Below are 115,343 nucleotides of genomic sequence, written 5' to 3'. Positions count from 1 at the left end.
TCGGGCCGTCGGGGTCCGGCAAGTCGAGCCTGCTCGCCGTCGCCGCGACGCTGACCACGCCGGACACGGGCCGCGTGTCGATCGCCGGCCTGGACGCGGTCGCCCTGCGGCCGGCCGGGCGGGCCCGGTTGCGCCGCAGCACCATCGGGATCGTGTTCCAACAGCCGAACCTGCTCGCCTCGTTGACGTGTGTCGAGCAGCTTCAGGTGATGGCGCACCTGGCCGGCGGCAGTGCGCGCAAGGCCCGCGCCCGGGCGCTGGAACTGCTCGACCGGGTCGGCCTCGCGGACCGGGCGGAGCATCGCCCGCACCGGCTCTCCGGCGGCCAGCGGCAGCGGGTGAACATCGCCCGGGCGCTGATGCACGAGCCGAGCGTGCTCCTGGTCGACGAACCCACCGGGGCGCTGGACCACGAACGCGGCGCGGCGATCGTGGCGTTGCTCGCCGACCTGACCCGTACGAGCGGCGCGGCCACGGTCCTGGTCACCCACGACCGCAGCCACCTGCCCCACGCGGACCGGGCGGTGGAACTGATCGACGGCCGGCTGCGCACGCTCGCGACGGCATAGCGCGCGCCGTCCGCTACTCCCCCGCGTCCGGCCGCCACGCGCTCGACCCCGATCCCGACGCCGACCCACCCGGCCCGGCGTCCGGCCGCCACGCGCTCGACCCGGACCGGCTCGGCTCGGCGTCCCCCGCCCGCCACGCGCTCGATCCGCCGGTGGTGCCCGGCAGGCTCGGCGAACCCGGCCCGTCCGAACCGCCGGGAATCACCGGCCAGTTCGGGTCGACGACCGCGCCGCCGCCGTCCGGGTTGCGCCGGTCGAAGTAGCTCTGCAGCGAGGCCGCCTGCTCCGCGTACCACTGCACCTGCTTCTCGTGCAGCGTGCGCAGCGAGTCGGCGGCCAACTCCGGGAAACGCGCGCCCAGATCCTGCGCGAGCAACAGGCACGCCAGCGCGTCGCCGTCGGCGGTGTGCGCGTCGGTGAGCACCACCTCGTAGAACGCGCTGGTGGCCGCAAGGGTGCGCTTGCCCTTGCGGTAGCGGTCGAGCTGCTTGTCGATCACCAGCGGGTCGATGATCGGTGCGGTGTACGGGAGTTGCGGCAGATTGTGGCGGTGCAGCTCGGCCTGCAGGATGGTCAGGTCGAACGGCGCGTTGTAGATCGCGATCGGGGTGTCGGCGGCCAGGTATTCGGCCATCGCCTCGCCGATCTCGGCCAGGCACAGGGCGGGTTGCCGCCCGTCGGCCCGGGCGCGCGCGGTGTCGATCCCGTGGATCGCGGTCGCCTCGGCGGGAATCTCCCGCTCCCCCGGGTCGATCAACCACGACCGCCTGGTGCCGGTCGAGTCCACCAGGGCGGCGGTGACGATGAAATCGGTCAGCGGGTCGACGCCGGAAGTCTCCACGTCGAACGCGGCCATCGGCCCCCGGTGCCAGCCGTCGTGATTGCCGCGCGGCGGCGCGGCGGGCTTCGGCTCGCCGCAATCGGCGCAGTACGTAACCCACTTGCCGTCCCGGCGGACCAACAGCCCGTCGCCGGCCTTGACATAGGTCGTGCACGTGGCACAGGTCGCGCCGAACTTGTTCGTTGCCATGGGGGTGCCCTTTTCCGATCGCGGATCAGATTCACGTCGTCACTGCCGGAAACGCTAGTGCCCGGGTACGACGCGATCCGCACGAGCCGTCGCCGGCCGGCGCGACAACGGCCGTGCGGCGGTGGTCCTGCCGGCGCGAGGACGACGGTCATCGCGACGGCGACCAGGGCGGGCAACGCCCCGTCCACGAACGGCCCGAGGCCGATCAGCGCGAGCAACGCCGAGAGCGGCGACGTCTACGCGGTGATCCGGCCTCGGCGATACATGCAGATCATCCTATTCCGCCCGACCGCCCCACACGCGGCCGCGAGCCGGCGAATTCCGCCCGCTCCGACGGCGAGCGGGTGTGCCAGGATGACCCCCGTGCGCGTGCTGCTAGGGGACGGCTTCGGGGTGACGTCACGTCAGATCGCGATGGCGGTCGGGCGATCGGGGCACGAGCCGGCGGTGTTGGCGCCGCCCGGTCGGCCGATCCCGGGTCGCCCCCGGTCGGTGACCAGGGTGTACGAGGTGCCCGCCTTCGGCACGGATCCGTGGGCCTGGCTGGCCCGCGCGGAAGCGGTGCTCGGGGCCGAGCCGTACGACGTGCTGCTGCCCACCGACGAGCACGTCGCGGTGCTGGCCCGGGCCCCGGAGCGAATCACCGCGCACGGAGTGGCCCTGGCCGTACCGTCGTTCGCCGCGCTGCGCCGCGTCGCGGACCGCGCCTCGGCGGCGAGCACGCTGACCGAGATCGGCATGCCGCAGCCGGCCGGGACGGTGGTGGTGCACACCGCCGAGGAACTGCGTCAGGTCGCCGACCCGCCGCTCTACGTCAAGACCCTGCTCGGCTCGCATCGGGTCGAGCGGCGCGAACAACTCCTGCGCCTGGCCGACGAGTTGGACCGCGCCGGAGCGTTCGTGGACGGCGCCGGGGTGCTGGTGCAGGAGCCCGCGGCGGGTCCGGTCCTGTCCGCCCAGGCGGTGTTCGAGCACGGCCGACTGGTCGCGGTGCACGCGTACGAGCTGCTGCACGGCCCGGCGGTGCGGCGCAGCGTGGTCGCGCCCGAGATCCGCGAACAGGTCGCCATGCTCGGCGGCCACCTCGGCTGGCACGGCGCCCTGTCCCTGGACGCCGTGCGCACCACGTCGGGCCCGGCCTGGCTGAACGTCCGCCCCCATCTGGCCGAACCCGGCAACGCCGCCGCGAGCGGCACGGACCTGGTCGCCGCGCTGATCGCGGTCTCCCGGGGCGAGACGCCACCATCGATGCCATGGGGCCGCCCCGACGTCCGCACCCGCCAGGCCCACGCGGGCGTATGGACCGCCGCCCGAGCCGGCCGCCGCCGCGCCGCACGGGAGATGCTCCGCATCGCACTGGGCCTGGGGCCCTACCGCGACACCGCGGAGGAATCCCTGAGCCTGCGCCGGGAACCCCGGCGAATCCCCGGCGCCCTGTGGTCCGCCACCACCGCCCTCACGTTCCCCACACACACCCTCACCCGAATCACCCACCAGGAATCCCACGCCACCCTGACCCCCACCACCTGGCGCCGAATCCTCGCCGGCCCACCCCCGACCATCCCCCACCCGGGGTAGCCACCCCCAAACGCCGAACCTCACCAACGCGGGACGCCGGGGTCCGCTCCCGATGCACGCGCGACGCGCGAGGTGGGCGCGGGCGCGCCCGGGTGATCGGCGCCGGCCCCGGGTGCGGCCCGTCCCCGGCTCCGCCGCGTGTGCCGTTCACCCCAGCAGCGACTCCACCAGCGCTCGGACCGACAGTACGAACAGCCGGTCGCCGTCGGTGACGTTGCTCAGGCTGTCCGCCAGTTCCGGGTCGTCGTGGGCCAGCTCGGCTCGCCACTCGTCCACCGCCGGTGGTTCGGCCGCGCTGTTCTCCAGGGCCCGCTCCAGCATCACGAAGCCGGCGACCTGATACTGCACCGCCTGGACCGCCTCGCCCGCCCGCGCGCCCCGCAGGCCGGCCGCCGTCATCTCGTGCACCAGCGCCTTGCGGGCGGGCAGCATCATCAGTGACTCCAGGCCGCGCTCGCGGACCAGGCCGACCAGGTGCGGGCGCTCCAGGATCATCCGACGGGTCGATCGCGCGATCGACACCACCCGCTCGACCGGCGTGCTCCCCTCCACCGAGATCGCGCCCATCTCCGCGATCACCCGATCCACCAGTTGGTCGACCAGCACGTCGCGGTTGCCCACGTGCCAATAGATCGAGGTGACCGCCACACCCAACTCGGCGGCCAGTTTGCGCATGCTGAGGTTCTCGATACCGGACTCCATGACGAGACGCATGGCGGTGTCGAGCACGGTGTCTCGCGTGATCCTGTCCATCACGTCCCATTCTCGCGCCCCGGGCCGGTGGCCCGATACACGGTCAACCGGGCCGCGGGTCTTTACCTCGCCGACCCACCGGTGTAACAGTGTTACAGAGCAACCGGCACCACTGCGCACGAGATCGCGACAACGGGGGTCGACGATCCGCGCGCAGCCCTCGCACGAGCACCGAGCACACGCGCAGGCACGGCACGAGCACGGCACGAGCGGAAGAGGTGAGGTACGTGGCACGCATTCGATACGGCGCCCGGCCGGCGGAGGCGCTGAAGAAGTCCTCCCGGGAACGGTCCAGCCTTCCGGAGATCTGGTCCACGGGCGTGATGGCGATCTGGGAGACCGACCCCGAGGTGATCGCGGCCGTACTGCCGCCGCCGCTGGTGCCCGCCGACCGGCCGCTGGTCCGGGCGAACATCTCCGGCTGCGACATCAACGGCTACCCCCTCGGCGCGGGCGCGATCGCGGTGCGCTGCAGGCACGGCGACATCGAGGGCGACTACACGCTGACGATGCCGATGACCACCGAGCGCGCCGTGATCGGCGGCCGGGAGGTGTTCGGCGAGCCGAAGAAGCTGGCCGACGTCGAGGTCGAGCGCGACGGCGACCTCGTCGTGGCCACCGTGAACCGGATGGGCGTCACCTACATCGAGGTCCGCGGCACGGTCGGCGAGGAGCTGCCCCTGCCCGAGCCCCGGCAGACGCTGAGCTTCTACTACAAGTTCCTGCCGGCCGTGGACGGCGACGGCTTCGACGCCGACCCGCTCCTGGTCCACGTCACCCGCAACGAGCGCACCCGCAGCGCACACACCGTGACCGGCGAGGTGATCCTGCGCGACTCGGACTTCGACCCCGTCGCCGACCTCCCGGTCCGCAAGCTGATCTCGATCACCCTCAGCGAGCGCACCTCCGACCAGCAGGGCTTCGTGGCCGAGCGGGTCAAGGCCGACCTGGTGCTGCCGTACATCCACCAGCGCTACGACGACGTGCGGCAGATCACCGACGACCCGCCGCCCGCCACGAAGTAGCACCCCACAGGCACGGCAACGGCAGCGACGACAACACACGACAAGGGAACGGGACACATGCTGCAGGAATTCGACGGCAGAGTCGCCGTCGTCACCGGCGCCGCGAGCGGCATCGGGCTCGCGATGGCCGAACGGTTCGCCGCCGAGGGTATGAAGGTCGTGCTCGGCGACATCGAACAGGGCGCGCTGGACAAGGCCGTGGCCCGGATCACCGACGCGGGCGGACGGGCGTTCGGACACGTGGTGGACGTGTCGGTGCGCGAATCCGTATTCGCCCTGGCCGACGCCGCGTTCGAACACTTCGGCGCGGTGGACGTGTTGTGCAACAACGCGGGGATCGGCTCCGGCTCCGAGGGCAGGATGTGGGAGCACGACCCCAAGGACTGGGACTGGTGCTTCGCCGTCAACGTGTTCGGCGTCTTCAACGGCATCCAGGCGTTCGTCCCGAGGATGCTCGCGCAGGACACCCCCGGGCACATCGTCAACACCTCCTCCGGCGACGGCGGCATCGCCCCGCTGCCGAATGCGTCGGTGTACGCCACCACCAAGGCCGCCGTGGTCACCATGACCGAGGCGCTGTACGCGCAACTGGGCCAGGTGCAGGCCAAGTTGGGTGCGTCCGTGCTGTTCCCGGGACCGAAGATGTTGCGTACCGGCCTGTGGGAGTCGTACCGCAACCGGCCGGAGCGTTTCGCCAAGTCGGTGCCGCGCAAGACGCCCTACAACACGCTCGACGCGTGGGAGAAGGCGATGCGCGACGCGGGTCGGGAGATCGAGTTCACCCCGGTCGAGTCGGTCGCCGCCGACGTGCTCGACGGCATCCGGGAGAACCGGTTCTGGATCCTGCCCGCGAGCGAGCACAGCGACGCCCAGATCACCGCACGGTCGCGCAGCATGCTCGACCGCAGCAACCCCTCGTACCTCGAGACCTTCGTCCTGGACAAGTGAGCGACGATGACTGAGCAAGCGACGACCGAACTCACCACCCCCTACACGATCATCTCCTCGGACACCCACGCCGGCCTGCCCACCGAGCTGTATCGCGACTACCTCGCCACGAAGCACCACGCCGCGTTCGACCGGTTCATGTCCGAGCGCGAGGCGCAGCTCAAGGCGATCACCGATCTGGGCGTGCGCAACGAGGACTTCGCGGCGAACTGGTTCGAGACCAACGAGGAGGTGCTGCGCAGCGGTTGGGAAGTGGACCGGCGCGACCTGGAGTTGGACAAGGACGGCGTGGTCGGCGAGGTGATCTTCCCGGACGCCGACGCGGTCGAGTCGCGTACGTGTGTGCCGTTCGGCGCGGGCCTGGGCCTGTCCGGTGACCTGGATCCCGAACTGGGTCTGGCCGGTGCGCAGGCGCACAACCGCTGGCTGGCCGAGTTGTGCAAGACCAGCCCGGAGCGGCGGCGCGGGGTCGCGCTGATCCCGATCACCGCGGCGTTGGACGACGTGCTCAAGGAGATCCGCCGGATCAAGGCCGACGGCCTGGGCGCGGTGATGATCCCGGCGATGTGGATGAACCAGACGCCGTACCACGACCGCAGGTACGACCCGGTGTGGGCGCTGTGCGAGGAGCTGGAGCTGCCGGTGGTCACCCACTCGGGTCCGGCCGACCGCGAGGCGTACGGGAACCACCTGGGCATCTACGTCACCGAGGTCACCTGGTGGCCGTCCCGGCCGCTGTGGTTCCTGCTGTGGTCCGGCGTGTTCGAGCGGTTCCCCGGGTTGCGGTTCGGGGTGACCGAGGCGGGCTGCTGGTGGGTGGGCAACCTGCTGTGGTTCACCGACCGGCTGCTGCTCGGCTCGCGCGGGGCGGCCAAGTTGGCCGGGTTCGAGGAGATCAAGCTGCTCCCGAGCGAGTACTTCGACCGCAACTGCTTCATCGGCGCCTCGAACACCAAGCGCCGCGAGATCGGTATGCGCTACGAGATCGGCATCGGCAACATCTGCTGGGGTAACGATTTCCCGCATCCGGAAGGCACCTGGCCGGAGACGCTGAACATCCTGCGCAAGACGTTCTCCGACGTGCCGATCGCCGAGACGCGCGTGATGCTCGGCGAGGCGGTCGCGGATGTGTACGGCTTCGACCTGGCCGCGCTGAAGCCGCACGCCGAGCGGGTCGGGGTCACCCCCTCGACACTCGGCCAGGTGAACGCGGACGGTTCGGCGAAGGACCTGACGACCAAGTGGGCCGCCGCCGCCGAGATCGGCCGGCACTGGCTCACCGGACACGACACGGGCGCCGCGATCAACCCGAACGCGCCGGCCCAGGAGGTCTGATCCCCGATGACCGAGCGCACCACCCCGCCCGCCGTCCCGGGCGGCCCCCCGTTCACCGACCTGCCCGAGCGATACACGGTGATCTCGGCCGACTGCCACGGCGGCGGCGAGATCCACGGCTATCGCGACTACCTGCCCGCACGCCTGCACGCCGAGTTCGACGCGTGGGTGGCCGGCTACGAGATCCCGTACCCGGACCTGAAGGGCGATCTGGGTCCGCGCAACTGGGACTCCGATCGACGGCTGCGCGACCTGGAGGCGGACGGGGTGGTCGCGGAGGTGATCTTCCCGAACACCGTGCCGCCGTTCTTCCCCAAGCCGTCGCTCACCGACCAGCCGCCCGCCGCGAACGCCGGTGACCTGGCGCTGCGTTGGGAGGGGCTGAAGGCGCACAACCGCTGGATGGTCGACTTCTGCGCGGCGGCTCCCGGACGCCGCGCGGGCATCGTCCAGATCATGTTGCACGACATTCCGGCGGCGGTGGAGGAGATCCGCTGGGCCAAGGAGGCGGGGCTCACCGGCGGTGTGCTGCTGCCCGGTACCCCGCCCGGCTCCGGCCTGGTGCCGATGTTCGACTACGCGCACTACGAGCCGCTGTGGCGGGTGTGCGAGGAGTTGGGCATGCCGCTCAACCACCACACCGGCTCGGCAGCGCCGCCGGCCGGGGAGACCGACGTGGACAAGGTGGTGTTCCTGACCGAGGTGTCCTGGTGGGCGCACCGCGCGTTCACCCACCTGGTGGTCTCCGGCGCGATGGACCGCCACCCCGATCTCCAGTTCGTGTTCACCGAGCAGGGCACCGCCTGGATCCCGGAGGAGACCCGGCGGCTGGACTACTACTGGCATCGGATGAGCACCGCGGTCGGCTCCCAGGAGTACGAGTGGGGTAGCGAACTGGTCGGCCGGATGGCGCTCAAGCCCAGCGAGTACTGGGCCCGGCAGTGCCACGTCGGGGCCAGCTTCCAGCGCCCCGCCGAGGCCAAGCTGCGCTACCAGGTGGGCGTGGACCGGGTCATGTGGGGCAGCGACTATCCGCACAAGGAGGCCAGCCACCCGTTCAGTCGCGAGGCGCTCCAGCTCACCTACAACGGCATCGACCCGGTCGAGGTCGCGGCCATGGTCGGCGGCAACGCGGCGAAGCTGTACGGCTTCGACCTCGACGCGCTGGCCCCGATCGCGGCCCGGGTGGGGCCGAGGGTCGAACAGGTCTGGGCACCGCTCGCGCCGGAGGACATCCCGGTCGGCGCGGACAAGTGCCCGGCGTTCGTCGGGGTGACGGGCGTCAAGCCGTAAGGGCCGGTCGAGCCGGGTCGGCCCTGCCCGAGCCTGTCGGTGGCGGGAGTGGAACCCTCGTTCCGCTCCCGCCACCGGGGGTGTGATGCCTTGCACAGGGCTTCGTGCCGGCGGGCGGGCGATTTTTCCGGTGAATCGTGTCGGCACGGCTTAGAGTCCGAGCCATGACTCGACCGGACTGGGCTCCAGAGCACATCGACATCACGCGCGCCAGCGTCGCCCGCGTCTACGACTACGCGCTCGGCGGCGCGCACAACTTCGCGGTCGACCGCGAGGCCGCGGAGCTGGTCACCCAGGCGATGCCCGAGTTGCGCGACGTGCTGCGCGGGAACCGGGTCTTCCTCACCCGCGCCGTCCACCACCTGTTGGACCTGGGCATCCGGCAGTTCCTCGATCTGGGCTCGGGCATCCCGACCGTGGGCAACGTGCACGAGATCGCGCACAAGGCCGACCCGGACGCGCGTGTGGTGTACGTGGACAACGACCCGGTCGCGGTCGCGCACAGCCAACTGCTGCTCGCGGACAACCCGAACGCGACCGTGGTGGGCGCCGACCTGACCGATCCGGCCAAGGTGATCGACTCGCCCGAGGTGCGCAAGCTGATCGACTTCTCCCAGCCGGTCGGCGTGCTGATCGTGTCGGTGCTGCACTTCCTGCCGGACGAGGCGGACCCCGTCGGCGTGGTGCGCCAGTACATGGACGCCACCGTCCCCGGCAGCCACCTGGCCCTGTCCCACGCGCACCGCAGCGAGGAGCGCCCGGCCGGGATGGACCGCGCGCTCAGTGAGTACTCGTCCAACGTGCAGCAGATGCACGCCCGTTCGCACGACGGGATCCTGGCCATCTTCGGCGGACTGGAACTGCTGCCCGCCCGCCTGGTCCCGGTCGACGTGTGGGGCCCCGAGGGCCCCCTCGGCGACCCGCCGGTGAAGCTGCCTCAGCTGGCGGGCGTCGCGGTCAAGGCCTGAGCGGCCGGCACCGGGTTGTAGAACTCGCGCTGCCCGACCACCAGACCGTCCCGAAAAGTCAGCACCGCGATGTAGGTGTTGGCGTAGGGCCGGTCCGTGGTCCGGGCCCGACCCGTCCCCGTGAACTCGACGATCACGGTGTCCGGGTCCACGCAGTCGTGGACCCGGGTCACCGTCAGGCTCAGCTCGAAGACGCCGAGCGCGATGGCGAGGTAGGTCTCCACCGCGGCCCGGCCCTCGATCCGCACCGGCGGCGCGGCGTAGGGGAATTCGAGCACGACGTCGGGGTGGTAGCAGGCCACCTGGGCGGCGCGGTCGCCGGCGCCGACGGCGGCGAGCAGCCGTTCGGCGACGCGGGTGTGGTGCGCGCGGCGTGCCTCGGCCGGTTCGGTCGAATGCGTGGTCATGGCCGCACCCTGGCGCAGATCGGCCCGCGATGGAAGATCGCCTCCACGTGGGATCAGGCCGCGGCGGTTCACGCCGCGGCCGGTTCACGTCCCGGCGGGTTCACTCCGCGGCGCGTTCACGCTGCGGCCGGTTCACCGTCCGCGACGGGCACCGTGTTCGTCTCGGGCAGCAGGAGCAGGCAGGTCGCGCTCACCGTCGCCGCGCCCGCCAGATAGGTCGCGACGCCCCACGGTGTGCCGTCGCCGCGGGCCAGCTCGGTGGCCACCATCGGGGTCAGCGCGCCGCCGAGCACCCCGCCCAGGTTGTACGCGGTGGACGCGCCGGTACACCGCACCCGCGGCTCGAACAGCTCGGACAGGTACGCCCCGACCACCGAGAACATCGCCATGAACGCGACCAGCGTGCCCAGGCATCCCAGGGTCATCCACATCGGCTCGCCGGTGGCCAGCAGGCCGAGCATCGGGAACGCCCACAGACCCATTCCCGCGCAGCCCACCAGGCACATCGGCTTGCGCCCGTACCGATCGCCCACCACGGCGAACAGTGGGGTGACCAGGGCCATTCCGGTCACCGCGATCATGATGCAGGCCAGCATCGTGGTGCGGCCGACCGTCGGCCGGTCGTCGGCGTACTGCAGGGACCACGTGGTGGTCAGGTAGAAGCCCACGTAGCCGCAGGCCAGCGCCCCCGCGGCGAGCAGGACCAGGCGCCAGTGCCCGCGCAGGACCTCGGCGACCGGGCTCGGGGAGGTCTCGTTGCCGGCCAGCAGCGCCCGAAACGCCGGCGTCTCCTCGACCGAGGCGCGCAGCAGCAGCCCGCCCGCCGCGAGCACTCCGGCGAACAGGAACGGCACCCGCCAGCCCCACGCGTGGAACTGCGCGTCGGTCAGCGACCCGGACAGGACCAGCATCAGCCCGTTGGCGAGCAGGAACCCGATCGAGGGGCCGGCCTGGGGAATCCCGGCCCACAACGCCCGCCGCCCCGGCGGTGCGTGCTCGGCGGCCAGCAACACCGCGCCGCCCCACTCGCCGCCCACGCCGAAGCCCTGGCAGAACCGCAACACCACCAGCAGGATCGGTGCGGCCACGCCGATCCGGTCGTAGGTCGGCAGCAGCCCGACCAGCACGGTGGCCACACCGGTCAGGACGAGCGACACCACCAGGACCGGCCGCCGCCCGCGCCGATCGCCCAGGCGCCCGAACACCACCGCACCCAGCGGGCGCGCGACGAACCCGACCGCGTAGGTCGCGAACGCCGCGAGGGTGCCGGCGATCGGCGAGAAGCCGGGAAAGAACAGCGGCCCGAGCACCAGGGCGGCGGCGGTGCCGTAGACGAAGAAGTCGTAGAACTCGATCGCGGTACCGGCGAAGGACGCCGCCGCGATCCGGACCATGGAGACATTTCGAGTCACACCCCGCCCAACGACCGGGTGGGGACGTGGTCACCCACGCGGCGGTCACCCGTCCGGCGCGGTCTGGCGAGCCTTTCCGGACGCGTCGCGTTGTACAGGAGTTCGCGCCTCGCCGAGATCGGCGAGCCAGGGGGCGCCCGCGTCGTCGCCCACGTGGCCGAGGGACCAGGCCGGGTTCTGGCACATCGCGGTCTGCACGATCTGGGTGCCCGGCAGGGTGATCGGCCAGCACAGCAGGTGTCCGGCCAACCACCAGAACTTGCCGAGCACCGCCACGGAGAGATCGTCCTCGCCGGGCGGTCGGTCGCGGTACTCGTGCAGATACCAGGTGCGCACCACCTGCGGCCAGCTCTGCTCGGCGATCACCGTGCCGTCCCGATCGCGCAGCGGCCCGTTGCGAAACCGCACATCCCGCGCGATGCGATGGGTCACCCGCAGGCCCAGCGCGCGGCGTACCGGGGTGAGCAGAATCGTCACACCACCGCACACCGACCAGGTGAGCATCGACGGCCACAGGCCGAAGACCAGGAACAACACCGCACCGGCCACCCCCAGCGGCAGGCCCACCGCCCGCGCCGCGACCGGTTCCGCGTAGACCTTCAGCGGCGTGATCGGGACCCGGAAGACCGTGTCGGGCGTGCTGCCGTAGCGCGACTCGTCGAAGTCGAGCGCGCGCGCCCGACGATAGGTCCGGGTCTGGAACCAGGGCAGCGCCAGAGACGACACCGCGCCGGCCACACCGACCACAAACCAGGGCAGGGACACATCGTGAAGCTCCATCGCCACGTCACCCCTCCGCGCGTCGATGTCTCCACGGTCGCCCATGACGGCCCGCTACGGAAGACCACGATGTCGGACAAGTGGCAGAAAATATGCCCCCCACCCCCACGTGCGACGACCTCGGCCGCGCGGCGAGCCCGCGACGTGATGTAGGCGACGCCGTCCGACCGGGCGCGATGCGTCGCGCCGGCGGGCCGGACCTACCCCTGAACCGCCCCACCGCCGTGGGGCGTCGACTGCGATCGGTGGTGTGGTGCCGCTCGGCTCCGGCGCAGCAGTGCCATGGCGAGCGCCTGGACGGAGCGGGTGAAGTGGCGGGGGTCGTCGGGTGGGGTGGTGTGGCGGATCAGGTCGCCGTCGAAGAGCGCGAGTACGGCGTGGGCCAGGAAGTCGGCGTCGAGGTCGGGGCGGCCGTCGGTGAACAGGGCGGCGAGGTGGTGGTGCCAGAACCGGTAGCTGGGATCGCCGTACCGGTCCTCGGCGCAGGCCTGTCCGTGTGCCGACAGCAGGGTGGCGTTGCCCTCGGCGATCGCGCCGAGTCCGTCGAGGAAGGCGAGCATGCGCTCCGGCGCGGGCGCGCCCGGTCCCAGCGGCGGCGGGCCGTTGCCGACCGCGTCGCGCAACTCCCGGGACCGCTCCTCCAACAGCGCTTGCAGCAGCCCGGCACGGTTGCCGAAGCGCCGGAACACGGTGCCCTTCCCGACTCCGGCGAGCGCCGCGACCCGGTCGAGCGACACGTGGTCCCCGCCACCCTCGGCCAGGAGCCGCTCGGTCGCGCGCAGCACCGCACGGCGATTGCGGGCCGCGTCGGCGCGCTCGACCCGCGCCCGCTGTTCGGTCATCGGCTTCTCCCCGCTGGACGGACCGTCGGTCCGCATACTACCGTGCAGATAACCGGACCGACGGTCCGTTCAATCCGCGGTCGCACCACGCCTTCAGGGGGACCCATGGTCATGCGCGCGCTCGTCGTCGATCCCGACGCTTCGGTATCACTCCGTCTCGGGACCGCCCCGGAGCCCCACCCCGCACCGGGTCAACTGGTGATCTCCGTCCGGCACATCTCGCTCAACCGCGGCGAGGTGGCGTTCGCCGGACGCCTTCCGGCCGGGACCGTGCACGGCTACGACGCCGCCGGTGTCGTCGTACGGGCCGCCGCGGACGGCACCGGGCCGGCCGTGGGCGCCGAGGTCGCCGCGTTCGGCGCCGGCGCCTGGGCCGAGCGCATGGCCGTGGACACCACCGCCGTGGCCGAGGTGCCCGCCGGGGTCGACCTCGCGGACGCCGCCGCGCTGCCGATGGCCGGCATCACCGCGCTGCGCACGCTGCGCACCCGCTCCGTCCTGGGCCGACGGGTACTGGTCACCGGCGCGGCCGGCGGCGTCGGGCGCTACGCGGTCCAGCTCGCGGCCCTGGGCGGCGCCCACGTGATCGCCTCGGTCGGATCGCCGACCCGAGCCGCCGGCCTGGCCGAACTGGGCGCGCACCAGGTCGTGGTCGGCCTCGCCGGCATCGACCGGCCGGTGGACCTCGTCCTCGACACCGTCGGCGGCCCGCGACTGGTCGCGGCCTGGGACCTGCTCGCGCCGGGCGGGAGTGTGCAAAACATCGGCTGGGCCTCCGACGAACCGGCGGTCTTCGCGCCGTACTCGCTGTTCTCCATCGGGCCGGCCAAGACCATGAGCACATTCGGCGACGTCCACGACGTCGGCCCGGACCTGGCGACCCTCCTGGACTTCGTGGCGGCGGGCCGGCTCGCCCCGGAGGTGGACCGGCGCGATTCCTGGGAGCGGGTCGCCGAAGCCGCCCGGGCCCTGCTCGACCGGCGCGTCGCGGGCAAGGTGGTCCTGGACGTGAAACCGGTGGCCGCCTGACCCGCCGCGCCGGCTCAGCGCCGGCTCAGCGGGCGGCCCATCGGCGACTCAGCGGCGGCGATACCCCGAGGCGCCGTGGATCCGGGCCAGGTGTTGCCGCAACGTGGCCACACGCGGGTGTTGCGGGCCCAACCGGTGCTCCTGTTCGGCGAGCAGCGGAACCAGCACACTCTCCGACTGATACGGGTCGCCCAGCGCGGCGAGCAGCAGCCCGATGCGCTCGCGCAGGTCGAAGCCCTGGTACACGTCGGCGTCTTGGACCCGGCGGTGCAGGTCGAGCAGGCGCCGGTACTCGCCGAGCGCGGCGGGCAGTTCGCCCAACTCCTCCAGGCACGCGGCGACCTGCCTGCCGTACTCCATCGCCTCCGCGTCGGCCGGCCCGCCCGTGGCCGCGAACACGCTCGCGATGTACCGCAGTTCCGGCAGCGCGCGGCGGAACTGCCGGTCCGCGAGCAGCGTGTCGGCGAGCGCTTGGCGCAGGCCCAGCACGAGCGGATCGTGTTCACCGTGCCGGGCGACGGCCACCGGCAGCGCGGCGCCGAGCACGTCCACCGCCTGGGTCAGCGCACCCTCGCCGAGCAGCCGGTTGGCCTCGTCGAGCGCACTGCCCACATCCGGCGTGGGCGGCGCCGCCGAGGGCACCGCGGCCCAGTCCGGATCCGTCCTGGGCGCGTACGCGGCCGGCCCGGCGCTCATCCCCCACGACGCGGCCGGCGCGGCCGGGATCGGCGCGTGCACCGGCGCGGGCACCCCCGGCAGCGGTTGCGGCGCCGCCGGGAAGCGCAGCGGCCGGGTCGGGTCCATCGGCGCGGTCGGGGCCAGTGCCGCGCTCGCGTCGCCCGTGGGCGCGGGCAGCAGCGGGGCCAGCCGCCGATACACCTCCTGCGCGTTCGCCGGCCGCTGATCGGGCTGCTTGCCGAGGAGGTCCAGGACCAGCCGATCCAGGCCGGCCGGCAGCCCCGGCCGCCGTGCGCTCGGCGGTTCGGGTGCGGTGTTCAAGTGCCCCAGCATCACCGACGCCATCGTCGGCCCGGCGAACGGCGCGCGGCCGACCAGCATTTCGTACAGCAGGCAGCCCAGCGCGTACAGGTCGGTGCGCGGCTCGACGATGCCGTTCATCTGTTCGGGCGCCATGTACGCGGGCGAACCCGGCATCGCGCCGGTCGTGGTGAGCTTGGTCGACTCCGGGTCGAGCACCGCGGCCACGCCCAGGTCGAGCACCTTGACCGTGCCGTCGCGCCGAACCATCACGTTGCGCGGCTTCAGGTCGCGGTGCACCACGGGCACCGCGTGCACCGCGGCCAGCACCGAGCAGATCTGCGCGGCCACCGCGACCGCCCACTCCCACGGCAGCGGCCGGTGCTCGGCGATCAGGTCGGCCAGGTCGCAACCGTCGAGCAGTTGCATCACCAGGTACAACTCGCCCGCGTCCGCGCCGCCGTCGAACACGGTGACCAGACCGGGGTGGTCGATGCCGGCGGTGACCCGGCACTCGCGCAGGAAGCGGCGTTCCATCGCGCCGCGCTCGCCGCCGGTGTCCACGAGGTCCGTGCGCAGGAGTTTGACCGCGACCCGGCGCTGGAGGGTGCGGTCGTACGCCTTCCAGACCTGGCCCATGCCGCCTCGGCCGATCGCCGCGGACAGTTCGTAGCGATCCGCGATCACCCGGCCCGGCGCACTCATCGGGGCCCGCCGGAGTTGCCGCCGTCCTGTTCGCGCAGCCGTTCGCTGAGCCCCTGGAGCCGGGCCCGGGCCCGGGCGGCGGGATCGTCGACGGCGGGCGGCGCGACCGGCGGGGGCGCGACCGGCGCGATGTGCGGGCGTGCCATCGGCCCGGGGTGGGGGTAGCCCGGTACCACCGGCCGCGGCAACGGCTGCGACACCGGCGGCAGGCCCACCCCCGCGTGCGCCCCCGCCCAGGGCGCGTACCCGGCCTGCCGCGGCGGCAGTTGCCCCCGCATCGCCCGCGCCCACCGGGCCGACCGCACACACCACCAGACCGGCATGGCCACCATCAGCACGAGCAGCATGATCGCCCCGACGTCGTCCAGGACCGTCTGCGGCGCGGGTCCGCCCACCGCCTCGCGCGCGGCCTTCTCGTCCTCGGTCTCGCTGCCCACGATCAGACAGACGAAGGCCAGGACCAGGAACACCACACTGAGCGTGAGGACCACCCAGTCCCAGCGCCGACGGGTGCGAACTCCCGCCACCAGCGGGGCGATCCACCCCAGCATGCCGATCGAGGCGAACGCGACGACGGCGATCCCGATGAGTCCGACCCAGTGACCGGCGGTGCCGCGTCGCCCGGGCACGGGATCGCGCGAGGGACCTTCCATGCTGTGTGACTCCCGAGGCTGGATGTCTCCCGAGCCGGCGGCGCGATGCCGCGTCCGCACCGTGGCCCGTCGGGGCCTGCGGGCGAGGCTTCCGGAGACGGCGTGCGGGCAGCCTATCGGCGGGGACCCCCGGCCGGCGGCCGACCCGGACACCCCGCCCGTTTCGTCGCCGACCCCGCGCCGGGCGACGCGCACGACGCGGTCGGACGACACGCCGGGGCCACACGACGCGCCGACGCACCCCGAACAAGGCGGAACCCGCGGCCCCACCCCCACCCGGCGAAACGCGGCGCGCACGACGAGGGGTACCGTGCCGGTGTGTACCGCTTCCTGCTGACCCCGCGCTGGATCGCGATGGCGCTGCTCGTCGCCGTGCTGATCCCCATCATGGTCGAGCTCGGCTTCTGGCAGTTCCACCGGCACGAGAACAAGGTCGCGCACAACGACCTGATCAGTGCCAACATCGACCGCAAGCCGGCGCCCGCCGAGGAGATCCTCGCGGTCGGCCGCAAGCTGCCGGGCGATCTCCAGTGGCGCCGGGTCACGCTGACCGGCAGGTACGACACCGAACACGAACTGCTCGTGCGCAACCGGTCCCAGGACGGCGTGCCCGGCTACTACGTGCTCACCCCGCTGGTCGGCGCCGACGGCCGCACCCTCCTGGTCGACCGCGGCTGGGTGAAGAACCCGCCGCAGGCCGCCGACCGACCCGACGTACCGCCGGCGCCGACCGGCCAGGTCACGGTGACCGGCCGCCTGCGCCCGGACGAGACCCGCAAGGACTCCGGCATCCGCGGCCAGACGGCTATCGAGGGCCAGGTGTTGCGGATCTCCGGCTTCGAACTGGGCCCGAAGGTGCCGCACCCGCTGTTCGGCGGCTACGTCGAACTGACCGAGCAGACCCCGATGCCGGCCAAGGCCCCCGCGCTGATCCCGGAGCCGGACGACGAGGACCTGGGCCCGCACCTGGCCTACGCGGTGCAGTGGTGGATCTTCGCGTTCGCGCTGCTCGCGATGTTCGTCAAGCTGATCCGGAGCGAGGCCCGGGAACTGGAGGCCGAACTGGCCGCGCTCGACGAGGCCGACCCGGCGGACGAGCACGAGGAAGCCGCGAAGGTCTGACCCCGGCTCCCCCGCCGCTCACAACCCCTCGACCAGCTCCGGCAACACCTCGCCGATCGGCTCCCGGATCACCGCGTCGGCGATCGAGTCGTAGGGCGTCTCCCCCGCGTTGACGATCACCAGGCGGGCCCCCGAATCCCGCGCCACCCGGCACAACGACGCGGCCGGCTCCACCTGGAGCGAGGTGCCGACGGCCAGGAACAGATCACCGATCTGCGCGGCGATCGCGGCCCGCTCCAGCACCCCGTGGTCGAGCCCCTGGCCGAACATGATCGTCGCGGTCTTCTGGATCCCGCCGCACTGCAGGCAGCGCGGGTCCTCCTCGCCCATCTCGACCCGCTCCAGGGCCGCGTCCAGCGTGGTGCGCGTGTCGCAGTCGGTACACAGGACGTAGAACATCGTGCCGTGCAGCTCGATGATCTTCTCCGGGGAGGTGCCGGCCCGCCGGTGCAGCCCGTCCACGTTCTGCGTGATCAACGCGTTGAGCTGACCGGCCCGTTCCAGCGCGACCAGCGCGGCGTGTCCCGCGTTCGGCCCGGCCAGTCGGGCGGGGTTGTCCCGGCGCAGCAGCCACGAGCGGCGGCGAATGTCCTCGTCGGCCATGTAGTAGCTGTAGGTGACCAACTTCTCGGCGTCGGGATCCTTGGTCCACACGCCCTGCGGCCCCCGGTAGTCGGGGATCCCGGAGTCGGTCGAGATGCCCGCCCCGGTCAGCACGGTGACGCCGTCCTCGGCCGCCGCGATCCACTTCCGCACGAGGTCGATCTGTTCGGTCATGGCACCGAGGGTAGCGACCCGGCCGAGCCGACTGCCTGTCATTTACCCGGCTCCGGGGCCGGCAGCGGGCAGGATGGGTGGCATGGATCTTGGACTTCGCGATCGTGTGTATCTGGTCACCGGCGGCACCCGCGGCCTCGGCTTCGCCACCGCCCGAGCGCTGGTGGACGACGGCGCCCGGGTGGTGGTCTCCGGGCGGGACGAAAAGCGCGCGGCGGAGGCCGTGGCCGCGCTGGGCGGTCCCGAGCGGGCGCTGGGCATCGCCGCCGACAACGGCGACAGCGGCACGGCCGAGCGCCTCGTCGCCGCCGCGCTGGCCCGCTTCGAGCGGCTGGACGGCGCGCTGGTGAGCGTGGGCGGGCCGCCGGCGGGCACGATCGACGCGGTCGACGACGACCAGTGGCGGGAGTCGTTCGAGTCGGTCTTCCTGGGCGCGGTACGGCTGGCCCGGGCCACCTCGGCGGCGCTGCACGCGGGCGGCGCGATCGGCTTCGTGCTCTCTTCGTCGGCGCGTCAGCCGGTTCCCGGACTCGGCATCTCCAACGGCCTGCGGCCCGGCCTGGCCGGGGTGGCCAAGTCCCTCGCCGACGAGCTGGGCCCGCGCGGCATCCGGGTGTTCGGCCTGCTGCCGGGCCGGATCGACACCGACCGGGTCCGCGAATTGGACGACCTCAGCGGCGACGCGGAGGCCACCCGGGCCCGGCAGAGCGAGGCCATCCCGCTGGGCCGCTACGGTGCCCCGGAGGAGTTCGGCCAAGTGGCCGCCTTCGCCCTCTCCCCGGCGGCGTCCTACCTGAGCGGCCTGCTGATCCCGATCGACGGCGGCCTGGCCCGCTCGCTTTGACCCCGAGCCCGGCGCGAGCCGGCGCCGCGGCGTACACACCGACCCGCGGCCCGTCGGTACACAAACCGGGCACGACACACGAGCCCAACGCGGCACGCCGCCTGAACGCAGCCCGCAGGCCGACCCGGCGCGTGGGCCCGGCCCCGGGCGGCGCGCAAACCGAACGAGGCACACGACCCGAAGGCCGCGCAACCGAACACGGCACACAAGCCGAGAACAGCACACCGACCCAACGCGCCCGCAGACCCAAGCCGCCACCCCAAACCGACACCACACGCGAATCCGAGCCACACAGCCAAAAGCCGCACGCGAGCCGAAGACAGCGCATCGGCCGGAGGCGACCGCATCGGCCGGACGCGGCCGACGAGTCGGCGGGCGCACGCGAGCCGAGGTACGGGCCGGGGGTGCACTTTCCCGGCCCGTGCCCCGATCAGTCCAGGTGTCGCTTCGGCAGCCCTCGGCTGGTCCGCAGCGTGAGCACCGTGGGCAGCGTCTCCAGGCCCACCGCCTCGCGCGCGTTGGGCAACACCCGGTCGCGCACCGCGCCGAGCAGTTCGCGGGGTTCGGCCCCCGGCTCGGCCCGGACCAGCACCTGCAGCGTGGGCCCGTGCCGCCGGCGCACCAGATGCGCGGTGACGTGCTCCACGCCCGCCACGTAGGCCAGGTCGTCCTCGATCGCGTCGGCCAGCGCGTTGCCCGAGACGGTCAACGTGTCCGCCTCGTCGCCGACCATGCCGAACCCGGTGCCGAGCCCCGACGGGCCCTCGCCGGCGTGGTCGCTCGTGTCGTGCACCCGCACCGACCGCACCGGACGCCGGCCCACCTGGGCCAGCAGCCACCACAGCGCGAGCACCAGGATCAGCCCCGGTACGCCGAAGGCGACCCACCACCACCAGCCGTGGTCGGTCAGCCGCTCGGACTGACTCGCGGTGATGAACGGCTTGTCCGCGGTGTGCAGCAGGTCGGGGTACCAGCCCCGCCCGCGCGCGGCGACGGCGAGCCCGCCGGCGATCAGGACCAGCCCGGCCAGGAACAGCAGGATCCGGTTGCAAACCGTGCGCATCATCGCCTCACCTCCCGCTCACGGGCTGAAGGCGCAGGTCCACGCGCGGCACCCGGGCCAGCGTGAGCGCGTTCGCGCGTTCCTCCAGGCGTTCGATCAACTCGTCGTGCAGATCGTCCGGATCACGGAAGTGGTAGTCCACCCGCAGTACCGCCTTGCGCCGCCCCATCCGCACCCGCGCGTCCAACACGCCCGAGGAGGCCAGCGCGGTGTGCCGCAGGAACGAGGCGGCGGTACGCCGGGTCATGTAGACCGTCATCGCGCCGCCGGGCGAGCGCAGTCGCAGCAGCGCGCGCCGTCCGGGGGTGAGCGCGAGCACGATCAGCCACAGGCCCACCGCGGCGGCGATCGCCCCGGCGGCGATGGTCCAGCCGTCGCGCCACACATGCGTCTGGGCCCGCTCCAACAGGTCGCGCGACCAGCGCGGCGCCCGATCGATCCGGGCCGTCACGCCGATGTACAGCGCGGTGCCCGCGATGCCGCCCACGACCAGCGCCACCAGCGCGGCCGGCAGCCCCCGCGTCGACCAGGCCCGGCGCACCTTCGCGCCGTCGCCCCAGTCGTCGGCGGCCGCCAGGGCCGTCGAGCCGTCGGCCGGCGCCTCCGGCGAAGCCTCCAGGCTCACTGCACTCTCCTCTTGCCGTGCCCCCCACGGGTCAACCGGGCCACCGTCACGTCCACCCGCACCACGGGCATCCCGGTCAGGTACTCCACGTCGGCGCGCACCCGTTGCCGGATGGTCCGGGCGATCTCGACCACCGGGCCGGGATAGGGCACGTCCACGTCGAGGTTCACCGTCGCGTGGTCGTGGTGCATCGTGGCGCCCGCCCTCGGGGGGCGCAGCACGGTGTCCGGGGCGGCCTCGGTGGTGGCCTCACGCGCCGCGCGCGCGGCGATCTTCTCCACCACCCGTCCGCCGATCTGCAGTACTCCGCGGTGCGCGGCCGGCGCCAGGCCCTCCGCCGGTACCGCGCGCATCAGCGGCGCCGGTTGCGCGAGCTGAACAGCTCACCGAGATCCAGGTCGCCGTCCAGGAAGCGGCCGACCAGGAAGCCGACCACCCCGAGGGCGGCGACCAGGAGAAAGGCCCCGAACCCGCCCAGCGCGGCGGCCAGGCCGAGGGCCATGCCGACCAACAGGCCGACCATGGGTGTAGTCATTGGCGAACGACTCCTCACTGAACCGACCATTGGTTGTTGCCGAGTTGCCGACCCTGTCGGGCCGAATACCGCGGAGGTGTCCTGCCGCGGAGCTGTCCGGAATCCATCGGTGCCGCGCCGCCCGCTACTCGACACGCGGGTTGTTGCGCCGCCGATGGCGCTCCGTCAACTGCCGCCAGAGCCGGCCCGGCAAGCGGCCGCGGCGGTAGACCGTAGTCTCCGCCGCGGCCCCCGAACGGATCGGCGCGGGTGGTCCCGCCGCGTCGATCAGCGCCCTGAAACGTTCGAGTCCGGCGACGAACTCCGCCGGGTCGCCCCCACGATCGGGGTGACTCGTGCGGATGAATTCCCGGTATTCGCGCAGCAGTTGTCGCCGCTCGTCGTCGCCGGGCGCACGCGTCACTGAAGCTGGCGCTCCTTGGAGTCGTCGCCGTCGTAGTCGATGTGGATGTCGTCCACCGCGATGTTGACTTCGACCACCTCGAGCGCGGTCATCCGCTCGACGGAGTCGATGACATTCTCCCGGACGGCCTGCGCCAATTCGGCGATGGGCACGCCGTAATCCACGACGATGTTGAGATCCACGGCACACTGCCGCTCGCCCACCTCGACGCTCACGCCCTGCGCCACGTTGGGCTTGCCCCCCGGAATGCGCTGACGCACCGCGCCGAACGCCCGGGCCGCGCCGCCACCGAGCGCGTACACGCCCGGGATCTGCCGGGCCGCGATGCCCGCGATCTTGGCCACCACGCCGTCCGCGATGGACGTGCGTCCCTTGTCGGTGGCCAGCTTGACGACCTCCGTGGAACGAGCGCCGTTGCCCACCGAACGCTCTTCGTCCTTCTGGAGCGCCTGCGTGCCGGTCTTGCCCTGCGTCGTTGTGTCCGCCATCGGCGCACTTCCTTCCTCGACTGGCTGCGAATGCCCGAAACCCTGCGACCGGAACCCCACTCGGTCCCGCCTGTCATCGGTGCCCCTTGCCGGGTTCACCACACCTGTACGACACACACACCGGGCGAACGTCACGCGTCGATCGGAGGATGTTTCGCGGAATCCGACGCTATCCCGCCGGGGCGGTCGTGGGCATGTACCCAACGCGCGGCCCGTCGTTCGGGTGGCGGTTCTCGTCTTGCGCCCCCGGGCGCAGTACCGTTCGCCGGGTTGGGACGAGGAGGGAAAGCCGATGGCCGACAGGGCCGAGCTCGACGAGGGCACCCTGGTGGTGCGCGCTCGAGAGGGTGACGCCGAGGCATTCGAGGTGCTGATGCGTCGGCACGGGCGATCCCTGTACACGCTCGCGCTGCGCATCCTGGGCAGCGCCGGCGACGCGGAGGACGCGGTACAGGAGGCGTTCATCAGCGCGTGGCGCCGACTGCCGGGGTTCCGCGCCGACTCGTCGTTCCTGACCTGGATGTATCGCATCGTCACCAACCGCGCCTTGAACATCGCCCGGACCCGGCGACCCACGGTCGGCCTGGACCAGGTACCGGATCGGGCGATAGAGCAGATGGCGGACAACCCGGAGCGGCGGGCGGAGGGATCGGCGGCACTGAAGGCGCTCCAGGAGGCGATGACCACACTGACCGAGGAGCAGCGGGCCTGCTGGGTACTGCGCGAGATGCACGGCCAGAGCTACGACGAGATCGCGGCGGCCGTGGGGATCGGAACGAACGCGGTACGGGGCAGGATCTTCCGAGCACGACAGACCCTGGCGGAGGCGATGCGACCGTGGACGTGACCGACGAGACGGGCGACGCCCCGGACGCGCTGCGGCTGCCATCCGCGGCGGAACTGCTCGCGGGGACCCGCGGGGCATCGCCGGGCTCGGGCTCGGGCCTCGGCGCCGACCCGAACTCGGGCTCGGTCTCGGACCCGGACTCGGGCTTCGGCGAGCCGGCCGATTTCGACCCGGACGAGGAACTGCTGCCCTGCGGGCGCGAACCGGAGTCGGTGCTCGAACACGCCGCCGCGGACGCGCTGGACGAGCACGAGCGCTCGTGTCCGGAGTGCCAGGCGGTGCTGCGCGACCATTCGGTGCTCGACCAGGTCACCCGCGAGTGGGCCGAGTTGCCGGTCCCGGTGCCGGATGATCTGGGCACTCGGGTGATGCGCCTGGTCCGGGCCGAGTTGCACACCGGTCGGCTGCTCCCGCTGGGCGAGCCGGACGAGCAGTTGACGCTGACCGAGACCGCCGCGGCGCGCACGCTGCGCGCGGCGGCCGACGCCGAGCCGGGCGTGCAGGCCCGCAGTTGCCGGATCCGGCCGTTCGAGAACCGGGCGGGGGCGGCGGTGCCGGGCCCGGTGACGGTGCGGTTGTCGGTCGGCGTGCCGTACGGCGAGCCGATCCACGCGCTGGCCGATCGGCTGCGCGAGCGGGTGCGCCGGGCCGCGACGGAGCGGCTGGGGCTGGAAGTGGCGAAGGTGGACGTGGACGTGGTGGGCCTGGAACCGGCCGCCGACGCTCGGGAGGGGAACCGATGAGGCAACCGGCGCAGCGCGCGTCCCGCGAGATGTCCGTCCTGGCCCGGACCACCGCCGGCGGCGCGGCGCTGGCCGTCCCCGGCGTGGTGGACCTGCAACCGGGTCTGCTCGACGCGGTCGCCCAGGTCTCGGGCGGCCTGCTTCCGGGCCGGGTCCCGGGGGTGACCACGCGCGTGCTCGACGGAGTCCTGCACGTGGACGTGCAGTTCCGCGCCGCGGCCGACCACCGCGTCCTGGACGTGGCCCGCGCGGTGCGCACGGCGGTCACCGCGGAGGTGCGCGAGCGTACGGGCCATCAGCGTGTGGTGGTACACGTCCTGGTCACCGACGCGGGGGTGTGAGGCCGGCCCTCGCTCAGACCTTCGCCAGACCGTACGACGGCCGCTCGTTCAGTGCCGCCGGGTCGTGTCCGGGCAGGTGGCCGTAGGCGCCGATGATGCCGCCGATCTCCTCGGCGGCGGTCAGCGGCCCGGTCGCGTCCTCGGCGCGCGGCACCCGGCCGTGGCCGATCAGTTGCAGCCACTTGTTCAGCGGCAGCCGGGCCCGCTCGTACATCTCCAGCGCCTCGACCGGGTCCCGGTACGAGCCCAGCGATCGGGCCAGCACCCGCGCGTCGACGATCGACTCGGACGCGCCGCCGAGCACGTACGGATACATCGGGTGGGCCGCGTCGCCGAGCAGGGTGACCCGGCCGAACGACCACTGGTCCAGCGGCGCTCGGGTCACCAGCGGATAGCCGGACGCCTCGGTGGGCGACCTGACCATGGCCCCGATGTCGGCCCCCGCGATGCTCCAGCCGCGGAATACCCGGGCCAGTCGGCGCAGGTCCGCCGGGCCGTTCCAGCCGGTGTCGCCGAGTTCGCCCGCCGACTGCCGATCGGGCAGCTCCGCGAGCCAGTTGGTGAGCGTGTACCCGTCACGCGGATCGATCGGCTTGATCGGGTGCGCCATGAACCGCGCCTCGCCGTGCGCGGTCATGATCATGGTGTGCCCGTCGGCGAACGGCGCGCAGCGCGTGGTGCCGCGCATCAGGATGCGCGGCTGGGCGACCGGCGCGCTCTCGTCCGGCAACAACGTCGCGCGCGTCGCGGAGTTGATCCCGTCCGCGCCGATCAGCACGTCGGCCCGCTCCTGCCAGGGCCGCCCCTCGCCGTCCACGAAGTACGCGGTCACCCCGTCGTCGTCCTGGTCGAACCCGGTCAGCCGGGACCCGGTACGCACCGCCGCGCGGCCGAGCCGCTGGTACACCGCGCGCAGCAGCGCGACCTGCAACTCGCCCCGGTGCACGGACAGATGCGGCCACAGGAAGCCCGCCCGCTGCCCGCGCGGGGCCAGTACCACCCGGGTCGCGCGGCGGTCGGGGAAGGCCACCCCGGACAGCGGCACGCCCAGGTTGGCGATCGGATGGTAGAGGTCGAGCTCGGCGAGTTCGCGCACGGCGTGGGGCAGGAGGCTGATCCCGAGCCCCAGGGGCCGGATTCTCAGTGCCGCGTCGATCACCGTCACCTCGGTGATGCCCGCGTCGTGCAGGCTGAGTGCCACAGCAAGACCACCTATGCCGCCGCCGGCGACGAGAACACGCACCCGGAAAGCCCCTCTTGCCAACCATTTGGAATATCACCACACTACCCGGCGCCCCGGGTTGGGGTCGGTGGACTCGCGAGCACCGCGCGATCGAAGCGAAATCTTCCACCGAGGTCGGTCACCCCGCGAGCACCGCGGTGTCGATCGGATCGCCTTCCGAGCCCCGTCGGAAGTCCCGTTCCGAATCCTCTTCCCGGTCCCGGAACTGACGGTGATACAGATCCGCGTACAGGCCGTCCCGGGCCAACAACTCGGCGTGCGTGCCGCGTTCGGCGATCCGGCCGTCGTCCACCACCAGGATCAGGTCCGCGTCCCGCACGGTGGACAGTCGGTGGGCGATCACCAGCGCGGTACGACCGACCAGGGCGGTGGCCAACGCGCGCTGCACCGCGCCCTCCGACTCCGAGTCCAGGTGCGCGGTGGCCTCGTCGAGCACCACCACACGCGGCGACTTGAGCAGCAGCCGGGCGATCGCCAAGCGCTGCTTCTCCCCGCCGGACAACCGGTGTCCGCGTTCGCCGACCACCGTCTCCAGGCGGTCCGGCAGCCCCTCGACCAGGTCGCCGATGTTCGCCGCGTGCAGCGCCGCCCACAGCTCCTCGTCGCTCGCGTCCGGCTTGGCGTAGCGCAGGTTGCCGCGGATCGTGTCGTGGAACATGTGCGAGTCCTGGGTCACCACGCCGACCGTGTCACGCACCGAGGCCAGGGTGACGTCGCGCACGTCGTGCCCGCCGATCCGTACCGTCCCCTCGGTCGCGTCGTAGAGCCGGCCGACCAGCGAGGTGATCGTGGTCTTGCCCGCGCCCGACGGTCCGACCAGGGCCACCAGCTGACCCGGCTCGGCCCGGAACGACACGTCGTGCAACACCGGTTCGGAGCGCCGCCGATCGAGCACCGCGACGCTCTCCAGCGAGGCCAGCGAAACCTCGTCGGCCCCCGGGTAGGCGAAGCCGACCGCGTCGAACTCCACCGTGGCCGCGTCCGCCGGCAACGGCCGCGCGTCCGGCTTGTCGGCGATCATCGCGGGCAGGTCGAGGACTTCGAAGACCCGCTCGAAGCTGACCAGCGCGGTCATCACGTCCACCCGCACGTTGGCCAGCGCGGTCAGCGGCCCGTACAGCCGGCCGAGCAGCACGGTGAGCGCCACCAAAGTGCCGACGGTGAGCCGACCGTCCACCGCGAGATGCCCGCCGATCAGGTACACCAGCGCGGTCGCGAGCGAGGCGACCAGGGTGAGCGCGGTGGCGAACACCCGGTTCACCAAAGCGATCCGGATGCCGATGTCGCGCACCCGTGCGGCCCGCCCGGAGAACAGCGCGTCCTCCTCCTCGGGCCGGCCGAAGATCTTGGCCAGCGTCGCGCCGGAGACGTTGAACCGCTCGGTCATCACCGTGGACATCTCCGCGTCCAACTGCATCTGTTCGCGGGTCATCGCCTGCAACCGACGGCCGATCCACTTGGCCGGCAGCAGGAACAGCGGCAGCAGCACCAGCGAGACCAGGGTGATCTGCCAGGCGAGGTAGAACATCGTCCCGGCCACCAGGACCAGGCTGACCAGATTGGACACCACGCCCGCCAGGGTCGAGGTGAACGCGCGCTGTGCGGACAACACGTCGTTGTTCAGGCGCGAGATCAGCGCGCCGGTCTGGGTCCGGGTGAAGAACGCGATCGGCTGGCGCTGCACGTGCGCGAACACCTTGCTGCGCAGCGCGTAGATCGAACCCTCGCCGATCCGCGCCGAGTACCACCGCTCCGCCAGGCCGAACCCGGCGGCGAGCAGCGCGACGCCCGCCACCACGATCGCGAGCACGGTCACCAGGTGACCGTCGCCCTTCAGTACACCCTGGTCCACGATCCGCTGCGCGAGCAGCGGCGGCACGATGGTCAGCACCGCGCCGATCACCACCAGGACCAGGTACGCGGTGATCTGCCGCGCGAACGGTTTTGCGAACTCGCCCACCCGGCGCACCGTGCCGGGCGCGAGTTTTCGCTCCACCACGGACGCGTCGCGCGTGTAGGAGCGCAGATTCATCCCCATCGGGCCGCCGCCGCTCATCCCGCCTCGTTCCCCGTACGTCCCGTACGTGTCGCCTGCCCGAGCCGAATGCTCGAACAAATTCCTGAGTCAACCTCAGTACTTCGTACACGGGAACACCGACACGGGCCCGCTTAGTCCCGGACCCGCACCCGGCGCGTCGACCGCCGGCGGGCGGACATGTGGCGCACGTCTCACCGAAACGTGCCCGGCGGATCCCGATGAAGCGGGTCGCGTCGGGATCCGCCGGGCCGGGCCTACTCCCCCGTCCCCGCGAGGTCGCGCAGGCGGCGGGCCTGTGCGGCGCGTTCGGCGGCGCGCTGTTCGTCGTAGCCACGCGTCGCGGCGCCCGCGAGCAGGGCCTTCGTCTCGATCACCGCGTCGCGCGGTGCGGCGACGAGTGCCGCGATCAGGTCGCGTGCGGCACCGTCCAACTCCTCGCGCGGCACCGCGAGGGTGGCCAGTCCCATCGAGACCGCCTCATCGGCCCCCACCCAGCGGCCTGTGACGCAGATCTCCAGGGCCCGGGCATAGCCGACCAGGTCGGTCAGCGGCTTCGTCCCGGCCAGGTCCGGGACCAAACCGAGCGCGGTCTCGCGCATCGAGAACCGCGCGTCGTCGGCGCACACCCGCAGGTCGCAGGCCAGCGCCAGTTGGAACCCGGCCCCCACGGCATGCCCCTGCACAGCGGCCACCGTGATCAGGTCCGGGCGTCGCCACCAGGTGAACGCCTCCTGGAACGAGGCGATGGTGGCGTCGAGTTCGTCGTCGCTCGCCCCGGCCAGCGTAGCGAGGTCCGATTCCCCCGGGATGCCCCCGCCACCCGGGAACATCCGTCGATCCAGGCCCGCGGAGAACGAAACGCCCTCCGCGCGCAACAGCACGGCCCGGACATCACCGGGCAGATCGCGGCCGACGGCGGCGAGCGCGCGCCAGAGCGCGGGAGTCTGCGCGTTGCGCCGATCGGGGTTGGTGAGGCTCACCACCGCGAACGCACCTTCGATCACGACCGAAAGGCCCTGCCCTGCCGCGCTGTCGGCATCGCCGACCCCGCGACCACTGTTGTCCGTGCCGCCCCTGTTGTCACTCGTGTTGCCACTCGTGTCGTCGTTCGAACCGAGCTGATTCGCGCCCACGTCCACGGTCCCTCCCGTGTTCGGGTCGCTTCCGGCAAACGACCACGTGTCCGACGTTACCGGTCGGTCACATGGTCGTTCGACGGATGGTGCCGTACTGCCCCGGGACTCGGTCTCAGGCCGAGGACGACGCGGCGGTCTTGGCCTTGCCCCGTGTTGCCCCGCCCCTGCCGCGGAGGGTCACTCCCGACTCGCTGAGCATCCGGTGCACGAAGCCGTAGGAACGGCCCGTCTCCTCCGCAAGGGCGCGGATGCTGGCACCGGAGTCGTACTTCTTCTTGAGGTCAGCCGCGAGCTGCTCGCGCGCGGCACCGGTCACCCGGCTGCCCTTCTTCAGAGTCTCGGCCACACGTGCCTCCTCATAGGAAGTGCGCTCTGGAATCCCATGATCACCCCTGGGGCATGGCAAGGCCAGTGATTCCACCAGGCCCGATGGCTTGATCATCGCGGCGCGTGGCCTCTTGCACACAAAGATCACCCGAGCGGAATCACGCCTTCCTTTGCCGAATGCTTGACCGAATCCTGTGTCCGCCGACAAAGGCGCTGGTCACCCATGAGATTCGCGACCTTGCTCTGTGTCGCCGTCGAGCCTCGTGACCGGCGTCACGTACGGACCGGAAGGATGGCTTCCCCTTGTGAGGGTTTCGTGGGGAAAACCCGTCGGGGGGACGAAAGCGATCACCCCGCCGGGTTGCCGAGGAAGGCAACCCGACGGGGTGTCGGTCGTTCGGGGCTCCCGGGCCGCGTCGCCCGGAAGCCCGGGCGCACCGCCCGGACGGTCAGGCGAGCGCGACCAGGTCGGCGTAGTCCTCGCTCCACAGGTCCTCGACGCCGTCCGGAAGCAGGATGATCCGCTCCGGCTGCAGTGCCTCCACCGCGCCCTCGTCGTGGGTGACGAGCACCACGGCGCCCTCGTAGGTGCGCAGGGCGTCCAGCACCTCGGCGCGGCTGGCCGGGTCGAGGTTGTTGGTCGGCTCGTCCAGGAGCAGCACATTGGCCTTGGAGACCACGAGCGTCGCGAGCGCGAGCCGGGTCTTCTCGCCGCCGGAGAGCACACCGGCCGGCTTGTCCACGTCGTCGCCGGAGAACAGGAAGGAGCCGAGCACCTTGCGCACCTCGACCAGATCGAGGTCGGGCGAGGACGAGCGCATGTTCTCCAGGACCGTGCGCTCCGGGTCCAGCGTCTCGTGTTCCTGTGCGTAGTAACCGAGTTGCAGGCCGTGGCCCGGCTCGACCTTGCCGGTGTCCGGGTCCTCGACGCCGCCGAGCAGCCGCAGCAGCGTGGTCTTGCCCGCGCCGTTGAGCCCCAGGATGACCACGCGCGAGCCCTTGTCGATGGCCAGGTCGACGTCGGTGAAGATCTCCAGCGAGCCGTACGACTTGGACAGCCCGGTCGCCATCAGCGGGGTCTTGCCGCAGGGGGCGGGCTTGGGGAAGCGCAGCTTGGCGACCTTGTCCGACTTGCGCTCGCTCTCCAGGCCGGAGAGCAGCTTCTCGGCCCGGCGGGCCATGTTCTGCGCGGCCACCGTCTTGGTCGCCTTGGCGCGCATCTTGTCGGCCTGCGAGAAGAGTTGGTCGGCCTTCTTCTCGGCGTTGGCCCGCTCGCGCTTGCGGCGGCGCTCGTCGGTCTCGCGCTGGAGCTTGTAGGCGTTCCAGCCGACGTTGTAGATGTCGATCGTGGTGCGGTTGGCGTCCAGGTAGAACACCTTGTTGACGCACGCCTCCATCAGGCCGACATCGTGGCTGATCACGATGAAGCCGCCCTTGTACGTCTTGAGGAAGTCGCGCAGCCAACCGATCGAGTCGGCGTCGAGGTGGTTGGTGGGCTCGTCGAGGAGCAGCGTGTCGGCGTCGGAGAACAGGATCCGGGCCAGCTCGACCCGGCGCCGCTGGCCACCGGAGAGCGTGTGCAGTTCCTGGCCCAGGATCCGGTCCGGCAGCCCGAGGCTGGCCGCGATGGTGGCCGCCTCGGCCTCGGCCGCGTAGCCGCCCTTGGTCAGGAACTCGGTCTCCAGGCGCGAATACCGGCGCATCGCCTTGGCCGCGGTCTCGCCGCTGGCGCTGGCCATCATGCCCTCGGCCTCGCGCATCCCGGAGAGCGCGACGTCCAGGCCGCGCGCGGACAGGATCCGGTCCCGGGCCAGCACGTCCAGGTCGCCGGTGCGCGGGTCCTGCGGCAGGTAGCCGACCTCGCCGGTGCGGGTGATGGTCCCGGCCGCGGGCTGGGTCTCCCCGGCCAGCGTCTTGGTGAGCGTGGTCTTGCCGGCACCGTTGCGGCCGACCAGGCCGATCCGGTCGCCGGCCGCGACCCGGAAGGAGGCCGGCTCGAGGAGGATGCGGGCACCGGCCCGCAGTTCGACGTTGGTTGCGTTGATCATGAAGGACTGGGCTCCCGGTCGGGGACTGACGAAGACGGACGATCGTGCGGGGCTCGCTGGGAAGCCGCACCGCGCTAAGGCCGCTCGCGGGGATATCCAGGGAAACCGACCATGGCCACGAGTCTACGGGAGCCGTCGGAACGAATTTCCGGGCATCCTCCCGGCGCGAAGACGACGGACGCGATAAAACCCGCGAAAGGGGATATCCGCCACCCGACGTCTATTCCCTGGCGCCTTGGCGGTCGCACGATGCGGTTCGACGACGATGCGGATCCGGACACGTCCCAGATCGAGGACGAGCGCGGCCCGGGGGGGCGGCGGCGCGGCGGGCCTGATCGCCGTGGTCCTCGGCCTGATCTTCGGCCCGAGCCCGAACCAGCTCGGCCTGAGCGGCGGGGGCGGGGGCGGGGGTGGCGCCGCGCCGGCGGACAATCGCGCGCTCCGGGACTCGTGCCACAAGGGCACCGACGCCAACGCGCGCGACGACTGCCGGATCGTCGGGGTGGTGAACAGCGTGCAGGCGTACTGGACGGACGACTACCGGCGTCGGGGCACGACGTACAAGCCGGCGCCGACCCGGTTCTTCACCGGCAGCACCTCGACCGCGTGCGGCGGCGCCACCTCGGCGGTGGGCCCCTTCTACTGTCCCGGCGACCGCAGGGTCTACATCGACTTGGGCTTCTTCAACGAGCTGCGCACCAAATTCGGCGCCGAGGGCGGGCCGTTCGCCGAGGCGTACGTGCCGGCCCACGAGTACGGCCACCACATCCAGGACCTCACCGGCCGGATGGCCAGGGTCGGCAACGACCGCCAGGGCCCGCAGAGCGGCTCGGTCCGCCTCGAACTCCAGGCCGACTGCTACGCCGGCGTCTGGGCCCAACACGCGACCACACCCCCGGGGCCCTGATCACCAACCTGCCCCCCAGGACATCGCCGACGGCCTCGACGCGGCGGCAGCGGTGGGCGACGACCCCATCCAGCAGGAATTCCAGGGCCGCGTAACCCCGGAAACCTGGACCCACGGCTCAGCCACCCAACGCCAACAGTGGTTCCAAACCGGCTACACCACAGGCGACCCAACCAAATGCGACACCTTCACCAGCCGCATCCAACCAACCCAAACCCCCAAGCCCCCCACCCCAACCCGGCCCGCACTCGAGGCCACCGCAACCAACACCCAACGAGGACCAAACCACCTCAGCCCGGCCGGCGCTTGAGGCCACCCCAACCCCACCAAAGCCCGACGCCGGCCGAACACACCTCAGCCCCGCCGGCGTTTAACGCACTTCAGCCCGGCCGGCGCTTGAGGCCACCCCAACCCAGCCGAAGCCCGACGCCGGTCGAACCCACCTCAGCCCGGCCGGCGTTTAACGCACTTCAGCCCGGCCGGCGCTTGAGGCCACCCCAACCCCACCAAAGCCCAACGCCGGCCGAACACACCTCAGCCCGGCCGGCGCTTGAGGCCAAACTCAGGCCGCAGCCCGAGCGCGATCCACGATGTCCTCCGCATCGGCGACAGCCGAAAGATGCCGCGCCATCCGAACCCGCACATCCCGCCCCCCGCCATCGGCGACAAGCAACGAAACCCAGGCGGCGGAAGCCTCGAGCGCAGCCCGCGCACTGGCCGCGGCCGCAGCCAGATACGGCAGCACATCGTCGTCCGCCCCATCCCGCACCGTACCCGCGAGCCCGATCACATCCGCCGCCAACGCCGCGACCCGCAAAGGCACTTCGGCGGAATCCACCCCCGACCCAGACCGATCCGAAACCTCCCGCGCCGCATGGCCCGCGCGCATGGCCCGCTCCCGCATCCGCCCCGCTTCGGCCCGCGCCGCCCGCATCGTCTCCTCCGCGTCGGTGGTGTGCAGGGCGAGTGCGGCGGCCCGCTCGACGAGCGCGGCGGCCTGCGCGGCCTGGAGCGCGGCGGCAGCCCCCCGCACCCGGACGTCGGGACTGGCCAGTCGGTCGAGGTGTTCCCCGATGGTCTGTTCGCGCAACGGATCCTCCTTGCACACGTGTACAGGCGATCGAAATCGTTCCTGCCAGGGTGCACGGCAGACGCCAATTGCGCCATTTTTTGCGCTTATTGGTTCGACCCACCCACACCCGGGTACGCCCTCGCCCACCTTCGACCGACCGACCGACCGCTCGACCAACGAACCGCCCGACCCGAAGCCGACTCACTCCACCGTCTTCACGTCACACCACACGACCTTGCCATCCGGTACCGGATAGCTCCCCCACTCCTCGGCCATCGCCTCCACGAGCAACAACCCGCGACCATGCTCGTCCAGCAGGTCCACCGCGCCCCCCGCTTCGGGAAGCGCCGTGTCGTCGTCCACCACCGCGATCCGGATCGAGTTCTCCCGACGCAGCACGGCGACCGCGACCGTACGCCCCCGCGTCGAGTGCTGGACCGCGTTGGTCACCAGTTCGGAGAGCAGCAGTTCGAGGGTGTCCACGGGTGCGCGCGGAACCCGCTCCGCAAGCACCGCGCGTAGCGCGTGTCGGGCGCGAGGTACGGCCTCGACGGTGGCCGACAGACGCAGCGACAACAACAGCGGGCCGGCCGGAGACTCCCCGAATCGCGGCGATGATGCGATTTCGCCCACGTCTCCCCCTGTCTCCCCTGGTGGCGCGGATGAGGCGGCCGGAGGCATCGGCGACCTTTGTCCAAACTAGCCGTCCTTGTCTCCGCTGTTGGTGAGATCGACTTCTTTCCCCCTGGTGAAACATGGCGCGGGCCGGCGATGGACGCACGGGCGGCGCTCGATCGGCGCACACGGTGGTGGAAAGCGTCGCCCGACGCCCGAGGAGCGGTTCCCGGCCGGGCCGGCGGGGTAGCGATCCCCGACGACAGCCGCCCCGGGCCACCGGCTCGAAGTCGTCGCGTGACCCTCGTCGCACGGCTCGAACCCCGGCTCGGGGAACCAACCGAACCGCCGTTTCGTCCCGCAAACAGACGGCAACGACCCGGGACCCCCCGGTGCCGGCTCGCCACCCGACCGTCGGGATCGCGACCGGAGAGTTCCACCGGCTCCCGGTGTGAGGTGCGGCGAGGCGCCGCATCACGCACCACACCGCACACCGGAGCCGGTGAACCCTTCCGGCCGGGGTACTAACGTCGGGGTTACCGACCGCGTCACGGAGGACCTGCATGCAGCCCCGGCTCCAGGCCACTCTGGCCGATTTCGTGCCCGCCCTGCGCTTCGTCGCGCCCGAACTCGTCGCCGACTACCTCGAGCACGACGATCTGCCCGCCGCGTGGTGGATGAGCGTGCCGGTGGTGCGTGCCGCCGACACCTTCGGCCGGGACGAACTGCCGGGCCGGCTCGCCGATCTCGCCTACACCGAGCTGCGGCACCTGCGCCTGGGCGACCTGCTGCCCGGGGCGTGGCTGGCGCGCAACGGCTTCCGGCTGTCCCAGTGGCCCGACGGCGCGCGGACCAACGTGATGGTGCGCACCCCCGACTGGGCGGACCTGCTCACCACGACGGTGCGCGAGGTCGGCGACTGGACCCAGATCGGCACCTCGACCGTGCGGCCGCTGGTGGCCCGGCTGTTCGAGGAGGTCCTGGGACTGCTGCCGCAGGACGACGAATCGGTCGACGTGGACGCGCTGTTCGACGCGTCCGGCCCGGCGGCGATGCCCGCGCCGGCCCCCGCCCCGGAGCCGGCCGCCGACCCGGAACCCGAGCCGGAGCCGGCGCCCGCCGCGGCGACCGTGATCCCGCCGGCCCCGGAGGACGGCGACTGGGACAACCCGGACGAATGGGGCGACCTGGACGACGAGGAGCTGCGTCCGGTCAAGTTGCCCGAGCCGTTGACCGCCGAACTGGGCACCGTGGTGCGCTGGCTGGCCGAACAGGCGCCGGACGTACCGCTGATGGCGCAGCTCGCACAGGTCACCCTGGAGACCGCGGCCGTGGTCGGCCTGGAGGACGCCACGGACGAGGTGCGGAGCGCGTTGACCGCGCTGCTCACCCAGGTGCCGTCCGGGCTGCGTGCGTCGCTGGCACTGCCGCCGGCCCCCGCCGCGACCGAACCGGAGCCGGCCGCCGCCGAGGCGCCCGACGCCGATGACGATGTCGCCGACTCCGACGACGACGATGCGTCCGACGCGGGCCGGGACGCCTACGGGGAGGTCCCGCCGACCACGCGGGCGAGCCTGCCCTCCGTCGCGGCGCCCGCTCCCGAGCGCGCGTCGGCCGCCGAGGCCCGCACGGAACCGATCCCCGAGGTCGCCGCCCCGACCGGCGCCAGGCCGGTGCCGAAGATCCGCACCACGGACACGTCCGAGGACCGCCGGCCGCACCCGGTCCCGCCGGCGGAGGAGCCCACCATCGACGAGGCGCCCGGCGTGGACGCGTTCGGCGAGACGCCGCCGATGACCGTCGCCGACGTCCCGATCCCCGCGCTCACCCGCAAGGGCAAGCGCACGGCCCCGCCGACCCGCTCCGAGTCGCGCGCCGAGAGCGCCGAGAGCGCCGACCCGAACGAGGAGGGCGGCCGGGACGCGTTCGGCGAGGTCCCGCCGCCCACCGCCGGCGCGGTCCCGGCGGTCGGCGAGGCCGCCGTGCCGCGCACCCCCGAGGGACTGCGCATCCCGCCCCGACCGAGCCACCCGCCGCGTTCCGGGCCGCCGGCCGACGCGGCCGCGGCGGTTGTACCGTCGGTGCCCGCGCCGCCGGACCCGTCCGCCGTGCCGCACACCAACCGGGGGACGAAGGCGAAGGCGGCCGACCCCGAGGCCACCGTCGAGATGGTGCCCGGCACGCTGCCGGCCGCGCCCGCCGAGGACGTCACGATGCTCGTCGACCGGCCGCAGTCGCGCGCCGGCGAGCCCGGCGGCGGCGACCTCGTCGTCGTCCTGGCGACCTGGTTCCCGGCGAGCGAGCCGCGCCGTCGGGTACTCGCCCGGGACCGGCTGTTCACCGACGAGCCCCGCGAACTGGATTCACTGGCCGCCGAGTTCGGCACCTCGCCGGCCGAGGTCAAGATCCTGGAGCGGGACCTGCGGCGCAACCTGGACGAGCGCATCGGCCGCTCCGACGGCGCGCCGGTCCGGGTGCACCTGAGCTTCGTCCGGGACCGGCTCGGCGTCCTGACCACGGTGTCCGAACTGCGCACACTGCACCCCAAGCACACCGAGACCGTGCCGGGTCTGGAGGTCCAGGTCTGGCAGGTCCTGCGCGGCCTGCTCGGCCTGCACACCTCGGTCGACGGCTGGTTGTCGAGCGCGCCGCTGGGCGAGTTGTCCGACCGTACCCAGGCCACCCTGGACGCGGCCTGCGCTCACGGCCCGGTCCCGCTGGCCGCGCTGGAGCGGGACCTGACCGCGATGGGCGTCCGCCCGCCGCTGCAGGCCGCCTGGATCGCCCGCCTGGAGGGCTTCCAGGTGGAGAACGGCCAGGTGCTGTCCCGCTCGGCGGACACCCTGGAGCGGCCGGCCCAGAAGAGCGGGTCGGCACCGATCGGCGATCCGTCCCGGACCGCGGGCTGCTTCCGCGAGGACACCGGCGCGTGGGCGTTCCGGGTGGACGTGTCCACCGCGATGCTCGAAGGCGAGCCGGTCAAGGTGCCGGCGGCGTTCGCCCAATCCCTCGGCGTCACCCCGGGCGGCCAGGTCCGGCTGCACCACGGTCACGGCCCCGCCGCACTGCGCTGGTCCGACACGCCCTACCTGGTGTCCCTGCGCGCGATCCTGGCCGGCCTGTCCGCACACGAGGGCGACATGGTCTTCATCTCGTCGATCCACCAGGGCCGCCTGGAGGCCCGTCTGGTCCGCGGCGACGCCACGGTCCGCCTCCCCCGCTGGGCACGAGCCCTGCGCCACACCGGCGTGGACCCGGTCCCGGAGCAGGTGAACCTCCCCGAACTCCTGGGCGCCAGAATCGGCCTCGACCCAGCCATCGACCTCAAGGCCGTCCTGCACCACCTACAACAACGGGGCGACACGGACATCCTCGAACTCCTGGGCGTCTCCCAACCCCGCCAATAACCCGAACCGGCGCCGGTCGGACCCAAAAGGCCCGCCCGGCGCCAATCACCACACGCCAAAACCCAAAGCCGGCACCTGAAGCCAAACAGCCAGGCCGGCGTTTGAGGCCACTTCAGCCGACCAACACCCGACGCCGGCCGAAAACCCAACCCAGCCCGGCCGGCGTTTGAGGCCAAACAGCCCGGCCGGCGTTTGAGGCCGCCTCGGCCGCAGGCCGGGCCAACCGCCCGCCGCACGGCCCGAGCGCGGCCCAGGAGCTACAGGTTGAACCCCAGCGCCCGCAGCTGCTCACGCCCGTCGTCGGTGATCTTGTCCGGCCCCCACGGCGGCATCCAGACCCAGTTGATCCGCATGTCCGCCACGATCCCCTCCGTGGCGGTCCGCGTCTGGTCCTCGATCACATCCGTGAGCGGACAGGCCGCACTGGTCAACGTCATGTCGATCGTGGCGATGTTCGCGTCGTCGACATGCACGCCGTACACCAGGCCCAGATCGACCACGTTGATCCCGAGCTCGGGGTCGACGACGTCGTACATCGCCTCGGTGACGTCCTCCGGCGTGGCCACACCGGCCGCCTGGGTCTCGGTCATTTCTGCCCTTCCGTCGTCTGCAGCGCCTGCGCGGTGGCGTCCTTGAAGGCCATCCAGCCCAGCAGCGCGCACTTGACGCGGGCCGGGTACTTGCTGACGCCGACGAACGCCACGGCGTCCTCCAGAACGTCCTCGTCCGGCTCGCCCTGCCCCTTGGACTGCATCAGCGCGAGGAACTCGTCCCCGGCGTGCATCGCGTCCTCGATCGTGTGCCCGATCACCAGGTCGGTCATCACCGACGCGCTGGCCTGGCTGATCGAACAGCCCTGGCCCTCGTAGCTGACGTCGAGAACCTTCCCGCCGTCCAGCTTCACGCGCAGCGTGACCTCGTCCCCACAAGTCGGGTTGACGTGGTGGACCTGGGTGTCGAACGGGTCCCGCAGTCCCTTGTTATGCGGATGCCGGTAATGGTCCAGGATGATCTCCTGGTACATCCCGTCAAGCTTCATCTTCGCCTCCCCCCGTATCAGCCGAAGAACCGACGAACATGTTCCAGCCCCGCCACGAGCGCGTCGACCTCGGCCGGCGTGGAGTACAGGTAGAACGAGGCGCGGGTGGTCGCCGGCACGCCGTAGCGCAGGCAGACCGGACGGGCGCAGTGGTGCCCGACCCGGACCGCGATGCCCTGTTCGTCGAGCACCTGGCCCACGTCGTGCGGGTGGATGTCGCCGAAGGTGAAGGAGATCGCCGCCGCGCGGGCCACGTTGTCGGCCGGGCCGATGATCTTCAGCCCCTCGACGCTGTTCAGCGCGTCGACCGCGTATCCCGTGAGCGCGTGCTCGTGCGCGGCGATCCGGTCCATGCCGATCGCCGACAGGTAGTCGATGGCCGCACCGAGCCCGACCGCCTCCGCGATCGGGGGTGTGCCGGCCTCGAACTTGTGCGGCGCGGGCGCGTACGTGGACGCGCTCATCGTGACGGTCTCGATCATCTCGCCACCGCCCAGGAACGGCGGCAGCTCCTCCAACAGACCGAGCCGGCCCCACAGCACGCCGATCCCGGTCGGGCCGCACATCTTGTGGCCGGTGAACGCGACGAAGTCGGCGCCGAGCGCCTGCACGTCGAGCACCATGTGCGGCGCGGCCTGCGACGCGTCGACCACGACCAGGGCGCCGACGTCGTGCGCGCGGCGCACGATCGGGTCCAGGTCGTTGACCGTGCCGAGGATGTTCGAGGTGTGCACGACCGAGACGACCTTGGTCTCCTCGGTGATCACCTGCTCGATGTTCGACAGGTCGAGCCGGCCGTCGTCGGTGAGACCGAACCACTTGAGCTGGGCACCGGTGCGCTGCGCGAGCAGCTGCCACGGCACGATGTTCGAGTGGTGCTCCATCTCGGTGATCACCACGTCGGCGCCCACGCCCACCTTGAACGGCTCGTCCGCCCAGGTCAGCATGTTCGCGACGAGGTTGATCGCCTCGGAGGAGTTCTTGGTGAAGACGATCTCGTCCCGGCTGGGCGCGTTGATGAACGCCGCGACCTTGTCCCGCGCGCCCTCGTACAGCGCGGTGGCCTCCTCGGCCAGCACGTGCACGCCGCGGTGCACGTTCGCGTTGCTGTTCGCGTAGTAGTGCGTCATGGCGTCGATCACCTGACGCGGGGTCTGCGACGTCGCCGCGTTGTCGAGGTAGACGAGCGGTCGGTCGTCGTGCAGGAGCCGTTCGAGGATCGGGAAATCCTTGCGGATCGTGTCCGTGTCGAGCAGCCCCGGCAGGTGCAGTGTCATGCAGACTCCCCCTTGCCGGTGTACGCCTCGTAGCCCTCGTCCTCCAGCTTGTCGGCGAGCTCGGCACCGCCGGACTCGACGATCCGGCCGCCCGCGAAGACGTGCACGTGGTCAGGCTTGATGTACTTCAGGATGCGGGTGTAGTGGGTGATCAGCAGGGTGCCGATCTGCCCGGTGGCCTGCACGCGGTTGACGCCCTCGGAGACCACGCGCAGCGCGTCGACGTCCAGACCGGAGTCGGTCTCGTCGAGGATCGCGATCTTCGGCCGCAGCAGCTCCAGCTGCAGGATCTCGTGGCGCTTCTTCTCGCCGCCGGAGAAGCCCTCGTTGACGTTGCGCTCGGCGAAGGAGGGGTCCATCTGGAGGCGCTCCATGGCCTCCTTGACCTCCTTGATCCACAGCCGCAGCTTGGGGGCCTCGCCGCGGGTGGCGGTGGCGGCGGTGCGCAGGAAGTTGGACACCGAGACGCCGGCGACCTCGACGGGGTACTGCATGGCCAGGAACAGGCCGGCGCGGGCCCGCTCGTCGACGGTCATGGACAGCACGTCCGCGCCGTCGAGCAGCACGCTGCCGCCGGTGACCTGGTACTTGGGGTGTCCCGCGACCGAGTACGCCAGCGTCGACTTGCCGGAGCCGTTGGGGCCCATGATGGCGTGGGTCTCGCCCTGCTTCACGGTCAGGTCGACGCCGCGCAGGATCTCGCGCGGACCGTTCTCGGCGTCCACACTGACGTGCAGGTCGCGGATCTCAAGCGTTGCCATAACGGACTCAGGACTCCTGGTTCACTTCGACGTAGACGGCGCCGCCGTCGATCTTCACGGGGTATACGGGGACCGGCAGGTTCGCCGGGGGGCCCGAGGGGCGACCGGTGCGCAGGTCGAAGCGCGAGCCGTGCAGCCAGCACTCGATCGCGCAGTCCTCGACCTCGCCCTCGGACAGCGAGACGTTGGCGTGCGAGCACACGTCGTTGATCGCGTACACGTCGCCCTCGGTGCGCACGAGGGTCACCGGGACGTCGTCGAGCACGACGCGCACCGGTGTGTCCTCGTGCAGGTCGCCCTCGGCGCAGGCCTTGAGGTAGCTCATCGGGCGCCGCCCTCGAGCCGGGCCTCGATCTGCTTCATCAGCCGCTCCTGGAGGTCGGCGATGCCGACCCGGGCGATCACCTCGGCGAAGAAGCCGCGCACCACCAGGCGGCGGGCCTCGTCGGCCGGGATGCCGCGCGACTGGAGGTAGAACAGCTGCTCGTCGTCGAAGCGGCCGGTCGCGCTGGCGTGTCCGGCGCCGGCGATCTCGCCGGTCTCGATCTCCAGGTTGGGCACCGAGTCGGCGCGGGCGCCGTCGGTGAGCACCAGGTTGCGGTTCAGCTCGTAGGTGTCGGTGCCCTCGGCCGCGGCGCGGATGAGCACGTCGCCGATCCACACGGTGTGTGCGTCGGCGCCCTGCAGGGCCCCCTTGTAGGTGACCAGGCTGCGGCACTGCGGCACGTCGTGGTCGACGAACAGGCGGTGCTCGAGGTGTTGGCCGGCGTCGGCGAAGTACACGCCGTACAGCTCGGCGTCGCCGCCCGGGGCGTCGTAGACCACGCGCGGGAAGAGCCGGACCAGGTCGCCGCCGAGGGTGACCACCACGGAGGTGAAGGACGCGTCGCGGCCCACCCGGGCCAGGTGTGCGCCCACGTGCACCGAGTCGGCGTCCCAGTCCTGGATCGAGACGACCTTGAGCTTCGCGCCGTCGCCGACGATGAACTCGACGTTTTGCGCGAAGGTGGTGGAGCCGGCGTGGTCGAGCACCACGGTCGCCTCGGCGAACCGCTGGAGCTCGATGGCGAGGTGCCCGAACGCGGTGCCGCCGGCGCCGCGCAGGTCGATCACGATCGGCTCGGCGAGCTGGGTGTCCTTGCCGACCACGACGAGGGTGGCCTTCTCGAACGAGCTGTACGCCTGGGCCGCGACCCGGTCGACGGGTTTGCCGGCCCGACCGATGCGCGCGTCGGAGCGGTCGACCGTCTCGACGGTGACGCCCTCGGGGGCGGTCACCGAGACGGTGACCTCGCCGCGCTCGGCCGCGGCCGCGGTGCCGTCGTGCAGACCGCGCAGGCGGGCCAGCGGGGTGAACCGCCAGTCCTCCTCACGGCCGGTCGGCACGGCGAAGTCGGCCACGTCGTAGGACGCGGCGGCGACCTGGCGGGCGTCGGCGGGCTGGGCGACCGAGCGGCCGGTGCCGGGGCCCGCGAGCACGTTCTCGGCCCCGGCCTCGCGCACGGCGATCGATCCGGCGGTGGTGCTACCGGGAGTGTTGGTGTTCGCAGCCATGGACTAGCCCACAGCCCCTTCCATCTGAAGCTCGATCAGGCGGTTCAACTCGAGGGCGTACTCCATGGGCAGTTCGCGCGCGATGGGCTCGACGAACCCGCGCACGATCATCGCCATGGCCTCGTCCTCGGTCATGCCGCGGCTCATGAGGTAGAACAGCTGGTCGTCGGAGATCTTCGAGACGGTCGCCTCGTGACCCATCGACACGTCGTCCTCGCGGACGTCGACGTACGGGTAGGTGTCCGAGCGGCTGATCGTGTCCACGAGCAGCGCGTCGCACTTGACCGACGAGGTCGAGCCGTGCGCGCCCTCCTCGATCTGCACGAGGCCGCGGTAGGAGGTGCGACCACCGCCGCGCGCCACCGACTTGGACACGATGTTGGACGAGGTGTTCGGGGCGCAGTGCACCATCTTCGAACCCGCGTCCTGGTGCTGGCCCTCGCCCGCGAAGGCGATCGACAACGTCTCGCCCTTGGCGTGCTCGCCGAGCAGCCACACGGCCGGGTACTTCATGGTGACCTTGGAACCGATGTTGCCGTCGATCCACTCCATCGTGGCGCCCTCGTGGGCCACCGCGCGCTTGGTCACCAGGTTGTACACGTTGTTCGACCAGTTCTGGATGGTCGTGTAGCGCACCCGGGCGTTCTTCTTGACCACGATCTCGACCACGGCCGAGTGCAGCGAGTCCGACTTGTAGATCGGCGCCGTGCAGCCCTCGACGTAGTGCACGTAGGAGCCCTCGTCCGCGATGATCAGCGTGCGCTCGAACTGGCCCATGTTCTCGGTGTTGATCCGGAAGTAGGCCTGGAGCGGGATCTCCACGTGCACGCCCGGCGGGACGTAGATGAACGAGCCGCCCGACCACACCGCGGTGTTCAGCGCGGAGAACTTGTTGTCGCCGGTCGGGATGACCGAGCCGAAGTATTCCTTGAACAGCTCCGGGTGCTCGCGCAGCCCGGTGTCGGTGTCCAGGAAGATGACGCCCTGCTCCTCCAGGTCCTCGCGGATCTGGTGGTAGACGACCTCGGACTCGTACTGGGCGGCGACGCCCGCGACCAGGCGCTGCTTCTCCGCCTCCGGGATGCCGAGCCGGTCGTAGGTGTTCTTGATGTCCTCGGGCAGGTCCTCCCACGAGGCGGCCTGCTTCTCCGTGGAGCGGACGAAGTACTTGATGTTGTCGAAGTCGATGCCGGAGAGGTCGGAGCCCCAGGTCGGCATGGGCTTCTTGGCGAAGAGCCGAAGGCCCTTCATGCGCTGCTTCAACATCCACTCGGGCTCGGACTTCTTCGCCGAGATGTCGGCGACGACCTCCTCGGAGATGCCCCGGCGCGCGGAGGCGCCGGCGGTGTCCGAGTCGGCCCAGCCGTACTCGTAGGTGCCCAGGCCCTCGAGCTCGGGGCGAGCGTCGGTGGTCATGAAGTAGTCCTCCCGGAAGCCGGGTCGGCGGCGGTCGATTCCCGCGAACGGGAAGGGCCCCGGCGCGGCGGATTCTGGTCTTCGCTGGTTTTCGAAACGGAGGGTGCGGCCGGCGGACCGGACGAGCCGGTCCTGCGACCGGTCGGACCGGCCGTTTCAGCCTGTACAGCGGGAACGTGCGTGGTGCAGACGCCGTCGCCGTGGGCGATGGTCGCCAGCCGTTGCACGTGCGTACCGAGAAGGCGCGCGAACACCTCGGCCTCGGCCTCGCAGAGCTGTGGGAACCGCTCGGCGACGTGTGCCACCGGACAGTGGTGCTGGCAAAGCTGCTCTCCGCCGGGTGCGGGCCGCGCACTCGCGGCATACCCGTCGGCGGACAGCGCCTCGGCCAGCGCTCGGGCCCGCTCCCCGCTGGGCGCGGACTCGACCGAGGGACGATACCTCTCCTCGCGGGCGGCAAGCCGCTCACGGGCGAAAGTCGCCACCGCCTCGGTGCCGAGCCGTTCGGCCACGAAGCTCAGCGCCTCGGCCGCCAGCTCGTCGTATTCCTGGTGGAAACCGGAGCGGCCGGCGTCGGTCAGCGCGAACAGCTTGGCCGGACGGCCCCGGCCCCGGCGCCCGTAGACGCGCTGCTCACCGGCCACCAGCACACCCTCGGCCAGTAGTGCGTCGAGGTGGCGACGCACACCCGCCGGGGTCAGCTCCAGCCGCTCGGCCAGGTCCGCCGCGGTGGACGGACCGTGTTCGACGATCGACCGGGTGACCCGGTGCCGGGTGCCCTCGTGGCCCTCGTGTTCGGGCGTGCCGGCACCCGGGACGGTCGCCCGCCTCGGTGCCTCTTCGCTCGTCCGCGCGTTTTCCACAACACCATTGTTGCGTTAATAGCGCGCCAGGCCAAACGGCGTCCGCGTGGAGTCCATCACTTAGGTGTACCTAACATCACACTTGTCTCGGCATGGCGTTCGACCTGCGGATTCACCTGACGCCCCGTCAACCCCGCGGTGTTGCGGCCGTTCTCGCCGGCCCCGGCACGAGGGGTGCCCGGGGCTTTCTAGACTGACTCGTCATGGACTCCTCGTCGCCGGCAGTCGCGCTCACGGGTTTGGTCAAGCGCTACGGCGACAAGACCGCCGTGGACGGGCTCTCGCTCACCGTCGAACGCGGCCGGGTCACCGCGGTGCTCGGCCCCAACGGCGCCGGCAAGACCAGCACGATCGAGATCTGCGAGGGCTACCGGCGCGCCGACGCGGGCGAGGTCCGGGTGCTCGACCTGGACCCCGTGCGCGACGCCGCCGCGCTGCGGCCCCGGATCGGGGTGATGTTGCAGTCGGGGGGCGTGTACTCGGGAGCGCGCGCCGAGGAGATGTTGCGCCACGTCGCGAAACTGCACGCACACCCCCTGGACGTGGCGATGCTGATCGAACGTCTGGGCCTGGGCTCGTGCGGGCGGACCACCTACCGCCGGCTGTCCGGCGGCCAGCAGCAGCGCCTGGCGCTCGCGCTCGCCGTGGTCGGCCGTCCCGAACTGGTGTTCCTGGACGAGCCGACCGCCGGCCTCGACCCGCACGCCCGGCACGCCACCTGGGACCTGGTGCGCGAGTTGCGCGCCGACGGGGTGAGCGTGGTGCTCACCACACACCTGATGGACGAGGCCGAGAAGCTGGCCGACGAGGTGGCGATCGTTGACCGCGGCCGGGTGATCGCGTCCGGCTCGCCCGAGGCGCTGTGCCACGACGGCGCGGAGAACTCGCTGCGCTTCTCCGGCCCGCCCGGTCTGGACATGGGCTCGCTGGTGAACGCGCTGCCCGAGGGCGCCAAGGCGTTCGAGGTCTCGCGCGGCGCGTACCGGATCGAGGGCGAGATAGACCCCCAACTGCTCGCCACGGTCACCTCCTGGTGTGCGCAGCACGGGGTGATGCCGGAGCGGCTGACGGTGGAACGGCGCAGCCTGGAGGACGTGTTCATGGAGCTGACCGGACGGGAGCTGCGGAGTTGAGCGCGGTGGCGAAGGCCGCGGCGACGCGGGACGAGAGGCGCGGTACGTTCACCCCCGCGCCGGGCGCGGCGCCCCTGGGTCGGATGATCCTGGCGCAGAGCGCCCTGGAGACCCGGATGTTGTTGCGCAACGGCGAGCAGCTGTTGCTGACGGTGATCATTCCGACGCTGCTGCTGGTGGTGTTCAGCTCGGCCGACCTCGTGGACACCGGGGACGGCGACCGGGTGGACTTCCTGGCGCCGGGGCTGCTCGCGCTGGCGGTGTTGTCGACCGCGTTCACCGGGCAGGCGATCGCGACCGGGTTCGAGCGGCGCTACGGCGTGCTCAAGCTGCTGGGCTCGACCCCGCTGCCCCGGTGGGGGCTGATGGTGGCCAAGACCGCGTGTGTCCTGGTGGTGGAGATCCTCCAGGTGGCGCTGCTCACGGCGATCGCGTTCGGGCTGGGCTGGTCGCCGCACGGGAATCCCGTGTGGGTGATCCTGCTGCTGCTCCTGGGCACGGCGGCGTTCTCCGGGCTCGGCCTGCTGATGGCCGGCACGTTGCGGGCCGAGGCGACCTTGGCGGGCGCGAATCTGGTGTTCATCCTGCTGCTGCTCGGCGGCGGGGTGATCGTGCCGCTGGACAAGTTCCCCTCCGGGGTCGAGCACACGCTCGCGCTGCTGCCCATCTCGGCACTGTCGGACGGGCTGCGCGACGTGCTCCGGGACGGATCGGGGCTGCCGCTGGGCGATCTGGCCATCCTGGCGGTCTGGGCGGTTTTGGGCCTCGGCGCGGCGGCGCGCTTCTTCCGCTGGGAGTAAGGCCGGAGAGGGGTCGCGGCGGGCGTGGGTCGACACCCCTGGTGCGCTTGTGAATTCGTTCACGACGTAGCATGTCGCGCATGAGTCTGCAGGCCGTCTCCCCACTCGTCGCGCGCCGCGTGTTCCTCGCGAACCTGGTGGCGCAGATCGGCATCGTCGTCACGGGCGGTCTCGTCCGACTCACCGACTCGGGTCTGGGGTGCGACACCTGGCCCCGATGCGACAGCGACACGAGCAACTGGACGCCGCACGAGGCGGTCGGCCACCACGCGTACATCGAGTTCGGCAACCGCATGCTGACCTACGTGGTCGGCGCGATCGCGGTGGCGTGCGTGGTGGCGGCGTACCGGATGACCGTGCGCCGCAAGGACATCACCACGCTGGCCTGGATCCAGATCGGCACGGTGGTCGGCCAGGCCCTGCTCGGCGGCATCACCGTGCTCACCGACCTGCACCCGATGGCGGTGGCGAGCCACTTGCTCCTGTCGATGTTGCTGATCGCGTCGGCGGTGGCGCTGTACGAACGCTCCGGCGAGGGCGACGCGCCGGCCCGGTTCTCGGTCCGCCCGGAGATCCGCTGGTTCGGCTACGGCACCCTCGGCCTGGCGGGCGCGCTGATCGTGATCGGCACCGTGGTCACCGGCTCCGGCCCGCACGCGGGCGACCTCAAGGCCAAGCGCTTCGACGTGGACATCGACCAGATCGCCTGGCTGCACGCCGACCTGGCCTTCCTCCTCCTGGGCGCGGCCGTCGCGCTGGCCCTGGCCCTGCGCGTCACCGACGCCCCCCGGGCCGCCCAAACACGCGTGTGGTGGCTGCTCGCCGTCCTGATCCCCCAGGGCCTGATCGGCTACATCCAATACTTCAACGGCCTCCCCGAGTGGATGGTTCTCACCCACATGCTCGGCGCCGCCCTCACGGTGGTCACCGCGACCAGGACCCTCTTCGCCCTCCGCGTCCGAGGCGAACACACCGAGCCCACCCCGGAAGCAGCGGCCGAAGCCCGCGAACCGGTCGCCACCAGCTACTGAGCGCCGCACCCGTGGAGACGGACCGGATCCCGCCGGGGTCCGGTCCGTCTCGTGTTCTCGGGCGGCGTCGCCCGGTCAGCGGGTGGGGACGGCCAGGAGGAGGGCGAAGCGGGTTTGCGGGTCGGTCCACCACTGGCGGATGGTGAAGCCGGCCTCGGCCAGTTCGGCTTCCAGCGGCTCGCGGCGGAACTTGGTGGAGATCTCGGTGCGCAGGTGTTCGCCTCGGACGAAGTCGACGGACATGTCCAGGGGCGGGATCTTGACCGTCTGGTCGATCCTGGAGCGCAGGTGCATCTCGATGCGCTCCTCGTCCGCGTTCCACAGCGCCACGTGGTCGTAGGCGTCGGGGTCGAAGTCGGCGTCGAGTTCGCGGTTGAGCACGTGCAGGACGTTCTTGTCGAACTCGGCCGTGACGCCCTGGGCGTCGTCGTAGGCGGCGACCAGCACGGCCGGATCCTTGACCAGGTCGACCCCGAGCAGCAGGGTGTCGTCGGCGCTCAGCGCGCGGCGCAGGATGCGGTAGAAGTCCGTGCGCTGGGCGGGGTCGAGGTTGCCGAGCGTGCTGCCCAGGAAGCTGAGCAGGCGCGGGCCCGGCTCGTCCGCCAGGGCGAGTTCGTGTTCGAAATCGGTGACCATGGCCGCGACCCGCAGCGCCGGGTAGTCGCGGCACAGCGCCTCACCGGCCTGGACCAGCGCCGAATCGCTCACATCAAGCGGCACATAGCGCTCCAGCGTGCCGGCCGCGGTGAGCGCGTCCAGGAGCAGCCGGGTCTTGCGGGACGAGCCCGAGCCCAATTCGATCAGCGAGTGGGCCCGCGTCGCCGCGGCGATCTCGGGGGCGCGTCGGGTCAGGATCTCCTGCTCGGCGCGGGTCGGGTAGTACTCGGGCAGCCGGGTGATCTCCTCGAACAACTCGCTGCCGCGCGCGTCGTAGAACCACTTGGGCGGCAGCGACTTGCTCGGCGCGGTCAGTCCGTGGCGCACGTCGGCGCGCAGGGTGGTGTCGAAGTAGTCGGCCGGCAGCCGGTGGTCGAGGGTGAATCGGCTGTTCATGGGACGCCGTTCCTGTGGTGCGGATGACGGACGTGCGGCAACGGGTCGCACGGGACGGATCGGGGCGATGCGGACGCCGTCGCGGGTGGCGACGAGGAGGGAGTGGTCGGGTACCTCCCGCCACGCCCCCCAGGTCGCGTCCGGGTGCTCGTCGGGCTCGGAGGCGACCAGGACCCGGCCGGGGCCGGTGCGGTACCAGAGGGTGTCCGCGTAGCGGGTGGCGAACACGGTCCGGCCGTCGGTGAGCAGGAGGTTGAGCCGGGCCGTCGGGCGCGCCTCGGCGATCCGCCGAACCACGTCGACCAGCGCGCCGCCGACCGGCTCGCGCTGCCGCAGCCGGCGCGCGAGCAGGGCCCAGATCAGCGCCGAGTCGCAGCGCGCCTCGATCTCCAGCAGCGCGGCCTGATCGAGCGCGGGCCCGACCGGCAGCCGGGTCCAGTCCGGGACGGCGCCGTTGTGGCTGAACAACCACACACCGTCCCGGTACGGCGCGGCCGCCGCCTCCTCCTGGCTGGTACCGGCCGTGGCGCTGCGCACGGCGGCCAAAAACGCGCCGCTGCGCACGGTCCGGGCCAGGTCGGGCAGGTTCGGGTCGGCCCAGATCGGCAACGCGCGCCGGTAGCGGGCGGGTTCGACGTCCGCCGGATCCGCGTCCGGGCCCGCGTCGGGATACCAGCCGAAGCCGAACCCGTCGACGTTGACCGTCCCGTAGCGCTGCCGGCGCGGCGCCCAGGACTGCTCGTACAACCCGCGCGTCGGCTCCACCAGCACCGACGCCAGCGGGATCTCCGGCCCCAGATAGGCCAGGTGACGGCACATCAGCCCGCCTCCCCGGGCGCCGCGTCGCGCGCGGTGCGGAATCCGGCGAAGATCTGCCGCCGGATCGGCAGGTCCCAATTGCGGAACGTGCCCCGGGCGACCACCTCGTCGACCCCGAACGCGCCGCCGCGCAGCACCTTGTGCCCGGGCCCGAAGAACACCTCGGAATACTCCCGATAGGGAAACGCCGCGAACCCGGGGTAGGCGGTGAAGTCGGAGGCGGTCCACTCCCAGACGTCGCCGAGCAACTGCCGGGCCCCGGACGGCGCGGCACCCGCCGGATACGCCCCGGCCGGCGCCGGCCGCAGATGCCGCTGCCCGAGGTTGGCGTGCTCGGGCGTGGGTTCGGCGTCGCCCCACGGATACCGCCGCGACCGCCCCTCGGCCGGGTCGTGCCGCGCCGCCTTCTCCCACTCGGCCTCGCTCGGCAACCGCCGCCCGGCCCAGCGCGCGTAGGCGTCGGCCTCGTACCAGCACACGTGCACGACCGGCTCGTCCGGCGGCACCGGCTCGGTCCGGCCGAACCGCCGGCGCAGCCACGTGTCACCGTCGCGCCACCAGAACAGCGGTGCGCGCAGCCCGGCTTCGTCCCGATGCCGGCGCCCCTCCGGGGTCCAGCAGTCGTCCCGGTCGTATCCGCCGTCGGCGATGAACTCCAGATAGGCCGCGTTCGTCACCGGCACGGTGTCCAGCCAGTACGCCGCCACCTCGACGGTGTGCGCGGGCCGCTCGTTGTCCAGGGCCCACCCGTCGGTGTCGGTGCCCATTTCGAACGGCCCGGCCGCGATCGGCACTTCGCGCGGCAGTGTGCCCGCGTCCGGCGGCGCGGCGGGCGGTTCGGGGGCGTCCAGGACGGCCGGTCCGGCGCGCAGCTGGTGGGTGGCGAGCATGGTCTCGTCGTGCTGCTGCTCGTGCTGGGCGAGCATGCCGAACACGAACCCGTCCGCCAGGAGCGGATCACCGTCGGGGTCGAAGTCGGCGCCCTCCAGCACCTCCAGCGCCCGGACCCGCACCTCGCGCACGTAGTCCCGGGCCGGATCGGGCGCGAGCAGCGGCAGGGCCGGCCGATTCGCCCGAGGGTGGCGGAACGCGTCGTACAGCGCGTCCAGATCCGGACGCAGCGCCGGGCGCCCGCCGGCCCGGCGGACCAGCCACAACTCCTCCTGGTTTCCGATGTGCGCCAGGTCCCAGACCAGCGGCGACATCAACGGGGAGTGCTGGGCGGTCAGTTCCTCGTCGGTCAGACACTCGGTCAGGGCCAGCGTCCGGCGCCGGGCCCGCACCAGCGCGGCCTCGGCTATCGATTTCGCGGATGTCGAGGTTTCCGACGGCTTCAGCGACGTCATCGACAGGTCCTTTCGAGCAGATCGTCGGCGGGACATCGGCCCCGTTCGGCGTAGCGCCGGGTGAATCCGGCGACGGCCGCACGGACCGGGCCGGGCGCGTCGGCGTCGGCCAGCGCGTTCTCCGTGGCGGCGAAGCAGGCCAGGATCGCCTTGCCGAGCACCGGGTCGGCGGGGCCGATCCGGGCGGCGCGCCGCCAGACGGCCTCGGTCGGTACGGTCGCCCCGTCGGCGCACAGCGACTCGGTCGCCGCCCAGGCCGCCTCTGCCGCGACCGGGTCGTCCAGCAGGGTGGCGGCCATCGCGGCGGGCACGATCCAGTCCCGGCCGCACTGCGCGTCGATCATCCGCAACTCCAGCCAGCCACGCGGACGCACCGGCGGGAAGAGGGTGGTCAGGTGATAGTCGAGGTCGTCGAGGGTGGGTGGCCGCATCCCGGGTACACCGCGCAGCCAGGAGCGGAAGGTCAACCCCTCCGGGGCGTTCCAGCCGTCCGCCGTGGCGCCGCGCAGGCACAACAGCGGCGCGTCCAGCGCGTAGCGCGCCCACGCGGCGCGCGGGTCGCCGTCGATGCCCGGCGGTGGGCCGGGCGGCCGGGTACGGCCGGGGTCCATCCGGGCCCAGACCAGTTGCCGAGTGGATCGCCAACCGGTCGGCTTGCCCTGCCACAGCGGTGAGTTGGCGAACGCGGCGACCAGTACCGGGCCCAGCCGGTGGGTCAACTCCCAACGCGATCGATAGCCGCGAAGGCCCGTGCTCTCGTCGCCCGCGTCCAGGTTGACCTGCACGGACGCGGTGCCGCGCATCATCATCCGGCCCCAGGAGCCGTCCCGGTCGAAATATGCCTCCATCGCCCGATAGCGCGGATGGTCCAGGACGCGTGCCGGGTTTCGATACGGCTCCAGGCCGTGGCCCGCGAGCACGAGTCCGGCGGCGGCCAGCGCCTGCTCCAGGGCCGTCATGTCGGCGCGGAGGTCTCGGGCGCATCCGGCGAGCGTGTCGGCGGGCGGTGAACTCAGTTCGACCTGCCCACCCGGCTCGCGGGTCAATCTGCTGCCGAACGGCAGCCCCTGCGCCTCCAGTGGGGCCAGGGCCTCGTCCAGCCGTTCCGGCGCCACCTCCCGGTGGGCGTCGGCGCCGTCGTGCACGATCCATTCCAGTTCGATCCCGACCCGCGCGGGCGGGCCGGTCTTGAAGCACACCCCGTGTACATGGGCCTGTGCGTCGTCCTCTCGCAGAGTGGCAGCCATCGCACGCACTCCTTCGATCCCTCGCGTGGTCCCGATTCCGGGCCCACTCGTGGCCCCCGATGTGGCCCTCCCGTGACTTTCCCGGTCTGCTGTACCCGGCATTGCCGACCGGAACACCCGTCCCTCGGTGAACGCGGGCCCACGCCGGGACGAAGCCCCGCAAACCCTCGAGCAAGACCGCCCGGTTGCCATATCCGTCCGATTACGGTGTGCGATATGTAACAGTGTGTCAGGGAACGAGCCGCCGTCGACGGTCACCCGCGCACCGGTCGCGCGGGGCATGCGAAAGGGCGGGGGAGGCCGATCCCGGCCTCCCCCGCCCTTCGGGTACGGCTAGTGCTCCGGCAGCCGCGCCGCCGCGGCCCGGTCGAGCAGCCACAGCGTCGCGCCGGTGCCGTAGGCGCCGGCCGCCGGGGTCTTCGTGGGGTCGGTGGAGACCCGCGCCGCCGCCACCGCGTCGGCCTTGTCCTCGCCCGCCGCGAGCAGCCACACCTCGTGGGCGGCTCGGATCGCCGGGAAGGTCAGGGTGATGCGAGTCGGCGGAGGCTTGGGGGCCTCGCGGACCGCGATCACCGTGCGCCCCGTCTCCTCCGTCGCCGCGAAGCCCGGGAAGAGCGACGCGACGTGCGTGTCGGGGCCCACTCCGAACATGGCCAGGGTGAACGCCGGCACCAGCGCGCCATCGGGCGCGGCGGCGGCCAGTTCGGCGGCGTACCGCGCCGCCGCCGCCTCCACGTCGTCCCCGTCCGGACCGTCACTGGCCGGCATCGGGTGCACCAGCTCCGGCAGCACCGGGACGGTGTCCAACAACGCCTCGCGCGCCTGCGTCTCGTTCCGGTCGGCGTGGCCCGCCGGCAGAAACCGCTCGTCGCCCCACCACACGTGCAGCCGGTCGAAGTCGATCGCGCCCAGCGTGGGCGTGAGCGACAACTCGTGCAACAACGCGTTGCCGTTGCGGCCACCGGTGAGCACGATGTGCGCCACGTCGAACTCGGCCTGCGCGTCGGCGACCCGCTGGATCAGCCCGGTCGCCGCCGCCTTGGCCAGCAGCGCCGTGTCGGCGTGCACCCGAACCGGGCCGTGCGGGCTCACGCGCCGTCGCCCTTCTTCTTCCGCGGCGCCCGGCCGGCCGTGTTCTTCGGCGCGGCGGCGGGCGCGCCCTCGTCCGCCACCCGCGCCCGGGCGGAGGTCCGCTTCGCCCCCGCCGCGCTCGACGTGCGCTTCAGCGGCGGAGCCGTACCGACCTCCTTGTTCGCCTTCCGGAGCGGCGCCTCGCCCTCCTCGGCCTTCTCCACGTCGCTCACCGGCGTCTGCGACACGGGCGACTCGGTGAACGACGCCGCCGACGGCACCCGCGCCGCCTCCAACGCGGCCCGCGCCAACGTCGCCGCGTACACGTCGTCCGGGTCCAGCCGGCGCAGCTCCTCGGCGACCAGGTCGGAGGCCTCGCGCCGCTTGAGCGCGACCACCCGGTCCGGCTGGCCGGGCGAGGACAGCGACGCCATCATCCCGTCGGGGCGGTCGATCACGATCTCGCCGTCCTCGGTCACCAGCGTGACCGCGGTGATCCCGGGGCCGCCGGTCTCCACCCGCTCCACGTCGACCTCCAGGCGGTCGGTCAACCACAGCGCGAGCAGTTCCGCGCTCGGGTTGCCCGCCTTGGCGCCGACCTTCGCGCTCAGGATCCGGCTGTACTTCTGGTCGAGCGCCGCGGCCAGCAGGCTGCGCCACGGCGTGGTGCGGGTCCAGGCCAGGTCGGTGTCCCCCGGCGTGTACGCGCTCGCCCGCAGTCGCAGTACATCGGCCCGGCGCGGCGGCGCGGCGGCGTCGGTCACCCGGCGGGTGGCCAGCGCGCCGAGCAGGTCCTTGCTCGGCACCTCGGGCGCGCGCCCCGGCCACCACACCACGACCGGCGCGTCCGGAAGCAGCAGCGGCAGCACGACCGACTCGGCGTGGTTGGCCAACTCGCCGTGCATGCGCAGCAGTACGGTCTCGCCCACACCCGAGTCGCCGACCCGGACCTCGGCGTCCAGGCGCGGCGCGATCTCCGCTCCCGGGCGGCCGATCACCACCAGGATCCGCGAGGGGTGCTCGCGGGCGGCGGTGCTCGCGGCCTTCATCGCGTCGTACTGGTTGGCCTCGTCGGTGACGATGACCAGGGTGAGCACCATGCCGAGGGTGGGGCTGCCCATTCCTCGGCGGGCCTCGACCAGCGCGGCATTGATCTTGCTCGACTTGGTGTCCGTCAGATCGATCATCATGGGCGGCGCCAGCTCCGTCCGTCACGTGCGAGCATCTCGTCGGCCGCGTCCGGACCCCAGGTCCCGGACACGTAGGGCTCGGGCTTGCCGTGCTGTGCCCAGTGCTCCTCGATCGGGTCGAGGATCTTCCAGGACAGCTCGACCTCCTCGTGCCGCGGGAACAGCGGGGCGTCGCCGAGCAGCACGTCGAGCAGCAGGCGCTCGTACGCCTCCGGGCTCGACTCGGTGAACGACTCGCCGTACGCGAAGTCCATGTTGACGTCGCGCACCTCCATCGCGGTGCCCGGCACCTTGGAGCCGAAGCGCACCGTCATGCCCTCGTCCGGCTGCACCCGGATGACCAGGGCGTTTTGCCCCAGTTCCTCGGTCGCGGTGGCGTCGAACGGCAGGTGCGGGGCGCGCTGGAAGACCACCGCGATCTCGGTGACGCGACGGCCGAGGCGCTTGCCCGCGCGCAGGTAGAACGGCACGCCCGCCCAGCGGCGGTTGGCGATCTCCAGCTTGATCGCGGCGTAGGTGTCGGTGCGCGAGTCCGGCGGGATGCCGTCCTCTTCGAGGTAGCCCTTGGCCAGCTCGCCGCCCTGCCAGCCGCGGGTGTACTGGGCCCGCACCGTGCCGCGCGACAGGTCGTCGGGCAGCTTGACCGAGCCGAGCACCTTCAGCTTCTCGGCCACCAGGGCGTCGGCGTCGAAGGACACCGGCTCCTCCATCGCGGTCAGCGCGAGCAGTTGCAGCAGGTGGTTCTGGATCACGTCGCGCGCGGCGCCGATGCCGTCGTAGTACCCGGCCCGGCCGCCGATGCCGATGTCCTCGGCCATGGTGATCTGTACGTGGTCCACGTAGGAGCGGTTCCACAGCGGCTCGAACATGGTGTTGGCGAAGCGCAACGCCAGGATGTTCTGGACGGTCTCCTTGCCCAGGTAGTGGTCGATGCGAAAGACCGACTCGGGCGGGAAGACCTCGTCGACGACCTTGTTCAGCTCGCGCGCGCTCTTGAGGTCGTGCCCGAACGGCTTCTCGATCACCACGCGGCGCCACGAGTCGGCCTTGGGGTCGGCGAGTCCGTGCTCCTTGAGCTGGCGGACCACCTCGGGGAAGGCCTTCGGCGGCACCGACAGGTAGAAGGCGTGGTTGCCCTGGGTGCCCTGCTGCTCGTCCAGCTCGTCGATCGTCTGGCGCAGCTGGTCGAACGCCTTGCCGTCGTCGAACTCGCCCTGGACGAACCGGAATCCCTCGGACAGCTGCTGCCAGACCTCTTCCCGGAAGGGGGTCCGGGCGTGTTCCTTGACCGCCTCGTACACCACCTGGGCGAAGTCCTGGTTCTCCCAGTCGCGCCGGGCGAACCCGGTCAGCGCGAAGCCCGGCGGCAGCAGGCCGCGGTTGGCCAGGTCGTAGATCGCCGGCATCAGCTTCTTGCGGGACAGGTCGCCGGTGACGCCGAAGATGACCAGGCCCGACGGGCCCGCGATGCGCGGGAGTCGGCGGTCCTGGGGGTCGCGCAGCGGGTTCTCCGGCCAGACGGCCGGCTTGCTCTTGCCGGCTTTGGGGCTCATCGAGCCGCTCCGTCCGCGAGGGCGCGGGCGGCGTCGAGCAGTTGCCCGAGTCCGGCCGCGCGGTCGGTCAGGTGCAGGCGCAGGACCGGGCGCTCGCGCGAGGTGATCGCGCCGAGGTCGCCGAGGGCCTGGGCCAGTTGCAGGCGGCCGAAGCTGTACGGCTTGGCCGGTACGTCCAGGTCCTCGGTGTTGGCGCCGGTGATCTGGAGGAAGGCGCCGACGGCGGGTCCACCCTTGTGGAACTGGCCGGTGGAGTGCAGGAATCGGGGTGCCCAGCCGAAGGTGACCTGCTCCCCGTCCAGCGCCTCGGCGAGCAGCGGGCGCAGCTTGGGCGCGTCGGTGTCGCCGAGCCGGTCCAGGTAGGCCATCACCGCGAGGTAGCCGTTGTCGGGCACCGCGGCCAGCAGCGCGCGCAGCGCCCCGCTCAGGTCGCTCGCGCCGGCCAACAGCTCGGCGTCGCCGTGTACTTCGACCGCGCCGTCGACGAAGGCGGGCGTGCCCACCGGCAGCGGTCCGTCGTCGCCCGCACGCGCGAGCAGCGCGCCGGTGTTGTCCTTGGACTCCTGCACGTTGGGCTGGTCGAACGGGTCGATGCCGAGCACTCGGCCGGCCACCGCGGTCGCGTACTCCCACAGCAGCAGCTGTGCGCCCAGCGGGCCGGACACGCGCAGGTCGGCGGCGAGGCGCTCGATGTCCTCGGCGCCGATGACCACGCGCACCGCGTCGGGGCCGGTCGCGTGGTCGAAGCCGGGCGCTGTCGGGCTCTCGACCACGACGGGCAGGATGCCCCGCCCCTGCTTGCCGGTGGATTCGGCGATCAACTGCTCGGCCCAGTCGCCGAATCCGACGATGTCGCCACCGTTGGCCAGGACCAGCTTGTCCCGGCCGTGGTTGGCGGCGGCCCCGAGCACCGCGCCGAGCAGCAGGCCGGGGTTGTCCCGATCGCCGGCCAGCGTCGGGGCCAGCGCCGCGGCCTCGTCGAGCAGGCGTTCCACATCCACGCCGGCCAGCGCGCTGGGCACCAGGCCGAATGCGGTCAGCGCGGAGTAGCGGCCGCCGACGTTGGGGTCGGCGAGCACGATGGTGTAGCCGGCGTTGCGCGCGGTGTTCTCCAGCGGCGAGCCGGGGTCGGTCACCACCACGATCCGCCCGGCGAGCTGGTCGTTGGTCAACCCCTCGTCGAGGAAGGCCTGTTCGAACGCGCGGCGGTGGCTGTCGGTCTCCACGGTGCCGCCGCTCTTGCTGGAGACGACCACGACGGTGCGCTCCAGGTCGTCGCCGAGCGCACGGCGGACCTGGGCGGGGTCGGTGGTGTCGAGCACGGTGAGCGACTTGCCGTAGGTGGCGGTGATCACCTCGGGGGCCAGCGAGGAGCCGCCCATGCCGGCCAGGACCACGTGGTCCAGGCCCTCGGCGGCCAACCGCTCGCGCAGTTCGGCGAGTTGCGGCAGGAGCGCGCGCGAGGAGGCGGGCAGGTCCACCCATCCCAGGCGGATCGCGGCCAGCGACTCGGCGTCCGGACCCCACAGGGTGGCGTCGGAGGCGGCCAGGCGCGCGGGCACCTTGTCCACGACGCAGGCGGTGATGACTTCGGCGACTGCGGCGGAGTGAACGAGGTCACCGGAAACGGTGACGTCCACGCCGCCTGCGGTCACGCGTTCGTCGTTTGCGTGTACCACGGGCGGTCAGCCCTCCTATGAATGGGGTGGGAGTGTGCTGAAATCATGCCCTGATTGCGTGGATTACCCGTCCCGCCGCCGCCGAACGGGTCACATGCGGCGGCGACGGGACGAGCGGGTACTGCGCCGGTCGGCGAGGGAGGCCGACCGGGTGCGACGGCCGTTCGACGAGGTGGGCGTCAGCCCTTGGCGAGCCGGTCCAGCTCGCCCTGTACGGACGCGAGCAGCTCGTTCCAGGAGGTCTCGAACTTCTCGACGCCCTCCTCCTCGAGCAGGTCGACGACCTCGTCGTAGGAGATGCCGAGCTTGGCGATCACGTCGAGGTCGGCCTGCGCCGACTCGTAGGTGCCGTGCACGGTGTCGCCGGTGATGGAGCCGTGGTCGGCGACCGCGTTCAAGGTGGCCTCGGGCATGGTGTTCACCACGCCCTTGACGACCAGGTCGTCCACGTACATCGTGTCGCGGTACGCCGGGTCCTTGACGCCGGTCGAGGCCCACAGCGGGCGCTGCGGCCGGGCCCCGGCGGCGGCGAGGGCCTGCCAGCGCTCGGTGCCGAAGACCTCTTCGTACGCCTGGTAGGCCAGTCGCGCGTTGGCCACCGCGGCCTTGCCCGCCGCGGCCTTGGCCTCGTCGGTGCCGAGCGCGGCCAGCCGCTTGTCGATCTCGGTGTCCACGCGGGAGACGAAGAACGACGCGACCGACTCGATCTTCGAGATGTCCAGGCCGGCGGCGCGGGCGCGCTCGATGCCCTCGACGTAGGCCTCCATGACCTCGCGGTAGCGGGCCAGCGAGAAGATCAGCGTGACGTTGACGCTGATCCCCTCGGCGAGGGTCTGCGCGATGGCGGGCAGGCCGGCCTTGGTGGCGGGGATCTTGATGAACAGGTTCGGCCGGTCGACGAGCCACCACAGCTGGCGGGCCTCGGCGATGGTCGGCTCGGTCTTGTGCGCGAGGCGCGGGTCGACCTCGATCGACACCCGGCCGTCGACGCCGTTCGTCGCCTCGTAGACCGGGCGCAGCACGTCGCACGCCTGGCGGACGTCGGCCGAGGTGATCATCCGCACGGCCTCTTCGACGGTCACGCCGCGCACCGCGAGGTCGCGCAGCTGCGCGTCGTAGACGTCGTTGCCGGTGATCGCCTTCTGGAAGATCGCCGGGTTGGTGGTCACGCCGACGACCTCGCGGTCGCGGACGAGTTCGTGCAGGTTGCCGGACTCCAGCCGCGTCCGGCTCAGGTCGTCGAGCCACACGGCCACGCCCTCGGCGGACAGGCGACGCAGGGGTTCCGTCATGACACTTTGCTCCTTATCGAGTGGGCGGCCGGATCCGGCCGCGTCGTGGGCGGCGGATCGACGCCCGGCGTGGGCGGTGTCGGGCGGGTGTTCCCACCCGACACCGCCCACCGGGTCACATGATCTTCAGCTACCGGCGTGCGCCAGGGATTCCCGAGCGGCCGAAACGACGGCCTCGTGGGTCAGCCCGAACTCGGCGAACAGCTTCTTGTAGTCCGCGGACGCGCCGAAGTGCTCCAGCGAGACGATCCGACCCGTGTCGCCGACCAGCTCGCGCCAGCCCTGGGCGATGCCGGCCTCGACCGACACGCGCGCCTTGACCGACGGCGGCAACACCTGCTCGCGGTACGCCTGGTCCTGCTCGTTGAACCATTCCAGGCAGGGCAGCGAGACGACCCGGGTGGGCACGCCCTCGGCCTCCAGCACCTCGCGCGCGGCGACCGCGGTCTGCACCTCGGAACCGGTGCCGATCAAGATCACCTGCGGGGTGCCGCTGGACGCCTCGGCGAGCACGTAGCCACCGCGCGCGGTGCCCTCGGCCGAGCCGAACTCGGTGCGGTCCCAGGTGGGAACGTCCTGGCGGGTGAGCAGGATGCCGGCCGGGCGGTCGGTGGTCTCCAGGATCTTGCGCCAGGCCACCGAGACCTCGTTGGCGTCACCCGGGCGGACCACGTCCAGGCCCGGGATCGCGCGCAGGGCGGCGATGTGCTCGATCGGCTGGTGGGTGGGGCCGTCCTCGCCGAGACCGATCGAGTCGTGCGTCCACACGTAGGTGGTGGGCAGCTTCATCAGCGCGGCGAGCCGGACGGCCGGGCGCATGTAGTCGCTGAACACCAGGAAGGTGCCGCCGTAGACGCGGGTCCCGCCGTGCAGCGCGATGCCGTTCATGGTCGAGCCCATGGCGTGCTCGCGGATGCCCCAGTGCACGGTGCGCCCGTACGGGTTCGCGCCCTTGAGGGGGTTGCCGTCGGGCAGGAACGAACTGCCCTCGTCGATGGTGGTGTTGTTGGACTCGGCCAAGTCGGCCGAGCCGCCCCACAGTTCGGGGATGACCGGGCCGAGCGCGGCGAGCACCTTGCCGGACGCCTTGCGGGTGGCGACGGGCTTGCCAGCCTCGAACTCCGGCAGCGCCTTCTCCCAGCCGTCGGGCAGCCGACGGGCGGAGATGCGGGCGTGCTCGGCGGCGCGCTCGGGGTTGGTCTCGGCCCACTTGGCGAACGCGCTCTTCCACGCGTCGTGCGCCGCACGGCCGCGGTCGACCACCTGGTGCGCGTGCGCGAGCACCTCGTCGGCGACCTCGAAGTTCTGCTCCGGGTCGAAGCCGAGCACCCGCTTGGTGGCCGCGACCTCGTCGGCGCCGAGCGCCGAGCCGTGCGCCTTGCCGGTGTTCTGCGCGTTCGGCGCGGGCCAGGCGATGATCGTCCGCATGGCGATCATGGTCGGTCGGCCGGTCTCCGCCTTGCCCGCCTCCAGGGCCGCGTGCAGCGCCGCGACGTCGATGTCGCCGTCGGCCTGCGGCTCGACCCGGATGGTGTGCCAGCCGTAGGCCGCGTAGCGGGCGAGGACGTCCTCGCTGAACGCGGTCTCGGTGTCGCCCTCGATCGAGATGTGGTTGTCGTCGTAGAGCACGACGAGGTTGCCCAGCTTCTGGTGCCCGGCGAGCGAGCTGGCCTCGGCGGAGATGCCCTCTTCCAGGTCGCCGTCGGAGGCGATCACCCAGATGGTGTGGTCGAACGGGGAGGTGCCGGGGGCCGCGTCCGGGTCGAACAGGCCGCGCTCGTAGCGGGCCGCCATCGCCATGCCGACCGCGTTGCCCACACCCTGGCCGAGCGGCCCGGTGGTGGTCTCGACGCCGGCGGTGTGGCCGTGCTCGGGGTGGCCGGGGGTGCGGCTGCCCCAGGTGCGGAACGACTTCAGGTCGTCCAGGGTCAGGCCGTAGCCCGACAGGTAGAGCTGGGTGTACAGGGTCAGGCTGGTGTGGCCCGGGGACAACACGAAGCGGTCGCGACCGGTCCAGTCCGGGTCGGTCGGGTCGTGGCGCAGGAACTTCTGCCAGATGAGGTAGGCCGCCGGGGCCAGGCTCATGGCCGTTCCGGGGTGGCCGTTACCGACCTTCTGAACGGCGTCCATCGCGAGCACACGAGCGGTGTCGACGGCTCGCTTGTCGAGGTCGCTCCAGTCGAGAGAGCTGTTGTCGGGGGTCGGCTTGGTGCTCACCCTTGTCAGGGCTCCTTCCGGGTCTTCCGGGATAGGCCGAATGATTGCGGCCGGCTCGGGACCTTCGCCCCGGCGCCTCAGGCACGTGGCCGAGCCTACCGGGGGCGACATGTTCCCTCGCTCGGAGGACGGCCACCCGGGTGGTGACGTTCACCGTGTGGTTCACCCCGATGTCCAGGTGGTCGAACGGACCGCGGGGACACGCGGGACGAGGCACGACGCGTGGTGGGGACGGGACGGCGCACGCGGCGACCTTCCGGTCGGCTACCCGGCGGTGCGGCGGGCATGCCCCGGAGGCTTCGTGCCCCTGGTGAGGGACTACAGTTTCCTGCTAGTGGGTCCGGGCCTCGACGTCTCGACACCGCTTGCCTTCCGCTTACGTATTGACGAGCAAACCGGCTTCCGGGCGGCACCCGGGCCCGGCCGAAAACGCTGCTGATGGGGTGTTCGTGACAGCCGTCGAATCCCGACCGGCCGGGCTGGTGGGAAATGCGCCCGCCGGCGCCCGCCCGCCGATGGCCCGGGTTCTCGCATTCGTGGCCCTCACCAAGCCGCGCATCATCGAACTGCTGCTGATCAGCACGATTCCGGTGATGTTCCTCGCGGCGCACGGGCTGCCGGACCTGGGTCTGGTGTTGCTGGTCGTCTTCGGCGGTTACCTCTCGGCGGGCAGCGCCAACGCCTTCAACATGTACATCGACCGGGACATCGACCGGCTGATGCACCGCACCGAACGGCGGCCGCTGGTCACCGGAATGGTGTCGCCGCGCGAGTCGATCGTGTTCGCGAGCGCGCTCGGGGTGATTTCCACCGCGTGGTTCTGGTTCCTGGTCAATCCGCTGTCGGCGGCGCTTTCCGTCTTCGCGATCTTCTATTACGTCGTCGTCTACACGATGTTGCTGAAGCGGCGCACGCCGCAGAACATCGTGTGGGGCGGTATCGCGGGTTGCATGCAGGTGTTGATCGGCTGGACCGCGGTCACGAATTCGCTGGACTGGGCGCCGGTGGTGTTGTTCGCGGTCGTCTTCTTCTGGACCCCGCCGCATTATTGGCCGCTGTCGATGAAGTTCACCGACGACTACACCAATGCCGGTGTGCCGATGCTGCCGGTGGTCGCGGGCAACAAGGTCGTCGCGAACCAGATCGTGCTCTACAGCTGGGTCATGGTCGGGGTGTCGATGCTGCTGTGGCCGGCCGCGGACACCGGGCCGCTGTACCCGATCGCCGCGGCGCTGCTGGGGGCGGCCTGGTTGTGGGAGGCGCACGGGCTCCAGCGTCGGGCCAAGGCCGAGGTGACCGGCGCCAAGCTCAAGGAGATGCGGCTGTTCCACTGGTCGATCACCTACCTGACGCTGCTGTTCGTCGCGGTCGCGGTCGACCCGCTGCTGTTCTGAGCCGGTTCGGGCGGCGCCCGCGCCGTGCCGCGACCGGTGCGTCGCGACGTGATCCGGACCACGCGCGATTGCGCCGGATCCGGTGACGCCCCGTCGGTAATGTGGGCGCCATGACGGACACCGAGACCACGACGGCCACGCCGGAACCGGGTTCCCCGGATGCGCGGGTCGAGCGACAGGTGCGCAGGATCGCCAAACACATCGAGCGCTTCACCGCCGCGCACGGCGGCGGGGGCGACGCGGTCGTCGAGTACGTCGGCCGCGACGCGACCCGGATCGTGCTCGTCGGCACCGACGGGGCCTGGGGCGACCAGGTCGTACGCGACCGGGACATCGCCCGCGCGGCGATCGTGAAGGCGGGCGTGACGCTGCACGAGGAGTTCCCGAACGAACTCGCGGCGAAGGTGCGCACGACCGAGTACGAGTGGTCCCGGATGGCGGGCCTGCAACTGGGCGGCGCACAGGGCTGACGGGCGGGGCCGGGTCCGCCCGGCCCCGCCGCAGCCCCCTCCGGGCCGAGCCGGGGCGCCGAACCCCCGCCCGCACCGGGTCGTACCGGACTCCCCCGCGGCGGGAGAGTCCGGCGTCGCCGACGGGTCAGGAGTGGAAGATCTCCCTGATGTCGCTGATCTCACCGGCGGCGTTCAGGGTGACCTCGTAGGCCCCGTACGACGAGCACGCGTGTCCGGGGTCGGTCTGGTGGGTGAGGCACTTGTCGATGTGGTCCCACACCTGGCCGAGGTACTCCGCCTTCCACGGGGCCGGACCGGACAGCGTGCCCGTGGCCTGCGGCGCGAAGTGCAGCGGCGTCTGCTCGGCACCGACCGGCTCGTAGTGGCCGTCGTTGGGGTCGCACACGAACTTGGTGTTGCGGTAGTACAACGAGTCCTTGCCGGGTGCCTTGTTCGGGTAGACGATCCGGTGCCCGGGCTTGGTGGTCGGCGCCGGCCCGCAGTCGTCGCCCGGGTCGCCCGCCGAGGACCGACTCGCCGACGGCTTGGTCGACTTCGGCGCCTGGGTGCCCGGCGCACCGGAGCCGCCGGGGTTGCCGGTGGGCGGCGGCGCGACCACCGGCGCCGTCGAGGGCGGGCTGTCGGCCGCCTCGGATGTGCCCTTCTTCTTGTCCGCGTCGCAGGCCACCAGCGCGAGCGCGCCGATCGTCACGGCGGTGATCCCGCCCAAGGTCCTGCGTGTGATCGAATGCATCGAACCCCCTGTGCGTCGGGCGCGGCGCGCCCGTACTTCGATGGAACTCGAACACATTAGCGATCTTGGAACGCGAGCACCCGGGATCCGCCCCCGAGTTGGCAAAGCCGAGCCCAAGGAGTGGATCGGGCCGGGCAAAACGGCACGCCGCGGACATCCCGCCGTCGTCTCGGTCAGGTGTTCGTGGCCGGATCCGTACCCGTTCGGCCCCGTCGGCGCCCTGCTCGCGATAGCGTCACGCGGAGGTCTTCGGGACCAGAGGCGAGGTGGGACCCGTGCGGTTCGGATGGCTGCGACGCCATGAGCGTCACCTGGAGGAATACCGGCACCGGCGCGAGCTGCAATCGCCGTGTCCGGGCCTCGCCACGCCCGAAACCCCGCCCGCCGCGCCGTCCTTCGCCGAACCCGGGCGAACCGAGGGGCGGGATCCGGCCGAACCGGAATGCGATCCGCCGGGCGGCGCGGGCGCTCCGGCCGAGGCCGACGACGCCGAGGCGACCCGGGCCGAGATGTTGACCGAGAAGGCACGGCGGTTGACCCGCGCCGGCCGGCACGCCGACGCCGCCGCGCCCGCTCGCGCCGCGGTGCGGATGCTGGGCGTGCTCGCCGCGAGGGACCACCGCCGGCACGGGCCCGCCCTGGTCGGCGGACTGCGCGCGTTCGCCGCCGTGTTGGCCGCCGGCGCGCGCACCGAGGACGCGGTGAAGGTGGCCGCGAGCGCCGCCGAACACGCCCGCCGACTGGCCGCGTTCGACCACCGCGCGCACCGCCCGCTGCTCGCGCTGACCCTGCGCGAGTTGGGGGCCCGACTCGGCGACCACGGCGACGAGCCGGCCGCGCTCGGCGCGCTGCACGAGTCGGTACAGCTCTTCCGCACCCTCGCCGCCCGCACGCCCGAGCGGCACCGGGTCGAACTCGCCCTGTCCCTGGACGAACTCGCCGGCCGACTCGCCGCCGGCGGCGCGAGCGAACCCGCGCTGGCCGCGTTCACCGAGGCCGAACGACTGCTCGGGGTCGGCCCGCCCGAGGCCCGGCAGGCCGCCGTGCTGCTCCGGCACGCCACCCTGCTCGCCCGCCTCGGCCGCGGCCCCGAGGCGATCGCACTGGCCGCCGAGGCGGTCGAGGTGCGCCGCGGCTACGCGAGCGCGGAGCATGCCCCCGCCGGGCGCCGCGAGGACGAACTCGCCGCCTCGCTCCAGAGTCTGGGCCTGCTGCACAGCGCCGCCGGCGCGCACGACGAGGCGGTGGACGCGCTGGAGGAGGCGGTCCGGCTGCGGGCGAGACGGGTGCGGGCCGACCCCGTGCTGGCCCGCCGCCCCGAAGTCCCGGTCACCTACGCCCTGTACGGCATCGTCCTGGTCGCCGCCGGCCGGCCCGCCGACGCGGTGCCGCCGCTCGCCGCGGCCCTGGGCGTGGGCACCGCGCTGAACCTGGACCGCGTCTCCGACCTGGCCGGCGACACCCTCGTGCGGGCCCACCACGTCGACCCCGACGCGGTGCGCAGCCGCTGGCTCGCGGCCACCGGCGAGGAGTTGCCGGCCTGGATCGAACGCGGTCAGCGCCCGCTCCCGCACCAGGCCGACCGCCGCCGCGTACACCGCCCGGTCCCCCAGGAGGCACTGCCCGCCCGCGACTGACCCCCGGCCCGGGCGGCGCGTGCCGAACGACGCGCGAAAAAGCCGCCGGGAGTCACGACGGCACCCGAAGGTGGGTCGTCACTCCCGGCGGCTCCCCCGTACGGTCGGCCTACGGCCGGCCGTACGGGTACACGCTCGTCGAGCCCGGAACCGGACTCAGAGTTCGCCGCGCAGCTTGGCCAGCGCCTCGGCGAGGATCGCCTCGCCGTCCGCGTCGCTGCGCCGCTCGCGCACGTAGGCGAGGTGCGTCTTGTAGGGCTCGGTACGCGGGGCGTCCGGCGGGTTGTGCTGGTCCTGCCCGGCGGGCAGACCGCAGCGGGGGCAGTCCCACGTCTCGGGGACCTGAGCGTCGGTCGCGAAGCTCGGCTGGGTCTCGTGCTTGTTCGCGCACCAGAAAGAAATACGGAGACGTGGGGCTGCTTCGCCGCGCTCAGCCTCCCCCATCGGGCCGGCGCCGACCCGACTCCCACGGATGGCGTTGCCACTTGCCACGGTAAAAACTCCCCTTGGTCCTTGAGGTCGCGCCCCCGTTGCGCGGCTTGGCGTCCAGTGTACGTGCGCCTCGCGCAAGGTTGAACCGAGCGGTGGCCCTTTTCCGACCGTTTCCGACAGTCCGTCAGAAAGGCCACCGCGCCGGTGGAAACAGCGGCCGAACCGGCCCTGTCGGTACGCGTTTGTCGATCCGAGTCGTCAGTACGAGTTCTTCAGAAGCAGACTGAGTACGACGATGGTCGTGATCCAGCACACGCCGACGATGATGGTCATGCGGTCGAGGTTCTTCTCCACGACGGAGGAACCGCCGAGCGAGGAGGACATGCCGCCGCCGAACAGGTCCGACAGGCCGCCGCCCTTGCCCTTGTGCAGCAGCACCAACAGCACCATGAGCAGGCTGAAGACGATCAGGGCGATCGAGAAACCGGTGATCACGGCCGGGCCCAACTCCTTCTGGCGGAACGCGGAGGCCGGAGATTCCCGGCCACCGGACAGAGTACGCTGCCGCGCCCCGCAAGTGGGAGCCGTGCAGCCCTTCGGCTAATCCGGCGGATCATAGTATTACGGCTGGTCGGGCGTACTCCGCTCCCCCGGCGACCGCCCCTCCCCGGCGTCCGCCGCCGCGGCGTCGGCCGGCTCGACGTCGCCGGTGTCCTCCAGCTCCACCTCGTGACCACTGCCGCTGACCAGCGCACCCGTGCTGGTCAGCGGGTGCCCCCGCCCGACGTCCCGGGCACCGCGCACCGCGCCCGTGCGGCGCACCGTGACCCGGTTGTCACCGCCCGCCACGATCGCGCCGGTGTTGGTCACCGGGCCGCCCGACAGGCTGATCCCGTCGTTGCGCGGCTCCTCCGCGTCCCCGTCCTCGGGCTCGGGCCCGGCCACGTTCGATTCGGCGGCGTTCACGAGGTACCTCCCGCTGTCGATCGTGCGCCGGTGCCGACCCCGCCGGAACCGCGCACGGACGCCTGGTTGCCGCGGCCCGCGACGATCGCGCCGCTGTTGTTGAGATCACCCGAGACGTGCTGGATGATCCCGTTGTTGAGGACCATCTCGTTGCGCCGGCGATACTCGGTGACATCCACGTTCCTGCGCTGGAGGAAGTCCAGCACGAATACGGTGAACTTGCGCTCGATCAGCTTGAGGTATTTCTCCGCGTCCGAGTTCTGGAAGAACGTGGCGTAGTTCGCCGACGCGCCCAACTCGCGCACCGAGGCCCGCGCGCCCCGGTCCACCGGGAGGTTGCGGGCGGTGCGCTCGTGCGCCGCGCGCAGGTTGCCGGCCCGGCGCCACCACGAGGTCCACACCCGCATCAGCCGGCCCGCCGCCGAGGCCATCAGCCCCGGCGCCTCCACGAGCGCGTGGCCGAACGCCCCCCACAGGGTGGCCGCGTCGGCGGCGTGCAGCCACTCGTCGGCGACGTGGAAGTCGGGCCGGATCGGCGGCAGCACCAACTCGTGCAGCTCGGTGTACAACATGCGGCCGTCCAGGGTGAAGCGGATCAGTACCGAGACGACCACCTCCTGCGACCACGTGCCCACCCGCACACACAGGTAGCGGCGGGTCGCCTCGGCCGGCGGCGGCACCGCGCCGCCGGTGACGCCGCTGCTGAACTCGTGCATCTGCACACTCAGCCCGCTCAACCGGTGCCGGCCCTCCTCGGACCGGGACAACCCCTCGAACGCGGTGCAGATCGCACCGGTCAGCTCGTCGACGGTGAACGGGGTGTATCCGTTCTTGTCGGCGGTACGCGGTCGCGGCGCGTCCAGCACGGAGGGCTCGGCCCCGCGCAGTTCGACCGGGAAGGTCCAGCTCTCCACCAGCTCGCCCGCGCCGACGAACGGCACGTAGCCGCTGTAGCGCACGGTGGAGGGAATCGGCGGCGGCACCAGCGACCCCGGCGGCTCGGCGACGTCGACCGGGGCGTGTGTCGGGCGCGGCGGCAACACCTCGGTCAGCGCCCCCTGTAACGTCCCGATTCCGCCGACCGGCGCCGGGCCGGCCGGCGGCGGCGTCGGTACCCAGGTGCGCCCGGGACCCAGGTCCGAGACCACCGTGGCGCGCTGCTGCATACGCTCGATCCACACCACGAACACCACCACGGCGTAGGCGGGCAGCACGGTCAGCGCGATCATCGTCACGTCCGGCGGCTCCCCGGTCCCGCCCGCCACCAGGTACAACATCAGCCCGAACAGCAGCGCCGCCATCCACGACACCTGCGCCGCCGCCCGGCTGCGCAGGTCGCGCACACCACCCCCGCCGACGACGCCGCTGCGCACCGTCATCAGGCCGAAGAAGACCACCAGCGCCAGCCAGGTCAGCCCGGCCGCGACACCGAAGCCGATCAGGGCCATCATCACCGGCACCGAAAACGCGACCACATCACGCAGGATCCGCCGCCTGCGGGCGGCCAACGCGTGCTCCAGGACCGCCTGTTCGTTGTATCCGTAGGACGGCGCGCGGTCCCGGTGCGCGTTCTCCCACAATTCCTCGATCACCCGCGCGGCGAACCGCTCGTCGATCTCCGCACCCGTACACAGATACCGTGTGGCTCCGGTATCCCCGGTTCTGGACATGTCTGGAAAGGACACCCGCACCCCCTGGGGGCAGCCGGCCACAGTCGCCGCAGAGGGGCGACTACCGGCCACTTGGCGATGACTTATCGTCAGGTACCGGTTATGGGAGGGGCAAGCGGGTTGGAAATACTCGCGTCGGGTTTATGAGGAACGAGCGATTCCGGCCCCGATGACCGATCGGCGCACAATCTCGGACACGCGTCGGGCCCGGGGCGACGCACGCCCCGGGCCCGACCGAACACCCTTGGTCCTACTGCTCCTGGTAGCGCACGATCCGCGCGAAGTCCTCCGCGAGGAGGCAGGCGCCGCCGACCAGGCCGCCGTCCACGTCGGCCTGCGCCATCAGGCCGGCCACGTTGTTCGGCTTCATCGAACCGCCGTACAGCACCCGCACCCGGTCCGCCAGGTCGGCGGAGTACAGCTCGGCGAGCTTGCCCCGAATCGCCGCGCACACCTCCTGCGCGTTCTCCGGGGTGGCCACCTCGCCCGTGCCGATCGCCCAGACCGGCTCGTAGGCGATCACCACGGACTCGGCCTGCTCGGGGGTGATGCCCTTGAGCGCGCCCTCGACCTGGGCGAGCGTGTACGCGACGTGCTCGCCGGCCTTGCGCACGTCCAGCCCCTCGCCGACGCACACGATCGGCACCAGGCCGCTCGCGTAGGCGGCGTGCGCCTTGGCGTTGACCAGCGCGTCGTCCTCGTGGTGGTACTGGCGCCGCTCGGAGTGGCCGACCAGCGCGTAGGTGCAGTTGAGCTTGGCCAGCATCGACCCGGCGATCTCACCGGTGTACGCGCCGCCCGCGTGCTGCGAGATGTCCTGGGCGCCGAAGGTGAAGCGGAGCTTGTCCGCCTCGACCATGGTCTGCACCGAGCGCAGGTCGGTGAACGGCGGCAGGACCGCGACCTCGACCCGGTCGAAGTCCTTGTCGTTCAGGGTGAACGCGAGCTTTTGCACCAGGGAGATGGCCTCGATGTGGTTGAGGTTCATCTTCCAGTTGCCCGCCATCAGCGGGATACGACCGGAGGTGTTCTTCACGGCGGACATCGGATTCAGCCCTCCAGGGCTTCGAGGCCGGGCAGGGACTTGCCTTCGAGGTATTCCAGACTCGCGCCGCCACCGGTGGAGATGTGGCCGAAGGCGTTCTCGTCGAAGCCGAGGGTACGCACGGCCGCGGCCGAGTCGCCGCCGCCGACCACGGTGAACGCGTCGGAGTCGATCAGCCCCTGGGCCACCGCGCGGGTGCCGTGGCTGTAGGGCTCCATCTCGAACACGCCCATCGGGCCGTTCCAGAAGACCGTCTGCGCGTCGGCCAGCTTGTCGGCGAACAGCTCGCCGGACGCCGGGCCGATGTCCAGGCCGAGCCGGTCCGCCGGGATCGCCTCCACGGAGACCACCGCGTGGTCCGCGTCGGCGGCGAACGCGGTGGCCGCGATCACGTCGACGGGCAGTACGAACTCCACGCCCTTGGCCTCGGCCCGGGCCAGATACTCGCGGACCCGGTCGATCTGGTCCCGCTCCAGGAGCGACTTGCCCACCTCGTGCCCCTGCGCGGCCAGGAAGGTGAACACCATGCCGCCGCCGACGAGGATGCGGTCGGCCCGCTCCAGCAGGCTGTCGATCACGCCGAGCTTGTCGGAGACCTTCGAGCCGCCCAGGATCACCGCGTACGGGCGCTGCACGTCGTCGGTGAGCCGCTTGAGCACGTCCAGTTCGGTGGCGATCAGGCCGCCGACCGCGTGCGGCAGCCGGGCCGGCACGTCGTACACCGACGCGTGCCTGCGGTGCACCGCGCCGAAACCGTCGCCCACGTACACCTCGGCGAGGTCGGCGAGCCGGTCCGCGAACGCCCCGCGCTCGGCGTCGTCCTTGGCCGTCTCGCCCGGGTTGAAGCGCAGGTTCTCCAGGAGCGCGACCTCGCCGTCGGCCAGCTTGCCGACCGTCGCCCGGGCGCTGTCGCCGACCGTGTCGGTCGCGAACGCCACGTCGGCGCCCAGGAGTTCGCCGAGTCGCGCGGCCACGGGGGCGAGCGAGAACTCGGGTTCGGGGGCGCCCTTGGGCCGACCCAGGTGCGAGCACACGATCACCTTGGCGCCGCGACCGCGCAGCGCCTCGATGGTCGGCACGCTCGCCCGGATCCGGCCGTCGTCGGTGATGCGTCCGCCGTCGAGCGGGACGTTGAGGTCGGCGCGCACCAGAACGCGCTTACCGGATACGTCGATGTCGTCGATGGTCTTCAAGTTCGACTCGTCCTCGGATGTCGAAGAAACGGTGGGGATGGTCGTGCTCGGATGTCGAAGAAACGGTGGGCCCGGGTGACGACGTGTCACCCGGGCCCGCATCGTCAAGCGTCGACTATCGGCACGAGTGCCGGTCCGTCAGAGCTGACCACCGATGTAGCCGACCAGGTCGACCAGGCGGTTGCTGTAGCCCCACTCGTTGTCGTACCAGCCGACGACCTTGACCTGCTTGCCCTGGGCCATGGTCAGGCCCGAGTCGAAGGTGCACGAGGACGGGTCGGTCACGATGTCGGAGGAGACGATCGGGTCCTCGGTGTAGGTGAGGTAGCCCTTGAGCGAGCCCTCGGCGGCCTTCTGGAAGGCGGCGTTGACCTCGTCGCGGGTGACCTCGCGCTCGAGCTCGACGACCAGGTCGGTGACCGAGCCGGTGGGGACCGGGACGCGCATGGCGATGCCGTCCAGCTTGCCCTTGAGCTCGGGGATGACCAGCGCGGTGGCCTTGGCGGCACCGGTGGAGGTCGGGATGATGTTGGTGGCGGCGGCGCGGGCGCGACGCAGGTCCGAGTGCGGGAAGTCCAGGATGACCTGGTCGTTCGTGTACGCGTGGACCGTGGTCATCATGCCCTTGACCAGGCCGAAGTTCTCCAGGAGCACCTTGGCCATCGGCGCGACGCAGTTGGTCGTGCAGGAGGCGTTGGAGATGATCGTGTGCGCGGCGGCGTCGTACTTCTCGTGGTTGACGCCCATCACGATCGTGACGTCCTCATTCTTGGCCGGAGCCGAGATGATGACCTTCTTCGCGCCGGCCTCGATGTGCTTCTTGGCCTTCTCGGCGTCCGTGAAGATGCCGGTGGACTCGATCACGATGTCGGCGCCCAGCTCGCCCCAGGGCAGTGCGGCCGGGTCACGCTCGGCGATGACCTTGAAGGTCTTGTCGCCGACGGTGATCGCGTCGTCGGTGTGGGTGACCTCCTGGCCGATGCGGCCGAGGATGCTGTCGTACTTCAGCAGGTGGGCCAGGGTCGCGATGTTCGTGAGGTCGTTGACCCCGACGATCTCGAAGTCCGCGCCCGAGGCCAGCGCCGCGCGGAAGAAGTTGCGGCCGATACGGCCGAATCCGTTGATGCCTACCCGGATCGTCACGAACCGATCTCCTCTGTCGAACGCCGAATGCCCTGATGGTGAATGGCCGAGGAGATGGTCAGTGGAATCTGCGATATCCCCGGCCATGTCCGACCCTACCGTGACGCCCCGGGCACCTCCACGCAGGCTTGCTGCGCAAGGGGCCCAGAGCGGGACGGATCGTCGCAAAGCAGATCAGTGTGCGATCTCGGGCGGGTGATTCCGGGCGGGTTACTTCTCCCCGACCGACTTCGTGATGCCGAAGGCCGCGACGCCGGCGAAGACGAAGACGAGGAGGTCGAAGAACTCCAGTCCGTCCTTCCAGCCCCGCATCAGGTCACTGCCGTAATCGGTGAGCACGTCGAGCACCGAGATGTTCAGTTCGTCGGCACCGGACAGGGTGAGCGCGGTGAGTTGGCCCAGGACGACCCCGAGCAGCGCCAGCACCGTGGCGACCACCGGCAGCACCGGGTTGGCCCCGCCGACCCGGCCCACGGCGAACGCGATCAGCGCCGCCACGCCCACGCCGAACCAGGTGCTCTGGATCTCCATCGACTTCACGATCACGCCGTACACCCCGGCGGCGACCAGCATCGCTCCCACCCCGGCCGCGATGGCCAGCCCCGCGTTGCCGGTGCGCGGCGGCTGCGGCTGCGGCGGCGGGCCGCCGTACGGGCCCGAGCCGAACGGTCCGGGCGGGCCCGGCTGCGGCCCCCACTGACCGGGACCCGGCTGCTGCGGCCCCCACGACCCCGGCGCGTTGTTGCTCACGAGGAAATCCCCCCAAAAGAAGTGCACATGCGGGAACCCGTATGTGCGCAGAGACGTTAATGGCCCCCGGCGGAGAAGTCTCCGCCGGGGGCCGGTATCACGGCCACCGGTTTTCACCGGTGGGTCGATCACACGTGCTCGCGCCTACTTGTACAGCTCCCGCAGGATGCGGTCGACGAAGACCTTGCGGTCCTCCGCCGTGGCCAACTGCTCCAGGCCGAAGCCCACGAGCATGGTGTCGTCGGTGGCGATCACCGACGAGCCGAACACGGCCTGGCCGCGGGTGAATCCGACCAGCGCCGGGTCGCCGGGCGGCGGCCCGGCCAGGGCCCACGGACCCAGTCCGGTCTCGAAGCCCTCGGCGTCGACCACGCCCGACGTCGTGACGACCTTGGTGTCGTCCACGAACAGGCCGGTCCCGCCGGTGTTCGCGTCGCTGACGTACGAGATCGAGACCTCGATCTTCTTGCCCGCGTACGCGGACAGGTCGAACGCGACCGGCTTCCAGCCCTGCGAGTTGCCGGTGAAGGAGTTCCACGACCCGGTGGTGCCGTTGCTCAGGCACTTGGGGGTGGTCACCGTCAGGTAGTGCCGCAGTTGCGGGTGGGTGCCGGCGAAGCTGCCGTCCTCACACGAGGCGGGCGGTTTGGTACTGCTGTTGCCGTTCAGGTCGGGCAGCGTCGTCCAGTCGTCGGCGCCGACCGTGTGCGCCTCCACGATCGCGTGGTCCCAGTTGGCCTCGGTGCTGTACGAGAACTGCGCGGTCAGCTTCGCCGCGTCCGCCGCGGTGACGGAGGTGAGGTCGATCGTGCGGACGAGGCGCTTGTACGCGTTGTCCGTGTGCAGACCGTTGATGTACCACTTGCCCTCGGCCGGCGAGTACGGCCCGGACGTGTTGCCCGAGTAGGTCGCCACCGAACGGCTGTCGAACATCGGGAACTTGTCCGGCGTCAGGATCGCGCTGGTGGGCAGGAACCCGCCCGCCTCGTTCAGCGGGTTGGACGCGGTGCCCGGGAGCGCCTTGTCGATCCCCTCGAACGGCGCGGCCGAACCCACCACGCCGGTGGCGCCGTTGGTCGCCGACCGGTCGAAGGCGCCCAGCCAGTACTGGGTGAAGTCGTCGGAGACGATCAGACAGTCACTGGTCGGGTCGGAGGTGACCTTGCACGGCTGGTCCGGGTGCCCGTTCAGGCCGTAGTAGATGCCACCGCCCGCGGCGCTGCGCAGGGGACCGTAGTAGCCCGCGGTCTCGCCGAGGTAGGCGAGCTTGCCGCCCTCGTTGAGGTAGTCGCGCACGTTGACGGTCAGATCCTGCACCAGCGGGGTGACCTGGGCATCCTTGTAGATCTCGCCCTGGACGTCGGTGTTCTCGTGGGCCGCGTCCGTGGTCAGCCGGTTGTCGCCGAGGTACCAGAACACCCCCTTGAAGTGCGAGAGCACACCGAGGTGGTGCGGTGCGCCGAGCCTGTCGACGTCGTAGACGGCCGCCTTGACGCCGTTGGCCGCCAGCGCGTCCACGTACTGCTGCGCGTACTTGGGACCGACGGTGTTCGGCGGGTAGGTCGGGTTGACGCCCTTGTAGTCCTCGTTGGCCAGGACCAGCGTCTCGGTCTTCTCGGCGATGCCGCTCTCCACCGTGAAGGTGAAACGATCGCTCTCCACCTTGCCGGTGCCGGCCTTCTCGCCGGTGAACCACACCTCGATCCGGTCACCGGTGCGCACGTTCTTGATGTCGCCCCGGTATTCGGCGTAGTAGGCCGAACCCTGCTCGCCGTACCGCTTGCCGCCCTTCCACTCCTTGACGCCCGCGGTCTTGGCCGGGCCGCCGTTGACGCGGTAGTTGAGCTTGCGGTTGGTCAGCGCGCGCTTGGCGATCACCGCGACGGTCTGGTCGTCGTGGTCCTCGGCGTAGGAGTGCTCGAACCGGTCGGCGACCAGGTCGGGGGCCTTGCGCCCGACCGAGGAGACCGGGTCGTCCGGGTCCTTGGCCGACTTGGCCACCGACAGCGCGAACGCCTGGTTCTTGGCGTACTCCATCCGGATCAGCGTCTCGTCGTTCGGGAAGCTGAAGATGCCGCCGCAGTTGTCCACCGTGTACGGGTCGTCCGGCAGGTAGCCGGCGGCCGTCTCACACGTGGACATCTCCGGGGTGAACGACAACGTCTTGTACGCCTCGTTCATCTGCCCGTCGGTGTCGCCGTTGGTCACGTACAACTCGGCCGACAGGTCCGGGTCGTAGTCCGCGACGGCCGGGTGCGCGTCGTCGCCCGCGAGCGCGATCATGATCTCGTCGTCGGGGCTGGGCGTGGCCACCTGCGAGCCGACCCCGTACAGGATCAGCTGCGCGGCGGAGTGGTAGTTGACCACGAACTTGGCCTTGATGTGCCCGGCGAAGCCCTCCAGCGCCCGGGTCTCCGGCTCGGAGGACGGGGCGGGGCCGCGGTAGGTCTCGTTCAGCGGGTCGGGCGAGGAGCCCTCGTTGTCGTAGCCCCACTTGTAGTCGAAGTTGCGGTTGAGGTCGACACCATCGCCGGCGGTGATCACCCCGTCGCCGTTGTTGTCGCGCAGGTTCTTGCGCCACAACCGCTGCCCGGTCTGGAAGGTCCAGTCGTAGCCGTCGGGGTTGGCCGAGATCACGAACCACAGCTCGTTGTCCGCCACGAGCTGCGTGGCCTCGGCATCGGTGCCGTAGCCGTCCACGTAGTGGTGCAGGAGCCGGCGGGTCATCTCCGGCGTGATCCACTCGCGCGCGTGCTGGTTGGACATGTACAACACGGCGGGCTTGGAACCGTCGGGGCTGGTGCGCACGTTCTTGGTCACCTTGACCGCGAGGATGTCCTGCCCGAGCACGGTCTTGCCGATGCTGACGGTCTTGGCGATGTCCGGGTGGTCCTTGGCGAGTTGCACCAGTTCGGCGCCGAGGCCGCCCGGACCGCTGTACTTGCGGAAGACGCCCGCCGCGGCCGGAGCCGCCGTGCGGTCCTGCGCCTGGGACTTCGCCTCCACCGAGAGGCCGGCGGCACGCAGCTTGGCGGCCTGGGCATCGCTCAGGACCACCTCCAGCTCGGCCTTGCCGTCGGTGCCCTTGGTGGCCTTCGTCTCGTGTCGGTCCACGCCCAGGTCGAAGATCTGCTTCACCTGTGCGGCGTCGGCCTTGATCCGGTAGGACTGCGGACCGTTGTCGCCCGCCGGAGGAAGCTTCGCTTCCGGCGGTGCGCTGGTCACTTCGGGATAGGAGCCGGGGCCGGCGGCGGGTGCCGCGGTGCTAGCCGGCGCTGCGGTCAGCAGACCCAGTGCCAGCGAAAGCGCCGCGATCCCCGTCGTGGCCAGCCGAACTCGTTTGGTGGTGCCCGTGGAACGATGACGCCTCATCGACCCCCCAGTCGTGGGTTAGGCGTGCATACGGGTAAGGCGCGAAATCACCACCCGAGGGATGGAACGTGACTCCTGCGCCCGGGTGTTGCGCATGCTACGGCACCTACCGCGTGGTACACGAGACCTGACTGACGGTCATATTCGGTCGAAGCTACGCGCAAAGATTCCACGATGTGGTCAGAACCAGTCGGGGCACCACGGCTCGCGCGGCGTCCGCAACAATGCCTCGGCCCGCTCGGCGGCACCGGGTGACAATTCGGATATTCGCCCGGCCACGGCCAGCCGCACCGGCGACCCCGAACCCAGGTACAACGCGCCGAGCGTGGCCACGTCCAGGGCCAGCTCGGCCGGCTCCCCGGTCGGCACACATGTGCCGCCGTCGAGTCCGCCGTCGATCGCGAACCGGCCGGCCGCGTACCCGAGATCGTCAAAGACCTCGACCACGAGCCGGTCCCGGGCACCGTAGGTGCGCGCGGAGAACGCGGCCGGCGCGTCCAGAATCCGGGTCCAGACGAAGTCCCGGCGGCTCTGCGTGGTGATCGCCCGGGCGTCGGTGAGCAGCATCGGCAGCAGTTCGTCGGGGCTGCGGTCGGCCGCCTCGACCTTCTCCACGTAGTCCACGCTCGCGCAGAACCGCCACAGCGCGAACTCGGCCGCCGGGGTCAGCGCCAGCAGCGAGTCCACGGTCAACGTCACCTTGGGTACGAACTCGTCCCAGTGGTCGTCGGTGCGGTAGGACACCAGGCCGGCGACCCTGCCGGACGGATCGCGGTAGATCGCGTGGAAGCGGGGCGGCGCCGGATTCGCGGGAGAGGGGTTCAAACCGGTGTAGTTGCCCCACCACAGCGCCGTGCGGCCGATCGCGCCCGCGCGCAGCCCGCGGAACTCCTCGTGCAGCGGCGGACCCAGCTCGGCCACCTCCTCGGGGGTGACCAGCTCGACGCGCCCGCCCTCCTCGACCGGCGCGTCGGGCACGAAGTCCGTGCGCAGCGTATCGAGCGTGAACTTCTGGTATTCGGTGGCCACGCCGAAGCCGAACCGGCCGTAGATGCGGTACTCGGCGGCGATCAGGATGGCCAGCATCTCGCCGCGCGCGGCGGCGTCCGCCAGGTCGAGCCGCATCATCTCGGTCAGCAGCCCGCGCCGGCGGTGGGTGGGCGAGACGGTCACGTTGGTGATCGCCGACACCGGCACGATCGCGCCGCCGGGCACGGTCAGCCCGGTGGCGAAGCTGCGGAAGGTGCCCACACACCGATCCCCGTCGTAGGCCCCGCGCGTCCTGGCCAGGTCGGCCCGCTCGCGCCAGTGGGCCAACCGCTTCTCGCGGTTCTCCTTGGAGTCGTCGGGGACTCGGAGAAAGCCGACGCCGACGGCGGCGGTCCACGGGATGATCTCGTCTTCGTCGATCGTGCGGACGTCCACGGTGGTGGTTCCTTCCCTCGCGTGCGCGGCCTTCCCTCCGCGGCAACGGACGAAGGCGCCGATCCGGAGACCCTATGCCTCGCGGATCGACGCCTTCGAATGGTTTTGGCTCGCGCGGCGGGGGCCGCGGGTCGGGCCGCCGGTTCGCACCGCCCGCGCGGGTCGCGCCGGTGGCCCCGGGATCCCTCAGGACACGAGTATGTCCACGGACAGTCCGGCGTCGGTGCCGGGCATGCCCAGCTCGCCCGCGCGCTTGTCGGCCATCGCCAGCAGGCGGCGGATGCGACCCGCGACCGCGTCCTTGGTCAGCGGCGGCTCGGCCAGCCCGCCCAGCTCCTCCAGGGACGCCTGCTTGTGGTCGAGCCGCAGCTTGCCGGCCGCCGCCAGGTGCTCCGGGACCTCCTCGCCCAGGATCTCCAACGCCCGCTGCACCCGTGCCCCCGCGGCCACCGCCGCCCGGGCCGAGCGGCGCAGGTTCGCGTCGTCGAAGTTGGCCAGCCGGTTCGCGGTGGCCCGCACCTCGCGGCGCATCCGCCGCTCCTCCCAGGCCAGCACGCTCTCGTGCGCGCCGAGCCGGGTGAGCAGCGCGCCGATCGCGTCGCCGTCGCGGACCACCACCCGGTCCACCCCGCGCACCTCGCGCGACTTGGCCGCCAGGCCCAGCCGACGGGCCGCGCCGACCAGGGCGAGCGCCGCCTCGGAGCCGGGGCAGGTCACCTCCAGGGCCGAGGAGCGGCCGGGTTCGGTGAGCGAGCCGTGGGCCAGGAAGGCACCGCGCCAGGCGGCCTCCGCGTCGCACGTGGCACCCGAGACGACCTGGGGCGGCAGTCCGCGTACCGGTCGTCCGCGCGCGTCCAGCAGCCCGGTCTGGCGGGCCAGTTGATCACCGCCGACCGCGACCCGGACCACGTAGCGGCTGCCGCGACGCAGCCCGCCGGGGGCCACCACGACCAGGTCCGAGCTGTGCCCGTATACCTCGAGGATGTCCTTGCGCAGCCGGCGCGCGGCCATCGCCGTGTCCAGCTCCGCCTCGATGACGATTCGCCCGCCCACGATGTGCAGTCCGCCCGCGAAGCGCAAGAGGGCGGAGACCTCCGCCTTGCGACAGCACGACCGGGTGACCGGGAGGCGGCTGAGCTCGTCCTTCACTGCTGCCGTCATCGCCATGGAGCGATCCTTTCACGATCGACGAAGATCCGGCCGTAGGCCGAGGCCAACCGTTCGGGGTCGTGTCGCGGCGAGCCGTCGACCGCCGACACGGGGGCCAGATGGACGTGTCCACCGAGCGCCGCCGTGGCCCGTTCCAGGCCCGGTACGTCCTCCACACGGTCGCGGTCGCCGAGGACGATGTCAAAGGTCAGCCTCGGGGCGTGCGCGGCCAGCACCTCCAGGTGCTGCTGCGGCGAGAAACCCGCCGTCTCGCCCGGTTGTGGGGCCAGATTCAGCGCCAGCAACCGCCTGGCCTTGGTCTCCACCAGCGCCGCCGCCAACTCGGGAACGAGCAGGTGGGGCAGTACCGAGGTGAACCACGAGCCCGGCCCGACAACCACCCAATCGGCGTCACGGACCGCCGCGACCGCCTCGGGCACCGCCGGCGGATCGGCCGGCAGCAGCCGGATCCCGCGCACATCGCCCGGGGTGACCGCGACCTGCGCCTGCCCGCGCACCGTGGACACCCGCTCCGGGTGGGCCGGATCGTGCCCGGCGACGTCCGCCTCGATGTCGAGCGGGACCGCCGACATCGGCAACACCCGCCCGTGCGCGCCGAGGAGGCGGCCCATCCAGTCCAGCGCCGCGATCGGGTCGTCCATCAGTTCCCACAGGCCGACCAGGAGCAGGTTGCCGACCGCGTGCCCGTTCAGTTCGCCCTCGCGGCGGAACCGGTGCTGGATGACCCGACTCCAGGTCACCCCCCACTCGTCGTCGCCGCACAGCGCGGCCAGCGCCATCCGCAGATCGCCCGGCGGCAATACGCCCAGGTCCTTGCGCAGCCGCCCGCTGGAGCCGCCGTCGTCGGCGACCGTGACGATCGCCGTCAGGTCGTCGGTGAGCCGGCGCAGCGCCGCCAGCGAGGCGGAGAGCCCGTGTCCGCCGCCCAGGGCGACCACCTTGGGGCCGCTCATTCCCTGCCCATGTCGCGGTGCACGAGCACGGTGTCCAGTCCGTCCTCGGTGAGCCGGCGGGCCAGGCGCTCGGCCATCGCGACGCTGCGGTGCTTGCCGCCCGTGCACCCCACCGCGAGCGTGACGTAGCGCTTGCCCTCGCGCCGGTAGCCCTCGGTGACGATGTGCAGCAGCTCGGCGTAGCGGTCCAGGAACTCCTTCGCGCCGGGCTGGTCGAACACGTAGCGGCTGACCGCCTCGTCCATGCCGGTGTGCGGGCGCAGTTCCGGGATCCAGTGCGGGTTGGGCAGGAAGCGGCAGTCGACCACCAGGTCGGCGTCCACGGGCAGCCCGTACTTGAAGCCGAAGGACATCACCGTGGCGCGCAGCTGCGGCTCGCCGGAGCCGGCGAACCGGTCGTCCATCCGGGCCCGCAGCTGGTGCACGTTCAGGTCGGAGGTGTCGATCACCAGGTCGGCCTCGCCGCGCAGCTCGCGCAGCAGTTCGCGCTCGCGGGCGATGCCGTCGGGGATGCGGCCGTCGTCCTGGAGCGGGTGCGGCCGGCGCACCCCCTCGAAGCGGCGCACCAGCACGTCGTCGGAGGCCTCCAGGAAGACGATCCGACGCACCACGCCGGACGCGTCCAGCTCGCCGAGCGCGGAGCGCAGGTCGTCGAAGAAGGTGCGGCCGCGCACGTCGACGACGACCGCTATCCGCGCGACCGCCCCTTGCGTGCGGGCCCCGAGGTCGACCATGGCGGGGATCAGCGACGGCGGCAGGTTGTCCACCACGAACCAGCCGAGGTCCTCCATGCCCTTGGCGGCGGTGCTGCGACCGGCGCCGGACATGCCGGAGATGATCACCAGCTCCGGGGTGCCCTCGACCTCGTCGTTCGTGTTCTCGGTACTCATGCGTCCCCCCGGTGCGTGCCGCACCTACGGCTGGGCGAGTTCAACGCTTCCTCCTGCTGGTTCCTGCCTCGGGGGTGCAACCGGGACCGCCTCGTCGGCCGCGCCGACACCGTCGTCGGCGCCGCCTTCGCCGCCGTCGTCGACCTCGGCACCGGTATTGGTGTCGATGCCGCCGGCGACGTCGTCGTCTTCCATGATCTCGCCTGTGGCGGTGTTCACGGCGGGAGCCGCGGGCGCCCGCGTGGCGAGCGCCGCCACGATCGCCGCCGCGGTGGCCCGACCGATGCCGGGCACCTCGGTGATCTGTTCGATCCGGGCCGCGCGCAGGCGCTTGAGCGAGCCGAAGTGCGCGAGGACCGCCTTGCGCCGGGTCTCGCCCAGGCCCGGAATGTCGTCCAGCGCGCTCGCCGTCATCGCCTTGGAGCGTTTGGCGCGGTGGTAGGTGATCGCGAAGCGGTGTGCCTCGTCGCGGATGCGCTGGAGCATCAGCAGCGCCTCGCCGCTGCTGCGCGGGAGCACGATCGGGTCGTCCTCCCCCGGGACCCAGACCTCTTCGAGCCGCTTGGCCAGGCCGCACACGGTGACGTCCACCACGCCGGCCTCCTCCAGGGCCCGCATCGCGGCGGCGACCTGGGGCTGCCCGCCGTCGACCACGACCAGCTGCGGCGGATACGCGAACCGCTTCGGCTTGCCGGTCTCGGGGTCGATCGGCCCGGTGTGCTCCGCGCCGTCGGCGCCCTCCGCGTCCGTCGCCTCCGCCGCGGCGTCGCCGGCCGCGTCCCGCGCGAGGTCGGACTTGTACCGCCGAAAACGCCGGGTCAGCACCTCGTGCATCGCACGCGGGTCGTCCTGGCCCTCGAAGGTCTTGATCGCGAAGCGCCGGTACTCGCTCTTGCGCGGCAGCCCGTCCTCGAAGACCACCATCGAGGCGACCACCTCGGTGCCCTGCAGGTGCGAGATGTCGTAGCACTCGATGCGCAGCGGCGCGGTGTCCATCTCCAGTGCCTCGGCCAGCTGTTGCAGCGCCAGCGAGCGGGCGGTCAGATCGCCCGCCCGGCGCAGCTTGTGCAGGTTCAGCGCCTGGGCGGCGTTGCGTTGCACGGTCTCCTGGAGCGACTTCTTGTCGCCGCGCTGCGGCACCCGCAACTCGACCTTGGAGCCGCGCAGTTCGCACAACCATTCGCTCAGTGCGGCGGTGTCGGCGGGCAGCGCGGGCACCAGCACCTCACGCGGCACCGCCTCGCCGCGCTGTTCGCCGTAGAGCTGCTGGAGGAAGTGCTCGACCAGGCCGGCGGCGTCCACGTCCTCGACCCGCTCGGTGACCCAGCCGCGTTGGCCGCGCACCCGGCCGCCGCGCACGTGGAAGATCTGGACGGCGACCTCGAGTTCGTCCTCGGCGAGGGCGATCACGTCGGCGTCGGTGCCGTCGCCGAAGACGATCGCGTTCTTCTCCAGGGCGCGGGTGAGCGCGGCCAGGTCGTCGCGCAGCCGGGCCGCCTTCTCGTATTCCATCGCCTGCGCGGCCTGCTTCATCTCGCGCTCGACGCGCTTGACGTAGGGCCCGGTGCGGCCGGCCATGAACTCGCAGAAGTCCTCGGCCAGCGCACGGTGGTCCTCGACGGAGATCTTGCCGGTGCACGGCGCCGCGCACTTGCCGATGTAGCCGAGCAGACAGGGTCGGCCCACCTGGCGGGCGTTCTTGAACACCCCGGCCGAGCAGGTGCGTACCGGGAAGACCCGAAGCAGCAGGTCGAGCGTCTCGCGGATGGCCCACGCGTGCCCGTACGGCCCGAAGTAGCGCACCCCCTTGCGGTGCGGACCGCGCATCACCTGGGCGCGCGGGAACTCCTCGTTCAGCGTCACCGCGAGCGAGGGATAGCTCTTGTCGTCGCGGTACTTGACGTTGAAGCGCGGGTCGAACTCCTTGATCCAGGAGTATTCGAGCTGGAGCGCCTCGACCTCGGTGCCGACCACGGTCCAGTCCACCGAGGCGGCGGTGGTGACCATGGTCTGAGTGCGCGGGTGCAGGTTGGCCAGGTCCTGGAAGTAGGACGAGAGCCGGGCGCGCAGGTTCTTCGCCTTGCCGACGTAGACCACGCGCCGGTGCTCGTCGCTGAACCGGTACACACCGGGCGACGTCGGGATCTGGCCGGGCGCGGGCCGGTACGACGACGGGTCCATTTCTCCACCCTATGTGCTGGCTCCAACAGATTTTCGCGGTCAACCCACCACGATCTCGCCGTTCGCGACGGTGACCGGCAGCGGCGTCAGACCACGCTTGGCGGGTCGGCGCACGACCGAACCGTCGTTCATCGAGAACTGGCTGCCGTGGCACTGGCACTGGATGACACCCTGGTCGACCTTGGTGACCAGACAGCCCTGATGCGGACAACGGGCGTCGAACGCCTTGTAATCGTCCTTTGCCGGCTGGGTGACCACGATCGAGGTGTCGGTGTAGACCTTGCCCTTGCCGACCACCACGTCGTCGGCCCGGCCCACCGTGACCGGCCCGTCGAGCAGCTTCTTCTCGTGCGGCGTCGCGGGCTGGTTGTCCGTCGCGCAGGCGGTCACGGCCGACCCGGCGACGCCGACCGCGCCCACCACCGCGGCGCCGCGCAGCAGCGTGCGCCGATCCGGTCCGGTCCCGCCCGCGGTGTCGGACGGGTGCTCGGGCCGGGGCTGGTGCTGCGCGGTCATGCGGGATCTCCTTGGGAACGGGTGACGCCGTGGCGCGGCCGGACGTCGGCCGCGCCACCGTGAGGCCGGTCAATCCTCGCACCCGGCCCCCGCGCCACTCGCGTCAGCGTCGGTCGTGGAGCACGTCCTGGAGGAACTTGCCGGTGTGGCTGCCCGCCACCTCGGCGACCTCCTCGGGGGTGCCCTCGGCGATGACGAGGCCGCCGCCGCTGCCGCCCTCGGGGCCGAGGTCGACGACCCAGTCGGCGGTCTTGATCACGTCGAGGTTGTGCTCGATCACGATCACCGTGTTGCCCTTGTCGACCAGGCTGGTCAGCACGCCGAGCAGCCGGCTGATGTCCTCGAAGTGCAGACCCGTGGTCGGCTCGTCGAGGACGTAGACCGTCTTGCCGCTGGAGCGGCGCTGCAGCTCGGAGGCCAGCTTGACGCGCTGCGCCTCGCCGCCGGAGAGCGTGGTGGCGGGCTGGCCCAGGCGCACGTAGCCCAGGCCGACGTCGTTGAGCGTGCGCAGGTGCCGGGCGATCGCGGGGACCGCCTCGAAGAAGGCCAGGGCCTCCTCGATCGGCATGTCCAGCACCTCGGAGATGTTCTTGCCCTTGAAGTGCACCTCCAGGGTCTCCCGGTTGTAGCGCGCGCCGTGGCAGACCTCGCACGGCACGTATACGTCGGGGAGGAAGTTCATCTCGATCTTGATCGTGCCGTCGCCCGCGCAGTTCTCGCAGCGACCGCCCTTGACGTTGAACGAGAACCGGCCCGGGAGGTAGCCACGCACCTTGGCCTCGGTGGTCTCCGCGAACAGCTTGCGCATGTGGTCGAACACGCCGGTGTAGGTGGCGGGGTTGGAGCGCGGGGTGCGCCCGATCGGCCCCTGGTCGACGTGCACGACCTTGTCCACCAGGTCGGTCCCGGTGATCCGGGTGTGCCGGCCCGGCACGCTGCGCGCGCCGTTGAGCTCGCGCGCCAGGTGGGTGTACAGGATGTCGTTGACCAGGGTCGACTTGCCCGAGCCGGAGACGCCGGTGACCGCGGTGAGCACGCCGAGGGGGAAGCCCACGGCGACGTCGCGCAGGTTGTTCTCCCGGGCGCCGTGCACCACCAGCCGGCGCTTCTTGTCCGGTACCCGGCGCTCGGTCGGGGTGGGGATCGACCTGCGGCCGGAGAGGTAGTCGCCGGTGGCCGAGCGCTTGTTCTTGAGCAGGTCCTTGTAGGTGCCCGAGTGCACCACCTCGCCGCCGTGCTCGCCGGCGCCGGGGCCGATGTCGACGACCCAGTCGGCGACCCGGATGGTGTCCTCGTCGTGCTCGACCACGATCAGCGTGTTGCCCATGTCGCGCAGCCGGACCAGGGTCTCGATCAGCCGGTGGTTGTCGCGCTGGTGCAGACCGATGGAGGGCTCGTCGAGCACGTAGAGCACGCCGACCAGACCGGAGCCGATCTGGGTGGCGAGCCGGATGCGCTGCGCCTCGCCGCCGGACAGGGTGGCCGCGGGGCGGCTGAGCGAGAGGTATTCCAGGCCCACGTCGATCAGGAAGCGCAGCCGCTCGTTGACCTCCTTGAGCACCCGCTCGGCGATCTTCTTCTCCCGCGCCACGAGCTTGATCCGGCTCAGGAACTCGGCGCAGTCGCTGATCGACATGCCCGCCACGTCGGCGATGGACTTGTCGGCGATGGTCACCGCGAGCACGATCGGCTTGAGCCGGGCGCCGTGGCAGGTGGCACACGGCACCTCGCGCATGAAGCCCTCGAAGCGCTCGCGACTGACGTCGGTCTCCGCCTCGGAGTGCCGGCGCACGATGTAGGGCAGCGCGCCCTCGAACGAGGTGTAGTAGGAGCGCTCGCGCCCGTAGCGGTTGCGGTACTTGACGTGGATCTGCGTCTTGTGGCCGTTGAGCAGCGCCTTCTTGGCCCGCTGCGGCAGCCCGTCCCAGGGGATGTCGGTCCTGAAGCCCATCTCCTCGGCGAGCGAGGAGACCAATCGGCCGAAGTATTCCGACGCGTGTCCGACGTTCCACGGCGCAAGCGCGCCCTCGTCGAGCGACTTCTGCCCGTCGGGCACGACCAGCTCGGGGTCGACCTCCATGCGGGTGCCGATGCCGGTGCAGTCGGGGCAGGCGCCGAACGGCGAGTTGAACGAGAACGAGCGTGGTTCCAGCTCCTCGAACGACAGGTCGTCGTAGGGGCAGTAGAGGTGCTCGGAGAACATGCGCTCGCGGTGCGCGTCGTCCTCGGGCAGGTCGACGAAGTCCAGGATGACCATGCCGGAGCCGAGCGAGAGCGCGGTCTCCACCGAGTCGGTCAACCGGCGCTTGGCGGAGGACTTCACGGTCAGGCGGTCGATGACCACCTCGATCGTGTGCTTCTCCTGCTTCTTCAGCTTGGGCGGGTCGGTGAGCTGGATCACGGTGCCGTCCACCCGGGCCCGGCTGTAGCCCTTGGACTGGAGTTCGGCGAACAGGTCGACGAACTCGCCCTTGCGCTCGCGCACGATCGGCGAGAGCACCTGGAAGCGGGTGCCCTCCTCCAGTTCCAGGACCCGGTCGACCACCTGCTGCGGGCTCTGCCGGGCGATCGGCCGGGAGCACTCGGGACAGTGCGGGTGGCCGATCCGGGCGTAGAGCAGGCGCAGGTAGTCGTAGACCTCGGTGATGGTGCCGACCGTGGAGCGGGGGTTGCGGTTCGTCGACTTCTGGTCGATGGACACCGCGGGCGACAGGCCCTCGATGAAGTCGACGTCGGGCTTGTCCATCTGCCCGAGGAACTGGCGCGCGTAGGACGACAGCGACTCGACGTAGCGGCGCTGTCCCTCCGCGAAGATCGTGTCGAAGGCGAGGGAGGACTTGCCGGACCCGGACAGGCCGGTGAAGACGATGAGTGAGTCGCGCGGAAGGTCGAGGGAGACGTCCTTGAGGTTGTGTTCGCGCGCGCCACGGACGATGAGACGGTCGGCCACTTGAGAATCGAAACCCTTCGACGACATGCCGCTGCGGCTGAATGGTGTCGAGCTGAACGGAAGCCGATCAAAGGCTGATCGGTACGCGTCGACAGTGCGGATCGAGGATGCGGACCCGGGGGCGGTCGCAGTCGAGGTCACGCCGGTGGTGACGTTCTGCGGCCCCGGATCGTTACGTCCTCGCGCCATCGTAAGCAGCCGCGGGCAGGTGTTTGTTCCCCTTTGAGGCGCCAGGCTATCGCACATTCATTCGAACAAAACTTCTTCGGGTCGTTCTTCACCCGATCGTGTGAAGCCTCGGCCCGGGCACTCGGGCCTGGCCGCCGCACTAAGCTGCAACACCACAGACCTCCGTCGCATCGGGACCCGTCTCGTTCCGCGAATCCGCGGCGGAGGGCGATCCGGGGGAGGTAATCGTGACCACGGACGGGTTCGAGCCGGCCGCACTGCTCGCGGAGATCAACGAGGCGACCGCTCAGGTCCTGGCAAGCGCGGAACGACTGTCGGCCGAGCACCTGGCCGGCCCGTCGCTGCTGCCCGGATGGAGCCGAGGCCATGTGCTGACCCATCTGGCCCGCAACGCGGACGCCCTGACCAACCTGCTGAACTGGGCCCGGACCGGGATACCCACCCCGATGTACCCGCCGGGCGACGCCCGCGACCGGGCCATCGAGGAGGGTGCCGGCCGGCCTGCGCAGGAGCAGCTGACCGACCTGTACGACGCCTCGGGCCGGTTCGCCCAGGCGTTCACGGCGATGACGCCGACCGCGTGGGGCGCCAAGGTGACCGCGCGCAACGCCGGCGAGATCGCCGCGACGACGCTGCCCGCCAAGCGGCTGCGCGAGTTGTACATCCACCACGTCGACCTGGACGCGGGCTGGACGCCGGCGCACTGGCCGACCGAGTACGCCGACCGCGAGCTGAACGAGGTGGCGGCGTCCTTCCGCGGCCGGCCGGACTGCCCGCCGCTGCTGCTGCGCGACGACATCACCCACCGCGAGCTGCTGATCGGCCCGGAGGGCGTGGCCCCCGCCGCGGTCGTCTCGGGCCGCCGCCAGTCGCTGCTCGCCTGGCTGATCGGCCGCGCCAACGGCGACGGGTTGAGCGTCGAGCCGGCCGGGCCGCTGCCGACACCGCCCGCCTGGATGTAGCCCGCCGGTAGCCGAGAGGGCGCGCGGCCGGGGAGGATGGCCCGCATGACGTATCACGGATCCGTGAAGGTCGGCGGCGCCCCGGCCGTGCGCGAGCTGGCCGAGCTGATGATCACCAAGGTGGCCGTCGGGCCCTACGACAACGACGCCTACCTGCTGCGCTGTCGCGCCACCGATGAGCAGTTGCTGATCGACGCGGCCAACGACGCGGGCACGCTGATCACCCTGGTGGGCGACGGCGGCCTGGCCAAGGTGGTCACCACCCATCGGCACCAGGACCACTGGCAGGCGCTGGCCGAGGTGGTCGCGCACACCGGGGCCACCACGCTCGCCGGGCGCGCCGACGCCGAGGCCATCCCGGTGCCCAGCGACGTACTCCTGGACGACGGCGACACGGTGGCGTTCGGGGCGATCGAGCTTCGGGCCATCCACCTGGTGGGGCACACCGAGGGCAGCGTGGCGCTGCTGTACGACGACCCCAAGGGGCACCCGCACCTGTTCACCGGCGACTGCCTGTTCCCGGGCGGGGTGGGCAACACCTTCGGCGATCCCGCCGCCTTCGACCACCTGATCGACGATGTCGAGCACAAGTTGTTCGACGTGCTCCCCGACGAGACCTGGGTGTACCCGGGCCACGGCAACGACACCACGCTGGGCGCGGAGCGCCCCAACCTCACCGAATGGCGCGCCCGCCGCTGGTAGCGCGTCCGCGGGGCGCCGGGCCGGTTCAGGCCCGTCCGGCGCCCTCGGCGGCCCGGCGCCTGGCCCGGTGCGCCGCCACGTTCGCCCGGTTGGCGCAGGTGTCCGAGCAGTAGCGCTTGCGGCCGTTGCGCGAGGTGTCCGCGAACACGCGGTCGCAGGCCGCCGCCGCGCACACCCCGGAGCGGCCCAGACCGTAGTCGGCCACCAGGTTGGCCAGCCCCAGTGCGGTGCCGATCCGGATGCGCTGGACGAACGGCACCCCCGAGGGCGCGTGGTGCAGGTGCAGCCCATATCCGTGATCCACCAGCCGAGGTCGCGACTCGACCCGCTCCAGCAGGCCGTTGACGTGCGCCACCGCGGCCTCCAGATCACCGAGCACGAAGAACGCGCGCAGCTCCCGCGCCCAGGCGAGCAAGGGTTCGAGCGCGCTCTCGTCCAGGTCGGCGACCAGATACGAGAACGGCCTCAGCACATCGCGCGCGGACCGCACGTCCGGCGCCGCGCCCTCCTCGCCGGTCCACGCGTTGACCATCGCGACGGCAGCGCCGACCCCGTCACTGCGGTAACCGTTGACTTCCATTGAACCCTTACCTAGGCTGCGAACTATGTAAGGAGCTACACCAGTACACCTATTACCCTAGTCAACATGGGGGCAACGCGATGTCTTCCCGGTGCGACGCCTGCGGACGGATCGAGGATCCGCGTATGACCGTACTGTCCCGGCACTCCACATCCCAGGGCGAAGTCGTCTACACCCGCTGCCTGTGCGGCAGCGTCGGCGTACGACTGCGGCCGGGCCCGGACGCGCGGCGGCCCCCGCACGAGATCGTCCTCGCGCAGGGGCCGCCGGCCGTACCGCTTTTGGGTTAGACGCTCGCGTCCCGGTCCGCCTTCGCGGCCGCCTCGGCCGCCGCCCGCTCGTCCTTCTTCGTCTTGCGCAGACTCAGCACCGTGGTCACCGCCAGGGTCGCCACGATCACGCCGAGCGAGAGCGGGATGCCGATCTCCGGCACGTGCACGCCCTCGCCGTGCAGCGCCTCGAAGATCAGCTTGACCCCGATGAAGCCCAGGATCACCGACAGGCCGTACGACAGGTAGACCAGCTTCTTCAGCAGTCCGCCGATCAGGAAGTAGAGCTGGCGCAGCCCCATCAGGGCGAACGCGTTCGCCGTGAAGACGATGTACGGCTCCTTGGTCAGGCCGAAGATCGCCGGGATCGAGTCGAGCGCGAACAGCACGTCGGTGGTGCCGACGGCGATCATCACGATCAGCATCGGCGTGACCAGCCGCTTGCCGTTCTCGCGCACCACCAGCTTCATGTCGCGGTAGCCGTCGGTGGTCGGCAGCACCTTCTCGACCTTGCGCAGGAGGGCGTTCTCCTCGAACTCCTCCTCCTCGTCGGACTGCGCCTCCTTGATCAGCTTCCACGCGGTCCAGATCAGGAACGCGCCGAAGATGAAGAAGACCCACGAGAACGCGGCGACCACGGCGGCGCCGGCGGCGATGAAGGCGCCACGCAGCACGAGCGCGAGCAGCACACCCACGAGCAGCACCCGCTGCTGGTACTGCGGCGGCACCGCGAACTTGCCCATGATCAGCACGAACACGAACAGGTTGTCGACGCTCAGCGACTTCTCGGTGATGAAGCCCGCGAAGAACTCGCCGCCGGGCTCGGCGCCGGCGAAGACCGTCAGGCCGATGCCGAACAGCACGGCGAGGCCGACCCAGAACACGCCCCACAGGGACGCCTCCTTGAGGGTCACCTCGTGGGGTTTGCGGTTGATGAACAGATCGACGGCCACCAGTGCCAGCAGCACGACGATGGTCAGGATCCAGGCAACGGGTGAAACGTCCACTGCGCCTCCGGCAGACGTGGGGGGTCGCGTCATCGCCGGAGGGGGGTCTGTACCCCTCCGATTGCCTCCAGGATGCCAGAAGGTAAAGGAAACACCAAGCGATCCTTTGCCAAACCCTGGTGACAGGACGCCCGGCGATCCCTGTGCCGGGCCGGGCGGACAGCCGTCACCGGGCGGGCGCGAACCCCCGGCGCGGCTTGAGCGCGGGCGCGGGCAGGGCCTCGGGGGCACGGGCCGGCGGCACCGGCAGACCCAGACTGCGGGTGCCGAGGCCGGCGAGGAGCAGCGGCAGCAGGCGGGCGGTGACCCGGGCGTCGGCCAGGGCCGCGTGCGCGTCGGGGAAGGTCAGCCCGAAGTGGGCGCAGCAGGTGCCGAGCTTGTGGTCGGCCAGCGGCAGGCCGGACGCCTTGGCCAGCCGCATCGTGCACAGCGCGGGCAGGGTGGGCGGGGCCAGGCCGGCGGCGACGAACTCGGCCTCCAGGAAACGCTGCTCGAAGGAGGCGTTGTGGGCGACGACGACCGCACCCGCGAGCAGGCCGGCCAACTCGGTGGCGATCTGAGCGAAACGGGGCGCGCCCACCACGTCGGCGGCGGTGATCCGGTGCACGTGGCCGGCGCCCACCGACCGCCCCGGATCGAGCAGCGTGGTCCACTCGCGCAACACCTCACCGGTGCCGCGCATCCGCACGACGCCGATCTCCACGATCCGGTCCCCACGAGCGGGCGAGAACCCCGTCGTCTCCAGATCGACAACCGCGAACTCGGTCCGCGCGACCTCGGCGGCCACCCCGAGCATCCGCACCGGATCGGCATAGGCGAACAAGGCGACATCCCTTTCCCCAGGCCGCCTCGATCACGACCGACGGCCCGAGAGTCTACGACCCCAGGCCCCCGCTTCCCGCCCCTTTCCCCCCAACTCCCCCAAACCGACGACCCCTCCACCCCCAAGTCCACCCTCGGCCGACACCCTCGAACACCGGCCCGGCCGGGTGGAGGCGCCTACCAGGCCGCCGAGCGCGGCACGCGGCTACCCGAAATCGCGTAGCCGGCCCGGCGGTTGGGGGATGCGGACGGCGAGCACCACACCGCGGCTCCCGGCGCTTGGGACATGCGACATCGGCCAAACGGCAGCCCCGGCACTCGGAACACCCAAAACACCCAGCCCGTCCGGCGCTTGAGGACAACCCGGAAGGACACGACCGGCAAACCGCAGCCCCGGCGCTCCGGGCACCGAACAATCAGCCCGTCCGGCGCTTGAGGACACCGGGCCGGAGGCCACCACACGACCGCAGCCCCCGGCACCGAGGCACCCGAAACACCCAGCCCGTCCGGCGCTTGAGGACACCGGGCCGGAGGCCACCACCAACCACAGCCCCCGGCACTCGGAACACCCAAAACACCCAGCCCGTCCGGCGCTTGAGGACACCGCGCGGCCCGCGGCCCGGAAGCCCCCGCCCGGCCGCCCCCGGCCTAGCTGGCACCCGCCACCCAGGACAGGAGTTGGCGGGTGGCCTCGGCGCCGCCGGAGGGCAGGTCCGGGGTGTACACCCACGGCAGGCCGATCCACGGATCCATGATGTGATCCTCCGGAATCGCCGTCAGCCGCAACAACGACCGCCACAACGGCTCCAGCAGCGGCCCGAACGACTCGGCGTCCACCCGCGACCCGACCACGATCACGTGCACCCCGACCCGCGGCCCCTCCTCGACGATGTGCCGCAACTGAGCCGCACTGCGATCGTCGAACCCGAACGGGAAATCGTGCACCAGCAACAACTGCCGCGCCAGATCCAGCCCGTCCGGCAGCGAGTCCACCGCGTCGTTGGCCACCGCCATCCGCACCAGCTCGATGCGGTCGATGATCCGACCCAGCAGCGCCGAGATGTCGGCCGCGTCGGTGGCCACCGGACCCACCAGCAGCCGTGAGGCCGCCAGCGGCTGCAACGGCGCCGCCGCCGTGCCCTTGCCCGCCGGGTCGATCACGTGCACCTTGAATTCGCCCACCGGGAAGGCCGCGAACATCCGCGCGGTCAACGACACCGCCAGCTCGTTCGCCCGCTCCGCGCCGTCGCCCCGCTCGCCCTCCAGACCGGTGGCGCCGGTGTCCACCCACAACCCGCGGTCCATCGGCAGCCGCAACACCATCGGCACCCGCAACTCGGGCCGCTCCGGCAGATACAGGTCGCCGAGCCGAATCGCCGGCGCCCCGTCCTCCGGCGCCTGCCACCCGGCCCACGAGGTGCTGTCCCAACGCGCCATCACCGGCGGCAGGTTGGGCTCCAACTGCTCGACCTCGCCGACCAGTTGCGCGGTGTCGCGATCCAGTACCGCCTTGGCCTGCTCGGCCAGCGCCCGATGCCGGTCCCGCGCGGTGTCCTGCGCGGCCAGCCCGGCGGGCGAAAAGCGCGCGGCGGGGTCGTTGAGGACCCCCTCCAGTTCCTTGTCCAGCCGGCCGTCCGCGTACTCGATCGCCGAGCGATAGGCCGCCGCCGACCGCGCCGCGTCCTCGAACACGCCCCAGACCTGCTCGTACAGCTTCTCCACCTCGCGCCGCGCGGCCCGCCGGTTCGCCTCCTGCTCGACATCCGGCGGCGGCGCGGCCCAGGCCATCCCGCCGTTGGCGTCCACGCGCGGCACGGTGCCCGGCTCGCGCGGCTCCGTGGGCGCGTTCGCGGCGCTGAACGGCGCGGCGGCCGGCCCGCCGAGCGCGGTCCGCGCGCGGTCCACCACCCGGGCCCGGTTCTGTACCCCGACGTCCTTGAGCAGCGCCTCCAGGCCCGCTTCGTAGCCCTGCCCGACGGCGCGCACCTTCCACGCCCCCTGGCGCCGGTACAGCTCGACGGTGTGCAGTGCCCGCTCGTTGCCGAGGTCGGTGACCCGGAAGGAGGCCAGGTCCTCGCCCCCCGCGCGCACGGTGACCACGGGCGCCGCGACCACGCCGAAGCGATCCACGCCGCCGCCCTCGAGCGAGGCGCCGACCAGCACCCGCTCGACCTCGGCGGGCAGTTTGTCCAACTCGAAGGTCGCACCGGCCTGACGGATCGTCACCCCGGCGGTGTCGCCACCGCCGCGCTGGACCACGTCGTCGTCGCCGCGGACCCGATCGTCGGCCCCCACCAGGGCCACCACCAGCTCGACCGGACACTGCGCCGCGACCTCGACCTCCACCCGGGTGTCGGGCAGTGCCAGATTCTGACCCCGTACCAGTTCGGTGCTCACGTGCGTTCGTCCCCTCCCCGCCCCGCCGGGACGGACCCCGCGCGAGCGGGCCGGGAGGCGTCGTCCGCCCGTCCCGGCCCGCTCGCCATGTTTGGTTGTGCGTCCTACAGGTGCGCCATCAGAGCCGGCAGGAGGTCGCGCAGGGTCTGCCCGTGGGCGGGCTCGCCGATCGCGGCCATCTTCCAGCCGGTGCCGTGCCGGTACAGCTTGGCCATGATCTGGCCGGTGTAGTTGCCACCGCCGGAGAGCGTGTAGCGGGCCAGCTCGGTGTTCGTGGTCTCGTCCACGATCCGGCAGAACGCGTTCTCGATCTCCTGGAAGGTCTGCCCCTGGAAGGAGCTGACCGTGAAGATGATCTGGTCCACGTGCACCGGCACGCGACCCAGGTCCACCAGGATCGACTCGTCGTCGCCGTCACCGTGCCCGGTCAGGTTGTCGCCGGTGTGGCGCACGGACCCGTCCTTGCTGGTGAGCTGGCCGAAGTAGCAGACGTCGACCGGCTGGTTCTCCGCGAAGAGCACGCACGACGCGTCGAGGTCGACCTCCTTCTCCCGGCTGCCGAACAGGCCGCGGCGCTTGATGGCGTCCCAGCCCAGGCCCATCCGGACCATGGTCAGCTCGCCACCACCCGGCTTGTCGAGTGAAATCCTCTGGCCCTTGGACATGTTGACGGCCACTGGCGACGTCTCCCCTCACAGATTTTCGGTCACGCGGCTCGTGGGCCCCGCCCCGGAACGAGGCGGGCGGGCCCGTACTGGCCGCAGAGTAGTCCTCGGGGGTCGCCGGTGTCCCGGCGAGCCCCCTCGGACACATTCAGGGTCACGAACCTACCGGTCATGACGTACGGACTCGGCAGGCCGTTCCCTCGGATCCGGCGAGCCGTCCCGTCATCCTGCTACGCGATGCCCGCGGCCTTCATCCCGCGCAGCTCCTTCTTCAGCTCCCCGACCTCGTCGCGCAACCGCGCGGCCAGCTCGAATTGCAGTTCGGAGGCGGCGGCGTGCATCTGGTCCGTCATCACCCGGATCATGTCGGCCAGGTCGGTCGCGGGCATGTCGCTCGCCCCGCCCTTGCGGCCGAGCGCCGGCACCGGTGCCTTCTGCCGGCCCCGGCCCCCGCCGGACAGCAGGTCGTCGGTGTCCGCGTCCTCGCGCGAGATCGAGTCGAGGATGTCCACGATCTTCTTGCGCAGCGGCTGCGGGTCGATGCCGCGCTCGGCGTTGTACGCGACCTGCTTCTCGCGCCGGCGATTCGTCTCGTCGATCGCCTTCTCCATCGACGGGGTGATCCGGTCCGCGTACATGTGCACCTGGCCGGACACGTTGCGCGCGGCGCGGCCGATGGTCTGGATCAGCGAGGTGCCCGAGCGCAGGAAGCCCTCCTTGTCCGCGTCCAGGATGGACACGAGCGAGACCTCGGGCAGGTCCAGGCCCTCGCGGAGCAGGTTGATGCCGACCAGCACGTCGAACTCGCCCAGCCGCAGCTCGCGCAGCAGCTCCACCCGGCGCAGCGTGTCGATGTCGCTGTGCAGGTAGCGCACCCGCACACCCTGCTCCAGGAAGTAGTCGGTCAGGTCCTCGGACATCTTCTTGGTGAGCGTGGTGACCAGCACCCGCTCGTCCTTCTCGGCCCGGATCCTGATCTCGTGCAGCAGGTCGTCGATCTGGCCCTCGGTCGGCTTGACCACCACCTCGGGGTCGACCAGACCGGTCGGCCGGATGATCTGCTCGACCACCTTGTCGGCCTTGGCCAGCTCGTACTTGCCGGGCGTCGCCGACAGGTACACCGTCTGGCCGACCCGCTCCAGGAACTCCTCCCACTTCAGCGGGCGGTTGTCCATCGCGGACGGCAGCCGGAAGCCGTGTTCGACCAGCGTGCGCTTGCGCGACGCGTCGCCCTCGTACATCGCGCCGATCTGCGGCACGGTCACGTGCGACTCGTCCAGCACCAGGACGAAGTCCTCGGGGAAGTAGTCGAGGAGCGTGTTCGGCGCGCTGCCGGCCTCGCGGCCGTCCATGTGCCGCGAGTAGTTCTCCACGCCGGAGCAGGTGCCGATCTGGCGGAGCATCTCGATGTCGTAGGTGGTGCGCATGCGCAGTCGTTGCGCCTCCAGCACCTTGCCCTGCTTCTCCAGCAGCGCCAGCGACTCCTCCAGCTCACGCTCGATCCCGACGACCGCGCGCTCCATGCGCTCGGGGCCGGCCACGTAGTGGGTGGCGGGGAAGACGTACAGCTCGTCGTCCTCGCTGACCACCTCGCCGGTGAGCGGGTGCAGCGTCATCAGCGACTCGATCTCGTCGCCGAACATCTCGATCCGCACGGCCAGCTCTTCGTAGACCGGGAAGATCTCGATCGTGTCGCCGCGCACCCGGAAGGTGCCGCGCGTGAACGCGACGTCGTTGCGGGTGTACTGGTTGCCCACGAAGCGGCGCAGCAGTTCGTCCCGCTCGATCTCCTCGCCGACCCGCAGCCGGACCATGCGGTCCACGTATTCCTGCGGGGTGCCCAGGCCGTAGATGCAGGACACCGAGGCGACCACGACCACGTCACGGCGGGTCAGCAGCGAGTTGGTGGTCGAGTGCCGCAGCCGCTCGACCTCCTCGTTGATCGAGGAGTCCTTCTCGATGTAGGTGTCGGTGGTCGGGACGTACGCCTCGGGCTGGTAGTAGTCGTAGTACGAGACGAAGTATTCGACGGCGTTGTTGGGCAGCAGCTCGCGGAATTCGTTGGCGAGCTGCGCGGCGAGGGTCTTGTTGGGCGCCATGACGAGCGTCGGTCGCTGCAGTCGCTCGATCATCCACGCGGTCGTCGCCGACTTCCCCGTGCCGGTGGCGCCGAGCAGCACCACGTTGCGGTCGCTGGCCTTGATCCGCTCCTCGAGCAGATCGATCGCCTGCGGTTGGTCGCCGGACGGTTGATAGGGACTGACGACCTCGAAAGGCGCCACTCTGCGTTCGAGATCGGTGATGGGTCGCACCCCATACACGTTACGACCCCACACCGACAAACGCCGCGAGCCCAACCCTCGGCAGCCTTCCGTACCCCCGGAAACCCACCCCCGAGGCCACGACGGGCCGCCCACGGGCCGGATCGGGTCACCCGCGCACCGGAGCAACCGCAGCCTCCACACCAAACGCAACGGGCGCAGCGGCCGGGTAAACCCCGCCGACCCGCGCCGCGCCCACGACCAAGCCTCAGGCGCCCGTCAACCGCTCCCACAACGAGCGCACCTGCGGCTCCAGCGCCTCCAGCGGCCCGTCGTTGTCGATCACCACGTCCGCCACCGCCAGCCGCTGCTCCCGCGACGCCTGCGCGGCCATCCGGGCCCGCGCGTCGGCCTCCGGCATGCCCCGCAGCCGCACCAGCCGGTCCAGCTGCGTCTCGGGGGCCACGTCCACGACCACCACCAGGTCGTACAACCCCGCCAGGTCGTTCTCCACGAGCAGCGGCACGTCGTTGACCAGCACCGCGTCCTCCCCGGCCGCCGCCGTCAACTCCGCCGCGCGCGCCCCGACCAGCGGATGCACGATCGTGTTCAGCGCGGCCAGCCGCTCCGGCGCGCCGAAGACGATCCGGCCCAGCCCCGGTCGATCCAGCGAGCCGTCGGGCAGCAGCACCGACTCGCCGAATTCGGCGACCACCGCCGCCAGGCCGGGCGTCCCGGGCGCCACCACCTCGCGCGCGATCCGGTCCGAGTCGATCACCACCGCGCCCAGCTCCGCGAGCAGGCGCGCCACCTCGCTCTTGCCCGCCCCGATCCCACCGGTCAGGCCGACGTTTCCCCTGCTGCCCATGCCCGCGCCCCTCGTCCGTACCCGGGTCAACCACGACCGGGCCACCGTAGCGGCCGGGCGGCGCCCGCCCCCAAGGCCCCGGCCCCGGACACGCGAAGGCCCGCCCCGGACCACCGGGACGGGCCTTCGCGCGGTATGGGGCGTCAGATGTTGAGCTTGCGGAAGATCGGGCGCGGCACGTGCCGCAGCGCCGACATCACGAAGCGGAACTGACCAGGCACCCACACCACCGACGACTTGCGCCGCAGGCCCTTGACGATCGCCTCGGCGACCACCTCGGGCGTGGTGGCCAGCGGCACGTCCGGCAGACCCTCGGTCATCTTGGTGCGGACGAACCCGGGCCGGACCACCATCACGTGCACGCCGGTGCCGTGCAGCTTGTCGCCCAGGCCCTGCGCGAACGCGTCCAGGCCGGCCTTGGTCGAACCGTAGATGAAGTTCGACTTGCGGGCCCGCTCGCCGGCCACCGACGAGATCACCGCGAGCGCCCCGTGCCCCTGCCGGGACAGCGCGTTGGCCGCCGCGAGCCCGGCCGAGACGCCGCCCACGTAGTTCACCTGCGCGACGCGCGCGGCGGCGGCCGGGTCCTTCGCGTCCGCGTCCTGGTCGCCGAGCACCCCGAACGCGAGCAGCACGACGTCGATGTCGCCCGCCGCGAAGACCTCGTCGATGGTCTTCTCGTGGTCGTCGGGCTCGGCCGCGTCGAACGCGACCACCTCGACCGTGGCGCCGCGACCGCGCAGGTCGTCGGCGGCGGCCTCGAGCCCGGCGGAGGGGCGTCCGGCGAGCACGACCCGCCGCACGCGCTCGGCGACCATCGCGCGGGCCGTGGTCAGCGCGATCTCGGAGGTACCGCCGAGAACGAGCAGGGACTGCGGTGCGCCCAAGGCGTCTTTCACGGTGCGTCCTTCACAAAAGCGTGGTTCACGAGACGGAGGAGGGAGTGCTGCGTGGCCGGCCGGTCAGATGCCGAGCCGGCGCGCCTGGTCGGAGACGAAGACCCCGTCCGGGTCGACCTTGGCGCGCACCTCGCGGAACCGCTCCAGCCGCGGGTACATCCGGGCCAGGTCGGCCGGGTCCATCCGCGAGTCCTTGGCGAGGTAGAAGCGGCCCTCGTTGGTCAGCACGATCTCGTCGAGCTCGCGCAGCAGCCGGGCCAGGCCGGGGGTGTTGGTCGGGAAGTCGAGGGTCAGCGTCCAGCCCGGCTTGGGGAAGGACAGGAAGCCCGCGTTGCCCGGACCGAAGCGCTTGAGCACGGTGAGCGAGGAGGGCGCGCCGTGCCGGCTGATCGTCTCGACCGCCTTGACCAGCCCGTCCTCGCGGCCGAACGGCACCACGAACTGGTACTGGAGGAAGCCGGTCCGCCCGTAGACCCGGTTCCACTCCTGGACCAGGTCGAGCGGGTGGAAGAACGCGGTGATCGACTGGAGTTGGCCGACCTTGTGCTTGGGCGCCTTGCGGTACCACAGCTCGTTGAACAGCCCCATGGTGAGCTTGTTCGGCAGCCGACCCGGCACCAGGTCCGGCACGGTCAGCAGCGAGCCGGTACGAAAGCGCAGCGGGTCCCGGCGCCGCTTGGCGGGCAGGTCGTCCAGCGCCGCGAACTCGCCGCAGGTGAGCACGCAGCGGCCCAGGTTGGGGCCCTTGGCCAGGCAGTCGAGCCAGGCGACGGTGTACGTGTACTTCTCGTCCGTCTCGGCCATCAGCGCCATCGCCTCGTCGAGGTTGCGCGTGCGGTCGGTGTCCACCGACGCGAGCGAGGTCTCGATGGGCGTCATGCGGATGGTCGCCGACAACACCAGGCCGGTCAGGCCCATGCCGCCGGCGGTGGCCCAGAACAGCTCCGGGTCGTTGTCCGGGGTGACGGTGCGCTCGGTGCCGTCGGCCAGGAGCAGGTCCATGGACAACACGTGGTTGCAGAAGCTGCCGTCGGCGTGGTGGTTCTTGCCGTGCACGTCGGCGCCGATCGCGCCGCCCACGGTCACCTGCCGGGTGCCGGGGGTGACGGGGACGAAGAAGCCGAACGGGACGAACAGTTCGATCAGCCGGTCCAGGCTGACCCCGGCCTCGCAGGTGACCAGGCCGCGTTCCAGGTCCACCGCGAGGATCCGGTCCAGGCCGGTCATGTCCAGGACGGTGCCGCCGCCGTTCTGCGCGGGGTCGCCGTACGAGCGGCCCAGGCCGCGGGCGATCACCCCACGCGAGGTGCGCTGCCCGAGGGCGGTGGCGACCTGCTCGCGGGTGGTGGGTCGCACGACGTCGGCGAAGGTGGGGGCGGTGCGTCCCCACCCGTTCAGCCGGACCCGCCGAGCGGTTGGTCGTACGTCGGCCGACGGGCCGTCAGACATGGAACACTCCCAGAACAAAGGTGAGAAGCCAGGCGAAGCCAAGGCCGACGAGGACCTTGTCCTTGAGGAGAACGTCCTCGGGGGACCCCGCGGTTCCGGCGTCCACGTACACGGCGTAGCGCAGGAAGGCGAAGCCGAACGGGACCAGGGACAACTGGTGCCAGGCCAGGGTGGAATCGCCCTCGGGGATCTGGAACGCCCACAGCGAGTAGGTGAGCAGCGTCACCGACACCGCCATCTGCCACACGAAGCGCAGGTAGGTGATCGAGTAGTTGGCCAGCGAGGCGCGCGTCTTGGCCGCCTCCTCGCCCATCAACACCATCTCCGAGTAGCGCTTGCCCGCGACCATGAACAACGACCCGAAGCCCGCGGTGAGCAGGAACCAGCGCGACAGCGGCAGTTCGGACGCGGTGCCGCCGGCCATCGCCCGGAACAGGAAGCCGGAGGCGACCATGGCCAGGTCGAGCACGACCACGTGCTTGAAGGAGAAGCAGTACGCGACGTTGAGCACCACGTACAGGCCCAGCACCAGCGCGGTCCCCGGGTTGCACAGCAGCACCCCGAGCACCACGGCGGCGATGCCCAGGATCGGGCCGAGCGTCCAGGCGAGCTTGACCGGCACCACGCCGGAGGCGATCGGGCGGTTGCGCTTGGTGGGGTGCTCGCGGTCGGCCTCGACGTCGAACGCGTCGTTGATGTAGTAGATCGCCGAGGCGGCGAGGCAGAACAACACGAACATGATCGCGCTGTGGCCCAGGACGTAGCCCTCGTCCAGTCGCCCGGCCGCCAGCGGCGCGGCGAACACGAGCACGTTCTTGACCCACTGTTTGGGCCGGGCCAGCTTCAGCAGGCCGCCGGCCAGTCCGCCACGCGGCGGCGCGGGCGCCTCGACCGGGGTCGGGGCCACGGCGGTCGCCGCCCCGGCGGCCGGGCCCGGTACGACCAGGGCCTCGTCCGGCTCGAGCGACGCTTCGACTTCGGATGTACTCAAGACTTCAGAACCCCTTCGGACGCTCTGCGCGGCGGACCCAGGCCCGACCCAGGCCACCCGCGGCGAGACCCATGGTCGCGCCGGCGGCCACGTCGGACGGATAGTGGACGCCCACGACGAGCCGCGAGAAACACGTCGCGGCGGCTGCCGTGCCGGTGACGGCCGTGGGCAGCAGACCGTGGAACGCCACGGCCGCGGCAGCGGAGGAGACGGAGTGCGAGGAGGGGAAGCTGTGTCGGCCGGCGGTGCGCACGGTCGGCTCCAGACCCGCTATCGCCGGTCGGGGGCGGCGCACGACCCGCTTGATCACCATGCTGGCCACGTGCGCCCCGGCGACGGTCGCGGTGGCGCGCAGCCACTCGGGCCGACGGTCGCGGTCCACCGCGGCGCCGACCAGACCCGCGGCGAGCCAGACACCCGCGTGCTCCCCGGCGAAGGACAGCGCCTTGCTCGTGCGCTGGACGACCGGGTGCCCGGTGCGCCCGCGCACCTCGCGGTACAGGGCGACGTCGGACGCGCCGACGGTCTTGACTACCTGCCCGGTGGCGAACGCTCCACCAAAGGCCATCGAAATCCCCAATTCCTACTGCACGTCGAGTGGTCGCCCTGCCCCGAAGTCCGGGGGCCTACGTGCTCCGGCGGTCGTCCCGACCGCCACACGGGCCACTTCCATATGAGCCCGGCGCATGGCACCAATGAGTCAGGGTACGCGAACCTCGCAGGCGCTCTTCGCCGAGTCGGCCCGGTATCGCCCCGAAGGGGCCGCCACCGATCGGGCACCCGTCCTGCGGCTTCGTTCCAGGTCACACGCTGCCGAACGGGTGGCACCGCCCGGGCCGCGACCGGCATTTCGTGACGGAACTGTGGCAGACCCGCAGCCTGCGCGAGGCCGGGCCGATGCACAAGCGCGTCCTTGCGCGCGGTCAGCGCAGCGGCGCCGGGGAGAATCCGCCGATCACGAGCCGGGTCGGCGCGCCGCCGCCGTCGGCCGGCACCGACCACACGTCGCCGGCCGCGCCGGAGCCGGTGGGCAGTGCGTACCCCACCGTGTGGTCATCGATCCAGATCGCCTGGTCGTCCACGCTGTGCGTCTCCGCGAGCGGCGTCTCGCGCATCGTGGCGAGGTCGAGCACATGCAGCCGCCACGGGTTGCGGGTGCTCTGCGAGATCTTCTTCTTGAACACCAGCCGGGTCCCGTCGGGGGACAACGACGGGCATTCGACGTTCTCCCGCAGCACCGTCATGGTGCGCGCCGCGAGGTCCCCGCGGACCAGGTAGGTGCGGCCGGTGGTGTTGGTCGACAAGGTGGCGTAGAAGGTGTTGTCGTCGGCGGTGAAGGTGACACCCCAGAAGTTGCGGTCCGGCGACTTGAGTTCCTTGCCGTCGCGGGTGGTGGTGAAGTCCTCCAGGTTCGCGGTCAGCTCGCCCGTGCGGGTGTCCAGGATCGAGGTCCGGGTGGAGAAGGTCATGGACGCGTACGAGTCGCCGTAGACGAACACGGTCCACGAGGCCATCCGCCCCGACGCCGAGACCCGGGCCCGGTTGGGCGTGCCGGCCAACTCGACCCGGCGCACCTGACGCAGGTCCGCGTCCAGGACCAGCGCCACGGGGGTCCTGGTCAGGCCGCCCTCGGTGGCCAGGCACACCGCGGTGCCGCCGGCGGCGTAGACCCGGTCGCAGGAGCGCTCGCCCACCGTGCGCGGCCCGCCCGGATCGGCCGCCGCGACGGTGGCCAGCCGGCCGTACCCCGGACCCGACTCGGTGCTGCGGAACAACAACCGCGGCGCGCCGACCAGGCTCAGCGGCGGCCCGCCAGGCGCGGTGCCGTCGCCGCCGTAGAGCCGGTCGTCCTCGCGCCGCACCGCGTACACCGTGTAGCCGACCGCGATGCCCGCGAGCAGCACCAGGACCAGCGCGAACACCAGTACGCGCCGCCGGGTGACCGCCGGCTTCACCGGCGCGTCGGCGTCGAGGTCAACGGACATCGTGGACCTCCGTGGGTCGCGTCGCCCGCACCCGGCGACCCGCCAGGGCGAGGGTGGAGCCGAACAGGGCCACCGCGAGGGCGACCGCGAGCACCCGGATCGCCGTCGCCGGCCCCCACGCGCTCCACAACGCGCCGAAGACCATCGAGGAGGCGAACCGGCCCACCGCCTGCCCGGTCTGCACCACCGCCATCCCGCCCGCCCGACCCGCCGCCGGCAACCGCGCCCCCACCGCGGCCGACAACACGCCGTCGGTGGCCGCGTAGAACACCCCGTGCAGGGCGAGCACCGTCAGCAACAGCGGCACCCCGCCGAGCGGGCCGCCCAGGAACACATACGCCGCGAGCAGCGCCCCGTGCCCGGCCAGGAACACCCGGCGCCGCCCGATCCGGTCGGCCAGCCGCCCCAACGGCAGCGCCAGCACCAGGTAGACCCCGGCGGTGCCCAGCGGCAACAGCGGGAACCAGTGCGGGCGGATCTCCAGCCGGTGCTGGAGCAGCAGATACACGAACGCGTCGCTGACGGTGACCAGGCCCAGCACCGCCGCCACCACGCACAACCGGCGATAGGGCCGATCCCGCAACAGCCGCGCCCCGTCACGCCATCCGGGCCGGTGCCGCGGGGGATCGCGGTGGTCGCGCACGAACAGCACGAGCATCGCCACCGCCACCAGGCCGACGCAGCAACTCACCACGAACACCGCGTCGTAGGCGGTGCCCACCGCCGCCAGGATGGTGAACGCCACCAGCGGCCCGGTGAACGCCCCGACCGTGTCGAGCGCACGATGCACGCCGAACGCGCGCCCCTGCGCCTCGGGCGTGCTGGACAGCGAGATCAGCGCGTCGCGCGGCGCCGTCCGCAGCCCCTTGCCGGCCCGGTCGGCGGCGAGCACCGCGCCGATCCCCGGCACCGAGGCGCCGACCAGCGGCAGGCCGAGCTTGGCCACGGCGGACATCCCGTAGCCGACCACCGCGACCGGCTTGCGGGCGGCGAACCGATCCGCGAGGTGGCCGCCGATCAGCCGCAGGAAGACCGTGACACCGGAGTACAGGCCGTCCAGGAAGCCGAATTGAAGCATCGTCAGGCCCAGGCCCGTGACCAGGTAGACCGGCATCACCGCGGTGACCATCTCGGAGGAGATGTCGGTGACCAGACTGACCATGCCCAGGGCGATCACATTGCCGGTGACCACCGCACCGCGCCCCGGCCCGGGCCGCGCGAGCGGCACATCCGCACGTGTGGACGAGACGTACACGCCGCACCCTCCCCCGGCTGCCGTGTGACCGATCCCGACCCTAGTCCCGTTCGCGCCCCCGCACCGGAAAACGCCGACGCCCCGAGACGTCGAAAGGCCCCACCTCCCCGAAGGGAGATGGGGCCTCGCGATACATCCGGCTACCCGAGGTTCACCTCAGGCGTCGTGTGCCCGAGTTCAGCTCTGGCCGCCGGCCAGCTTCTCGCGCAGCGCGGCCAGCGCCTCGTCGGACGCGAGGGCGCCGCCGGTGGTGTCGGCCTCGACCTCGTCGTCACCACCCGAGGAGTACGCGCCCGCGGCCTCGCCGGCCACGGCCTCCGCCTCGGCCTCGCGGGCCTTGACGACCTGCTGCTGGTGCGACTCGAAGCGCGCCTGGGCGTCGGCGTACTGCTTCTCCCACTCCTCGCGCTGCTTGTCGAAGCCCTCGAGCCAGTCGTTGGTCTCGGGGTCGAAGCCGTCCGGGTAGATGTAGTTGCCCGCGTCGTCGTAGGTCGCGGCCATGCCGTACAGGGTCGGGTCGAACTCGGCCGTGGCCGGGTCCGCGCCGAACGCCTCGTTGGCCTGCTTCAGCGAGAGGCTGATGCGGCGACGCTCGAGGTCGATGTCGATGACCTTGACGAAGATCTCGTCGCCGACCTGGACGACCTGCTCCGGGATCTCCACGTGGCGCTCGGCCAGCTCGGAGATGTGCACCAGGCCCTCGATGCCCTCGTCCACGCGGACGAACGCACCGAACGGAACGAGCTTGGTGACCTTGCCGGGAACGACCTGGCCGATCTGGTGGGTCCGGGCGAACTGCTGCCACGGGTCTTCCTGGGTCGCCTTCAGCGACAGGGAGACACGCTCGCGGTCCATGTCGACGTCGAGGACCTCGACGGTGACTTCCTGACCGACCTCGACAACCTCGGACGGGTGGTCGATGTGCTTCCAGGACAGCTCGGAGACGTGCACCAGGCCGTCGACGCCGCCGAGGTCCACGAACGCACCGAAGTTGACGATCGAGGAGACGACGCCCGTGCGGACCTGACCCTTCTGCAGGGTCGTGAGGAATGTCTGGCGCACCTCGGACTGGGTCTGCTCGAGCCAGGCACGGCGGGACAGGACCACGTTGTTGCGGTTCTTGTCCAGCTCGATGATCTTGGCTTCGAGCTCCTTGCCCACGTACGGCTGGAGGTCCCGCACACGACGCATCTCGACCAGCGAGGCCGGGAGGAAGCCGCGGAGGCCGATGTCCAGGATGAGACCACCCTTGACGACCTCGATGACGGTACCGGTGACGATGCCGTCCTCTTCCTTGATCTTCTCGATCGTGCCCCAGGCGCGCTCGTACTGCGCCCGCTTCTTCGAGAGGATCAGGCGGCCTTCCTTGTCCTCCTTCTGGAGAACCAAGGCCTCGATGTGGTCACCGACAGTGACGACCTCGTGGGGGTCCACGTCGTGCTTGATGGAAAGCTCGCGGGACGGGATGACGCCTTCGGTCTTGTAACCGATGTCGAGCAGGACCTCGTCCCGGTCGACCTTGACGATCACGCCATCCACGATGTCGCCGTCGTTGAAGTACTTGATCGTCTCATCGATCGCTGCGAGGAAGTCTTCCTCGGAGCCGATGTCGTTGACCGCCACCTGCGGGGTGGTGCTGGGCGTGGCCTCGGTGCTGCTCGTCATGTGGGTAAGGGCTCCGGGTACGGACAGAAGTCGTTTTCAAACACGCTTGTGGACCCGGTTTCGCCCCCGACGACCGCAGTCCATGCAAGAGGATGGCGTGGGATCGACAAAGGTGAGCGCGACCTGCTCCGTCTGAGTTCACGCAGGCCCGCGGCGCAACTTGCAGCATACGGGGCCGACCGGGTGCGGTCAACGCGCACCGGATGCATGCGATCAACCCGGACGTCCCGAAGGGAGTACCCTACGCGCGTCCGTGCCCGCCCGCAGCGATACCGCGGCTTCACCGCAACCTGGGAGCCAAGTGAACCGGCCCACGTCCCACGACCCCCACGCGTCACTGGTCGCGCGCTACGTCGACCCCGAGGACGCGGAAGGCGTCGACGACGACGCGGTACGCCGCAGGGTCGGCCTCGTCGAGAGTGTGCGCGCGGGCCGGCGGTGGTGGGACGCGAACGCCGACGAGTACCAGGTCGAGCACGGCGACTTCCTCGGCGACGCGCGCTTCACGTGGTGCCCGGAGGGACTGGACGAGGACCGGGTGAAGCTGCTCGGCCCGGTCGAGGGGCGCACCGTGCTCGAAGTGGGCGCGGGCGCGGCGCAGTGTTCGCGGCGACTGCTCGCGCGCGGCGCGTTCCCGATCGCGCTCGACCTGTCGCTGCGCCAGCTCCAGCACTCGCGCCGGCTGGACGCCGAGCACGGCACCCGGGTGCCGGTGGTGCAGGCCGACGCGGGCCGGCTGCCGTTCGCCGACGCGAGCTTCGATCTCGCGTTCTCCGCGTACGGCGCGCTGCCGTTCAGCCCGGACGGGGCGGGGATCATGCGCGAGGTGTTCCGGGTGCTGCGACCGGGCGGGCGGTGGGTCTTCTCGATCACCCACCCGATCCGCTGGGCGTTCCCGGACGAGCCGGGGCCGGAGGGGCTGACCGCGGTCGCCTCGTACTTCGACACGACCCCCTACGTCGAGCAGGACCACACCGGCCGGGCCACCTACGTCGAACAACACCGCACGCTCGGCGAGCGGGTACGCGAGGTGGTCGGCGCCGGCTTCCACCTCCTGGACATCGTCGAGCCGGAATGGCCCGACGACCTGGATTCCACCTGGGGCGGCTGGAGCCCCCTACGCGGGCGCCTGATCCCCGGCACGGCGATCTTCGTCTGCGCCAAGGACTGAGCACCCCGGAATCGACGGACGCCCGAGAAGCCGGGCCGGGCGTCCGCGATGCCCCGGATCCGCGACACGCACACGACACGCAACGGGCGGAGCGGGCGGGTACACCGAACTCGCGCGCAAGGCGCGCTATCGCACCTCGGCCAAGGTGGGTGCCTCCTCCTCGACCGACGGCCGCGGCCGCGCCGCCTTACGGTCCGCCACGAACTGCAACACGACGGCCGTCACAAAGAACAACACGCCCACCACGATCAACCCCAACGGCGCCGTGTCGTGCAGCAGCCGCAGCGTCCCGCTCCACTCCTTCGCGTCCGCGACGAGCGCGGCCGACCACTGCGGGCGCAGCTTGAAGGTGCCGTCGAAGACCTTGGTGACCGCCGGCTTGGCGTTGGGGTCGTCCGCCGGCGGCGACGTGCGCAGCTCCTCGGTGCGGGTCTCCTCGACGTACACCGGGATGCCCGTGACCGGCTCCACCCACATCTTCCGGGTCGCGGTGTACCAGAGCTGCATGCCCTCCTTCTCCACCGCGACCGGGTCCAGGCCGCCCGGGAGTTGCCTGGGCATCGGGATCTTCATCCACGGCACGACCTGCTCGAAGCGGTACGTCCGCAGCCCGTCGCGCTTGTCGGTGCCCTTGTACGAGATCACGTTCGCGCTGTGCGCCTGCGAGTCGTAGTAGTTGTAGTCGCGCTTGCCGGTGAAGAACGGCCACTTGTAGGCGAGGCCGGTGTGCGCGGCCGGGGCGCCGTCGACGGATTCGCCGCAGCAGTTCTTCGGGATCTGGCCGGCCGCGTCGAACGCGTAGCGCTCGGGCAGTTGGGTGACCACCTTGCCGGTGCCGTCCAGCACGGCCAGGTTCAGGTCCCACACCACGGTCGAGCCGTGACTGTCCTTGGCGTTGGGCCGGATCGCCTGGATCGCGGTGACCTTGGCCTTGCCCGGGCCCTCGGGCGCGCCCAAAAGCGTGGCGTTCGTCGCGTCCAGGACCAGCACCCGGTAGGCGTCCTCGCCCGCGAGCGCCTTGGCCACCACTCTCGGGAGGACGAACTCGCGCAACAGCGGCGCCAGGGCCACGCAGAACACGGCCGCGACCAGAAGGATCAGACCGGACTTACGACGCATCGAGGTGGACCCCTTGACGATGGAACCGGGTACGGATTCGCGCCGGCGTGGTCAGGGACGCGCGGGCGGGCTCGTGACCTGGAGCGGCTTGTGCACGGGCCCGGGATCCGCGGCGGCGCACGCGTTCAGCACGAACGCGGCCCCGACCGCGAGGATCGCCCCGGCCACGACCGCTGCGAAGGAACGCATTCGGCGGTCCCACCTTTCCTGCTGCCCCGGCCGACGCCGCGACGGTCGACGATGGGGCACGGTAGCAAGAAACGAGAACAGGTTCCCGTTTTTTGCGGATCGGATTCCGCTCGGGTTCGCGCCGGCTACCGACCGTCCGCCGTCGCGGCGTCGGCCGACGACGCCGAGGCGGACTGCTCCGGCGCTCCCGACGCACTCGACGAGATCGGCGGCGTCACCGACCCCGACGCGCTCGCCGTCGCGCTCTTCGACGGATCACCCGTCGCCGGCGACTCCGCCGACTTGGTGGCGGCGGGCTTCGTGGTCGGCGCCTTCGTGGTCGGCTTGACCGGCTGCCGCGCGTCGGGCACCGAACGCGCACCCGTCGCGTAGTAGGTCATCCACGAGGTGACCGTGCGCAGGTATTCGTTGGAGTGGTTGTAGCTGAGGATGGCCGCGTTCAGCCCGGCCCCGGTGGACAGGTCCCGGTTGCCCGCGCACAGGTAGCGCCCCGCGGTGAGCGTCGCGTCGAAGATGTTCTGCGGGTTGGCCACGCCGTCCCGGTTGCCGTCCATCGCCCAGCTCTTCCAGGTGGACGGGATGAACTGCATCGGCCCCACGGCGCGGTCGAACTCGGTGTCGAAGTCGTAGCGTCCGCCGTCGGTGTCGGTGATCCGGGCGAACTGCCCGCCGTCCAGGCGTGGACCCAGGATCGGGGTCACCGACGTGCCGTCCACGGTCACGTTGCCGCCGTACGCGTGCTCCGACTCCACCCGGCCGATGCCCGCGAGCAGCGTCCACGGCAGTTTGCAGCCGGGATCCATCCGGGCCAGATTCGACGCCGCCTGCTGATACGCCAGCAGCACCGTCTGGGGTATCCCGCCGGTCCCGGTCGCGGCGGTGCCCCGCGGCCCGGCCGAGGACGTCGCGCCCGGGGCGGCCGTGGTCGCCGGCGGCGTGGCGGCGGTGCTCGCGGCCCCCGGCAGCGCGGCCGGCACCACCGGCGGCGGCAACTCGAAGTGCGCCGGGCCGCCGCCGTTGACCGAGACGCCGCCGACCGGCGCCGCGTCCGACAGGCGCGGCAGATCGGAGGTGGGCACCCGGTGCGCGGTGACCATGGTGAACGGGGACTGCACCGCCGCGCCGCACGCCAACACGACCAGGATCGCCGCCGCGCTGCCCAGCCACGGATTCAGGATCCGTCTGCGCTTGGCCGGCTCCTCGGGCGCGCCGGCCGTCGGCGGCTTCTCGGGTCCGGGCGTGCTCTCGGATTCCGCCGAGGGCGCGGCGGCGGATATCCGCTCCACCGACACCGCGCCGGCGTCCGCCTCCGATTCGCCCGGCTTCCGCGGATCGGGCCCCGATTCGGCCTCTTCCACGAAGCTCCCCCCTCTGTGCGCGAGTTCGACGGTGCACCGGCCGTCGGTGACCACCGGTGCCCGTGCGAACCTATGCCGGCTTCGGCCGGCTCTCCACCCCCACGGCGCACTCGTTCCGGATCAGTGACCGGCGTCCTCCCAGTTCGCCCCGAAACCGACCGAGACGTCCAGCGGCGCGCGCAGCGGATAGGCGCCGGCCATCTCCCGCCGCACCAGCGCCTCCAACTGCTCCCGCTCGCCGGGCGCCACCTCCAGGACCAGTTCGTCGTGGACCTGGAGCAGTATCCGCGAGGCCAGCTTCTCCTCCCGCATCGCCCGATCCACCGCGAGCATCGCCACCTTGACGATGTCCGCCGCCGAACCCTGGATCGGCGCGTTCAGCGCCATACGCTCGGCCATCTCGCGCCGCTGCCGGTTGTCGCTGGTCAGATCCGGCAGATAGCGCCGGCGGCCGAACACGGTCTCGGTGTAGCCGGTCTGCCGGGCCTCCTCGACCACCTTGTGCAGGTAGTCGCGCACCCCGCCGAACCGCTCGAAGTAGGTCTCCATCAGCCCGCGCGCCTCGGCCGGCTCGATGTCCAACTGCTGGGACAGGCCGAACGCGGAGAGCCCGTACGCCAGTCCGTAGGACATCGCCTTGATCTTGCTGCGCAGCCCGTGGTCCACCGCCTCCGGCGCCACCGAGAAAACCTGCGCGGCCATCGTCGAGTGCAGGTCCTCACCCGAGGTGAACGCCTCGATCAGCGCCGTGTCCTGCGACAGGTGGGCCATGATCCGCAGTTCGATCTGGCTGTAGTCGGCGGTGAGCAGCCCCTCGAAGCCCTCGCCGACCACGAACGCGCGCCGGATCAGCCGGCCCTCCTCGGTCCGGATCGGGATGTTCTGCAGGTTCGGGTCCTGCGAGGACAACCGGCCCGTGGCCGCCACGGTCTGGTTGAACGTGGTGTGGATACGCGCGTCGTCGGCGACCGTCTTGATCAGACCCTCGACCGTGGTGCGCAGCCGGGTCTGGTCGCGGTGGCGCAGCAGGATCACCGGCAACTCGTTGTCGGTCTGCGTGGCCAGCCAGGTCAGCGCGTCGGCGTCGGTGGTGAACCCGGTCTTGATCTTCTTCGTCTTCGGCAGGCCCAGTTCGGTGAACAGGATCTCCTGCAACTGCTTGGGCGAGCCCAGGTTGAACTCGTGCCCCACCGCGGCGTGCGCCTCCTCGGTGGCCTGCTTGACCGCCGCCGCGAACTGCTCCTGCAGCCGCTCCAGATAGGGCAGGTCGGCCGCGATGCCCATCTGCTCCATGTGCGCGAGCACCGGCAGCAGCGGCAACTCCATGTCCCGCAGCAGCTCCAACCCGCCCTTGGCCGCCAGCTCGGTATCCAGCGCCGCCGCCAGATCCACCACCGCCCGCGCGGCCAGCATCAGCGCCGCGCCCGGCTCCGCGTCGGCCTCGTCGGACATGTCCAGCGCCAGCTGCCCGTCGCCCGAACCGCCCGCGTCCACCCGCAACTCGCGCCCCAGGAACCGCTCCACCAGACCCTCGAGCGCGAACGAGCGCTGACCGGGCAGCACCAGGTAGGCGCCCAGCGCGGTGTCGCTGGTGATCCCCCACAGCGCCCAGCCGCGCGCGGCCAGCGCCAGGATCGGCCCCTTCGCGTCGTGCACCGCCTTCGTCCGCCGCGGATCCGCCAGCCACGCCGCCAACGCCGCGTCGTCGCCCGCGTCCATCGTCAACGGATCCACGAACGCCGCCGACCCGTCCGCCGCGGCGAACGCCAGCCCCTTGACCTCACCGGTGCCGCGCCCCCACGAGCCGTCCACCGCCAACCCGGTGCGCTCCGCGCCCGCCGCGTGCTCGGCCAACCACTCGGCCAACGTGCCCGGCGCGACCACCGTGGTGTCCATCTCGAAGCCCGGCTCGGGCTCGGCCACGGCGACCACCGCCCCAGGGTCCACCGCCCACAACCGCTCCCGGAAGCTCGCGTTGCGAAACTCCAGCGCGTCGAGCACCACCTCGACCGCCACCCGGTCGAACGGCTTGCGCTCCAGATCCGTCGGCGTCACCTCCAGCTCGACGTCGCGCACCAACTCGGTCAGCCGCCGGTTCAGCTTCACATTGTCCAGGTTGTCGCGCAGATTCTGCCCGGCCTGGCCCTTGACCTCGTCGGCACGCGCCACCAGCTCGGCGAACGAGCCGAACTCGCGGATCCACTTCGCCGCGGTCTTCTCCCCCACCTTCGGAATGCCCGGCAGGTTGTCGCTCGGGTCGCCGCGCAGCGCCGCGAAGTCCGGATACTGCGCCGGAGTCAGCCCGTACTTCTCCTCCACCGCGTCCGGCGTGAACCGGTGCAGCTTGCTCACGCCCATCATCGGATACAGCACCGTCACATCCGGCGTGACCAGCTGCAACGCGTCACGGTCGCCGGTGAGGATCAGCACCTCGAAACCCTCGGCCGCGGCCCGGGTGGCCAACGTCGCGATCACGTCGTCGGCCTCGAAACCGGCGACGCGCATCGTCGGCACGCCCATCGCCGTCAGCTCCTCGACGATCAGCTCGACCTGGCCCTTGAACTCCTCCGGAGTCTCCGAACGATTCGCCTTGTAGTCGGGGAACTCCTCGGTGCGAAACGACTGCCGGGACACGTCGAACGCCACACCCAGATGGGTCGGCGCCTCGTCGCGCAACACGTTCACCAACATCGACGTGAACCCGTAGACCGCCTGGGTCGGCTGACCCGTCGCGGTACTCATCGACGCTTCCTTGAGCGCGTAGAAGGCCCGGTACGCCAACGAGTGCCCGTCGAGGAGCAGGAGTCGCGGCCGGGAACCGGCGGGAACGGAGGTCTGGGGGGTCCGAGTAGCTGCCACGACCGCGATCCTAGGCTGTCAGGCCGACACAACCATGTATCCGACAGGAGCGCACCATGCCCGACGAGACCACCCCGCCCAGCCTCGAAGAGATCCTGGCCCTGATGAACCTCGGCAGCCGGGACACCCTCTCCGAGCGCATGGGGATCGAATTCGTCGAGGCATCCGCCCAGCGTGTGGTCGCCACCATGCCGGTCAAGGGCAACACCCAGCCCTACGGGCTGCTGCACGGCGGCGCGTCGTGCGTCCTCGCCGAAACCCTCGGCTCGGTGGGCTCCGCGCTGCACGCCGGCCGCGACGCCATGGCCCTGGGCATCGAGATCAACGCCACCCACCACCGCTCCGCCGACGCCGGCGTGGTCACCGGCGTGGCCACCCCCGTACACCTGGGCCGCACCCTGGCCACCTACGAGATCGTGATCACCGACGAGAACGACCGGCGCGTCTGCACCGCGCGGCTCAGCTGCCTGATCAAGCGCCCCTGACCCCGCCGACCGGCGGAACCGCGCGGCGAAGGGGCCGACCCCCTCCGCCGCGCGGACACCATCGCGCTACGCGCCCTCGCCCAGATACGCCTCGCGCACCTTCGGATCCGACAACAGCCGATCGGCCGGCCCGGACAACACCACCGACCCCGTCTCCAGGGCATAGCCCCGGTGCGCCAGCCGCAACGCCTGCGCGGCGTTCTGCTCGACCAGCAACACCGTGGTGCCCTGCTCGTTGATCTCCCGGATGATCTCGAAGATCTGCGCCACGATCAGCGGCGCCAGACCCATCGACGGCTCGTCCAGGAGCAGCAGCTTCGGCTGCCCCATCAACGCGCGCCCGATCGCCAGCATCTGCTGCTCGCCACCCGACAACGTGCCCGCCAACTGCTCGCGGCGCTCCGCCAACCGCGGGAACAACTCGAACACCCGGTCCAACTCGGCCTTGGGCACCGACTTGAACCGGTAGGCGCCCATGTTCAGGTTCTCCGTGACGGTCATCGCCGGGAACACCCGACGACCCTCCGGAGAATGCCCGATGCCGAGCCCCACCACGTGATGCGCAGGCACCCCGTCGATGCGCTCGCCGCGCCAGCGCACCTCGCCCTCACGCGGCGTCAACAACCCCGAGATGGTGCGCAACGTCGTGGTCTTGCCCGCCCCGTTGGCACCCAGCAGGGCCACGATCTCGCCCTCGTTCACCTCGATGTGCACACCCTTCAGCGCCTGGATGGCGCCGTAGAACACGTGCAGATCGTCCAGCTCCAACATCTTCTTGCGGGGCGGTACGGCGGTGCCGGCGGCCGGCTTGGCCAACCCGACCGCGTCCGCGCCCGCGGCGTCGGCGGCGCTCATCGCTGCTCCTCCCCGTCCCGCTGCGCGGGGACCGAACCGTCCTCGGGCACCCCACCGACCTCGGCCTGCGTCGCACCGGTCATCTCGGCCGCCATCTCCGCGCCCAGATACGCGGCCACGACCTCCGGGTCGCGCTGCACCTCGGCGGGCGAACCGGAGGCGATCACCTTGCCGAAGTTGAGCACCGTGACCCGGTCCGCCACCGACATCACCAAACGCATGTCGTGCTCGATCAGCAGCACACTGATGCCCAGTTCGCGGTTGATCCGCCGGATCAACACCTCCAGGTCGAGCTTCTCCGTCGGGTTGGTGCCCGCCGCCGGCTCGTCCAGGAGCAACACCTGCGGATCGGTGGCCAGCGCCCGGGCGATCTCCAGGCTGCGCTGCTGACCGTAGGACAACGACGCGGCCAACTCGTTGAGCAGCCCGTCCAGACCGACGAAGTGCAACAACTCCAGCGCCCGCCGGTCGCTCTCGCGATCCTCACGGCGCGCGTTCGGCAACCCCAGCATGATCGACACCGGGCCCGACTTCTGCCGGGTCTCCGCCGCGATCTTGACGTTCTCCAACGCCGTCAACGCGCCGAACAGGCGAATGTTCTGGAAGGTGCGGGCCACCCCCAGCCGGTTGACCAGATGCGGCTTGCGACCGAGCAGCGAATGTTCGCCGCCCGACCGGTCGCGCAGCACGATCGTGCCCTCCTGCGGGACGTACATCCCGGTGAGCGAGTTGAACAGCGACGTCTTGCCCGCACCGTTCGGCCCGATCACCGCCAGGATCTCGCCCCGATGCAGATCCAACGCCACATCGGACAGGCCCACCAGGCCGCCGAAGCGCAGCGTCACACCGCGCACCCGCATCACCTGGTCGCCCGGATCCACCCGCGGCCGGTCGTCCGCCTTCGTCGTGGTGATGCTCACGTCATCCTCCCGCCGGCCGGCTCCGACATCGCGTCCGCGTCGCCGAGACCCGCCTTGGCCATGCTCAACTCACGCTTGCGCCGCACCGAGGGGATCAGACCCTGCGGGCGGTAGATCATCATGATGATCAGCAGCGCGCCCAGGTACATGAAGCGGTCGTTCGGATCGACCCAGTCCTTCATGTACTGCGGCAGCCAGGCCAGGAACGCCGTACCGATGATCACGCCCCACAGCGAACCCATGCCGCCGAAGATCACGTACGCGACCACCAGGACCGAGAACAACAGCAGGAAGCTCTCCGGGCTGATGAAGCGCGCCTTGCTCGCGTACGCCACCCCGGCGATGCCGGACGTCGACGCGCCGATCGCGAACGCCATCAACTTGAACTTCACCGTCGGCACACCCGTCGCCGACGCGGCCACCTCGTCCTCGCGAATCGCCGTCCAGGCCCGACCCACCCGAGAGTGCTCCAGCCGCAGGAACGCGATGATCAAGATCGTGGCGATACCGATCAACAGGTACCAGTAGGGCACCGGATCCAGTTCCCAGTCGTAGTCGATCGGACCGATGTGGATCCCGAAGTTCGAGATGCCCTGGACACCGCGCGGGCCGTTGGTGAACCCGTCCGCGTTCTTGGCGATCAAATAGATGATCTCGTGGAAGCCGAGCGTGACGATCGCCAGATAGTCACCGCGCAACCGCAACGTCGGCGCGCCGAGCAGCAGCCCGGCCAGCAGACACGTGGCCACCGCCACCGGGATCACCAGGAACGCGTTCAGCTTGAACGGCGGATCCACCGGCATCGCGCCGGTCCAATACGCCGTGCTGTACGCGCCGATCGCGAAGAACGCGATGAAGCCCAGGTCGAGCAGGCCCGCCCAGCCGATCACCACGTTCAGCCCGATCGCGAGCAGAACGTAGATCGCCACCTCGTTGACCAGGACCTGGTTCCAGAAGGTGGACAGCAGGTTCGGCAGCAGGATCAGCAGGCCGATCACCACCGCCGAGAAGCCGAGCCGGACCCAGATGATCCGACGCCAGTCGGCCGTCTTCGCCCTGGCCTGCGCCGCCACCGCCTTGACCGGCTCGGTCACGGGAGTGGTGAAGCGGTCCAGCGGGCCCACCTTCGGCCCCAGGAAACGCTGGTAGAGCGGCTTGCCGAACTCCATCACCGCCCACAGCGCGACCGCGCCGATGACCCACCAGACCACGCGCATCGAGCCGAGGGTCTTGTCCAGCGAGAAGAACACGTCCTCGCGGCTGCCCTGCGGACCGCTCATCACGTCCAGCAGCACGGCCGCCGCGACGGTGCCCACCAGTCGGCCGTACATCGGGTGCTGGTACCAGCGCTTGCGCCGCAACTTCGCCAGCGCCGCCGCCGTCGGCGCGAAATCCGTCTGTGTCGTGGTCGTGGTCACGCCGACCTCCCCAAGCGCTCGCCCAGGATGCCGGTCGGCCGGAACATCAGCACCAGGACCAGCACCGCGAAGGCGCTGACGTACCGCCACGACTCACCGAATATCGGCGAGGAGAAACTCTCCACGATGCCGAGCAGCATGCCGCCCATCATCGCGCCGCGGATGTTGCCCACCCCGCCGACGACCGCCGCGGCGAACGCGGTGATGCCCGGCAGGAAGCCCATCGTGAACGACAGCTGCAGGTGCAGGCCGAACAGGAAACCGGCGATGCCACCCATGAAGCCGCCGATGATGAACGTACGCGAGATCACCTTGTCGATGTCCACGCCCATCAGGCCCGCCGTCTCGGCGTCCTGCGCCACCGCCCGGATACCCGAGCCCAGCTTGGTGCGGTTCACCAGGTAGTCCAGGCCGACCATCATCAGCACGGCCGCGCACACGATGAGCAGCTGCAGGATGGTCACCTGGGTGCCGAAGACCGAGAAGACCTTCTTGTTCTCGAACAGCGTCGGCAGTGCGCGCGAGTCGCGACCGAACAACTTCCCCGCCAGGTTCTGCAGGAAGTAGGAGGCCCCGATCGCGCTGATCAAGAACGCCAAACGTGGCGCGTTCCTGCGTCTGAGCGGTCTGTACGCGACTTTCTCCAGAGCGAAGGCTGTGGCCGCTCCCGCGGTACCGGAAACGGCCAACCCCGCCGCGACCAACAAGACCGACACCAGTGCCGTCGGGTTGGTGCTCGGATCGATCCAGGTCAAGGCGAGCAGGGCCGAATAGGCGCCCACCATGAAGACTTCGCTGTGTGCGAAGTTGATGAGCTGTAGCACACCATAGACGAGGGTATAGCCGATGGCGATGACCGCGTACAGCGCACCGAGCATGATCC

At 71.3% G+C, this 115,343-nt stretch carries 103 protein-coding genes and 2 pseudogenes (2 of these 105 cut by a window edge); 26 read left to right on the top strand and 79 right to left on the bottom strand.

What is annotated here, in order from left to right:
• On the top strand, positions 1–569 hold the 3' portion of the coding sequence (locus ACFRCG_RS12380; RefSeq protein WP_380030764.1) for an ABC transporter ATP-binding protein. 124 nt of this gene lie to the left of the window's left edge; 569 of the gene's 693 nt are visible here — the last part of the coding sequence; the start codon falls outside the window, past its left edge; its stop codon occupies positions 567–569.
• 13 nt (positions 570–582) lie between these two features.
• Here ACFRCG_RS12380 and ACFRCG_RS12375 read toward each other — a convergent pair whose 3' ends face one another.
• The gene (locus ACFRCG_RS12375) at positions 583–1,599 is read right to left on the bottom strand and encodes an exonuclease domain-containing protein (RefSeq protein ID WP_380030763.1); all 1,017 of its coding nucleotides are present in this window, start codon (positions 1,597–1,599) and stop codon (positions 583–585) included.
• Between the two features lie 363 nt (positions 1,600–1,962).
• On the opposite strand from ACFRCG_RS12375, the gene ACFRCG_RS12370 reads away from it, so the two are divergent.
• Entirely contained in the window at positions 1,963–3,177 is a 1,215-nt protein-coding gene (locus ACFRCG_RS12370) for a hypothetical protein (protein ID WP_380030762.1), read from the top strand.
• Between the two features lie 147 nt (positions 3,178–3,324).
• Here the strand turns inward: ACFRCG_RS12370 and ACFRCG_RS12365 are convergent, their stop codons facing one another.
• Positions 3,325–3,930: a TetR/AcrR family transcriptional regulator gene (locus tag ACFRCG_RS12365; protein WP_380030761.1), complete on the bottom strand. Its 606-nt coding sequence runs from the start codon at positions 3,928–3,930 to the stop codon at positions 3,325–3,327.
• A 227-nt stretch (positions 3,931–4,157) separates the two neighbouring features.
• On the opposite strand from ACFRCG_RS12365, the gene ACFRCG_RS12360 reads away from it, so the two are divergent.
• The 5 genes from ACFRCG_RS12360 to ACFRCG_RS12340 all read left to right on the top strand — a co-directional run bounded on the left by ACFRCG_RS12360 (position 4,158) and on the right by ACFRCG_RS12340 (position 9,499).
• Entirely contained in the window at positions 4,158–4,955 is a 798-nt protein-coding gene (locus ACFRCG_RS12360; protein ID WP_380030760.1) for an acetoacetate decarboxylase family protein, read from the top strand.
• A 57-nt stretch (positions 4,956–5,012) separates the two neighbouring features.
• Positions 5,013–5,903, top strand: coding sequence for an SDR family NAD(P)-dependent oxidoreductase (locus tag ACFRCG_RS12355; protein WP_380030759.1), 891 nt, complete (start codon positions 5,013–5,015; stop codon positions 5,901–5,903).
• Positions 5,904–5,909: 6 nt separating this feature from the next.
• Positions 5,910–7,238, top strand: a complete 1,329-nt coding sequence (locus tag ACFRCG_RS12350; protein WP_380030758.1) for an amidohydrolase family protein — start codon at positions 5,910–5,912, stop codon at positions 7,236–7,238.
• Between the two features lie 6 nt (positions 7,239–7,244).
• Complete coding sequence (locus tag ACFRCG_RS12345) at positions 7,245–8,531, top strand: amidohydrolase family protein (RefSeq protein ID WP_380030757.1); 1,287 nt, start codon at positions 7,245–7,247, stop codon at positions 8,529–8,531.
• 164 nt (positions 8,532–8,695) lie between these two features.
• Positions 8,696–9,499 (top strand): SAM-dependent methyltransferase, encoded by an 804-nt coding sequence (locus tag ACFRCG_RS12340; protein ID WP_380030756.1) that lies wholly within the window; start codon positions 8,696–8,698, stop codon positions 9,497–9,499.
• Here ACFRCG_RS12340 and ACFRCG_RS12335 read toward each other — a convergent pair.
• The 4 genes from ACFRCG_RS12335 to ACFRCG_RS12320 all read right to left on the bottom strand — a co-directional run bounded on the left by ACFRCG_RS12335 (position 9,469) and on the right by ACFRCG_RS12320 (position 12,940).
• Positions 9,469–9,906, bottom strand: a complete 438-nt coding sequence (locus ACFRCG_RS12335; protein WP_380011155.1) for a nuclear transport factor 2 family protein — start codon at positions 9,904–9,906, stop codon at positions 9,469–9,471. The two genes, ACFRCG_RS12340 and ACFRCG_RS12335, sit on opposite strands and share 31 nt — an antisense overlap.
• A gap of 116 nt (positions 9,907–10,022) precedes the next feature.
• A complete protein-coding gene (locus tag ACFRCG_RS12330) occupies positions 10,023–11,300 on the bottom strand; it encodes an MFS transporter (RefSeq protein ID WP_380030754.1) in 1,278 nt (425 codons plus the stop codon).
• A 63-nt stretch (positions 11,301–11,363) separates the two neighbouring features.
• Positions 11,364–12,098: a hypothetical protein gene (locus ACFRCG_RS12325; RefSeq protein WP_380030753.1), complete on the bottom strand. Its 735-nt coding sequence runs from the start codon at positions 12,096–12,098 to the stop codon at positions 11,364–11,366.
• Positions 12,099–12,298: 200 nt separating this feature from the next.
• Positions 12,299–12,940, bottom strand: coding sequence for a TetR/AcrR family transcriptional regulator (locus ACFRCG_RS12320; protein WP_380030752.1), 642 nt, complete (start codon positions 12,938–12,940; stop codon positions 12,299–12,301).
• A gap of 198 nt (positions 12,941–13,138) precedes the next feature.
• On the opposite strand from ACFRCG_RS12320, the gene ACFRCG_RS12315 reads away from it, so the two are divergent.
• Positions 13,139–13,969: a zinc-binding dehydrogenase gene (locus ACFRCG_RS12315; protein WP_380030751.1), complete on the top strand. Its 831-nt coding sequence runs from the start codon at positions 13,139–13,141 to the stop codon at positions 13,967–13,969.
• Between the two features lie 48 nt (positions 13,970–14,017).
• Here ACFRCG_RS12315 and ACFRCG_RS12310 read toward each other — a convergent pair whose 3' ends face one another.
• Positions 14,018–15,652 (bottom strand): protein kinase, encoded by a 1,635-nt coding sequence (locus ACFRCG_RS12310; protein WP_380030750.1) that lies wholly within the window; start codon positions 15,650–15,652, stop codon positions 14,018–14,020.
• Positions 15,649–16,305: a hypothetical protein gene (locus ACFRCG_RS12305; RefSeq protein WP_380030749.1), complete on the bottom strand. Its 657-nt coding sequence runs from the start codon at positions 16,303–16,305 to the stop codon at positions 15,649–15,651. The genes ACFRCG_RS12310 and ACFRCG_RS12305 overlap by 4 nt, the downstream gene beginning before the upstream one ends.
• A 318-nt stretch (positions 16,306–16,623) precedes the next feature.
• Here ACFRCG_RS12305 and ACFRCG_RS12300 point away from each other — a divergent pair, with 318 nt between their 5' ends.
• Complete coding sequence (locus tag ACFRCG_RS12300) at positions 16,624–17,427, top strand: SURF1 family protein (RefSeq protein ID WP_380030748.1); 804 nt, start codon at positions 16,624–16,626, stop codon at positions 17,425–17,427.
• A gap of 18 nt (positions 17,428–17,445) precedes the next feature.
• Here the strand turns inward: ACFRCG_RS12300 and ACFRCG_RS12295 are convergent, their stop codons facing one another.
• Positions 17,446–18,204 (bottom strand): NAD-dependent deacetylase, encoded by a 759-nt coding sequence (locus ACFRCG_RS12295; RefSeq protein WP_380030747.1) that lies wholly within the window; start codon positions 18,202–18,204, stop codon positions 17,446–17,448.
• Positions 18,205–18,286: 82 nt separating this feature from the next.
• Between ACFRCG_RS12295 and ACFRCG_RS12290 the strand changes: the two genes are divergently transcribed.
• Positions 18,287–19,048: an SDR family oxidoreductase gene (locus tag ACFRCG_RS12290; protein WP_380030746.1), complete on the top strand. Its 762-nt coding sequence runs from the start codon at positions 18,287–18,289 to the stop codon at positions 19,046–19,048.
• 430 nt (positions 19,049–19,478) lie between these two features.
• Here ACFRCG_RS12290 and ACFRCG_RS12285 read toward each other — a convergent pair whose 3' ends face one another.
• From ACFRCG_RS12285 to ACFRCG_RS12260, 6 genes are all read right to left on the bottom strand, one after another.
• Complete coding sequence (locus tag ACFRCG_RS12285; protein ID WP_380030745.1) at positions 19,479–20,114, bottom strand: hypothetical protein; 636 nt, start codon at positions 20,112–20,114, stop codon at positions 19,479–19,481.
• 4 nt (positions 20,115–20,118) lie between these two features.
• On the bottom strand, positions 20,119–20,736 hold the full coding sequence (locus tag ACFRCG_RS12280) for a DUF6286 domain-containing protein (protein WP_380030744.1): 618 nt from the start codon (positions 20,734–20,736) through the stop codon (positions 20,119–20,121).
• The gene (locus ACFRCG_RS12275; protein ID WP_380030743.1) at positions 20,733–21,089 is read right to left on the bottom strand and encodes an Asp23/Gls24 family envelope stress response protein; all 357 of its coding nucleotides are present in this window, start codon (positions 21,087–21,089) and stop codon (positions 20,733–20,735) included. The genes ACFRCG_RS12280 and ACFRCG_RS12275 overlap by 4 nt, the downstream gene beginning before the upstream one ends.
• Entirely contained in the window at positions 21,089–21,271 is a 183-nt protein-coding gene (locus ACFRCG_RS12270; protein ID WP_078977717.1) for a hypothetical protein, read from the bottom strand. Before ACFRCG_RS12270 ends, ACFRCG_RS12275 begins: the two co-directional genes overlap by 1 nt.
• A gap of 124 nt (positions 21,272–21,395) precedes the next feature.
• Positions 21,396–21,674, bottom strand: coding sequence for a hypothetical protein (locus tag ACFRCG_RS12265; protein WP_380011192.1), 279 nt, complete (start codon positions 21,672–21,674; stop codon positions 21,396–21,398).
• Complete coding sequence (locus ACFRCG_RS12260; protein ID WP_380011195.1) at positions 21,671–22,162, bottom strand: Asp23/Gls24 family envelope stress response protein; 492 nt, start codon at positions 22,160–22,162, stop codon at positions 21,671–21,673. The genes ACFRCG_RS12265 and ACFRCG_RS12260 overlap by 4 nt, the downstream gene beginning before the upstream one ends.
• Positions 22,163–22,454: 292 nt before the next feature.
• Between ACFRCG_RS12260 and ACFRCG_RS12255 the strand changes: the two genes are divergently transcribed.
• Genes ACFRCG_RS12255 through ACFRCG_RS12245 form a run of 3 tightly spaced genes read left to right on the top strand, consistent with a single transcriptional unit; the run spans position 22,455 to position 24,093 of the window.
• The gene (locus tag ACFRCG_RS12255) at positions 22,455–23,009 is read left to right on the top strand and encodes an RNA polymerase sigma factor (RefSeq protein ID WP_380030742.1); all 555 of its coding nucleotides are present in this window, start codon (positions 22,455–22,457) and stop codon (positions 23,007–23,009) included.
• Positions 23,000–23,752 carry an Asp23/Gls24 family envelope stress response protein gene (locus tag ACFRCG_RS12250; RefSeq protein ID WP_380030741.1) on the top strand — a complete coding sequence of 251 codons (753 nt, stop codon included), beginning with the start codon at positions 23,000–23,002 and terminating at the stop codon, positions 23,750–23,752. The genes ACFRCG_RS12255 and ACFRCG_RS12250 overlap by 10 nt, the downstream gene beginning before the upstream one ends.
• Complete coding sequence (locus tag ACFRCG_RS12245; protein WP_380030740.1) at positions 23,749–24,093, top strand: Asp23/Gls24 family envelope stress response protein; 345 nt, start codon at positions 23,749–23,751, stop codon at positions 24,091–24,093. Before ACFRCG_RS12250 ends, ACFRCG_RS12245 begins: the two co-directional genes overlap by 4 nt.
• 13 nt (positions 24,094–24,106) lie before the next feature.
• Here ACFRCG_RS12245 and ACFRCG_RS12240 read toward each other — a convergent pair whose 3' ends face one another.
• From ACFRCG_RS12240 to ACFRCG_RS12220, 5 genes are all read right to left on the bottom strand, one after another.
• Entirely contained in the window at positions 24,107–25,336 is a 1,230-nt protein-coding gene (locus ACFRCG_RS12240; RefSeq protein WP_380030739.1) for an FAD-dependent monooxygenase, read from the bottom strand.
• A gap of 118 nt (positions 25,337–25,454) precedes the next feature.
• Positions 25,455–27,392 carry an ABC transporter ATP-binding protein gene (locus ACFRCG_RS12235; RefSeq protein ID WP_380030738.1) on the bottom strand — a complete coding sequence of 646 codons (1,938 nt, stop codon included), beginning with the start codon at positions 27,390–27,392 and terminating at the stop codon, positions 25,455–25,457.
• Positions 27,393–27,628: 236 nt separating this feature from the next.
• Positions 27,629–28,378 (bottom strand): enoyl-CoA hydratase/isomerase family protein, encoded by a 750-nt coding sequence (locus ACFRCG_RS12230; RefSeq protein ID WP_380030737.1) that lies wholly within the window; start codon positions 28,376–28,378, stop codon positions 27,629–27,631.
• A gap of 244 nt (positions 28,379–28,622) precedes the next feature.
• Positions 28,623–28,856: a helix-turn-helix domain-containing protein gene (locus ACFRCG_RS12225; protein ID WP_020553538.1), complete on the bottom strand. Its 234-nt coding sequence runs from the start codon at positions 28,854–28,856 to the stop codon at positions 28,623–28,625.
• Positions 28,857–29,286: 430 nt separating this feature from the next.
• Complete coding sequence (locus tag ACFRCG_RS12220) at positions 29,287–30,885, bottom strand: ABC-F family ATP-binding cassette domain-containing protein (RefSeq protein WP_380030736.1); 1,599 nt, start codon at positions 30,883–30,885, stop codon at positions 29,287–29,289.
• A gap of 249 nt (positions 30,886–31,134) precedes the next feature.
• Between ACFRCG_RS12220 and ACFRCG_RS12215 the strand changes: the two are divergent.
• A pseudogene (locus ACFRCG_RS12215) lies at positions 31,135–31,982 on the top strand (neutral zinc metallopeptidase); the annotation flags it as partial.
• A gap of 372 nt (positions 31,983–32,354) precedes the next feature.
• Here the strand turns inward: ACFRCG_RS12215 and ACFRCG_RS12210 are convergent.
• Together ACFRCG_RS12210 and ACFRCG_RS12205 are read right to left on the bottom strand one after the other, a co-directional pair.
• A complete protein-coding gene (locus ACFRCG_RS12210) occupies positions 32,355–32,882 on the bottom strand; it encodes a hypothetical protein (protein ID WP_380030735.1) in 528 nt (175 codons plus the stop codon).
• Positions 32,883–33,065: 183 nt separating this feature from the next.
• Positions 33,066–33,497 (bottom strand): ATP-binding protein, encoded by a 432-nt coding sequence (locus ACFRCG_RS12205; RefSeq protein WP_380030734.1) that lies wholly within the window; start codon positions 33,495–33,497, stop codon positions 33,066–33,068.
• 545 nt (positions 33,498–34,042) lie between these two features.
• Between ACFRCG_RS12205 and ACFRCG_RS12200 the strand changes: the two genes are divergently transcribed.
• A complete protein-coding gene (locus tag ACFRCG_RS12200; protein ID WP_380030733.1) occupies positions 34,043–36,886 on the top strand; it encodes a hypothetical protein in 2,844 nt (947 codons plus the stop codon).
• A 257-nt stretch (positions 36,887–37,143) separates the two neighbouring features.
• On the opposite strand, the gene ACFRCG_RS12195 is transcribed toward ACFRCG_RS12200, so the two are convergent.
• From ACFRCG_RS12195 to ACFRCG_RS12160, 8 genes are read right to left on the bottom strand one after another with little or no spacing between them, the layout of a single operon-like run.
• Positions 37,144–37,476, bottom strand: a complete 333-nt coding sequence (locus ACFRCG_RS12195) for a metal-sulfur cluster assembly factor (protein ID WP_078977703.1) — start codon at positions 37,474–37,476, stop codon at positions 37,144–37,146.
• On the bottom strand, positions 37,473–37,925 hold the full coding sequence (sufU, locus tag ACFRCG_RS12190; RefSeq protein ID WP_380030732.1) for a Fe-S cluster assembly sulfur transfer protein SufU: 453 nt from the start codon (positions 37,923–37,925) through the stop codon (positions 37,473–37,475). Before sufU ends, ACFRCG_RS12195 begins: the two co-directional genes overlap by 4 nt.
• A 17-nt stretch (positions 37,926–37,942) precedes the next feature.
• Positions 37,943–39,202, bottom strand: a complete 1,260-nt coding sequence (locus ACFRCG_RS12185) for a cysteine desulfurase (protein ID WP_380030731.1) — start codon at positions 39,200–39,202, stop codon at positions 37,943–37,945.
• Positions 39,199–39,963: a Fe-S cluster assembly ATPase SufC gene (sufC, locus tag ACFRCG_RS12180; protein ID WP_380011234.1), complete on the bottom strand. Its 765-nt coding sequence runs from the start codon at positions 39,961–39,963 to the stop codon at positions 39,199–39,201. Before sufC ends, ACFRCG_RS12185 begins: the two co-directional genes overlap by 4 nt.
• A 7-nt stretch (positions 39,964–39,970) precedes the next feature.
• Positions 39,971–40,288 carry a non-heme iron oxygenase ferredoxin subunit gene (locus tag ACFRCG_RS12175; protein ID WP_380030730.1) on the bottom strand — a complete coding sequence of 106 codons (318 nt, stop codon included), beginning with the start codon at positions 40,286–40,288 and terminating at the stop codon, positions 39,971–39,973.
• Positions 40,285–41,517, bottom strand: a complete 1,233-nt coding sequence (sufD, locus tag ACFRCG_RS12170) for a Fe-S cluster assembly protein SufD (RefSeq protein WP_380030729.1) — start codon at positions 41,515–41,517, stop codon at positions 40,285–40,287. The genes ACFRCG_RS12175 and sufD overlap by 4 nt, the downstream gene beginning before the upstream one ends.
• 3 nt (positions 41,518–41,520) lie before the next feature.
• Complete coding sequence (gene sufB / locus ACFRCG_RS12165) at positions 41,521–42,933, bottom strand: Fe-S cluster assembly protein SufB (protein ID WP_380030728.1); 1,413 nt, start codon at positions 42,931–42,933, stop codon at positions 41,521–41,523.
• Positions 42,930–43,796, bottom strand: coding sequence for a helix-turn-helix transcriptional regulator (locus tag ACFRCG_RS12160; RefSeq protein ID WP_380030727.1), 867 nt, complete (start codon positions 43,794–43,796; stop codon positions 42,930–42,932). Before ACFRCG_RS12160 ends, sufB begins: the two co-directional genes overlap by 4 nt.
• Before the next feature lie 203 nt (positions 43,797–43,999).
• Here ACFRCG_RS12160 and ACFRCG_RS12155 point away from each other — a divergent pair, with 203 nt between their 5' ends.
• The 3 genes from ACFRCG_RS12155 to ACFRCG_RS12145 all read left to right on the top strand — a co-directional run bounded on the left by ACFRCG_RS12155 (position 44,000) and on the right by ACFRCG_RS12145 (position 46,760).
• Entirely contained in the window at positions 44,000–44,929 is a 930-nt protein-coding gene (locus ACFRCG_RS12155; RefSeq protein WP_380030726.1) for an ABC transporter ATP-binding protein, read from the top strand.
• A gap of 83 nt (positions 44,930–45,012) precedes the next feature.
• Entirely contained in the window at positions 45,013–45,729 is a 717-nt protein-coding gene (locus ACFRCG_RS12150; protein ID WP_126641407.1) for an ABC transporter permease, read from the top strand.
• A gap of 80 nt (positions 45,730–45,809) precedes the next feature.
• Positions 45,810–46,760 (top strand): heme A synthase, encoded by a 951-nt coding sequence (locus ACFRCG_RS12145; protein ID WP_380030725.1) that lies wholly within the window; start codon positions 45,810–45,812, stop codon positions 46,758–46,760.
• 75 nt (positions 46,761–46,835) lie between these two features.
• Here the strand turns inward: ACFRCG_RS12145 and egtD are convergent, their stop codons facing one another.
• The 10 genes and pseudogenes from egtD to tkt all read right to left on the bottom strand — a co-directional run bounded on the left by egtD (position 46,836) and on the right by tkt (position 60,227).
• Positions 46,836–47,813, bottom strand: coding sequence for an L-histidine N(alpha)-methyltransferase (gene egtD / locus ACFRCG_RS12140; protein ID WP_380030780.1), 978 nt, complete (start codon positions 47,811–47,813; stop codon positions 46,836–46,838).
• A 117-nt stretch (positions 47,814–47,930) separates the two neighbouring features.
• A pseudogene (egtC, locus tag ACFRCG_RS12135) lies at positions 47,931–48,632 on the bottom strand (ergothioneine biosynthesis protein EgtC); the annotation flags it as partial.
• Positions 48,632–49,978, bottom strand: a complete 1,347-nt coding sequence (gene egtB / locus ACFRCG_RS12130) for an ergothioneine biosynthesis protein EgtB (protein WP_380030724.1) — start codon at positions 49,976–49,978, stop codon at positions 48,632–48,634. The pseudogene egtC and the gene egtB, both read right to left, overlap by 1 nt.
• Positions 49,975–51,225 carry an ergothioneine biosynthesis glutamate--cysteine ligase EgtA gene (gene egtA, locus ACFRCG_RS12125; RefSeq protein ID WP_380030723.1) on the bottom strand — a complete coding sequence of 417 codons (1,251 nt, stop codon included), beginning with the start codon at positions 51,223–51,225 and terminating at the stop codon, positions 49,975–49,977. Before egtA ends, egtB begins: the two co-directional genes overlap by 4 nt.
• A gap of 333 nt (positions 51,226–51,558) precedes the next feature.
• Positions 51,559–52,317, bottom strand: a complete 759-nt coding sequence (gene pgl, locus ACFRCG_RS12120) for a 6-phosphogluconolactonase (RefSeq protein ID WP_380030722.1) — start codon at positions 52,315–52,317, stop codon at positions 51,559–51,561.
• Positions 52,314–53,486, bottom strand: a complete 1,173-nt coding sequence (gene opcA, locus ACFRCG_RS12115) for a glucose-6-phosphate dehydrogenase assembly protein OpcA (protein WP_380030721.1) — start codon at positions 53,484–53,486, stop codon at positions 52,314–52,316. The genes pgl and opcA overlap by 4 nt, the downstream gene beginning before the upstream one ends.
• Positions 53,483–55,039 (bottom strand): glucose-6-phosphate dehydrogenase, encoded by a 1,557-nt coding sequence (gene zwf, locus ACFRCG_RS12110; RefSeq protein ID WP_380011267.1) that lies wholly within the window; start codon positions 55,037–55,039, stop codon positions 53,483–53,485. Before zwf ends, opcA begins: the two co-directional genes overlap by 4 nt.
• A complete protein-coding gene (locus ACFRCG_RS12105; protein WP_380030720.1) occupies positions 55,036–56,694 on the bottom strand; it encodes a glucose-6-phosphate isomerase in 1,659 nt (552 codons plus the stop codon). The genes zwf and ACFRCG_RS12105 overlap by 4 nt, the downstream gene beginning before the upstream one ends.
• Positions 56,695–56,897: 203 nt before the next feature.
• Complete coding sequence (tal, locus tag ACFRCG_RS12100; RefSeq protein WP_380030719.1) at positions 56,898–58,010, bottom strand: transaldolase; 1,113 nt, start codon at positions 58,008–58,010, stop codon at positions 56,898–56,900.
• Between the two features lie 126 nt (positions 58,011–58,136).
• Positions 58,137–60,227, bottom strand: coding sequence for a transketolase (tkt, locus tag ACFRCG_RS12095; protein ID WP_380030718.1), 2,091 nt, complete (start codon positions 60,225–60,227; stop codon positions 58,137–58,139).
• A 443-nt stretch (positions 60,228–60,670) separates the two neighbouring features.
• Here tkt and ACFRCG_RS12090 point away from each other — a divergent pair, with 443 nt between their 5' ends.
• On the top strand, positions 60,671–61,621 hold the full coding sequence (locus ACFRCG_RS12090) for a heme o synthase (protein WP_078977682.1): 951 nt from the start codon (positions 60,671–60,673) through the stop codon (positions 61,619–61,621).
• A 110-nt stretch (positions 61,622–61,731) separates the two neighbouring features.
• Complete coding sequence (locus tag ACFRCG_RS12085; RefSeq protein WP_126641309.1) at positions 61,732–62,091, top strand: hypothetical protein; 360 nt, start codon at positions 61,732–61,734, stop codon at positions 62,089–62,091.
• 127 nt (positions 62,092–62,218) lie between these two features.
• On the opposite strand, the gene ACFRCG_RS12080 is transcribed toward ACFRCG_RS12085, so the two are convergent.
• Positions 62,219–62,827, bottom strand: a complete 609-nt coding sequence (locus ACFRCG_RS12080) for a hypothetical protein (RefSeq protein WP_380030716.1) — start codon at positions 62,825–62,827, stop codon at positions 62,219–62,221.
• Between the two features lie 275 nt (positions 62,828–63,102).
• Between ACFRCG_RS12080 and ACFRCG_RS12075 the strand changes: the two genes are divergently transcribed.
• The gene (locus tag ACFRCG_RS12075; RefSeq protein WP_380030715.1) at positions 63,103–64,464 is read left to right on the top strand and encodes a tetratricopeptide repeat protein; all 1,362 of its coding nucleotides are present in this window, start codon (positions 63,103–63,105) and stop codon (positions 64,462–64,464) included.
• A 156-nt stretch (positions 64,465–64,620) separates the two neighbouring features.
• Here the strand turns inward: ACFRCG_RS12075 and ACFRCG_RS12070 are convergent, their stop codons facing one another.
• The 16 genes from ACFRCG_RS12070 to uvrA all read right to left on the bottom strand — a co-directional run bounded on the left by ACFRCG_RS12070 (position 64,621) and on the right by uvrA (position 85,120).
• Positions 64,621–64,956 carry an RNA polymerase-binding protein RbpA gene (locus tag ACFRCG_RS12070; RefSeq protein ID WP_040877318.1) on the bottom strand — a complete coding sequence of 112 codons (336 nt, stop codon included), beginning with the start codon at positions 64,954–64,956 and terminating at the stop codon, positions 64,621–64,623.
• Positions 64,957–65,154: 198 nt separating this feature from the next.
• Positions 65,155–65,391 (bottom strand): preprotein translocase subunit SecG, encoded by a 237-nt coding sequence (secG, locus tag ACFRCG_RS12065; RefSeq protein WP_078979549.1) that lies wholly within the window; start codon positions 65,389–65,391, stop codon positions 65,155–65,157.
• Between the two features lie 126 nt (positions 65,392–65,517).
• Positions 65,518–65,862, bottom strand: coding sequence for a hypothetical protein (locus tag ACFRCG_RS12060; protein WP_380030713.1), 345 nt, complete (start codon positions 65,860–65,862; stop codon positions 65,518–65,520).
• Positions 65,859–67,532, bottom strand: a complete 1,674-nt coding sequence (locus ACFRCG_RS12055; protein WP_380030712.1) for a hypothetical protein — start codon at positions 67,530–67,532, stop codon at positions 65,859–65,861. The genes ACFRCG_RS12060 and ACFRCG_RS12055 overlap by 4 nt, the downstream gene beginning before the upstream one ends.
• Positions 67,533–67,782: 250 nt before the next feature.
• Entirely contained in the window at positions 67,783–68,577 is a 795-nt protein-coding gene (tpiA, locus tag ACFRCG_RS12050) for a triose-phosphate isomerase (RefSeq protein ID WP_380030711.1), read from the bottom strand.
• 5 nt (positions 68,578–68,582) lie between these two features.
• Positions 68,583–69,770, bottom strand: a complete 1,188-nt coding sequence (locus ACFRCG_RS12045; RefSeq protein WP_380030710.1) for a phosphoglycerate kinase — start codon at positions 69,768–69,770, stop codon at positions 68,583–68,585.
• Between the two features lie 138 nt (positions 69,771–69,908).
• Positions 69,909–70,913, bottom strand: a complete 1,005-nt coding sequence (gene gap / locus ACFRCG_RS12040) for a type I glyceraldehyde-3-phosphate dehydrogenase (protein ID WP_126641300.1) — start codon at positions 70,911–70,913, stop codon at positions 69,909–69,911.
• 210 nt (positions 70,914–71,123) lie between these two features.
• Positions 71,124–71,663, bottom strand: a complete 540-nt coding sequence (locus ACFRCG_RS12035; RefSeq protein ID WP_380030709.1) for a hypothetical protein — start codon at positions 71,661–71,663, stop codon at positions 71,124–71,126.
• Positions 71,664–71,807: 144 nt separating this feature from the next.
• Positions 71,808–75,035: a M14 family zinc carboxypeptidase gene (locus tag ACFRCG_RS12030; protein WP_380030708.1), complete on the bottom strand. Its 3,228-nt coding sequence runs from the start codon at positions 75,033–75,035 to the stop codon at positions 71,808–71,810.
• Between the two features lie 180 nt (positions 75,036–75,215).
• Positions 75,216–76,460, bottom strand: coding sequence for a GNAT family N-acetyltransferase (locus tag ACFRCG_RS12025; RefSeq protein WP_380030707.1), 1,245 nt, complete (start codon positions 76,458–76,460; stop codon positions 75,216–75,218).
• Positions 76,461–76,646: 186 nt separating this feature from the next.
• Positions 76,647–77,627 (bottom strand): DNA-binding protein WhiA, encoded by a 981-nt coding sequence (whiA, locus tag ACFRCG_RS12020; protein WP_020553580.1) that lies wholly within the window; start codon positions 77,625–77,627, stop codon positions 76,647–76,649.
• The gene (gene yvcK, locus ACFRCG_RS12015; RefSeq protein WP_380030706.1) at positions 77,618–78,583 is read right to left on the bottom strand and encodes a uridine diphosphate-N-acetylglucosamine-binding protein YvcK; all 966 of its coding nucleotides are present in this window, start codon (positions 78,581–78,583) and stop codon (positions 77,618–77,620) included. Before yvcK ends, whiA begins: the two co-directional genes overlap by 10 nt.
• On the bottom strand, positions 78,580–79,473 hold the full coding sequence (rapZ, locus tag ACFRCG_RS12010; protein WP_380011315.1) for an RNase adapter RapZ: 894 nt from the start codon (positions 79,471–79,473) through the stop codon (positions 78,580–78,582). The genes yvcK and rapZ overlap by 4 nt, the downstream gene beginning before the upstream one ends.
• Before the next feature lie 24 nt (positions 79,474–79,497).
• Entirely contained in the window at positions 79,498–81,654 is a 2,157-nt protein-coding gene (gene uvrC, locus ACFRCG_RS12005) for an excinuclease ABC subunit UvrC (RefSeq protein WP_380030705.1), read from the bottom strand.
• Positions 81,655–81,693: 39 nt separating this feature from the next.
• Positions 81,694–82,170: a Rieske (2Fe-2S) protein gene (locus ACFRCG_RS12000; protein ID WP_380030703.1), complete on the bottom strand. Its 477-nt coding sequence runs from the start codon at positions 82,168–82,170 to the stop codon at positions 81,694–81,696.
• Positions 82,171–82,273: 103 nt separating this feature from the next.
• Entirely contained in the window at positions 82,274–85,120 is a 2,847-nt protein-coding gene (gene uvrA, locus ACFRCG_RS11995) for an excinuclease ABC subunit UvrA (RefSeq protein WP_380030702.1), read from the bottom strand.
• A 416-nt stretch (positions 85,121–85,536) separates the two neighbouring features.
• Here uvrA and ACFRCG_RS11990 point away from each other — a divergent pair, with 416 nt between their 5' ends.
• Both ACFRCG_RS11990 and ACFRCG_RS11985 read left to right on the top strand, forming a co-directional pair.
• On the top strand, positions 85,537–86,271 hold the full coding sequence (locus tag ACFRCG_RS11990) for a maleylpyruvate isomerase family mycothiol-dependent enzyme (RefSeq protein ID WP_380030700.1): 735 nt from the start codon (positions 85,537–85,539) through the stop codon (positions 86,269–86,271).
• A 45-nt stretch (positions 86,272–86,316) separates the two neighbouring features.
• A complete protein-coding gene (locus tag ACFRCG_RS11985; protein ID WP_380030699.1) occupies positions 86,317–86,973 on the top strand; it encodes an MBL fold metallo-hydrolase in 657 nt (218 codons plus the stop codon).
• A gap of 25 nt (positions 86,974–86,998) precedes the next feature.
• Here ACFRCG_RS11985 and ACFRCG_RS11980 read toward each other — a convergent pair whose 3' ends face one another.
• Positions 86,999–87,553: a CGNR zinc finger domain-containing protein gene (locus tag ACFRCG_RS11980; protein ID WP_380030698.1), complete on the bottom strand. Its 555-nt coding sequence runs from the start codon at positions 87,551–87,553 to the stop codon at positions 86,999–87,001.
• 125 nt (positions 87,554–87,678) lie between these two features.
• Here ACFRCG_RS11980 and ACFRCG_RS11975 point away from each other — a divergent pair, with 125 nt between their 5' ends.
• A complete protein-coding gene (locus ACFRCG_RS11975) occupies positions 87,679–87,843 on the top strand; it encodes a hypothetical protein (protein ID WP_380030697.1) in 165 nt (54 codons plus the stop codon).
• Here the strand turns inward: ACFRCG_RS11975 and ACFRCG_RS11970 are convergent.
• The 13 genes from ACFRCG_RS11970 to rpsA form a co-directional block, all read right to left on the bottom strand.
• The gene (locus tag ACFRCG_RS11970) at positions 87,840–88,829 is read right to left on the bottom strand and encodes a TerC/Alx family metal homeostasis membrane protein (protein WP_380030696.1); all 990 of its coding nucleotides are present in this window, start codon (positions 88,827–88,829) and stop codon (positions 87,840–87,842) included. The two genes, ACFRCG_RS11975 and ACFRCG_RS11970, sit on opposite strands and share 4 nt — an antisense overlap.
• 166 nt (positions 88,830–88,995) lie before the next feature.
• Complete coding sequence (locus ACFRCG_RS11965) at positions 88,996–89,652, bottom strand: exonuclease domain-containing protein (protein ID WP_380030695.1); 657 nt, start codon at positions 89,650–89,652, stop codon at positions 88,996–88,998.
• 647 nt (positions 89,653–90,299) lie between these two features.
• On the bottom strand, positions 90,300–92,048 hold the full coding sequence (locus tag ACFRCG_RS11960) for a TerD family protein (protein ID WP_380030694.1): 1,749 nt from the start codon (positions 92,046–92,048) through the stop codon (positions 90,300–90,302).
• Between the two features lie 104 nt (positions 92,049–92,152).
• A complete protein-coding gene (locus ACFRCG_RS11955; RefSeq protein ID WP_078977660.1) occupies positions 92,153–92,725 on the bottom strand; it encodes a TerD family protein in 573 nt (190 codons plus the stop codon).
• Between the two features lie 218 nt (positions 92,726–92,943).
• Positions 92,944–95,025 carry an excinuclease ABC subunit UvrB gene (gene uvrB, locus ACFRCG_RS11950; protein ID WP_380030693.1) on the bottom strand — a complete coding sequence of 694 codons (2,082 nt, stop codon included), beginning with the start codon at positions 95,023–95,025 and terminating at the stop codon, positions 92,944–92,946.
• 217 nt (positions 95,026–95,242) lie between these two features.
• Positions 95,243–95,842 (bottom strand): dephospho-CoA kinase, encoded by a 600-nt coding sequence (gene coaE / locus ACFRCG_RS11945; protein ID WP_380030692.1) that lies wholly within the window; start codon positions 95,840–95,842, stop codon positions 95,243–95,245.
• A gap of 143 nt (positions 95,843–95,985) precedes the next feature.
• Entirely contained in the window at positions 95,986–96,741 is a 756-nt protein-coding gene (locus ACFRCG_RS11940; RefSeq protein ID WP_380011351.1) for a decaprenylphospho-beta-D-erythro-pentofuranosid-2-ulose 2-reductase, read from the bottom strand.
• Positions 96,742–96,804: 63 nt separating this feature from the next.
• Positions 96,805–98,190: an FAD-binding protein gene (locus ACFRCG_RS11935; RefSeq protein ID WP_380030691.1), complete on the bottom strand. Its 1,386-nt coding sequence runs from the start codon at positions 98,188–98,190 to the stop codon at positions 96,805–96,807.
• On the bottom strand, positions 98,183–99,181 hold the full coding sequence (locus ACFRCG_RS11930; protein ID WP_380011357.1) for a decaprenyl-phosphate phosphoribosyltransferase: 999 nt from the start codon (positions 99,179–99,181) through the stop codon (positions 98,183–98,185). Before ACFRCG_RS11930 ends, ACFRCG_RS11935 begins: the two co-directional genes overlap by 8 nt.
• A gap of 4 nt (positions 99,182–99,185) precedes the next feature.
• Positions 99,186–99,749, bottom strand: a complete 564-nt coding sequence (locus ACFRCG_RS11925; RefSeq protein WP_380030690.1) for a phosphatase PAP2 family protein — start codon at positions 99,747–99,749, stop codon at positions 99,186–99,188.
• A gap of 355 nt (positions 99,750–100,104) precedes the next feature.
• Entirely contained in the window at positions 100,105–101,166 is a 1,062-nt protein-coding gene (locus ACFRCG_RS11920; RefSeq protein ID WP_380030689.1) for a hypothetical protein, read from the bottom strand.
• Entirely contained in the window at positions 101,156–102,421 is a 1,266-nt protein-coding gene (locus ACFRCG_RS11915) for an MFS transporter (protein WP_380030688.1), read from the bottom strand. Before ACFRCG_RS11915 ends, ACFRCG_RS11920 begins: the two co-directional genes overlap by 11 nt.
• A 177-nt stretch (positions 102,422–102,598) precedes the next feature.
• Entirely contained in the window at positions 102,599–104,086 is a 1,488-nt protein-coding gene (gene rpsA / locus ACFRCG_RS11910; RefSeq protein ID WP_078977653.1) for a 30S ribosomal protein S1, read from the bottom strand.
• 301 nt (positions 104,087–104,387) lie between these two features.
• Between rpsA and ACFRCG_RS11905 the strand changes: the two genes are divergently transcribed.
• Entirely contained in the window at positions 104,388–105,257 is an 870-nt protein-coding gene (locus ACFRCG_RS11905) for a class I SAM-dependent methyltransferase (protein WP_380030687.1), read from the top strand.
• A gap of 126 nt (positions 105,258–105,383) precedes the next feature.
• Here the strand turns inward: ACFRCG_RS11905 and ACFRCG_RS11900 are convergent, their stop codons facing one another.
• From ACFRCG_RS11900 to polA, 4 genes are all read right to left on the bottom strand, one after another.
• Positions 105,384–106,376, bottom strand: a complete 993-nt coding sequence (locus tag ACFRCG_RS11900) for a DUF3068 domain-containing protein (protein ID WP_380030686.1) — start codon at positions 106,374–106,376, stop codon at positions 105,384–105,386.
• 51 nt (positions 106,377–106,427) lie between these two features.
• Positions 106,428–106,565 (bottom strand): hypothetical protein, encoded by a 138-nt coding sequence (locus ACFRCG_RS11895; RefSeq protein ID WP_380030685.1) that lies wholly within the window; start codon positions 106,563–106,565, stop codon positions 106,428–106,430.
• Positions 106,566–106,690: 125 nt separating this feature from the next.
• Positions 106,691–107,923 carry a lytic transglycosylase domain-containing protein gene (locus ACFRCG_RS11890; protein ID WP_380030684.1) on the bottom strand — a complete coding sequence of 411 codons (1,233 nt, stop codon included), beginning with the start codon at positions 107,921–107,923 and terminating at the stop codon, positions 106,691–106,693.
• A gap of 120 nt (positions 107,924–108,043) precedes the next feature.
• Entirely contained in the window at positions 108,044–110,791 is a 2,748-nt protein-coding gene (gene polA / locus ACFRCG_RS11885) for a DNA polymerase I (protein WP_380030779.1), read from the bottom strand.
• A 47-nt stretch (positions 110,792–110,838) separates the two neighbouring features.
• Between polA and ACFRCG_RS11880 the strand changes: the two genes are divergently transcribed.
• Positions 110,839–111,267, top strand: a complete 429-nt coding sequence (locus ACFRCG_RS11880; protein ID WP_380030683.1) for a hotdog fold thioesterase — start codon at positions 110,839–110,841, stop codon at positions 111,265–111,267.
• Positions 111,268–111,333: 66 nt separating this feature from the next.
• On the opposite strand, the gene ACFRCG_RS11875 is transcribed toward ACFRCG_RS11880, so the two are convergent.
• From ACFRCG_RS11875 to ACFRCG_RS11860, 4 genes are all read right to left on the bottom strand, one after another.
• Positions 111,334–112,038 carry an ABC transporter ATP-binding protein gene (locus tag ACFRCG_RS11875; RefSeq protein ID WP_170222322.1) on the bottom strand — a complete coding sequence of 235 codons (705 nt, stop codon included), beginning with the start codon at positions 112,036–112,038 and terminating at the stop codon, positions 111,334–111,336.
• Positions 112,039–112,118: 80 nt separating this feature from the next.
• On the bottom strand, positions 112,119–113,042 hold the full coding sequence (locus ACFRCG_RS11870) for an ABC transporter ATP-binding protein (RefSeq protein ID WP_380030682.1): 924 nt from the start codon (positions 113,040–113,042) through the stop codon (positions 112,119–112,121).
• Entirely contained in the window at positions 113,039–114,460 is a 1,422-nt protein-coding gene (locus tag ACFRCG_RS11865) for a branched-chain amino acid ABC transporter permease (RefSeq protein WP_380030681.1), read from the bottom strand. Before ACFRCG_RS11865 ends, ACFRCG_RS11870 begins: the two co-directional genes overlap by 4 nt.
• Positions 114,457–115,343: the 3' portion of a branched-chain amino acid ABC transporter permease gene (locus tag ACFRCG_RS11860; RefSeq protein WP_170222317.1), read on the bottom strand. Its footprint extends 37 nt past the window's final position; the window shows 887 of its 924 coding nt (coding positions 38–924); its start codon lies off the right edge, out of view — the gene reads right to left on this strand; the stop codon is at positions 114,457–114,459. The genes ACFRCG_RS11865 and ACFRCG_RS11860 overlap by 4 nt, the downstream gene beginning before the upstream one ends.

The organism is Embleya sp. NPDC056575 (genome assembly GCF_042793325.1).
Taxonomy (GTDB): Bacteria; Actinomycetota; Actinomycetes; order Streptomycetales; family Streptomycetaceae; genus Embleya.
Note: the sequence above shows the minus strand (reverse complement) of the source record. Positions and strands in the feature narration are given on the sequence as shown.

Bases quoted from the DNA above. Each gene is read 5' to 3' on its own strand.
- ACFRCG_RS12375 (WP_380030763.1), bottom strand. From the start codon at position 1,599: ATGGCAACGAACAAGTTCGGCGCGACCTGTGCCACGTGCACGACCTAT.
- ACFRCG_RS12365 (WP_380030761.1), bottom strand. From the start codon at position 3,930: ATGGACAGGATCACGCGAGACACCGTGCTCGACACCGCCATGCGTCTC.
- ACFRCG_RS12355 (WP_380030759.1), top strand. From the start codon at position 5,013: ATGCTGCAGGAATTCGACGGCAGAGTCGCCGTCGTCACCGGCGCCGCG.
- ACFRCG_RS12350 (WP_380030758.1), top strand. From the start codon at position 5,910: ATGACTGAGCAAGCGACGACCGAACTCACCACCCCCTACACGATCATC.
- ACFRCG_RS12345 (WP_380030757.1), top strand. From the start codon at position 7,245: ATGACCGAGCGCACCACCCCGCCCGCCGTCCCGGGCGGCCCCCCGTTC.
- ACFRCG_RS12340 (WP_380030756.1), top strand. From the start codon at position 8,696: ATGACTCGACCGGACTGGGCTCCAGAGCACATCGACATCACGCGCGCC.
- ACFRCG_RS12335 (WP_380011155.1), bottom strand. From the start codon at position 9,906: ATGACCACGCATTCGACCGAACCGGCCGAGGCACGCCGCGCGCACCAC.
- ACFRCG_RS12330 (WP_380030754.1), bottom strand. From the start codon at position 11,300: ATGGTCCGGATCGCGGCGGCGTCCTTCGCCGGTACCGCGATCGAGTTC.
- ACFRCG_RS12325 (WP_380030753.1), bottom strand. From the start codon at position 12,098: ATGGAGCTTCACGATGTGTCCCTGCCCTGGTTTGTGGTCGGTGTGGCC.
- ACFRCG_RS12320 (WP_380030752.1), bottom strand. From the start codon at position 12,940: ATGACCGAACAGCGGGCGCGGGTCGAGCGCGCCGACGCGGCCCGCAAT.
- ACFRCG_RS12310 (WP_380030750.1), bottom strand. From the start codon at position 15,652: ATGAGTGCGCCGGGCCGGGTGATCGCGGATCGCTACGAACTGTCCGCG.
- ACFRCG_RS12305 (WP_380030749.1), bottom strand. From the start codon at position 16,305: ATGGAAGGTCCCTCGCGCGATCCCGTGCCCGGGCGACGCGGCACCGCC.
- ACFRCG_RS12295 (WP_380030747.1), bottom strand. From the start codon at position 18,204: ATGACCGAACAGATCGACCTCGTGCGGAAGTGGATCGCGGCGGCCGAG.
- ACFRCG_RS12290 (WP_380030746.1), top strand. From the start codon at position 18,287: ATGGATCTTGGACTTCGCGATCGTGTGTATCTGGTCACCGGCGGCACC.
- ACFRCG_RS12285 (WP_380030745.1), bottom strand. From the start codon at position 20,114: ATGATGCGCACGGTTTGCAACCGGATCCTGCTGTTCCTGGCCGGGCTG.
- ACFRCG_RS12275 (WP_380030743.1), bottom strand. From the start codon at position 21,089: ATGCGCGCGGTACCGGCGGAGGGCCTGGCGCCGGCCGCGCACCGCGGA.
- ACFRCG_RS12270 (WP_078977717.1), bottom strand. From the start codon at position 21,271: ATGACTACACCCATGGTCGGCCTGTTGGTCGGCATGGCCCTCGGCCTG.
- ACFRCG_RS12260 (WP_380011195.1), bottom strand. From the start codon at position 22,162: ATGGCGGACACAACGACGCAGGGCAAGACCGGCACGCAGGCGCTCCAG.
- ACFRCG_RS12255 (WP_380030742.1), top strand. From the start codon at position 22,455: ATGGCCGACAGGGCCGAGCTCGACGAGGGCACCCTGGTGGTGCGCGCT.
- ACFRCG_RS12245 (WP_380030740.1), top strand. From the start codon at position 23,749: ATGAGGCAACCGGCGCAGCGCGCGTCCCGCGAGATGTCCGTCCTGGCC.
- ACFRCG_RS12235 (WP_380030738.1), bottom strand. From the start codon at position 27,392: ATGAGCGGCGGCGGCCCGATGGGGATGAATCTGCGCTCCTACACGCGC.
- ACFRCG_RS12220 (WP_380030736.1), bottom strand. From the start codon at position 30,885: ATGATCAACGCAACCAACGTCGAACTGCGGGCCGGTGCCCGCATCCTC.
- ACFRCG_RS12200 (WP_380030733.1), top strand. From the start codon at position 34,043: ATGCAGCCCCGGCTCCAGGCCACTCTGGCCGATTTCGTGCCCGCCCTG.
- ACFRCG_RS12195 (WP_078977703.1), bottom strand. From the start codon at position 37,476: ATGACCGAGACCCAGGCGGCCGGTGTGGCCACGCCGGAGGACGTCACC.
- sufU (WP_380030732.1), bottom strand. From the start codon at position 37,925: ATGAAGCTTGACGGGATGTACCAGGAGATCATCCTGGACCATTACCGG.
- ACFRCG_RS12185 (WP_380030731.1), bottom strand. From the start codon at position 39,202: ATGACACTGCACCTGCCGGGGCTGCTCGACACGGACACGATCCGCAAG.
- sufC (WP_380011234.1), bottom strand. From the start codon at position 39,963: ATGGCAACGCTTGAGATCCGCGACCTGCACGTCAGTGTGGACGCCGAG.
- ACFRCG_RS12175 (WP_380030730.1), bottom strand. From the start codon at position 40,288: ATGAGCTACCTCAAGGCCTGCGCCGAGGGCGACCTGCACGAGGACACA.
- sufD (WP_380030729.1), bottom strand. From the start codon at position 41,517: ATGGCTGCGAACACCAACACTCCCGGTAGCACCACCGCCGGATCGATC.
- sufB (WP_380030728.1), bottom strand. From the start codon at position 42,933: ATGACCACCGACGCTCGCCCCGAGCTCGAGGGCCTGGGCACCTACGAG.
- ACFRCG_RS12155 (WP_380030726.1), top strand. From the start codon at position 44,000: ATGGACTCCTCGTCGCCGGCAGTCGCGCTCACGGGTTTGGTCAAGCGC.
- ACFRCG_RS12150 (WP_126641407.1), top strand. From the start codon at position 45,013: ATGATCCTGGCGCAGAGCGCCCTGGAGACCCGGATGTTGTTGCGCAAC.
- ACFRCG_RS12145 (WP_380030725.1), top strand. From the start codon at position 45,810: ATGAGTCTGCAGGCCGTCTCCCCACTCGTCGCGCGCCGCGTGTTCCTC.
- egtD (WP_380030780.1), bottom strand. From the start codon at position 47,813: ATGAACAGCCGATTCACCCTCGACCACCGGCTGCCGGCCGACTACTTC.
- egtB (WP_380030724.1), bottom strand. From the start codon at position 49,978: ATGACGTCGCTGAAGCCGTCGGAAACCTCGACATCCGCGAAATCGATA.
- egtA (WP_380030723.1), bottom strand. From the start codon at position 51,225: ATGGCTGCCACTCTGCGAGAGGACGACGCACAGGCCCATGTACACGGG.
- opcA (WP_380030721.1), bottom strand. From the start codon at position 53,486: ATGATGATCGATCTGACGGACACCAAGTCGAGCAAGATCAATGCCGCG.
- zwf (WP_380011267.1), bottom strand. From the start codon at position 55,039: ATGAGCCCCAAAGCCGGCAAGAGCAAGCCGGCCGTCTGGCCGGAGAAC.
- tal (WP_380030719.1), bottom strand. From the start codon at position 58,010: ATGACGGAACCCCTGCGTCGCCTGTCCGCCGAGGGCGTGGCCGTGTGG.
- ACFRCG_RS12085 (WP_126641309.1), top strand. From the start codon at position 61,732: ATGACGGACACCGAGACCACGACGGCCACGCCGGAACCGGGTTCCCCG.
- ACFRCG_RS12080 (WP_380030716.1), bottom strand. From the start codon at position 62,827: ATGCATTCGATCACACGCAGGACCTTGGGCGGGATCACCGCCGTGACG.
- ACFRCG_RS12055 (WP_380030712.1), bottom strand. From the start codon at position 67,532: ATGTCCAGAACCGGGGATACCGGAGCCACACGGTATCTGTGTACGGGT.
- tpiA (WP_380030711.1), bottom strand. From the start codon at position 68,577: ATGTCCGCCGTGAAGAACACCTCCGGTCGTATCCCGCTGATGGCGGGC.
- ACFRCG_RS12030 (WP_380030708.1), bottom strand. From the start codon at position 75,035: ATGAGGCGTCATCGTTCCACGGGCACCACCAAACGAGTTCGGCTGGCC.
- whiA (WP_020553580.1), bottom strand. From the start codon at position 77,627: ATGGCGATGACGGCAGCAGTGAAGGACGAGCTCAGCCGCCTCCCGGTC.
- yvcK (WP_380030706.1), bottom strand. From the start codon at position 78,583: ATGAGCGGCCCCAAGGTGGTCGCCCTGGGCGGCGGACACGGGCTCTCC.
- rapZ (WP_380011315.1), bottom strand. From the start codon at position 79,473: ATGAGTACCGAGAACACGAACGACGAGGTCGAGGGCACCCCGGAGCTG.
- uvrC (WP_380030705.1), bottom strand. From the start codon at position 81,654: ATGGACCCGTCGTCGTACCGGCCCGCGCCCGGCCAGATCCCGACGTCG.
- ACFRCG_RS12000 (WP_380030703.1), bottom strand. From the start codon at position 82,170: ATGACCGCGCAGCACCAGCCCCGGCCCGAGCACCCGTCCGACACCGCG.
- ACFRCG_RS11985 (WP_380030699.1), top strand. From the start codon at position 86,317: ATGACGTATCACGGATCCGTGAAGGTCGGCGGCGCCCCGGCCGTGCGC.
- ACFRCG_RS11980 (WP_380030698.1), bottom strand. From the start codon at position 87,553: ATGGAAGTCAACGGTTACCGCAGTGACGGGGTCGGCGCTGCCGTCGCG.
- ACFRCG_RS11975 (WP_380030697.1), top strand. From the start codon at position 87,679: ATGACCGTACTGTCCCGGCACTCCACATCCCAGGGCGAAGTCGTCTAC.
- coaE (WP_380030692.1), bottom strand. From the start codon at position 95,842: ATGGGCAGCAGGGGAAACGTCGGCCTGACCGGTGGGATCGGGGCGGGC.
- ACFRCG_RS11935 (WP_380030691.1), bottom strand. From the start codon at position 98,190: ATGTCTGACGGCCCGTCGGCCGACGTACGACCAACCGCTCGGCGGGTC.
- ACFRCG_RS11925 (WP_380030690.1), bottom strand. From the start codon at position 99,749: ATGGCCTTTGGTGGAGCGTTCGCCACCGGGCAGGTAGTCAAGACCGTC.
- ACFRCG_RS11920 (WP_380030689.1), bottom strand. From the start codon at position 101,166: ATGTCCGTTGACCTCGACGCCGACGCGCCGGTGAAGCCGGCGGTCACC.
- rpsA (WP_078977653.1), bottom strand. From the start codon at position 104,086: ATGACGAGCAGCACCGAGGCCACGCCCAGCACCACCCCGCAGGTGGCG.
- ACFRCG_RS11900 (WP_380030686.1), bottom strand. From the start codon at position 106,376: ATGCGTCGTAAGTCCGGTCTGATCCTTCTGGTCGCGGCCGTGTTCTGC.
- ACFRCG_RS11895 (WP_380030685.1), bottom strand. From the start codon at position 106,565: ATGCGTTCCTTCGCAGCGGTCGTGGCCGGGGCGATCCTCGCGGTCGGG.
- ACFRCG_RS11880 (WP_380030683.1), top strand. From the start codon at position 110,839: ATGCCCGACGAGACCACCCCGCCCAGCCTCGAAGAGATCCTGGCCCTG.
- ACFRCG_RS11875 (WP_170222322.1), bottom strand. From the start codon at position 112,038: ATGTTGGAGCTGGACGATCTGCACGTGTTCTACGGCGCCATCCAGGCG.